The organism is Hydrogenophaga sp. T2 (assembly GCF_049843535.1).
Classification (GTDB): domain Bacteria; phylum Pseudomonadota; class Gammaproteobacteria; order Burkholderiales; family Burkholderiaceae_C; genus Hydrogenophaga; species Hydrogenophaga crocea.
The window spans coordinates 169,222-280,208 of sequence record NZ_JBBHZJ010000001.1 but is presented as its reverse complement, the minus strand read 5'-3'; the positions used below and the strand labels follow the sequence as shown (position 1 = coordinate 280,208).

The following is a 110,987-nucleotide window of genomic DNA, read 5'->3' as shown; positions in this document are numbered from 1 at the left end:
CTGCGGCGCCGCTGGCGAGGGCCTGGCGGGTGCGGTCCGGAGGCGCTAGAATGTCCAAAATATTCGACAATTCGTCGGACCAAGCTGTGGACCTCTCCAACCTGGGCACCATCATCCGCGAGCGGCGCGAGGCGCTGGGACTGACGCAGTCGCGGCTTGCGCAACTGAGCGGGCTTTCGCGGCAGACACTGGTCGGCCTGGAAGCCGGCGCTCTGAGCGATCTGGGATTCAATCGGGTCGCGCAGGTGCTGGCCGTGCTGGGGCTGGACCTCGATCCGCCCAGCCAGGCAGCGCGCGCTCGGAAGCGGGGCCTGTGGATGGCGGCGAAGAACGCCAGCGTGAGCTACGTCCATGAGGTGCCGCCCGACACGCTCGGCCATGCGCTGGTCAGCGGCAGCGTACCGAAGGGCTACGCGGCCCACCTGACGCACCTGCTCGACGAGGCGCCGGTGCCCCTGGTGGTGATGGCCGTGGAGGAAGCCGCCGCGAACGAGGGCGTGGCCCCCAAGGCTGTCTGGCGCAACGTCGCGAAGCTCGCCAGGTCACTGGCGGTGCACCGGCAGGGCCTGTGGGCGTGATGAGAGCGTGATGAAGTCGCTGCCGTCTGGCCCCTGGGAAGTGCTGTTCCAGCGAGCGCTGCGGCTGGTCGACGACATCCAGCGCCATGGGGGGCTTGCGGACCCGTTCTGGACCTTCGGAGGCGGGACCGTCCTGATGTTCAGGTACGGACACCGCCTCAGCAAGGACATCGACATCTTCGTGCCGGATCCGCAGTACCTCGGCTACGTGACGCCCCGACTCAGCGACACCGCGGCATCCCTGACCGAGGAGTACACGGAGATGCCGGGCTCGTTCGTCAAGCTGCAGTTCGAGGAAGGCGAGATCGACTTCGTGGCCGCACCGAACCTCACCGACGCGGCGTGGGAGCGGTGGGAGATCCAGGGGCGGCCGGTGCGCGTCGAGACGGCCGGGGAGGTGATCGCCAAGAAGATGTACCACCGCGGGGACCGTGCGACGGCGCGCGATCTGTTCGACCTCGCCATGGTGGTCGAGCGGGAGCCGGATGCGCTGGCGGCAGCCGCGCCTTTCCTCGTGCGGCACCGGGACAGGTTCCTGGAGCAGATCGGGCAACCCGGGGCAGGATTCGTGGCAACTTTCGAGGCGATCGCCGCGACCGGGTATCGGCCGAGTCTGGAGCACTGCATTGCCGTGGCCACGGCCTACCTGTCCGCGCTGGGGGACCGATGACCCGGTTGCACCAGGGCGACATGGCGACGCGGTAGGCGACGGAGCACCGGGGACTTGGGCACAGGAAATCCACAAGGGTTTCCACTACCGCCCGGCGAAGCCTGGATACAATCACAGGGTCTGCAACGAACAAAGCCAGGCGGCAACCTGGCTTTGTACGCCCTGAACTGGTTCGAGCCCAGGGGAGGGGAGGCCGCTGGAACCCCCCGATCAGAACCTCGGATTCTAGCGAGCCTCGTAGGCATCGGGCTCATGTTGATCGAACAGAAAGGTGATCGACATGACGAAGAAGACCCAAGAGAGCTATCGCAGCGCTGCGACCGGCAGGTACGTCAAGGAGCACTACGGCAAGACGCACCCTGACACGACTGTCAAGGAGCGGACGCCGGCACCTCAGCCGCCGAAGAAGAAGTAACCGCAAGGTCGAGGGGCACCGGGAACCGGTGCCCCTCTTTGTCTTGGTGCCGCGTAGAGGTCCTATGTTCGACAACCTTTTGCGAGAACTGCGCGCGCTCGAGCGCCGCTCGATCACCGTCCCCATCGACAGTGACGAGAAGGGCTACATCGACAAGGAGTGCCCGTCGACCAGCTGCGAGTTCCAGTTCAAGATCAAGGACGAAGACTGGAAGAACATCTGCCGCGACGAAGGCGTCTGGTGTCCGATGTGCGGTCACGCGGCGCCAGCCAAGAGCTGGTTCACCAAGGGCCAGGTTCGACATGCCGAGCGGCACGCCCACAGGGTGATCCAGTCGACGATCGACGGCGCGATGCGCGCGGATGCGAGGGCCTTCAACGGTCGGCAGCCAAGGAACTCGCTGATCTCGATGTCGATGAAGGTAGGTGGCGCACCGCACTTCACGCCGCACAGGGTTCCAGCGGCTGCGTCGGCAGCAATGGAGCTTGAGATCGAGTGCGAGAAGTGCACCTGCCGATTCGCAGTCATCGGCTCGGCGTACTTCTGTCACGCCTGCGGCCACAGTTCCGTGGATCGCATGTTCGACGACTCGCTGCGCAAGATCAGAGCCAAGAAGGACAACGTAGACGTTGTGCGCGACGCCATCGCGGCGTCGGCTGGACGCGATGAGGCCGAACTGATGTGTCGATCGCTGATTGAGTCATGCCTTCAGGACGGTGTGACTGCCTTTCAGAGGTGCTGCGAGGGCCTGTATGCCTCGACCGGACCGGCGACGCCTGCGCCGATGAATGCCTTCCAGCGACTCGCGCAAGGCAGCGAGCTTTGGGCGGCAAGGGTCGGCATCACCTACGAAGACATCCTTGGCGCTGCGGATCTGGAGCGACTCAGGCGACTGTTCCAGAAGCGGCACCTGCTGGCTCACAGCGATGGCATCGTCGACCAGCGCTACATCAACGAGTCGGGCGACATGACGTACAAGGTCGGACAGCGCATCACAGTCTCAACGTCGGAGGTCGACGGCATCGTCGCAGGCATCGGCCGATTGGTCGAAGGCCTGCGGAGAGCCATCGGCGCACCGCAGGAACGGCCATAGCTTGCTGCGAGGTCAGGGCTGCCCGCCATGGTCGAAGGGCCGGCCCCAGGCCGTGAGAGCGTCATTGCGATTGACGAGCAAGACCGCGAGAATGTCGCTGCTGACGGTCTCAAGACGTCCCATGCGGACAAGGGGAACAGACCGGGGAACAAGTCAGTTTTCCTCGGCGCTTTTCCCAATGAGATCAACAGCTTAGGTCGCCGTTTTGGATCCCATCAGCCACCCCAAAATTCAAAACCCCTGGCGGTCGCAAGGCCCCCAGGGGTTTTTCATGGGCGCCGCCGGCCCAGGTCGTCCCACGCGGGCACCAGCGACACCACGGCCAGCAGCACCGCAATGGGCACGGTGAAGCCATAGCCGAACTGCTTGAAGCCGAAGGCGCCCGTGAGGCCGCCGAGCAGGAAGGCCAGCAGCAAGCCCCCGAGCACCTTCATGCGATCGCGGTCGGCGCGCACAAGCGGCTGCGCGTCGCGGTCGGCGTTCCAGTACACGAGCTTGCCCAGTTCGATGCCGAGATCGGTCACGATGCCCGTCATGTGCGTGGTGCGGATCACCGCGCCCGAGAGCTTGGTGACCACCGCGTTCTGCAGGCCCATGATGAAACACAGCAGCACCACGGTGAAGGGCAGCAGCAGGGCCTCGAAGCTCGCCAGTCGCGCGCCCATGAGGCCGAAGCACAGGATCAGCGCGGCCTCGAACAACAGCGGCAGCGCGTACTCGCTGGCCATGGCGCGGCGCCGCGCGAAGTTCACCAACAGCGCGCTGCACATGGCACCGAGCAGGAACGAGAGCACGGCCACCAGGCCGTCGATCACCAGGTCGAAGCGCTGCAGCACCACGTTGTCGGCCACGGCCGAGACCATGCCCGTGACGTGCGAGGTGTACTGCTGCACGGCGAGGAAGCCGCCGGCGTTGATGGCGCCCGCCACGAAGGCGAGCAGCCAGCCGAGCTGGCGGTTGGCGGCCACGCTGCGGTGGCGGCCGACGAGGAAACGGGCGTAGCGGGCGGGCATGGGGGCAGGGCTTCAGAAGCCCTGCCTTTGTACACCGTGTCGATCAGAAGCGGCGGCCGTAGTGCACGCCCCAGCCCTTGGCCTCCACGTTGTCCTTGTCCAGGTACTGCGTGTAGTTGGCCTGGATGTACGCGTTGGGAGACAGGTTGTAGGCCGCGCCCACGCCGTAGGCCACGTCGGTGGTCGAGTCGTTCACGCTGAAGTTGCCGGTGGACAGGCTGGCGTTGGTGCGCGCGTAACCCACGCGGCCGAACACGCTGAAGTTCTCGGTGAGGTTCACGCTGGGTTTCACGAACACGCCGTAGGTGTCGACCTTGCTGTCGAGGCCGCTGTTGAAGCCATTGAGTTTGAGGTCGTCCTTACGCACCGTGCCGCCGGCGATGCCTTCGATGGCGATGTTGGGGTGCAACTGGTAGCCGATGGTGCCCATCAGCAGGCCCGGGTCGGACTTGGCCGTGACGCCCCCGCTGCTGGCCCGCAGGCCGATGGACTCGTAGCCGATGCTGCCGTACAGGCGCGAGGGCTCGGTGTAACTGGATTGTGCGTGGGCGCCGAATGCGGTGAGGGCGAGCACGGCGGCGGTGAGAGGAATGGCTTTTTTCATGGGTCCTTCGGGCTTGTGGCGTTGAAGCACGAACGCTCGCGGGCCGGGCGCGTGGCACCGGCTTGGGGCGTCCACCCGCAGACCGATTTCTGCGGGCCATGAATGGGAGCGCCCTTCGCGCCGCGGGTTCGTTGCCCGGGCGTGAAGGGTGTAACCAGGGGTGGCCTCAGATCAGCGCCAGCGACAGCCAGGGAAAGAGCGCCACCAGCAGCAGCACGAACAGCATGGCGCCGATGTAGGGCAGGGCGCCGCCGAAGATCTGCTCGACCGAAACCTTGGGGTCGTTGAGCGTGGACTTCACGGTGAACACCGAGATGCCGAAGGGCGGCGTGAGCAGGCCGATCTCCACCGCGAGCACGGTGAGCACGCCGAACTGGATCAGGTTGAAGCCCATGTCGGTGGCGATGGGCACGGCCACGGGCGTCATGATCAGCAGGATCGAGCTCGAGTCGAGGATCATGCCCAGGAACAGCACGATCAGCACGTAGATCAGCAGGAAGCCGTAGGGGCCCAGGCCCGCGTCCTGCACCAGGTCGCTGATGGCCACGGGCACGCCCGCCACCGAGAGCATGCGGCTGTAGAAGCTCGCGGCGATCAGCAGGATCAGGATGGTGACCGACACGCTGCCCGTTTCGTGCAGCACGCGCCAGAAGCGGCCCTGGCCCAGGCTGCGCCGCGCCAGCGCCACCACCAGCGCGCCGAAGGCCCCGATGCCGCCCGCTTCGGTGGGCGTGAAGAAGCCGGTGTACAGGCCGCCGAGCACCAGCGCCACCAGCGCCGCGATGGGCACGAGCTTGCCCGCCATCTGCCCGCCCGTGAGCAGCGGGCCGGTGCTGCGTTCGAGCGCCAGCGCCTGGCGGCGCTGCAGGTCGAACACCTTGCCGGGTGTGAAGGTGGCCATGAGCACGATCATCAGCACGAACACCACCGCGAGCAGGAAGCCCGGGATGACGCCCGCGATGAACAGTTTGCCGATCGATTGTTCGGCCAACACGCCGTAGATGATCATGAGCAGGCTGGGCGGGATCATCATGCCCAGCACCGAGCTGCCCGCCACCGTGCCGGCCGCGAACGCGGTGCGGTAGCCGTGGCGCACCATCTCGGGCACGGCCACGCGCGTGAACACCGCGGCCGAGGCGATGGACACGCCGGTGACCGCCGCGAACACGGTGTTGGCCGCCACCGTGGCCACGCCCAGGCCGCCGCGCACGCGGCGCAGCAGCGCTTCAGCCACCTCGAAGGTGTCCTTGCCCACGTTCGATATGGACACCAGCAAGCCCATGAGCACGAACAGCGGGATGGTGGCGAAGATGTAGTCGGCCACGCCGTTGTAGGCCGAGAGGTAGAGCAGGCGCATGGCCATCTGCACGTCTTCGCGCATGAGCCAGATGCCCGCGAAGCCGATGCCGATCAGCGCCACGGCAATGTGAACACCCAGCAGCACGAGCGTGACCAGGGCGCCGATCAGCAGCGCGCCGAAACCGAGGTCGCTCATGAGGGTTCTCCGAATTCGCCGGCGTGGCGCCAGACGCTGGGCATCTGCAGCAGGTAGGCCAGCGCGGCCACGATCGAGCCGCCCACGATCAGCGCGCGAAACGGCCAGGTGGGCACGGTGTACACACCCTGCACGCCGAAGAACTCGTTGCCGGTCCAGGCCTGCGTGAGCTCGGGCCAGGCGATGAAGGCCAGGGCCGCGAAGAGCAGGCCGCCGAGCAGGGCGTTACCCACTTCGAGCACGCGCAGTGCGGTGAGCGAGCGCGCGCCGATCAGGCGCAGCAGGAAGTCGCTGCGCGTCATGCGGCCCGAGCAGATCGCCGCGGCGAGCTGCAGGAACACGATGGACGCCACCGAGCGCGCCGCGAATTCGGCCACGCCCGTGATGGGCTTGTCGAGGAAATTGCGGCCGACCACGTCGGCCACCACCATCATCATCATGAGAAAGATCCACACGGTGCCGACGGCCGCAAGCACGCGCGCGATGCCTTCGAGCGGGTGGCGGTCAGCGGGCGCGGCAGCGCCCTCGGCAGCAAGGTCGGGTTCGTTGTGCACGGGTCACCTTCAACAAAAAGGCCCCGCGCCGGCAGGGCGGCGCGGGGCCTGGTGCCGGGTTCAGCGGTTCTGGTTGTCCCAGTCGCGCAGGGGCTTCACGCCGCGCGCGCGCAGCTCGTCGAAGTAGGCCTTGAGCACGGCCTTGCCGTTGTCGCCCGTGGCCTGCAGCCAGGGCTGCACGATGTTGGGCAGGCTGTTGACCCACTTGGCCTTCTCGGCCGGGGGCAGGTCGGCCACCTGCAGGCCGGCGGCCTTCATGGTGTCCATCGCGGCCTTGGCCACCTTGGTCACGTGCTCGCCGTGCGCCTTGGACGCGGCCTTGCCGGCCTGCACGAAGGCCTCCTGCACCTCTTTGGGCAGGCCGTCGAAGAACTTCTTGTTGGCCGCCACGCTGCCGAAGTACATCGAGCCGATGTCGATGTGCGTGAGGTACTTGGCCACCTCGTACACGCGCGCCGGGCCGATGCCGCTGGCGAACGAGAGCGCGCCCTGGGTCACGCCGGTCTGGATGTTGGTGTAGTAGGTGGTGAGCGCGCCATCGACCGGCGTGGCGCCGGTGTCGCGCAGCCAGTTCGCCGAGGTGCCGGGCGCGTTGATCTTCTTGTTCTGAAGATCGGCCAGGGTGCGGATGGGGAAGTTGGCGTAGATGTCGTAGCTGTCGGTGATCAGCGAGGACAGCGGCACCATGTTCTGCGCGGCCCAGCTGTCGCGCAGCGCGGGCACGGTGGTGTTGAGCTTGTCGAAGATCTGGATCAGCAGCTCGTGGTTGGTGGTGGCGAACGGCGTGAAGTAGGTGACGTTCTGCAGCGGCATGGCGGAGTTCTCCCACACCGTGCCCACCATGCCCACGTCGACGATGCCGTCGCGCACCGCGGCGCGCGTGTCGGTGAACTTGTAGAGCGTGCCGCCGTAGTTCTCGCGCCAGCGCACCTCGTACTTGCCGCCGCCGGCCTTGAGGATGCGGTCCACCTCGGGCTGGAACACCTCCTTCATGGCGTGCACCCAGATGTTGGTGGTGGGGTGGCTGGAGCCGATGTTGACGTTGATGCGCTGCTGCGCGGCCGCGGGCAGCGCGCTCAGGCTGGCGCCCAGGGCCAGCAGGCTGGCAATGGCGAACTTGGTCGGTTTCATGCGCTTTGTCTCCTTCGTTCTCGGTGATCGGCTCAGCGAGCCGGCTTCTTGGGGGTGAGGGTGAGCAGTTCGCGGCTGGCCATCAGGTAGCTGCGCACGCGGTCGCGCACCAGGGCTTCGTCGCAGGTCTCTTGCACCGCTTCGCTGTGCACGTCCTGGCCATAGATCCAGTGGCGGATCGAGATGTAGAACATGCCGCCGTGCAGGCCCATGAGCAGTTCGAGTTCGCGCTCGCTGGGTTTGGCACGCGAGGTCGAGCCGCGAAAGCGCCGCGTCTCGCGGATCAGGCGCGGGAACAGGCGTTCGCGCAGCATGGCGAAGAAGCGGTCGGTGATGGTGTGGTCCATCAGGCCCGAGAACATGAGGATGCGCACGAACTCGCGCGAGAGCGCGTTGTTCACGTAGTCGGCGTAGAAGGCGGTGAACTTGTCCTCGACGTCGATCTTGGGGTCGTCGAGCAGCGCGTCCCAGCTGTCGCGCCAGCGGCCTTCGAACACGTCGAGGTACACGCGGTCGATCAGCGCCTGCTTGGTCGGGAAGTAGTGGTAGAGCAGGGCGTGCGTGACGCCGATGCTCTTGGCGAGGTCACGCAACTGGCCGCCGAAACCGTTGGACGCGAAGAACTGGATCGCGCCGTCCACGATCTGCCGCTCGCGCTCGGACACGCTCAGGCGGCGGCGCTGCGGCGCGTTCTCGGCGGCCGTTTCTTTGCCATCGGCGGGCTGATCAGGGTTTCTCTGGATGCGCACGCTATTTACCGTACGGTCAATGAGTCTTAGCATTGTTGACCGGTTGGTAAACAAAAACACCCGTGAAAACCCGGGGGTCAAACACAGATGGAACTGAACGGAGACATCCTCATTGCCGCGCCCCGCGACAAGGTCTGGGCCGCCCTCAACGACGCGGCCGTGCTGGCGCGTTGCATCCCCGGTTGCGAGGCCATGGAAGCCACGAGCGACACCGAGCGCATGGCGCGCGTGGCCGTCAAGGTCGGCCCGGTGCGCGCGCGCTTCACGGGCCACATCCGCCTGCACGACGTGCGGCCCGGCCAGGGCTGCACGCTGCAGTTCGAAGGCTCGGGCGGCGCGGCCGGCATGGCCAAGGGGCAGTCGAGCGTGGCGCTCGCCGACGAGGACAGCGGCACGCGGCTGCGCTACACCGCGCAGGCCTCGGTGGGCGGCAAGCTCGGGCAGGTTGGCGGCCGCATGATCGACGCCGCGGCCAAGCAGATGGCCGACCAGTTCTTCGCCGCGTTCCAGACCGAGCTCGCGCCGGCCCCGGCCGAGGCCGCGCCCGCCGACGCGGCTGCGGTCGAGCCCGCGCCCGCCGTTGCGGCTTCGGCGCCCAACGCCGTCGCGCCCACGCTGTCCGCGCCAGCGCCAGCGCCAGCGCCAGCGCCGGCACCGGCACCTGCGCCCATCACCGCGCGTCCCGCGCCAGCCGCCCCGTCCGCCGGCGCCGGCGAGGGCGTTCGCATCCTGTGGTTCGCGCTCGGTGCCCTGTCCACGGGCTTCGGGGTGTGGATCGCGTCGGTCCTGTTCTGAGGAGACTGGTTTGAAAGCCGCTGCATTCGACTATGTGAAACCCGACACCGTGGACCAGGTGATCGCGCTGCTGCAAACGCACGGCGACGACGCGCGCGTGCTGGCCGGCGGCCAGACGCTGATGGCCACGCTCAACATGCGCCTGTCCGAGCCGCTGATGGTGATCGACATCACCGGCATCGCGGCGCTGCGCGGCATCGAGCGGCGCGGCGATGTGCTGCGCATCGGCGCGCTCGCCACGCACACGCAGATCGAGGAGAGCGCGCTCGTGAAGCAGCACGCACCGCTGCTCACCGAGGCCGCGCCCCACATCGCGCACCGCGCCATCCGCAACAGCGGCACCTGGGGCGGCTCGATCGCCTATGCCGACCCGGCCGCCGAATGGCCGGCCTGCCTGCTCGCGCTCGGCGGCACGGTGGTGGTGCAGGGCCCGCGCGGCGAGCGCCGCATCGCGGCCGACGACTTCTACCTCGGCCTCTACACCACCGCGCTCGCGCCCGACGAAATCGTGATCGCGGGCGAGATCCCGCTGGCGCGGCCCGGCCAGTGGCATGGCCTGTCCGAGCTTGCGCGCCGCCATGGCGACTACGCCATCGTGGGTCTGGCTGCGTCGGCCCAGCGCCAGGGCGCGGCGCTCAGCGGCGTGCGCCTGGCCTTCATGGGCGTGGCCACCACGCCCTGGCGTGCGCGCCGCACCGAGCAGCTGCTCGAAGGCAGGGTGCCCGACGCCGCCACGCAGGCCATGGCCGTGGCCAGCCTGCGCGCCGAGATCGATCCCTTGCCCGATCTGACCAACACCCCCGAGACCAAGCGCCACCTGGCCGGCGTGCTGCTGCAGCGCCTGCTGGCGTCGGCGCACGCCTGAGGCCACCGGACCCGCAACAGGACACCCCATGGCAGACCTCCACCCCCTCCACGTCACCGTCAACGGCCAGGCGCACCGCTGCAGCATCGCGCCGCGCACCCACCTGGTCGATTTCCTGCGCGAAGACCTCGGCCTCAAGGGCAGCCACCTGGGCTGCGAGCACGGCGTTTGCGGCGCCTGCACCGTCGAACTCAATGGCCAGATCGTGCGCGGCTGCCTCACGCTGGCCGTGCAGGCCGACGGCGGCTCGGTGCAGACCATCGAAGGCCTGAGCCAGAGCGGCGTGATCCGCGACCTGCAGCAGGCCTTCGTGGCGCGCAATGCGCTGCAGTGCGGCTTCTGCACCTCGGGCATGCTCATGGCGGCCAAGGAACTGGTCGAAACCCGCCCCGAGGCCACCCGCGCCGAGGTGCGCGAATGGATCTCGGGCAACTACTGCCGCTGCACCGGCTACCACGCCATCGTCGACGCCATCTGCGACGTGCTGCGCCAGCGCAAGGAGACCCAGGCATGAAACGCGACATCACCAACCTCGAGCCCGGCGTGCAGGTGCCCACCACAGTGGCGCCCGTCACCGAAGACCAGCGCTACATCGGCGCCCCGGTACCGCGCGGCGGCATCGAGCGGCTCACCCAGGGCCTGGGCCAGTACATCGACGACATCGAGCTGCCGCGCATGGCCCACGTGGCCTTCTGGCGCAGCCCGGTGGCGCACATGCGCATCAAGGCCGTGCACGCCGACACCGCGCGCGCCATGCCCGGCGTGCTGCTGGTGGCCGACGGCCACGACCTCGCCAAGGTCTGCAAGCCCTGGGTCGCGGTGCTGGGCCACCTCGCGGGCATGAAGTCGGCGCCGCAACACGCGCTCGCGGTGGACCGCGCCTGCTGGCAGGGCGAGCCCGTGGTGGCCGTGGTGGCCGAAACGCGTGCACAGGCCGAAGACGCGCTGCAGCACATCACGGTCGACTACGAAGAGCTGCCGCTGGCCACCGACATGGAGACCGCGCTCGATGCCGCCACGCCGCTGATCCACCCCGAGCTTGGCGACAACCTGTGCTTCACGCGCAGCCTCGACGTGGGCGAGGTCGACCGCGTGTTCGCCGAGGCCGACGCCGTGGCCGAGGCCACCTTCGAGTTCGGCCGCCACACCGGCGTCACGCTCGAGCCGCGCGCGCAGATCGCGCACTGGAACCCGGCCGAGCAGCGCCTCACGGTCTACCACTCGTTCCAGGCCCCGCACATGATGCAGGACCTCTACGGCCGCCAGTTCGACCTGCCCGCCAGCGCGATCCGCGTGGTCTGCAAGGACGTGGGCGGCTCCTTCGGCATCAAGGTGCACGCCTACCCCGACGACTTCGCCACCGTGGCCCTGTCCATCCTGCTGGGCCGGCCGGTGAAGTTCGTGGCCGACCGCCTCGAGAGCTTCACCAGCGACATCCACGCGCGCCACCACCGCGTGAAGGCCCGCATCGCCGTGAACCAGAGCGGCGAGATCCTGGGCTTCGACATGGACGACCTCACCGGCATCGGCCCGTACTCGATGTTCCCGCGCACCAGCGCGATCGAGGGCAACCAGGTGGTGAACCTGGTGGGCGGGCCCTACAAGCACAAGCACTACCGGGCGAAGCTCAACGTGGTGTTCCAGAACAAGACGCCCACCTGCCAGTACCGCGGCGTGGGCCACCCGATCGCCTGTGCGGTGACCGAGGCCCTGGTGGACCTGGCCGCGCAGAGGATCGGCATGGACCCGCTGAAGATCCGCGAGCTCAACGTGATCCCCGACGACGCCTACCCCACCACCGGGGCCTCGGGCATCAAGCTCGAGGTGCTGTCGCACGAGGCCAGCCTGAAGAAGCTGCGCGAGCTCATGAACTACGACGCGCTGCGCGCCGAGCAGGCCGCGCTGCGCCAACAGGGCATCCACCGCGGCATCGGCTTCGCCACCGTGATCGAGCTCACCAACCCCAGCGCCGCGTTCTATGGCGTGGGCGGCGCTCGCATTGCCTCGCAGGACGGCGCCACCGTGCGCCTGGACCCCGAAGGCGACATCACGGTGCTGGTGGGCGTGGGCGAGCAGGGCCAGGGCACCGAAGGCATCTACCGCCAGATCGCGGCCGATGCGGTGGGCGTGGACATCACCAAGGTCAAGGTGCTCACCGGCGACACCGATGTCACGCCCTACGGCGGCGGCACCTGGGCCTCGCGCGGCGCGGGCGTGGGCGGCGAGGCGGTGCTGCTGGCCGGCCAGGCGCTGCGCGAGAACATCCTCAAGGTCGCGGCGGTGATGCTCAAGCGCGAGGCCGCCGGCCTGGCGGTGCGGCGCGACCGTGTGGTCGACGCGGCCACGGGCGAAGAGCTGCTGCCGCTCAAGGAGCTGGGCCGCGTGGCCTACTTCCGTTCCGACACGCTGCCAGCCGATTTCACGCCCGAGCTGATGGTCACGCGCCACTATGCGCAGCGCGACTACCCGTTCATCTTCACCAACGGCGTGCAGGCCTCGTACGTCGAGGTCGACCCCGACACCGGCTTCGTGAAGCTGCTCAAGCACTGGGCGGTCGAAGACTGTGGCCGCGTGCTCAACCCCATGCTGGTGGACGAGCAGATGCGCGGCGCGATCGTGCAGGGCATTGGCGGCGCGTTGTTCGAGGAGTGCCTGTACGACGATGCCGGCCTGATGCTCAACGCCAACATGGCCGACTACCTCGTGCCCATGTCGGCCGAGATGCCCGACATCGAGGTGGCACACGTGATGACGCCCACGCGCAGCTCGAAGCTGGGCGCCAAGGGCGCGGGCGAGGCCGGCACGGCGGGCGCGCCGGCCGCGGTGATGAACGCCATCAACGACGCGCTGGCGCCGTTCAAGGCGGTGGTGCACTCGCAGCCCATCACGCCCGAGAAGGTGCTGCGCGCGCTCGGCAAGGTGGCCTGAGCGCGCGGTGCCCGGCGGCTCAGAGCCGCCGGCGCAGCGCCTCGAAGAACAGGTCGGACTGCAGGCGCTCGCCGCGCGTCTGCTCGGCCACGTGCGCGGCCATGTCGGCGCTCGCCGGGGCCAGGCCGATGCCGCTCGATTGCGCGATCACCTGCGCCATGCAGGCGCGCTCCAGGTAGTACAGGTCGTCGAAGGCGTGCGCGACCTGCGTGCCGCAGACGATCACGCCGTGGTTGGCGAGAAAGGCGATGTCGCCAGTGCCCATGCCGCGTGCGATGCGCTCGCCCTCGCGCGCGTCCAGCGCCAGGCCGTTGTAGACCGGGTCGACCGCGACGCGGCCGTGAAAGCGCATGGCGTTCTGCGACAACGTGGTGTCGAGCGCGCGCGCCCGCGTGAGCGTGAGCGCGGTGGCGTAAGGCATGTGGGTGTGCAGCACCACCGCGTGCCGCGCCACGCGGTGAATGCCCGCGTGGATGTGCATGGCCGTGCTTTCCACCGCGTGCCGGCCCGCGAGCGCCTGGCCCTGCACGTCGACCATCACGATGTCGTCGGCCTGCACCTCCTGCCACATCAGCCCGCGCGGGTTGAGCAGGAAGCGGCCCGAGCCGTCGGGCAGCTCGACGCTGAAGTGGTTGCAGACGCCTTCGGACAGGCCGAAGTGCGCGGCCGCGCGCAGCGCGAGCGCGAGGTCGGCGCGCAGCCGGCGCACGCCGTGTTGCTGGTAGTCGTGTTCGTGGTTCATGTCGGTTCGGTGAATCAGGCCGTGGCGCCGCGCAGGCCGCCGGGCCCCGCGCCGCGCACGCGCCAGAACAGGAAGAGGGCAATCGCCATGTTGAGCAGGTTCCAGCCGATGCCGTTGAGGAAGGCGGCCTTGTAGCTGCCGGTGAGGTCGAACACCCAGCCCGAGAGCCAGCCGCCCAGGGCCATGCCCACCAGCGTGGCCATGATGACCGCGCCCACGCGCACGCCGGCCTCGGCGGGCGCGAAGTACTCGCGCACGATGATGGCGTAGCTCGGCACGATGCCGCCCTGGAACAGGCCGAACATGGCCGAGATCAGGTACAGCGGCACCAGGCCGTCGAAGGGCAGGAACATGAGCAGGGCCACGCACTGCAGGGCCGAGCCCAGCAGCAGCGTGCGGATGCCGCCGATGCGGTCGCAGATCCAGCCCGACACGAGCCGGCTCACGATGCCGCTGGCCAGCATGAGCGAGAGCATTTCGGCCCCGCGCGCGGCGCCGAAGCCCAGGTCCACGCAGTAGGCCACGATGTGCACCTGCGGCATGGACATGGCCACGCAGCAGCCCACGCCGGCCAGGCACAGCAGGGCCTGCGCCTGCGCGGGCTTCAGGCCGAAGGGGCGGCGGGTGTCGTTGAGCGCGCCGCCCGGCGTGGCGGGCGCGGCGGCCATCACCAGCGGCGGGCGCTGGCGCATGCGGTTGGCCAGCAGGAACATGCCCAGGCCGCACACCAGGCCGAGCAACAGATAGGTCTGGCGCCAGCCGATGGTGTCGATGCCCCACTGCACCAGCGGCGGCCACACGGTGCCGGCCACGTAGTTGCCGCTGGCTGCGATGGCCACCGCGATGCCGCGGCGCTTGTTCCACCACAGCGCGGTGTCGGCCAGCAGCGGCGCGAAAGTCGACGAGCTGCCCAGCAGGCCCAGCAGCAGGCCGTGTGCGAGGCCGAAGGTCCAGATGCTGCCCGAGAACGCGGCCCACACGAAGCCCCCGGCCACGGCCAGCGCACCCAGGCGCAGCACCGGCGTGATGCCGTGGCGGTCGGCCATCTTGCCCGTCCACAGGCCGCCCAGGCCCAGGCAGACCATCATGAGCGTGTAGGGCAGCGAGGCGTCGCCGCGGCCCACGCCGAACTCGGCCTGCACCGCGGGCAGCACCACGGCCACCACGTACATGCCGCTGTTGCCCAGCGTGACCAGGCCGAGCACGGTGAGCAACCGCCAGGCCGCCGTGCGCGAATCGATGAGGGAGGGGTCGGCGGGGGCGGCGGCGTTCGTGGGCATGGGGGCCGATGCTACGCCCCCGTTGCCGCCCGGGCTGTCAACGCGGCGTCGCGGCGTCCGGCAGGGCGGCCGGGCTGGCCTGGGCGGCTTGCAGGACCGGCAGGGCCCGCGCGCTGAGCAGCGCGGTGTGCGCGGTCTGCCAGCGATCGAGCGCGTCGCCGCGGTCGCGCCACACGCCATCGAGGAAGGCCACCACCAGCTCGCGCGTGGCGCGCTTGACCGCCACGTTGTGCGCGCTGCCGCCCGTGCCCAGGCGGTCGGTGAACATGCTGTGCGAGCCGTCGCGGAACACCACCAGGCGTTTGCTCGGGCTGCCCATGGCCTCGTACAGCGCCACGCGGTCCTGCACGCCCGAGAAGAAGCCCGGGATGCGGATGTCGTCGTCCTCGGCCGTGACGTGCAGCGCGGGCAGGCCGATGGGCGCGAGGATGGGCCCGGGCGCGCCGTAGCCGTGGAAGGGCGGGGCGCTGATGGCCACCACCGCCTTCACGCGTGCATCGGCGAGCGCGGGCTTGCCGGGCACGCGCGCGCCCGACACCAGCAGCGCGGTGTTGGCGCCATACGAATGGCCCACCGCCGCGATGCGGGTGGCGTCGAGGCGCGCGGCCAGGGCCGGATCCGCCAGCACCTGATCGAGGGCGAAGCGCAGGTCTTGCGCACGTGCGATGGCCTCGGCCTCGGTGGCGGCGCCGTTGAGGCGTTCGAGCAGGTCCCAGGGGCTGCCGCGCCACAGGCGGTTGTCGCTGCCCACGTGTTGCACATGCAGCGCCGCGTAGCCCTGGGCCGCGAGGTGGCGACCCAGGTAGCTGTAGCCGAAGCGCGAGCCGCCGATGCCGTGCGAGACCACCACCAGCGGCACGCGCGCGTCACCGCCCGGGGCGGCGCGGGGGAGGTACAGGCGCGCCGGCACCGCGCGGCCGCGCGCGCTGTCGACCCAGTCGCGCTCCAGCGCCTCCACCTGCTCGGCCGAGGGCATGGGCAGGGCCTGGGCGAGCTGGGCCTGGCGCGTGGCCACGCGCTCGGCCTCGGTGAGCGATTCGCTGGCGCGGCTGGCGCAGCCCAGCAGGCCGAGGCTGGTGACGGCGCCGATCAGCGCGAGGGTGAGGGCTGTGCGGTGGCGGGGCATGGGCGGTCGGTGGCGGTCGCAACGGGCACCGATTGTTCGGTCCTGCGGCGCGGCGCGGATGACATTTGTGTCATCCATGACCACCGGGCCGCCGCGCAGGCCTTCAGCGCGGGGGCCTTCAGTTCACCAGCACCAGCTTGCCCTTGACCGCGCGCGAGCCCATCACCGCAAAGGCCTGCTTGAGCTCGCTCATGGGCAGGGTGCGCTCCACCAGGGGCTTGATCAGGCCTTTCGCGTACTGCGCGGCCAGGGTCTGCATCATGGCCGCGTTGGCCTGGGGTTCGCGCTTGGAAAAGTCGCCCCAGAACACCCCCACGATGCTCGCGCCCTTGAGCAGCGGCAGGTTCAGTGGCAGTGCGGGGATGGGTCCGCTCGCGAAGCCCACCACCAGGTAGCGGCCGCGCCAGGCGATGGAGCGGAACACGGGCTCGGCGAAGTCGCCGCCCACGGGGTCGTAGACCACGTCCGGGCCCTTGCCCTCGGTGAGGCGCTTGATCTCGTCGCGCAGGCTGCCCTGCGGCGCGTGGGTGCTGTAGTTGATGGTGGCGTCGGCGCCGAGCTGCGCACACAGGGCGCATTTCTCGTCGCTCGAGGCGGCGGCGATCACGCGCGCGCCGGCGGCCTTGGCGATCTGGATGGCGGCCGTGCCCACGCCGCCCGCGGCGCCCAGCACCAGCACGGTCTCGCCGGCCTTCAATTGCGCGCGATCGATCAGCGCGTGGTGCGAGGTGGCGTAGATCATGATGAAGGCCGCCGCGTCGACCGCGGGGAAGCCCTCGGGCAGCGGCATGCACAACGCGGCGGGCGCCAGCGTGTGGGTGCCGAAGCCGCCGGTGCCGCTCAGGCAGGCCACGCGCTGGCCGGCCTTGAGGTGTTTCACCCCCTCGCCCACGGCTTCGATCACGCCCGCGTACTCGCTGCCCGGCACGAAGGGCAGGGGCGGCTTCATCTGGTACTTGTTCTGCACGATGAGCAGGTCGGGAAAGTTCAGGCTTGCGGCCTCGATGCGCAGGCGCACCTGGCCCGCGCCGGGTTCGGGCGTGGGCAGCTCTTTCCATTGCAGGGCGTCGACGCCCACGGGGTTCTCGCACAGCCAGGCGTGCATGGTCGCTCTCCTCGGGTGATGGGTTGCCGCGGACCATGATAGGCAGGCCAAAGGCGATCGCGCAGCGGGCTTGCCCGCGCCTTGTCCCGTGGGCGACCGGGTGGCGCTCCTAGAATCGCATCCCCATGAAGATCCTCATCTCCAACGACGACGGTTTCCAGGCCTCCGGCATCGTCGCCCTGCACGACGCCATCAAGGCCCTGCCCGGTGTGGAGGTCGAGGTGGTGGCGCCCGAGCACAACAACAGCGCCAAGAGCAATGCGCTCACGCTGCACTCGCCCCTGTACGTGCACCAGGCCGCCAACGGCTTTCGCTACGTCAACGGCACCCCCGCCGACTGCGTGCACATCGCGCTCACCGGTCTGCTCGGCTACCGGCCCGACCTGGTGATCTCCGGCATCAACAACGGCGCCAACATGGGCGACGACACCATCTACTCGGGCACCGTGGGCGCGGCCATGGAGGGCTACCTGTTCGGCATTCCCGCGATCGCGTTCTCGCAGACCGAAAAGGGCTGGAAGCACCTCGACGCCGCGGCCGCCAAGGCCGCCGAGCTGGTGCAGCAGCTGCTGCCTTCGGTGCCCGAAGCGCAGCGGCGCAACGAGCCCTGGCTGCTCAACGTGAACATTCCCTGTCTGCCGCTGTCCGACATCCGCGGCTTCAAGGTCACGCGCCTGGGCCGTCGCCACGCGGCCGAGCCCGTGATCACGCAGGTGAACCCGCGCGGCGACACCATGTACTGGATCGGCAGCGCCGGCCCCGCGCGCGACGACGTGGAAGGCACCGACTTCCACGCCGCGCTGCAGGGCTACGCCACCATCACGCCGCTGCAGGTCGACCTCACCGACCACGACCGCCTGCCGTACTGGGCGCCCACCGCGGTCGCGCTCTCGGGAGGGCCGGCGTGAAGCAGCCCGCGCCGCGCCCGCGCCCCGGTTTTCCCGCGCGCCTGCCCGCCGGCACACCCGCGCCCACGCCGGCGCGTGCGGCCCGGCCGGCCCCGGCCGCGCCCGCGCGCGTGGTGCCTTCGGGCGTGGGCATGGACTCGTCGGCCGTGCGCGCGGCCATGGTGCGCAAACTGCAGGCGCAGGGCATCTCGCACCCCGCGGTGATTGCGGCCATGCTGGCCGTCGAGCGGCACCGTTTCGTCGACTCGGCCCTGGTCAACCAGGCCTACGAAGACACCAGCCTGCCGATCGGGCAGGGCCAGACCATCAGCAAGCCCAACGTGGTGGCGCGCATGGTCGAGCTCTTGTGCCAGAGCTCGCCACAGCCGCTGGGCCGGGTGCTCGAGATCGGCACCGGCTGCGGCTACCAGGCCGCGGTGCTCAGCCGCGTGGCGCGCGAGGTCTACAGCGTCGAGCGCATCCGCGCGCTGCACGACAAGGCGCGCGACAACCTGCGCGCGCTGCGCGTGCCCAACCTGCACCTGATCTTCGGCGACGGCATGGTCGGCTTCGCCCAGGGTGCGCCGTATGCGGGCATCATCGCGGCGGCGGGCGGGAACGATCTGCCCGCGGCCTGGATCGACCAGCTCGCCGTGGGCGGCCGGCTGGTGGCGCCCGCGGTCACGGCCCAGGGCCGCCAGAACCTCGTGGTGGTCGACAAGACCGCGCGCGGCATCGTCCGCACCGAACTCGAGGCCGTTCATTTCGTGCCCCTAAAATCGGGCATCGCCTGACACGGGCGCCCGGGCGGGCGCCGATCGTGCATGGACCCAGGGCCCGTTCACAGGGCCCTTCAGACAACGGTGGAGTCTTCATGAACCCAATCACTTTGCGCGAGCCGGGCCGCAACCCCGCGCAGGGATGGACCGCCGGCCGGGCCCTGGCCTGGTCGATGCTGGGCGCCGCCCTGCTCGTGAGCGTCGGCTGCGCCCAGCGCGTGGCACGCCCGGCCCCGGTCGAGGACCGCGGCACCTCGCGTCCCGCGGCCTCGGCGCCGGCCGCTGCGCCCGCCGAAGCGGCGGCGGCGCGTCCCGGCTACGTCACGGTGCAGGCCGGCGACACGCTGTACCGCATTGCCCTCAATGCCGGCCAGAGCTGGCGCGACGTCGCGGCCTGGAACAACCTGGCCAACCCCAACGCGATCGAGGTCGGCCAGCAGCTGCGCGTGGTGCCGCCCACGGCCGCCAGCGCGCCCGCCCCGGCGCCCGCCGCGGCCAGCGGCCCGTCGACGGCGCCTGTCGCCTCCAGCGGCGTCACGCCGCGCCCGCTGAGCGAAACCAGCCCGGCCGCCGCGCCGGCACCGGCCCCGGCGCCCGCACCGGCCCCCGCGCCCGCGCCGGCCGCCTCGGGCGACGACATCCGCTTCGTGTGGCCCGCCAACGGCCAGGTGGTGAGCAATTTCGACGAGGTCAACAACAAGGGCGTGAGCATCGCCGGCAAGGTCGGCGACCCGGTGCTCGCCGCGGCCGACGGCCACGTGGTGTACGCGGGCGCCGGCCTGCGCGGCTACGGCAACCTCATCATCCTCAAGCACAACAACACCTACCTCACGGCCTACGCGCACAACCAGGCGCTGCTGGTGCGTGAAGACCAGGCCGTGCGCCAGGGCCAGAAGATCGCCGAGATGGGCAGCAGCGATGCCGACCGCGTGAAGCTGCACTTCGAGGTGCGCCGCCTGGGCAAGCCGGTCGATCCGCTGGCCTACCTGCCCAAACGCTGAGCGCCGGTTTGGCCTGGCCCGTCCTCGTCTTCGACATCGAGTCGATCCCCGACGTCGCGGGCCTGCGCGCGCTGCGCGGCAGCGCGCCGGCCGACACCGACGAGCAGGTGTACGCGGCCTGGCTGGCCGAGCGCAAAGAGAAGGGCCAGAGCGACTTCATGCCGCTGCACCTGCAGCGCGTGCTGGTCATCAGCTGCGTGTTCCGCAGCGCCGAAGGCCTGCAGATCCATTCCTTCGTCGACCGCGAGCCCGAGGGCGTGAGCCAGGAGGGCAAGGTCATCCAGACCTTCTTCCGCACCATCGAGAAGAAGGTGCCGCAGCTCGTGAGCTGGAACGGCGGCGGCTTCGACCTGCCCGTGCTGCACTACCGCGGCCTGCGCCACGGCGTGGAGGCCAGCAAGTACTGGGACATGGGCGAGGACGACCGCGACTTCAAGTGGAACAACTACATCGGTCGTTACCACATGCGCCACCTCGACCTGATGGACCTGCTGGCCATGTACTCGCCCAAGAACAATGCGCCGCTGGACGCCATGGCCAAGCTCTGCGGCTTCCCGGGCAAGCTGGGCATGGACGGCTCGCAGGTGTACGCGCAATACCTCGCGGGGCAGACCGACGAGATCCGCCGCTACTGCGAGACCGACGTGATGAACACCTACCTGCTCTACTGCCGCTTCCAGCAGATGCGGGGCGGCTTCACGCCGCCCGAGTACGAGCGCGAGATCGCCTTCGTGAAGGAAACCCTGGCCGGCCTCGCGCCCAACGAAGCGCACTGGCAGGAATACCTGGCCGCCTGGCCGGCCTGAGACAATCGCGGGATGTCCGCTGACGTCCCCCATCCCATTCCCGCTCCCTACCCCGAAGGCTCGCTGGCCGTCGAATCGCTCGACATCGAGGCCCAGGGCATCGCCCACCGCGCCGACGGCAAGGTCGTCTTCATCGAAGGCGCGCTGCCCTTCGAGCAGGTCAGCGTGTCGGTGCACCGCAAGAAGAACAACTGGGAGGCCGCCACCGCCACGGTCATCCACCGCGAGTCCTCGCAGCGCGTGCGGCCCGGCTGCCCGCACTTCGGCCTGCACGCGGGCGCCTGCGGCGGCTGCAAGATGCAGCACCTGCACCCCTCGGCGCAAGTGGCGATCAAGCAGCGCGTGCTCGAGGACAACCTCTGGCACCTGGGCAAGGTGAAGGCCGAGACCCTGCTGCGTCCCATCGAAGGCCCCACCTGGGGCTACCGCTACCGCGCGCGCCTGTCGGTGCGCCACGTGCACAAGAAGGGCGTGGTCCTGATCGGCTTTCACGAGCGCAAGAGCCGCTACGTGGCCGACATGGGCGTGTGCCCGGTGCTGCCGCCGCACGTGAGCGCCATGCTGGCCCCGCTGCGCGAGCTGATCTTCGGCCTGGACGCGCGCGAGACCTGCCCGCAGATCGAGCTCGCCGCGGGCGACACCGTGACCGCGCTGGTGCTGCGCCACCTCGAACCGCTGAGCGAGGACGACCTGGCGCGCCTGCGCGCCTTTGGTCAGCAGCACGGCGTGCAGTGGTGGCTGCAGGCCAAGGGCCCCGACACCGTGCGCCTGCTCGACGAAGGTGGCGAGCCGCTGGCCTACGGCCTGCCCGAGTTCGGCATCACCATGCCCTTCAAGCCCACCGACTTCACGCAGGTGAACCCGGCCATCAACCGCGTGCTGGTCACGCGCGCGCTGCGACTGCTCGACGCGCAGGCGCACGAGCGCGTGATCGACTGGTTCTGCGGCCTGGGCAATTTCACGCTGCCCATCGCCACCACCGCGGGCGAGGTGCTGGGCATCGAGGGCAGCGAGACCCTGGTGGCGCGCTCGCGCGAGAACCTGCAACGCAACGCCGCGGGGCGTGCCAAGCCGCTCGCGCCCACGCGCTTCGCGGCGCGCAACCTGTTCGAGATGACGCCCGAGCTGCTGGTGGCCGACGGCACGGCCGACAAGTGGCTGGTCGACCCGCCGCGTGAAGGCGCGTTCGCGCTCGCCAAGGCACTGGCCGACCTGCACCAGCAGCCCGCGCTGCGCGGCGACTGGATGCCACCGCGGCGCATCGTCTACGTGAGCTGCAACCCGGCCACGCTGGCGCGCGACGCCGGCCTGCTGGTGCACCAGGCGGGCTACCGTTGCGTGCTGGCGGGGGCGGTGAACATGTTCCCGCACACCGCGCACGTGGAAAGCATGGCGGTGTTCGAGCTCGACCCGGCCGCGGTGCCAGGCACGGCCGCCTGAGGCGCGGCCTGCGCGGCCCGCGCGGCCGTCAGGACTTGCTGCCCTCGGCCTTGGTGGCCGCGGGTGCGGCCTCGCCCTCGCTGGGCATGCCGACCACGTTGTTGTCGCGCATGTACTGGTCCATCTCGCGCCAGCCCGCGAACACCGCGGCCTTGCCGGCCTTGGGGTTCGACTGGAAGCACGATTCGATGCTGCGCACCGCGTGGCGGCAGGCGCTGCCGATGGCGCGGCCCTCGGCCTCCTTGCGCGCATTGACCGCGGTGGCGGTCTCGATGCCCAGGGCATCGCAGCCGGCGAGCAGGGCGCTGGTGGCGGTGATCAGGAGCAGGGCGGTGCGGCGCATGGTGTGGTTCCGGGGTTTGTCTTCTGTTTCGGCCGAAGCGCCCCGAACTTGACGGCCGCGTGACGGAAAAACCGACCGGCCGCGCCCATGAAAAAGGGGCCCGAAGGCCCCCGTTTCAGGTCGCGAAAACCGGCCCGGTCACTCGCGCTCGCCGCCGAACACGCCCAGCAGCATGAGCAGGCTCTGGAACACGTTGTACAGGCTCAGGTACACGCCCAGGGTGGCGGTGATGTAGTTGGTTTCCTCGCCGTCCTGCACGCGCTTGAGGTCGTACAGGATGAAGGCCGAGAAGATGCCGATGGCCAGCACCGACAGCGTGATCATCAGCGCGCTCGACTGGATGAAGATGTTGGCCACGCCCGCCACCAGCAACATGATCGCGCCGATGAACAGGAACTTGCCCATGCTCGAGAGGTCGCGCTTGATGACCGTGGACAGCGAGGCCATGCCGAAGAAGATGGCCGCGGTGCCGCCGAAGGCCGTCATGATCAGGCTGGCGCCGTTGGAGAAGCCCAGCACCATGGCGACCAGGCGCGAGAGCATCAGGCCCATGAAGAAGGTGAAGGCCAGCAGGATGGGCACGCCGGCGGCGGAGTTCTTGGTCTTCTCGATCGCGAACATGAAGCCGAAGGCACCGCCCAGGAACACGATCAGGCCCAGCCCGCCGCCCAGGCCGGCGGTGATGCCCGTGGCCACGCCCACCCAGGCGCCCAGCACGGTGGGCAGCATGGACAGCGCCAGCAGCCAGTAGGTGTTGCGCAGCACGCGGTTGCGCTCGGCGGCGCCGACGGAGACCGCGGTACCGAAGCGGCCGGTGGTTTGCACATGGTCTGACATGGTGGTTCTCCTTAACCTTAAGTCTGACGTAAGACTCCAGGATTGTGCCCGAGGTTCCCGCCGCCGGTGCGAACAGTGTTGACCGCCGGGTGGGGAATCAACGGGTTATCTTCGGGCCCTCCGCGCTTTTTCAACCGCACCGCGAAAGAAACCATGAAGCCCTCGTTCCTGCTCGAAGCCGCCGACGTCAAGAAGATCGCCGAAGCCGCCGAGAAAGAAGCCCTCGCCCACCAATGGGCCGTGACCATCGCCATCGTCGACGCGGGCGGCCACCTGCTGTGGGTGCAGCGCCTGGACGGCGCGCCGCCGGTGTCGGCCCACATCGCGCCCGCCAAGGCCCACACGGCCGCCATGGGCCGCCGCGAAAGCAAGGTCTACGAAGACGTGATCAACCAGGGCCGCACCTCGTTCCTGAGCGCGCCCGCGCTGCAGGGCATGCTCGAGGGCGGCGTGCCCATCATGAAGGACGGCGTCTGCCTGGGTGCGGTGGGCGTGAGCGGCGTCAAGTCGACCGAAGACGCCCAGATCGCCCGCGCCGGCATCGCGGCGCTGGGCCTGTAAGCCCGGGAAATGTCAAAAAAACGCCTGGCTAACGGGCCCCTGCCGGGGCCCCTGGCTGGCCTAAAAACGACGCGCGGGGAGGCAAAGAACTCCCCGGGTCGCCCCACGATGGGTTCGAACCGCGCCCCCGGGTTCAGGGCGTGGGTTCGGTGATGAAGCCGATCTTGCGCAGCCCCGCCTTGCGGGCCGCGGCCATGGCCAGTGCCACGCGCTCGTAGCGCACGGCCTTGTCGCCGCGGATGTGCAGCTCGGGCTGCGGGTTCTGCGACGCCGCGGCGCTCAGCAGGCCGTCGAGTTCGGCGTCGGCCACGCGCTGCTCGTTCCAGAAGTAGTGTCCGTCGGCGTCGACCGAGAAGCGGATGTTCTCGGGCTTGTCCTGCACCTTCTCGATGCTGGCCTGCGGCAGGTCGATGTTGACCGCGTGCTGGATCACCGGCACGGTGATGATGAAGATGATCAACAGCACCAGCATCACGTCGATGAACGGGATCATGTTGATCTCCGCCATGACCTCGTCGCTGCTGTCTTGCGTTCCGATGGCCATGGATCAGCCCCGTTTCATGTGCAGCACCTTGCCGTCGCCGCCGGCGCTCACGCGCGCACCGGTGACGAGGTAGGCGTGCAGGTCGTGCGCGAAGCGGTTGAGCTGGTGCAGCACCGCCTTGTTGCCGCGCACCAGGGCGTTGTATCCCAGCACCGCCGGAATCGCCACCAGCAGGCCCAGCGCGGTCATGATCAGCGCCTCGCCGATCGGTCCGGCCACCTGGTCGATCGACACCTGGCCCGAGGCGCCGATGCCCAGCAGCGCGTGGTAGATGCCCCAGACGGTGCCGAACAGGCCCACGAAAGGCGCGGTGGACGCCACCGACGCGAGCACCGACAGACCGCCCTGGGCGCGCACGGTGGAGTCGTCGACCGACTTGCGCAGCGAGCGCTCGATCCAGTCGCTCACGTCGAGGCTGTCGTGCAACTGCGGGCGGCTCACGCCGTCCTGGTGGGTGATGTGGCGCGCGGCTTCGCGGCCCTCGATGGCGGCGGCACGGAAGGGGTTGCCTTCGGCGGGTCCGAGCTTGTCGAGCGCCTCGGTGAAGTCGCTGCTGTGCCAGAAGCCCTCGATGCCGCGCGCCTGGGCGCGGTGGGCGCGCACGTCGAGCGCCTTCCACAGGATGATGATCCAGGTGGTCAGCGACATGGCCAGCAGCACGAGAGCGACGCTGCGGGTGACCCAGTCACCCTGGGTCCAGACGTGGGCGAGGCCGGAGGTAGCGATATCGGTCGGCATGGTCGTGATGAAGGTTGCTAAGGCTTATCGGTCGAGCTTGAATTCCAGCGGCACCCGGACCCACATGGCCTCGGGGGTGCCAGCGCGTTTGCCGGGCACGAAGCGCCAGCGTTTGACGGCCGTGACCGCGGTCTGGTCGAGCACCGCGAAGCCGCTGGTCTGCAGCACCTCGACCCGGCCGGCGCGGCCGTCGGGTTCGACCAGCACATGCAGCAGCACGCGCCCTTCCTGGCGCAAGCGCTGCGCGATCGCGGGGTACACCGGCGCGGGGTTGTTCAGGTAGTCGGCGCTGAAGAGGGGCTGCACCACGGCCGGCGGCGCCGGCGGGGCGGGTGGCGCCGGTGGGGCAGGCGGTGCGGGTGGGGCCGGTGCCGCGGCGACCGGGGCGGGCTCGGGTGGCGACACGGCGGGGGCGATGGGCGAGGGCTCGCTTTGCACCGGCAGTGGCACCGGTTGGGGCTGGGGCGCGGGCGCCGGGGCAGGCCGCGGCCGGGCTTGGGGTTTGGCCACCGGCGTGGGCGGTGCGGGCGCGGGCACGGGGGTGGCCAGCGGCTTGGGCGGCTCGATGAGCTCGGCCATCAGCACCTCGGGCAGGACCATCTCGGCCGCGCGATGCAGCAGGCCGGTCTGCAGCGCCCACACCGCGGCCACATGCAGCCCGACCACCGATCCCACCACGGTGAGGCGGCGGTTGAAGCGGCGCGGCGCGCCGCCGGTGGCGAAGGGCGCGTCGTGCGCCAGGGGCAGGTGTGTGGTGGACATGGCGGACAGTACCGGCATTCTAAACGAGAATATTTCTCATTATCGAAGTGCCCCCGAAAAATTCGGTCTCGGCGCTTTGATCACGTTGCGATTGTGCGCCCGATGCTGCAAGGCGTGCGGCATTGGCAACGGTCGCTCACAGGTCTTCAAGAGTAATAACAATTCTCATTTATGATCAGACTTTCTCGGAACCGACCCCGCACCCGCCCATGACCCCGAACCTTTTTCGTCCGATGCGCCTGTGGGCGCCCGCCGTGTGCCTGGCCGCGCTGGGCCTGCCCGGTGTGTCCTCGGCGCACAGCCTGCTGCTGAGTTGCAAGCCCGCGGCCGACCAGATGGTGCGTTGCGTCGGCGGTTTTTCCGACGGCAGCGATGCGGCGGGCATGGCCGTGGCCGTGAAGGCCTACGACGAGCGCGTGATCGCCAAGGGCACGCTCGGCGGCGACTCGAGCTGGAGTTTCCGCAAGCCCGAGGGCGAGTATTTCGTGCGGCTGGAAGACGGCGGCGAGCACGCGACCGAAGTCGACCACACCGACGTCAAGCCATGACGGTGCAGGTGGTGCGGCCCGCCGGCGCGGGCCACGAGACCCTTTGGGTGTCGTTCGCCGCGGCCGCCGTGCTCGCGCTCGCGGCCCTGGTCGTGGGTGTGCGCGCGCAACCGCAGGCCGCAGCGGCGCTCGCACCGCACCAGATCGACGCGCGCACCCAACTCAACGCGGCCGAGCAGGGCGTGCACGCCGACCTGCTGGTGGCGGCCGACGAAATCGCCGCGCTGCACGAGAGCGACCAGACCGCCCCCGGCGTCGAGCGGTTGCGCGGGATGGGTTTGCCCCCGTTCAGCCAGGGCCCCGAAACGCGCGCGCGCGGCGGTCACGAATGGCGCCTGCGCGCGCAGGCGCACGAACTGGTCTACATCGGCCGCAGTGCGGCCCCCGAGCTGGCGGCCTCGTTCCTGTTGCGCGTGCCCACTGACGGCGCGGCCCACGCGCACGGCGGCGAGGTGGAGATCTGGCTCAAGCGCGAAGACGGCGCAAACGGCGCAAACGGCGCAAACGGCGAAGACGGCGAAGACGGCGACAGCGCTGCGGCGGCCTGGCCCGAGGCGCTCGACGATCCGGCGCTGATGCGCCAGGGCTGGCGCCAGGTCGTGACCCGCTACGACGCGGGCGTGACGCGCAAGGACGCCTCGCATTGAGCGCGGCGCAACGGCTTCTCATTCCATTGCGGACCTTCCCCATGCAAGCACCCAAGATCCCGTTCGTGTCCCGGCGCCGCGTGCTGTCGGCCCTCACCGCGGCGCCGCTGGCGCTGTCCCTTCCGGCGCGCGCGCAAACCGCCCGAAGGCTGCGCGTGGGCGTCACGCTGCACCCGTACTACAGCTACACCGCGAACATCGTGGGCCCGCTGGCCGACGTGGTGCCCGTGATTCCCGCGGGCTTCAACCCGCACGCCTACGAGCCGCGCACCGAAGACATCAAGCGCATCGGCTCGCTCGACGCCATCGTGCTCAATGGTGTGGGGCACGACGACTTCGCCGGCCGCATGATCAAGGCCAGCGAGAAGCCCGACCTCAAGGTGATCGAGGCCAACGCCCAGGTGCCGCTGCTGGCGGCCGTGGGCGCGGGGCGCGGTACCTCGGGCAAGGTGGTGAACCCGCACACCTTCCTGTCGGTGACGGCCTCGATCTCGCAGGTCAACACCATCGCGCGCGAACTCGGCGCGCTCGATCCGGCCAACGCCGCCGCGTACACCGCGAATGCGCGCGCCTACGCGCAGAAGCTGCGCAAGCTGCGCGCCGATGCGCTGGCCCGGCTCACGCAGACCCCGGGGGCCGATTTCCGCATCGCCACCATCCACGGCGCCTACGACTACCTGCTGCGCGAGTTCGGCCTCGAGGTGGCGGCCGTGGTGGAACCCGCGCACGGCATCGAGCCCAGTCCCGCACAGCTCAAGGGCACGATCGACCAGATCCGCGCGCTCGACGTCAAGGTGATCTTCTCGGAGATGGACTTCCCCTCGGCCTACGTGGACACCATCCGCCGCGAGACCGGTGTGCGTCTGTACGCGCTCACGCACATCTCGCACGGCCCGTACACGGCCGAGAAATTCGAGCAGGAGATCGCGCGCAACCTCGCCACCGTGGTGCGCGCCATCCAGGAGGCCGCATGAAGGCAGCCGGCGGTCCCGCCATCGCCTTCGAGCGCGTGGCCCTCACCCTGGGCCGCACCGACATCCTGCGCGATGTCGGCCTGCGCGTGGCCGCGGGCAGCGTGCACGCGCTCGTGGGGCCCAACGGGGGCGGCAAGAGCTCGCTGTTCAAGGCCTTGCTGGGCCAGGTGCCGCACCACGGGCAGATCGCGCTGCACTGGCCCGGGGAACGCCCGGGCGTGGTGGCCTACGTGCCCCAGGCCCTGGCTTTCGACGCCGGCCTGCCCATGACGGTGATGGACTTCATGGGTGCCCTGTGCCAGCAGCGGCCGGTGCTCATGGGCCTGTCGCGGCGCTGGAAGGCGCCCGTGGAGGCCGCGCTGCAGCAGGTGGGCATGCTCGACAAATCGAAGCGCCGCATGGGCGCGCTGTCGGGCGGCGAGCGCCAGCGCGTGCTGCTCGCGCAGGCGCTCGTGCCCGCGCCCGATCTGGTCCTGCTCGACGAGCCCATGTCGGCCCTCGACGAGGCCGGCATGCGCGTGTTCGAAGCCCTGCTGGCGCACTGGCGCGCCAGCCGCGTCACCGTGCTCTGGATCGAGCACGACCTGGATGCCGTCTCGCGCCTGGCCGACCACGTGACCGGTCTGAACCGCCAGGTGCTGTTCGATGGCCCGCCCGCGTCCACGCTCACGCCCGAGCGCGTGCTCGCGCTGTTCTCGCACCGCTCGCGCCGAGAAGAGGCTGCGATCGCCGAAGAGGTGACGCCATGACCGCCGCGCTCGACGCCCTGCGCCAGGCCATTCAACACCTGGCCGAACACGGCCATCTGCCGGCGTCGCTGGCCTATGGCTTCGTGGTCAATGCGGTGCTCGCGGGCCTGGTGATCGGGCCCGTGCTCGGCGGCGTGGGCACGCTGGTGGTGGTCAAGCGCCTGGCCTTCTTCTCCGAGGCCGTGGGCCATGCCGCGCTCACGGGCGTGGCGATCGGCATCCTGCTCGGCGAGCCCTACACCGGTCCCTATGGCAGCCTGTTCGCCTACTGCACGCTGTTCGGGCTGCTGCTCAACTACCTGCGCAACCGCACCGGCCTGTCGCCCGACACGCTGATCGGCGTGTTTCTGGCGGTCTCGCTCTCGCTGGGTGCGAGCCTGCTGCTGGTGCTCTCGGGCCGCGTGAACATCCACATCCTCGAGAACGTGCTGTTCGGCTCGGTGCTCACGGTCGACAGCCACGACCTGGTGGTGCTGATCGGCGTGGCCGCGCTGGTGGCGGGCCTCACGGTGCCGCTCTACAACCGCTTCATGCTGGCCAGCTTCAACCCGCAACTGGCCAGCGTGCGCGGTGTGCGCGTGAAGCTGCTCGACTACCTCTTCGTGGTGCTGGTGACGCTCGTGACCGTGGCCTCGGTGAAGGTGATCGGCGCCATCCTGGTGGGTGCGCTGCTGATCATCCCGGCCGCCGCGGCGCGGCTGCTGAGCCTGTCGCTGCGCGGCTTCTTCTGGCTCAGCGTGCTGATCGCCACGCTGAGCACGCAGGTCGGCATCCTGTTGCCGATCGGGCTCGAACTGCCCGTGCCTTCGGGCGCGGCCATCATCCTCACGGCCGGCGCGCTGTTCGCGCTCGCGGCCCTGATTCGGGGCTTCACGCCCGCCCTCAAAGGACACGCCGGATGAACCTGCACCGACGTTCTCTTGCGCTGGCCGCGCCCGCCGCGCTCGCCGCGCTGCCCCTGGCCGCTGTGCACGCGCAGCCTGCAGCGCCTGCCAACCCGGCCGCAGGCGCCGCCATGCGTGTGCTCGTGGCGCACCCCGTGGTGGCTGCGCTCACGCAGACCCTGGTGCAGGGCAGCGGCATCGCGATGCTGCGGCCTGTGCCCGAAAGCCTGCCGGCCAACCGGCAACTCGCCTTCTTCACGGGTCGCGGCGCGGCGGGCCTGGCCCAGGCCGCGCGCCAGGCCGATGCCGTGGTGGCGCTGCGTTCGATCTGGCCCGACGACCCGCTGTTTCCGCTGGCGCGGCGGCAGAACATCCGCCTGATCGAAATCGACGCGGCGCGCCCGCTCGACGCCTCGCTGCCGGGCATTGCGCTGCACGAGGGCGCGGCCTCGGCCACGGCCTTGCCCTGGCTCGACCCGGTGAACCTGGGCCGCATGGCCGACGTGATCGCGGCCGACCTGTCGCGCCTGGCGCCCGATGCCCGGCCGCGCCTGCAGGCCAACGCGGCCGCGCTGCGCCAGCAGGTGCTCGCGGTCGCGGCGCAGAGCGAAGCGCGCCTGGCCGCGGCGGCCAACCTCACGGTGTTCAGCCTGTCGGACCGGCTGGCCTACCTGGTGAGCGGCTTCAACCTCGACCTGGCGGGCAGCGACGTGCGGGAAGACGAGGCCTGGACGCCCGATGCGGTGGCCGCGCTCGTGCAGCGCCTGCGCGCGGCCTCCGTGGCCGCCGCGCTGCACCACCGCGAGTTGCCCGCGCCGCTGCAGGCCGCGCTGCCGGCGGCCGGGGTGCGCGCCATCGTGCTGCAGACCGAAGGGCGCGACCCGCTGGCGGAGCTGAAGGAAAACGGCCTGCGGCTCGCGGTGCTCGCGCCGCGCTGAGGCCGCTTCATGCGGGCGGCTCGTACTTGTAGCCCAGCCCGTACACCGAGTGGATCAGCCCCTGCCCCGGCGCGCGTTCCTCGAGCTTGCGCCGCAGCTTCTTGATGTGGCTGTCCACCGTGCGGTCGGACACCACGCGCTCGTCGCGGTACATCGCGTCCATGAGCTGCTCGCGTGAAAAGATGCGGCCTGGCCGCGAGCCCAGCACCTTGAGCAGCTGGTACTCCACCACCGTGAGGTCCAGCGCCTGTCCGTCCAGGCTCGCGCGCCAGGCCGCGTCGTCGAAGTGCAGGCCGCGCCCCGGCGTCGGCGCCGGCGCAGCGCCCGCCGCATGGCCGCCACGGCGCAGCACCGCCTTCACGCGCGCCACCACCTCGCGCGGGCTGAAGGGCTTGCAGATGTAGTCGTCGGCGCCAAGCTCCAGGCCCAGCAGGCGGTCGATCTCCTCCACGCGCGCCGTCACCATGATGATCGCGGGCGAGGGCAGGCCGGGCGCGCCCGAGCGCAGCGCGCGGCAGATGTCGAGCCCGCTCTTGCCGGGCAGCATGAGGTCGAGCAGCACCAGGTCCACCGGGTGCGCGGCGAGCCAGGCCTCCACCTCGTCGCCGCGCGTGAGGTGGTGCACCGTGTAGCCGGATTGCTCGAGGTAGTCGCTCAGCACACCCGCGATCTTGGTTTCGTCTTCGACGATCAGGACGCGTTCGCTCATGGCAGGGCCTCCGTGTGCAGGGGCAGCCAGATGTCCCAGCGCAGCCCGCCGAGGGCGCTCGCCGAGGCCTGCATGCGGCCGCCGTGGCCTTCGATGATCGCGCTCGCGATCGCCAGGCCCAGCCCCGAGCCGCCGCTCTCGCTCGAGCGCGAAGGGTCGACGCGGTAGAGGCGGTCGGTGAGGCGGGGCAGCGACGCGGCCGGCACGCCCGGGGCCGAGTCTTCCCAGGTCAGCCGTGCCTGCGCGCCGTCGCGCTGCACACTCACGCGCAGCGTGGCCGGCGGCGTGCTGTAGCGCAGCGTGTTCTGCATCAGATTGGACAGCACCTGGTCGAGCCGATCGCCATCGGCACGCACCGCCACGCCGGGCGCAAGTTCGGTGTGCACCCGCAGCGCCTGCGCCGGCGGCAGGTGCAGGTCGTCGAGGTGGCTGGCCACGAAGTCGCCCAGGTCCAGCGGCCTGAAGCGGTAGTCGAGCGCGCCCAGGTCGGACAGCGACAGCAGGCGCAGGTCTTCCACCAGCCGCGTGAGCCGGCTCACCTCCTGCGCGAGCGAATCGAGGTTGGCGCTGTCGGGGCGGCGCACGCCGTCCTGCAGCGCCTCGATCTCGGCGCGCAGCGTGGCCAGCGGCGTGCGCAGCTCGTGCGCGATGTCGGCGATCCACTGCTGGCGGGCCTGCTGCGCGGCCTGCAGCGAGCCGGCCATGTGGTTGAAGTCCTGCGCGAGCTGCGCGAGCTCGTCGTGGCCGCGTGCGGGCAGGCGCACGCCGTAGTCGCCCTGCGCCACCGCCGCCGTGCCCGCGCCGAGCTGGCGCAGCCGGCCCGAGAGCCAGCGCGCGATCAGCGCCGCGTTGATCAGCACCGCCACCAGCAGGCCCAGCGCGATGGCCGCATAGGTGCGGCTCTGTTGCGCCTGGAACACGCGCTCGAGCGAGGCCACCATCTGCAGCCGCGGCACGTAGCCCAGGTAGCCCACGGTCTGGTTGTCGACCACGATGGGCTTGAACACCGCCTGCTCGGCGCGGCCCTCGGGCCCCATGAGCAACTGGCGGCGCGCGTCGAACAGCATCAGGCGCGGGTCGATGGTGAGCGTGGGCGGCGGACCGCCTTCGGGCGGCCGGCCCTCGCCCCGCGGCAGCGGTGGCGGCCCCGCGGGTGCGGCCTCGCCGGGGCCGGCCGCCATGGGCGCGGGTTCGCCGGGCCGCCGCGGCATGCGCCCGTTGCCCAGGGTTTCGCGCGACAGCTCGAACCAGCGCTGGCGGTCGCCCACGATCCAGTCCCAGCTGCCTTGTTGCCGGTAGCCTTCCGCCAGCCGCGTCACCAGGGGCTGCAGCCGCGTCTCGTCGGCCTTGTTCAGGTACTCCACCAGGCCCTTGTCGAAGCTCCAGGCGTGGATCAGGTAGGCCGCCATCACGAACACCACGTTGGCGCCCGCGATCGCCAGGAACAGCTTCACGCGCAGCGTGTCGAGGCGCGCGAGCCCGGCGCGCGGGCGTGCGGGCGAAGGGGAAGCGGGGGAGCCGGTCTGCATGGGGGCGAGCCTAAACCGGAATTTTTCAAACACTGTGCACAAGGCCTTCGCGGCCCCTGCACATTGTTTCCACGTTTGAGCGGCAACATCCGCTCCCATCACCCGGCATGCGCCGGCAGCCCACCCATCCTCGATCCATGAACGACAGCCCGCCGGTCCGCGCCCCGAAAGCCGCCTTTGTCCGCCGACACCCCTGGGGCAGTGCCCTGATCGCGCTGAGTGCGCTGGCCCTGATCGGCGGCGGCGCCTATGCGTGGTTCCGCTGGGGGCCGGGCGCCAAGACCGAAAGCACCTACATCACCGCCACGATCCAGCGCGGCGACATCGAAGACCAGGTCGCGGCCACGGGCTCGCTGCAGCCGCGCGACTACGTGGACGTCGGCGCGCAGGTGTCGGGCCAGTTGCGCAAGCTGCACGTGGAGGTGGGCAGCGAGGTGAAGGAGGGCGACCTGCTGGCCGAGATCGACGCCGAGACCTCGCAGGCGCGCGTGGACGCGAGCCGCGCCCAGCTGCGTTCGCAGGGCGCGCAGCTCGCCGAGCGCGAGCTCGCGCTGGCCAAGGCCGAACGCGACCTGCAGCGCCAGAAGAACCTCATGGCCGAAGAGGCCACCACCACCGAGACCCTGCAGAACGCCGAGACCACGCTGCGCACGGCGCGCGCGCAGATCAACGCGCTCAAGGCGCAGATGGAGCAGGTGAAGGCCAGCATGCGCGTGGAAGAGGCCAACCTCAAGTACACCAAGATCTACGCGCCCATGTCGGGCACGGTGGTGAGCATCACGGCGCGCCAGGGCCAGACCCTCAACACCAATCAGCAGGCGCCCACGCTGCTGCGGGTGGCCGACCTGTCGGTCATGACGGTGCAGACCCAGGTGTCGGAGGCCGACGTGAGCAAGCTGCGCACGGGCATGCCGGTGTACTTCACCACGCTGGGCAGCCAGGGCCGGCGCTGGTACGGCGAGCTCAAGAAGATCGAGCCCACCCCCACGGTGACCAACAACGTGGTGCTCTACAACGCGTTGTTCGAGGTGCCCAACACCAACCGCAACCTCATGACGCAGATGACCGCGCAGGTGTTCTTCGTGGTGGCCGAGGCCAAGGATGTGCTCATGGTGCCGATGTCGGCGCTGACGATCCAGCGCGGCCCGCAGGGCGGGCGCGAGCGCGCGGCGCAGCCGGGCGCCGCGCCCGCTGCGCCGGCGGCTGCGCCGGCGGCTGCGCCGGCGGCTGCGCCGGCGGCCGCTGCACCCTTGAATGCCCCGGCTGCCCCGCCCGCAGCACCCCCGGCCGCGGCGGCACCGCGCTTCGATCGCGAGGCCTTCGAGAAGATGACGCCCGAGGAGCGCGAGCGTGCGCGTGCCCAGCGCCGCGAGGCCTTCCAGAACCTGTCCGAAGAAGAACGCCAGAAGCTGCGCGACCAACGCCGCCAGGCGCGTGAGGCCGCAGACGCGCAGCCGGGCTCTGGTCCGGGTGCTGGTCCGGGCGCTGCGGCGCGGGCCGCGCCCCCGGCCGGCCCCGCACCGCGCAGCCTGCGCGGACCGCGCCAGGCCAAGGCCAGGGTGATGCTCGAAGACGGCAGCATCGAAGAGCGCGAGCTCACCATCGGCATCAGCAACCGCGTGCACGCCGAGGTGCTGTCGGGCCTGAAGGAAGGCGAACGCGTGATCGCCGGCACGCGCGACGCCGAGCCGCCGCGACGCAATCCCCCGCAGGGCACGGGCCTGGGCCAGCCCGGCTTCGGCGGTCCCGGTGGCCCGGGCGGCGCGCCCGGCGGTGCGGCCGGCGGAGCGCGCCGATGAGCCAGCTGCCCACCGGGCCCGAGGCCGCGGTGCTGCCCACCGGCGCCGCCGAGCCGGTGCTGCCGCTGATCGATCTGCGCGGCATCACCAAGACCTACTTCAATGGCGAGCTCTCGGTCGAGGTGCTGCACGGCATCGACCTGCAGATCTACCCGGGCGAACTCGTGGCCATCGTGGGTGCGTCGGGCTCGGGCAAGTCCACGCTCATGAACATCCTGGGCTGCCTGGACAAGCCCACCACCGGCCAGTACCGCTTCATGGGCCGCGACGTGTCGGAGCTCGACCGCGACGAGCTCGCCGAGCTGCGCCGCGACGCCTTCGGCTTCGTGTTCCAGAGCTACAACCTGATCGCCACCGGCACCGCGGCCGACAACGTGGAGGTGCCCGCGGTGTACGCGGGCGTGCCCCCGGCCGAGCGCCACGCGCGCGCGGCCGAACTGCTGGCCTCGCTGGGCCTGGGCGAGCGCATGCACCACCGGCCCAACCAGCTCTCGGGCGGCCAGCAGCAGCGCGTGTCGATCGCGCGCGCGCTCATGAACGGCGGCCGCGTGATCCTGGCCGACGAGCCCACGGGCGCGCTCGACAGCAAGAGCGGGGCCGACGTGATGGCGCTGCTCAAGCAGCTCTCGGCCGAAGGCCACACGGTGATCCTCATCACCCACGCGCCCGAGGTGGCCGCACACGCGCAGCGCGTGATCGAGATCAAGGACGGTCACATCGTGTCCGATCCCGGCCCGCGTCCGCCCGAGGGCGAAGTCGCGCAGGCCGCGCGCGACTGGACGCCGCGGCGCGGCCGCATCTCGCCTTTGGGCGACGTGGTCGAAGCGGCCAAGACCGCGTTGCGCGCGCTGCGCGCCAATGTGTTTCGCGCCATCCTCACGCTGCTGGGCATCGTGATCGGCGTGGCCTCGGTGATCGCCATGCTCGCCATCGGCGACGGCGCCAAGCAGGTGGTGATCGACCGCATCAGCGCCATGGGCTCGAACCTGCTGCTGGTGCGCCCGGGCGCGCCCAACCAGCGTGGCTTCCAGAACATCGCCACGCTGGTGCTGGCCGACGTGCAGGCGATCGACAAGGAAGTGCCCAACGTGCTGGCCGCGGTGCCCGAGCAGAGCAGCACCGTCACGCTGCGCTTCGGCGAGTCCGACTACTCGAGCAGCGTGCTCGGCACCTCGTCGAAGTTTCCGCTCGCGCGGCAATGGAAGGTCTCGCGCGGCACCTTCTTCACCGAAGAGGACGAGCAGGAATACGCCACCGTGGCCGTGCTGGGCCAGACCGTGGCCAGGGCCCTGTTCCCCGACGGCCAGGAGCCGCTGGGCCAGTACATCCTGGTGAACAACCTGATCTTCCAGGTGGTGGGCGTGATGAGCGCGCGCGGCGCTTCGCCCAACGGCCAGGACCAGGACGACGTGGTGCTCGTGCCCTATGCCACGAGCCAGCTGCGGCTGTCGGGCCAGCGCTTCCTGCGCAACGTCACGGTGGCGGTGCAGGACGTCAAGCGCATCGACGAAACGCAGTCGGCGGTGGAGTCGCTGCTGGCCGAACGCCATGGCGTGATCGACTTCCAGATCCGCAACATGGCCTCGATCATCGACACCGCCACCGAAACGCAGAACACCATGACGGTGCTGCTCGGCTCGATCGCCGCGATCTCGCTGCTGGTGGGCGGCATCGGCGTGATGAACATCATGCTGGTGAGCGTCACCGAGCGCACGCGCGAGATCGGCATCCGAATGGCCACGGGCGCGCGCACGCGCAACATCCTGCAGCAGTTCCTGATCGAGGCGCTCGTGGTCTCGGCGCTCGGCGGCGCGATCGGCGTGGTCGTGGGCCTGGGCGTGGCCTTCGTGGTCGGCTGGTCGGGCACCGCGGTGCAGTACGCGCTCATGCCGGTGGTGCTGGCCTTCGGCTGCGCGTTCGCCACCGGTCTCATCTTCGGTTTCCTGCCGGCGCGCAAGGCCGCGCGGCTCGACCCGGTCGTTGCCCTCGCATCCGAATGAACCCCTCTGTTCTGAACCCCCTTCTGAAGGCGTCGGCGCTGGCTTGCGCGCTGGCGCTGCAGGCGTGCGCCGTGACCGAACCCGTGAGCCCCGCCCCGGTGGAGCTGCCCGCGCGCTGGGACGCCACCGCCGTGAGCGGCCCCGAGCAGCCGATCTCCCGCGACTGGTGGCTGGGCTTCGGCTCGCCGGCGCTCGTGGGCCTGCTCGACGAAGCCCAGGCCGGCAGCGCCGACCTGCGCATCGCGATCGAGCGCATGCGCCAGGCCGACATCGCGCTGCAACAGGCCGGTGTGTCGCGCCTGCCCGCGGTGGGTGCCAACCTGAGCACCTCGGGCGGCCAGACCGATGCGCCGGGCACGCCGTCCGTTTCGCGCGAGAGCACGAGCGCGGGCCTGTCGATCAGCTACGAGCTCGATCTGTGGGGCCGCATCGCGGCCGGCGTGCGCGCGGGCGAGGCCTCGTTCGTGGCCAGCCAGCACGACTGGCGCACCGCGCGCCTGACCCTGCTCACGGGCGTGGCCAACAACTACTTCCTGTGGCTCAACCTCAACGAGCGCCTGGGCATCGCGCGCCAGAACCTCGAGACCGCCGAGCGTGTGCTGCGTGTCGTCGAAGCGCGCCAGCGCAATGGCGTGGCCACCGCGCTCGAGGTGTCGCAGCAGCGCGCCGCCGTGCTCAGCGCGCGCACCGCGCTGATCCCGCTCGAACTCCAGCAGCGCCAGGCCGCGTCGGCGCTCGCGCTGCTGCTGGGCCGCGTGCCGCAGGGCTACGTGCCTGCGGCGGGCGAGTTCGCGCAGCTCGCGGTGCCCACGCTGTCGCCGGGCCTGCCGGCCACGCTGCTCACGCGCCGGCCCGACCTCGCATCGGCCGAGGCGCAGCTGGCCGCGGCCGATGCCAACGTGGCCGCCGCGCGCGCCGCGCTGCTGCCCACGGTGTCGCTGTCGGCCTCGGGCGGTCTGGGCACCTCGGCGTTGCTGAGCCTGGCCGACCCCACGCGCAGCGTCTCGCTGGGCCTGTCGCTCGCGCAATCGATCTTCGACGGCGGCCGCCAGCGGCTGCAGATCCGCAGCACGCAGTCGCAGCGCGTGGTGCTGATCGAGAACTACGGCAAGGCCATCCGCACCGCGCTCAAGGAGGTCGACGACGGCCTGGGCAATCTCGCGCGCAGCCAGCAGCAGGAGGCGCTGCAGCGCGAACTCGTGGCGCAGGCGCGGCGCTCGCTCGAACTCGCCGAGCTGCGTTACCGCGAGGGCAGTGGCGATCTGCTCTCGGTGCTCGACGCGCAGCGCACGCTGTTTTCGGCGCTCGACGCCTTGTCCACGCAAAAGCTTGCGCGCCTGAGCGCCGCGCTCGATCTCTACAAGGCCCTGGGCGGCGACTGGGTCGACGCGCCCGCCCTGTCCTGAGGCGCTGGCCCCCGAAAAAGGGGGCGTTCCCTCGCATTCTCTAAATGAGAATAGTTATAATTTGCAGGCTTAAGCCACCTTTCCGAACACCCCGTGAAAACCGCCCCGGCCACCCAGGCCGCCCCCCAGCGCGCCTACTGGCTCAAGACCCTGCACCAGTGGCACTGGATCAGCTCCGCGCTCTGCCTCATCGGCATGCTGCTGTTCGCGTTCACCGGCATCACGCTCAACCACGCGGCCGACATCCCGGCCACGCCGGTGGTGCAGCAGCGCACGGCCGAACTGCCCGAGGCGCTGCGCGCCGCCATTGCGCTCAAGGACGACGAGCCCGACAGCGCGCCGCTGCCGCCCGCGCTGCAGGCCTGGCTCGGCGAAGCGCTCGGTGTGGGGCTGCCGGCCAGCGACGCCGAATGGTCGCCCGAGGAGATCTACCTCTCGCTGCCGCGTCCCGGCGGCGACGCCTGGCTGCGCATCGATCGGGAGAGCGGGGCGGTGGCGTACGAGCGCACCGACCGCGGCTGGATCTCTTACCTCAACGACCTGCACAAGGGCCGGCACACCGGCCCGGTCTGGAAGGGCTTTCTCGACGTCTTCTCGGTGGCCTGTCTGGTGTTCTCCATCACCGGCCTGCTCATCCTCAAGTTCCACGCGGCCAACCGGCCCAGCACCTGGCCCATGGTGGGCGCGGGCCTGGTGATCCCACTGCTGCTTGCGATCCTTTTCATCCACTGACCCACACCAGGAGCTGTCGATCCATGCCGATCCGTTACGCCGCCGCGCTCACCGCGGCCTCCTTCGCGTGGCCCGCCGTGGCCGCCGATCTCTCGCTCAAGGTCGAGATCCCGCGACTGAGCGTGGCCGAGTACCACCGGCCCTACGTGGCGATCTGGATCGAGAAGCCCGACCAGTCCTTCGTGGGCAACCTCGCGGTCTGGTACGACATCAAGCTGCGCAACAACGAAGGCACCAAGTGGCTCAAGGACATGCGGGCCTGGTGGCGCAAGAGCGGGCGCGAACTGAACATGCCCGTGGACGGCCTGAGCGGCGCCACGCGCGCGCCTGGTGAGCACACCGTGCAGTTCGGCGCGGGTAGCGCGCTCGGCCGGCTCGCCCCCGGCGAGTACCAAGTGGTGCTCGAAGCCGCGCGCGAGGTCGGCGGCCGCGAACTCGTGAAGGTGCCCTTCGTGTGGCCGCCCAAGGGCAGCACCACCACGCAGGCCAGCGGCCAGCACGAACTCGGCGCCGTGAGCGTCACCGTCAAACCCTGATCCCCCGAACAACCGACCGGAGACCCCGAATGAAGAACGCCACCCTGCGCCACCGCGTCCTCGCGCTCGCCGCCACCGCCGCCATGGCCGCGCTCAGCATGTCCGCTGCCCACGCGCACCGCGCCTGGCTGCTGCCTTCGGGCACCATCTACTCGGGCCAGCAGCCCTGGGTCAGCGTGGACGCCGCGATCTCCAACGACATCTTCTACTACGAGCACAACGCCGCCGCCCTCGACAACCTCGTGGTGACCGGCCCCGACGGCCAGCCCGTGCAGGCCGAGAACGCGGCCAAAGGCCGCTACCGCAGCATGTTCGACGTGAAGCTCGAGCAGCAGGGCACCTACCGGCTCGCGCTGGTGAGCGACGGCCTGATCGCGAGCTACAAGGTGGGCAACGAGACCAAGCGCGCGCGCGGCAGCGCCGAGTCGCTGGCCAAGGAAATCCCGGCCGACGCCACCGACCTGCGCGTGAGCCAGAACAGCAACCGCGTGGAAACCTTCGTGACGCGCGGCGCGCCCACCACCACGGCGCTCAAGCCCACGGGCAGGGGCATCGAGCTCGTGCCCGTGACGCACCCCAACGACCTGGTCGAGGGCGAGACCGCCACCTTCCGCTTCCTCGACAACGGCCAGCCCGCCGCGAACTACGCGGCCACCGTGATCCTGGCGGGCCTGCGCTACCGCAGCGAACTCGGCGAGATCCGCCTCACCACCGACGCCAACGGCGAGATCCGCGTGAAATGGCCCGCGGCGGGCATGTACTGGGTGAACGTGGCGCCGGCGCGCGCGCCGGCGCAGGGCGCCCCCATGGCCGGCGGCCCCGGCGCGGCGCCGGCCGCGCCGTCTGGCCCCGCGGGCACGCTGGCCGAGCCTGTGCGCCGCTCCAACTACAGCCTGACGCTCGAAGTCCTGCCGAAGTAAGGCCGCTGCGCTCGCCCGGGCGCCCCGTCCATGACCCGCGTGCTGGTTCCCGACCACATCGACGCCGCCGCGGTGCCGGCGCTGGGCGCGCGCGTGCATGGCCTGCGTGGCGAGACCATGGGCACCACCTGGTGGGTGCTGTGGGCCGATCGCGACGCCACGCGCCAGGCCGCGGTGCGCGCCGCGATCGAGGCCGAGCTCGACCTCGTGGTGGCGCAAATGAGCACCTGGCTGCCCAGCTCCGACCTTTCGCGTTTCAACCGCGCCGCGCCCGGTTCGCGCCACACGCTGCCCGAGGCCTTTGCGGACGTGCTGCAGGCCGCGCTGTGGCTCGCCGAGGCATCCGCCGGCGCTTTCAACCCCGCGGCCGGCGCGCTCGTGAACCGCTGGGGTTTCGGCCCCGCGCCGCGCCACACCGACCCCGGCTTCACCCCGCCCGACGAGACCGAGCTGTGCGCCGCGCTGCGCACGCAGGACTGGCGCCGCCTGGCCTTCGATGCGGCCACGCGCGAAGCCACGCAGCCCGGTGGGCTGCTGCTCGATCTGTCGGCCATCGCCAAGGGCCATGCCGTGGACCGCGTGGCGCGCGCGCTCGCGGGCCTGGGCATCGCGCATGCGCTGGTCGAGGTGGGCGGCGAACTGCGCGGCCAGGGCCTGAGGCCCGACGGCATGCCCTGGTGGGTCGAGCTCGAATGCCCACCCGTGGCGCCGGGCCATGCACCGCCGCCGCCCACACGCGTGGCCCTGCATGGCCTGTCGGTCGCCACCTCGGGCGACTACCGCCGTGCTTACCGTCACCAGGGCCGGCACCTGCCGCACAGCATCGACCCGCGCAGCGGCCGGCCCGTGGCCCATGGCCTGGCGTCGGTGAGCGTGCTGCACGCCGAGGCGCTCTGGGCCGATGCCTGGTCCACCGCGCTCACCGTGGCCGGCCGCGACGCCGGCCTCGCCCTGGCCGAAGCCCACGGCATCGCGGCGCTGTTCGTGCAGCGCGAGGCCGATGGCGGCCTGACCGAAACCCTCACGGGCGCGATGGCGCGCCTCGCCGGATGATCTTCACGCCCGACAAACTCACCTACGCCCTTTCCACCTTCGCGGCCTATGGCCTGCTGTGCGGCACCGTGGCCTGGCAGCACCGCCGCCGCCAGCAGGCCGCGCAGCGCCGCGTGGCCGCGCTGTTGCCGGCCACACCCGGCATGCCCGCCTGGTGGGTCACCTACGCGAGTCAGACCGGCCAGGCCGAGGAGCTCGCGCTGCAGACCGCGCAGGCGCTGCACACCGCGGGCGTGCCGGTGCGACTGGCTGCGCTGGGCGAGCTCAGCGTGAGCGACCTGCAGCAGGCCGAGCGCCTGCTGTGCGTGGCCAGCACGTATGGTGAAGGTGATCCGCCCGACAGCGCGGCGCGCTTCGCGCAGCAGGTGATGGCCTCGGCGCGGCCCGACCTGTCGCACCTGCACGTGGGCCTGCTCGCGCTGGGCGACAGGGCCTATGCCCATTTCTGCGGCTTTGGCCGCGTGCTCGACGAATGGCTGCGCGCACGCGGCGCACAGCCGCTGTTCGAGCGCATCGAGGTCGACAAGAGCGACCCCGAGGCCTTGCGGCGCTGGCGACAGCAACTGGCCCACCTGGCCGGCACCAGCGACCTGCCCGATTGGGAAGCGCCCGCGCTGCAGCCCTGGCGCTTGCGCGCGCGCCAGCACCTCAACCCGGGCAGCGCGGGCGAGCCGGTGTTCCACATCGAGCTCGTGCCGCAGACCGGGCAGGCGCTGCCCGACTGGCAGGCCGGCGACCTCGCGCAGGTCGCGGTGCCGGGCGCCGAAGGCGCGCCGCGCGATTATTCGATCGCCTCGGTGCCCCAGGACGGCGCCGTGCACCTGCTGGTGCGCCTGGCGCGCCGCGCCGACGGCAGCGCTGGCCTGGCCTCGGGATGGCTCACGCAGGGCGCGGCCCTCGGCGACGCGGTGCCGATGCGCGTGCGCGCGCACGCGGGCTTTCGCATGGGCGACAACGCGCAGCGGCCGCTGATCCTGATCGGCAACGGCACGGGCCTCGCGGGCCTGCGCGGGCACATCCGCGGCCGCCTCGCGGCCGCGGGCGCGCTCGGCGCGACGCCTTCGCCGCGGCCCGAGGGCGTAGCGCCCCTGTGGCTGCTGTTCGGCGAGCGCCATGCGCGCCACGACGCGCACCACCGCGCCGAGATCGAAGGCTTTGTGCAGCAGGGCTGGCTCGCGCGCGTGGACTGGGTGTTTTCCCGCGACCAGGCCGAGCGCCGCTACGTGCAGCACGCGCTCGCCACCCACGCGGACGCGGTGCGGGCGTGGGTGGGGCAGGGCGCGGCGATCTACGTCTGCGGCAGCCTCGAGGGCATGGCCGGCGCGGTCGACCGCACGCTGCAGGACATCCTCGGCGCAGACGCCCTGCAGGCGATGGCGGCCGAAGGCCGCTACCGCCGCGACGTCTACTGAACCTTCAGAACCGGAAGTTGGCGGTCAGCGTGGCCGAGCGCGGCGCGCCCAGGGCCAGGCGGCCACCGCCGTTGTTCAGGGTCATCAGGTACTCCTCGTCGAACAGGTTGTAGACGTTGAGCTGCAGGCTGGTCTTGGGATTGACCTGGTACTTCAGCATGGCGTCGGCGACCCAGTACGAAGGGATGTTGGGCACGTTGCCCGGCGCACCGCTCGCGTTCACGAAGCGCTTGGCTTCCGACACATAGCGCGCGCCCACGCCCAGGGTGAGCTGGTTCCACTGGTACGAGCTCCAGAGCGTGGCCGTGAGGTCGGGCGACCAGCGCACGCCGGTGGTGCTCGTGACCACGCCCGTGGTGGTGTTGAGGCTGAACTGGTCGAGCGACTTGGTGCTGGTCTTGGCCAGGCCCGCGGTGATCTGCCACAGGCGCGTGATCTGGCCCACGGCCGACAGCTCCAGGCCCTGCACGCGGGTCTTGCCGAACTGCGAGGTGGTGTTGGTGGCCGCGTCGTAGCTGGTCTGGCGGTCGTTTTCGGTGCGGAAGATCGCGGCCGCCACGTTCAGTCGCTTGTCCATCAGCTCCCACTTGGTGCCGAGCTCGATGTTGTTCGTGCGCTGCGGGTCAAGGGCCGCGTTGGCCTGGTTGCCCGCGGTGGCGCTGAGCTGGAAGTTGTTGGCGCCGGGCGGCGTGGCCGAGGTGGCGTAGGAGGCGTACACGCTGCCGTTGCTGGCGGGCTTGTACACGCTGCCGACGCTCCAGCTCACGAGGCTGCGCGAATCTTCGAGCGCGGTGCGCACGCCCGCGGCGGTCACGTTGTCGGTGTTGAGCTTGTAGACGTCCACGCGCACGCCGCCGTTGATGGACCAGCGCTCGTTGAGCCTGGCGTCGTCGAACACGTAGGCGCTGATGGTGTTGGTCGTGCCGCCGGTTTCACCGCCGGTGCGCGGGCCGAACACGAACATCGATTGGTAAGGGTCCGGGTTGTAGAGGTTGGCCGGCGGCGTGGCGCCCGCGGTGCCGTGGTCGAAGCTCACCTGTTTCTCGTGCAGCAGCTCCACGCCCGCGGCCAGCGAGTGCTTGACGCTGCCGGTGTCGAAGGCGGTGTTGATGCTGGTCTGGTTGGCCAGGATGCTGTTTTCCTGGTCGACGCGCTGGCGCGAGCGGTTCACCGTCCAGGCCGACTGCGGGCCGGTGGCGGTGATGCCCGTGGCGCCGGTGTTCACGCCGGTGAGCGTGCGGTCCATGTGCGACTTGCCGTAGCGCGTGACGTTGCGGATCGTGGTGCCCGAGCCCAGGTCGTGCTCGATCTTGGCGGTGAGCATGTCGGCGTCGACCTTCTCGCGGTCGTTCACGCTGCCATAGAAGTTCTCGCGCCGCACCTTGGGCCCGATGACCGAGGTGTAGCCCTCGTAGCCGATGGCGGGAATGCCGCCGTCGGGCACGTTGTTCTGACGCAGGTGCTGGCTGAACAGGAACACGCGCGTGGGCGTGCCCAGGCCGGCCGCGTACGACAGGCCCAGGCCCTGGCCCTTGTTCTCCACGAAGTCGCGGCCGTCCACGCCGCTGTCCTGCGCCATGGCATTGAGGCGGAAGGCCGAGCTGTCGCTCAGCTGCTTGTTCAGGTCGGCCGTGATGCGTTTGACGCTGCCCGTGCCCACCGTGCCCGAGACGCTGTTCTCGTCGCCCAGGTGGGCCTGCTTGGAGATCAGGTTGACGAAGCCCGAGCTCGCGCCGCGGCCGGTCTCGGCGCCCGCGGCGCCCTTGACCACCTCGACCTGCTCGAGGTTGAACGTGTCGCGCGTGACCGCGCCAAGGTCGCGGATGCCGTCCACGAAGATCGACTGCTGCAGCGAGAAGCCACGCAGCTGGAAGGTGTCACCGGCCGAGCTGTTGCCGTTCTCGCCCATCTGCAGCGTGATGCCCGGCGTGTTGCGCAGCGCCTCGGTGAGCGTGATGGCGCCTTGTTCTTCGATCACTTCCTTCTTGATGATCTGCACCGTCTTGGGCGTGTCCACCAGCGGGGCGGTGAACTTGTCGTTGGCCGATTTGTCGGCCTTGTACGGCACCTCGGGCGCCGCGTTCACCGTCACGGTGGGCAGCGTGGCGGTGCTTTGGGTTTGCGCCATGCCGGCCACGGGCGCGGTGGCGGCCAGCAGGGCCAGGAGTCGGGCGGAAGGGCGGGGGGTGTGGCGGCGCTTGCTTGCCATGGTGAGAAGTCCTCGGTTTCTGCGGTGGTGAGTTGGCTGGCTGGCGCCCTCATCACGGAAACCGGGTGCTCACGCAGGGCTTCGCTGGGTCGTTGGCTGGCTGAAGCCTACATTATTGCAAATGAAAACGGTTCGCATTACAAATGTAAGAAGCTTTTTGCGCCGGTGTTGTATGGCCGCAAGATTGGCTATGAGGGGCATAGAGACTATTAAAGTCGTCTTGCCATAGATGCCGGCTATCATTAGCGCCTGTTCCAGACGCCGTTCAGGCGCACGCTTCGCCTTTTCCTTCAACGCAACCAGGAGTTCACATGTCCCTGATCAACACCACCGTGCAACCCTTCTCGACCACGGCCTTCCACAACGGCAAGTTCGTGCCCGTGACCGACGCCAGCCTGCGTGGCGAGTGGTCGGTGCTGATCTTCATGCCGGCGGCCTTCACCTTCAACTGCCCGACCGAAGTGGAAGACGCGGCCGACAACTACGCCGAGTTCCAGAAGCTGGGCGCCGAGGTGTACATCGTCACCACCGACACCCACTTCTCGCACAAGGTGTGGCACGAGACCTCCCCCGCCGTGGGCAAGGCCAAGTTCCCCCTGGTCGGTGACCCGACGCACCAGCTGACCCGCGCCTTCGGCGTGCACATCGAAGAAGAAGGCCTGGCGCTGCGCGGCACCTTCATCATCAACCCCGAAGGCGTGATCAAGACCGCCGAGATCCACGACAACGCCATCGCGCGCGACGTGAAGGAAACCCTGCGCAAGCTCAAGGCCGCCCAGTTCGTGGCCAAGAACCCTGGCCAGGTGTGCCCCGCCAAGTGGAACGAAGGTGCCAAGACCCTGACGCCCTCGCTGGACCTCGTCGGCAAGATCTGATCGCCGCGATCCGCTGAAAACCCGTTGAGGGTTTTGCGTTGAACGTTGGGCGCCCCGCGCGCCCAGCGTTCCTCGCAAAACGCTGAACCAGGAAAGGAGTCCCTCATGCTCGACGACACCCTCAAGGCCCAGCTGCAGGCCTATCTCGGCAAGCTGCAGCGCCCGATCCGCCTCATCGCCTCGCTCGACGACTCGGCCTCGTCGCAGGAACTGCGCGAGCTGCTGACCACCATCGCCGGCCTGTCCGACCTCGTCTCGTTCGACGACAGTGGCAGCGATGCCCGCAAGCCCTCGTTCGTGATCGCCCGCGAGGGCGAGTCCACGGGCGTGCGCTTCGCCGCCATTCCGCTGGGCCACGAGTTCACCTCCCTGGTGCTTGCGCTGCTCTGGACCGGCGGCCACCCGCCCAAGGCCGAGCAGGAAACCCTGAACGCCATCGGCACGCTGCAGGGTGAGTTCCGCTTCGAGGTCTACATGAGCCTGACCTGCCACAACTGCCCGGACGTGGTGCAGGCGCTGTCGCTGATGGCGGTGCGCAACCCCGCGGTGCAGGTGACGGTGATCGACGGCGGCCTGTTCCAGGCCGAGGTCGAGGCGCGCCAGGTGATGGCCGTGCCCATGGTCTACCTCAACGGCGAAGAGTTCGGCGGTGGCCGCATGACGCTCGAAGAGATCGTGGCCAAGCTCGACGTGAACGCCGACGCGCGCGAAGCCGCCAAGCTCGACGCCAAGGACCCGTTCGACGTGCTGATCGTGGGCGGTGGCCCGGCCGGCGCCGCGGCCGCGGTGTACGCGGCGCGCAAGGGCATCCGCGTGGGCGTGGCGGCCGAGCGTTTCGGTGGTCAGGTCAACGACACGCTGGGGATCGAGAACTACATCAGCGTGCTCGAAACCGACGGCCCCAAGTTCGCGGCCGCGCTCGAAGCGCAGGTGCGCCACTACGGCGTGGACATCATGAACCTGCAGCGCGCCGACAAGCTCGTGCCTGCGAGCGAGCCTGGCGGCCTGGTGGAAGTGCACATGGCCAATGGCGCCGCGCTCAAGGCGCGCAGCGTGATCCTGTCGACCGGCGCTCGCTGGCGCAACGTGAACGTGCCCGGTGAAGCCGAGTACCGCAACAAGGGCGTGGCCTACTGCCCGCACTGCGACGGCCCGCTGTTCAAGGGCAAGCGCGTGGCCGTGATCGGCGGCGGCAACTCGGGTGTCGAGGCCGCGATCGACCTCGCGGGCATCGTCGAGCACGTCACGCTGATCGAGTTCGCCGACGCGCTCAAGGCCGACGCCGTGCTGGTGCGCAAACTCGAGAGCCTGACCAACGTGACCATCCACGTGAACGCGCAGACCACCGAGATCACGGGCGCCAACGGCACCGTGAACGGCCTGAGCTACAAGGACCGCGTGAGCGGCGAGGCGCGCCACATCGAACTCGAAGGCGTGTTCGTGCAGATCGGCCTGGTGCCCAACACCGAATGGCTCAAGGGCACGGTGGAGCTGAGCCGCTTCGGCGAGATCGTGATCGACGCCAAGGGCCACACCAACGTGCCGGGCGTGTTCGCCGCGGGCGACTGCACCACGGTGCCGTACAAGCAGATCGTGATCGCCGCGGGCGCGGGCTCCACCGCCGCGCTCAGCGCCTTCGACCACCTGATCCGCCAGCCGGTGGCCGAAGCCGCCACGGCCTGACCGCCCACGGCCCCAAAGAAAAAGCCACCGCATGCGGTGGCTTTTTCATGTCCGCGACGCGGCTCAGTGCGCCGACGCGGCGGCCGCGCCGATGCCGGTTTCCGAACGCACCTGCTGCGCCAGGAAGCCCGCGCGGTCGGTGCGTGCGCGCTGGCTGCGGTCGAGCACCGAGAACAACCAGATGCCCACGAAACCGATGGTCATGGAGAACAGCGCGGGCGAGGTGTAGGGGAACAGCGCCGAGCCCTTGGGGTTGCCCAGCGTGGCTTCCCACACCGAGGGCGACACGATGGTGAGCGCCACGGAAGACACCAGGCCCAGGAAGCCGCCGATCACCGCACCGCGCGTGGTGCAGCCCTTCCAGAGCACGCTCATGAAGAGCACCGGGAAGTTCGCCGACGCTGCGATGGCGAAGGCCAGCGACACCATGAAGGCGATGTTCTGCTTCTCGAACGCGATGCCCAGCACCACGGCCACCACGCCGAGCACGATCGTGGTGATCTTGCTCACGCGCAGCTCGGCATGGCCGCTGGCCTTGCCCTGCTTGATCACGGTGGCGTAGAGGTCGTGCGACACGGCCGAGGCGCCCGAGAGCGTGAGGCCGGCCACCACCGCGAGGATGGTCGCGAAGGCCACGGCGGAGATGAAGCCCAGGAAGACGTTGCCGCCCACCGCATTGGCCAGGTGCACCGCGGCCATGTTGCCGCCGCCCAGCAGCGCGCCCTTGGCGTCGAGGAACTGCGGGTTGGTGAGCACGAAGGTGATGGCGCCGAAGCCGATGATGAAGGTCAGCAGGTAGAAGTAGCCGATCCAGCCGGTGGCCCACATCACGCTCTTGCGCGCTTCGCGGGCGCTCGGCACGGTGAAGAAGCGCATGAGGATGTGCGGCAGGCCCGCGGTGCCGAACATCAGCGCCATGCCGAAGCTGATCGCGCTGATCGGGTCTTTCACGAAGTTGCCCGGGCCCATGATGGACTGGCCGATGGCCGCGGCTTCCTCGGCGGTCTTGCCCGTGGCCAGGCTGGCCTTGATGCGCACGGCCTCGGCGAACATGGCTTCGGGATTGAAGCCGAAGTGCCACAGCACCATGAAGGCCATGAACGAGGCGCCGCCCAGCAGCAGACAGGCCTTGATGATCTGCACCCAGGTGGTGGCGGTCATGCCGCCGAACAGCACGTAGACCATCATGAGCGCACCCACGATCACCACCGCGATCCAGTACTCGAGCCCGAACAGCAGCTTGATCAGCTGGCCTGCGCCCACCATCTGCGCGATCAGGTAGAAGGCCACCACCACCAGCGTGCCGCTGGCCGCGAAGATGCGGATCGGCGCCTGGTCGAAGCGGAACGCAGCCACGTCGGCGAAGGTGAAGCGGCCCAGGTTGCGCAGCCGCTCGGCCATCAGGAAGGTGATGACGGGCCAGCCCACGAGGAAGCCGATCGAGTAGATGAGGCCGTCGAAGCCGCTGGCCATCACGGCCGCGCTGATGCCCAGGAAGGACGCGGCGCTCATGTAGTCGCCCGCGATCGCCAGGCCGTTCTGGAAGCCCGTGATGCCGCCGCCCGCCGTGTAGAAGTCGGCCGCGTTGCGCGTGCGCCCGGCGGCCCACTTGGTGATGAAGAGCGTGGCGATCACGAAGGCCGCGAACATCACGATCGCGGTCCAGTTGGTGGCCTGCTTCTCGGCCTGGCCGAGGTCGGCGCCCGCGGCCCAGGCCGCGGCCGAGGCCGCGCCGAGCAGGGCGGCAAGGGGGAGGTGGCGCGCCTTCATGCCTGCACCGCCTTCTTCAGCTGCTGCGCGAGTTCGTCGAACTCGCGGTTGGCGCGGCGCACGTAGACCGCGGTGATCACCACGGTGAACACGATGACGCCGAAACCGAGCGGAATGCCCAGCGTCATCACGCCTTCACCCAGGCGCTGCGCGAGAAAGGGCTTGTCGAAAGCGACCAGCACGATGAAGCCGTAGTACACGAGCATCATCGCGAGCGTGAGCCACCAGCCGAAGGCCGATCGCGAGCGCTTGAGTTGTTGGTAGGCCGGGTGTGCGGCGATGCGTTGCGCCAGTTCGGGGTCCACGCTTGTCTCCTTGGGAAGTGCCAGAGGCGCGCAGTGTCTGGCGCCGCACTGACAGCCCCCTGACCCGGCGCTGACGCGGATCTGACCCGAATCTGAAGACGCGCTGAAGGGCGCCGCGCGCGATCAGTACTCGAGCCGCTCGGGCCGCACTTCCTGCAGGATGGTGGTGGCGATCTCTTCGATCGACTTGGTGGTGGTGGAGAGCCAGCGGATGCCCTCGCGGCGCATCATGGCCTCGGCCTCGGCCACCTCCATGCGGCAGTTCTCCAGGGCCGCGTAACGCGAGTTGGGCCGGCGCTCATTGCGGATCTCGCTCAGGCGCTCGGGCGCGATGGTGAGGCCGAACAGCTTTTTGCGGTGGGGCATGAGCGCGGGCGGCAGTTTGCGGCGCTCGAAGTCTTCGGGAATGAGCGGGTAGTTCGAGGCCTTGAGGCCGTACTGCATGGCCAGGTAGAGCGAGGTCGGCGTCTTGCCGCTGCGGCTCACGCCCACCAGGATCACGTCGGACGATTCCAGATCCTTGTTGCTCTGGCCGTCGTCGTGCGCGAGCGAGAAGTTGATGGCCTCGATGCGGTCGTGGTAGGCCTTGCTCTTGGAGGCGTCCGAGAAGCGGCCCACGCGGTGGTTGCTCTTGATGCCCAGCTCTTCTTCGAGCGGCTGCACGAAGGTGGAGAACATGTCGAGCAGCTTGCCGCGGCAGTGCTGCTGGAACACGCCCAGCACCTCGCTGTTGACCACGGTGGTGAACACCAGGGGGCGCTTGCCCTCGATCTCGGCGGTGTGGTTGATCTGGCGCACCGCCTGGTGGGCCTTGTCCACGCTGTCCAGGAAGGGCAGGCGCACGCGGCGCATGTCGGCCTCGAACTGGGCCAGGATGGCATTGCCGAAGGTCTCGGCGGTGATGCCGGTGCCGTCCGACACGAAGAAAACCGTTCTGAGGGGCATGGTCGCCGTCCTTACAATCCGCATCCATTGCGTGGCGGGCATTATCCGGTGGCCGCCACGGCGCTTTTTCTGCCTTGCCCGGTGGCCGACCCACAACACAACCACAGGTCACACGCTGGTGCATGGAACCCCGGTTTTTCAACCTCAGGAGCTTTTCCATGTCCAACCTGTTCGAGCCGACCGCCCTGGTCGTGCCTTTCGAAAAATTGCGGATGACCGACGTCGAGTCGGTCGGCGGCAAGAACGCCAGCCTCGGCGAGATGATTTCGCAGCTGCCCAGCGGCGTGAAGGTGCCCACGGGCTTCGCCACCACCGCGCATGCCTTTCGCGAGTTCCTCAAGCACGATGGCCTGGCCGACCGCATCAACGCGCGCCTGTCCACGCTCGACACCGAAGACGTGCGCGCCCTGGCCGCCGCGGGTGCCGAGATCCGCGGCTGGGTCGAGGCCCAGCCTTTCCCGGCCGACCTCGAGCAGGCCATTCGCGCCGCCTTCGCCACGCTGAGCGCGGGCAATGACAAGGCCTCGTTCGCGGTGCGTTCCTCGGCCACCGCCGAAGACCTGCCCGACGCTTCGTTCGCGGGCCAGCAGGAAACCTTCCTCAACGTGGTCGGCATCGACGATGTGCTGCACAAGATGAAGGAGGTTTTCGCCAGCCTCTACAACGACCGCGCCATCAGCTACCGCGTGCACAAGGGCTTCGCGCACGCCGAGGTGGCGCTGTCGGCCGGCGTGCAGCGCATGGTGCGCTCCGACCTCGGCGCGGCCGGCGTGATGTTCACCATCGACACCGAAAGCGGCTTCTCCGACGTGGTGTTCATCACCAGCAGCTACGGCCTGGGCGAGACCGTGGTGCAGGGCGCCGTGAACCCCGACGAGTTCTATGTGCACAAGCCCATGCTCAAGGCCGGCAAGCGCGCGGTGATCCGCCGCAACCTGGGCTCCAAGCTGATCCAGATGGTGTTCAGCAGTGCCGAGGAGAAGGCCGCCAGTGGCAAGCTGGTCAAGACCGTGGACGTGCCGGTCGAGCAGCGCAACCGCTACAGCCTCACCGAGGCCGACGTCGAGCAGCTCGCGCGCTACGCGCTGGTGATCGAGCAGCACTACGGCCGCCCCATGGACATCGAATGGGGCAAGGACGGAACCGACGGCCAGCTCTACATCCTGCAGGCCCGCCCCGAGACCGTGAAGAGCCAGGCCGCCGGCAAGACCGAGGTGCGCTACAAGCTCAAGGGCAAGGGCGCGGTGCTGGCCAGCGGCCGCGCGATCGGCCAGAAGGTGGGCACGGGCCCGGTGCGCCTGGTGCACAGCATCAGCGAGATGGACAAGGTGCAGCCCGGCGACGTGCTGGTCACCGACATGACCGACCCGAACTGGGAGCCCGTGATGAAGCGCGCGAGCGCCATCGTCACCAACCGCGGCGGGCGCACCTGCCACGCGGCCATCATCGCGCGTGAGCTCGGCATCCCGGCCGTGGTGGGCTGCGGCGACGCCACCGACCTGCTCAAGGACGGCACGCTCGTGACCGTGAGCTGCGCCGAGGGCGACACCGGCAACATCTACGACGGCCTGCTCGAGACCGAAATCACCGAAGTGCAGCGCGGCGAGATGCCCGACATGGACGTGAAGATCATGATGAACGTGGGCAACCCCCAGCTCGCCTTCGACTTCGCCCAGATCCCCAACGGCGGCGTGGGCCTGGCGCGGCTCGAGTTCATCATCAACAACAACATCGGCGTGCACCCCAAGGCCATCCTCGACTACCCGCAGATCGACGCCGATCTGAAGAAGGCGGTGGAGTCGGTGGCGCGTGGCCATGCCTCGCCGCGGGCCTTCTACGTCGACAAGGTCGCCGAGGGCGTGGCCACCATCGCCGCGGCCTTCTGGCCCAAGCCGGTCATCGTGCGCCTGTCGGACTTCAAGAGCAACGAGTACCGCAAGCTCGTGGGCGGCTCGCGCTACGAGCCCGACGAAGAGAACCCCATGCTGGGCTTCCGCGGCGCGGCGCGCTACATCAGCCACGACTTCGCCGAGGCCTTCGCGATGGAGTGCGAAGCCCTCAAGCGCGTGCGCGAAGAAATGGGCCTGACCAACGTGCAGGTGATGGTGCCCTTCGTGCGCACGCTTGCCCAGGCGCAGCGCGTGACCGAGCTGCTCGCTGCCAAGGGCTTGAAGCGCGGCGAGAACGGCCTGAAGCTCATCATGATGTGCGAGATCCCGAGCAACGCCGTGCTGGCCAAGGACTTCCTGCAGTTCTTCGACGGCTTCTCGATCGGCTCCAACGACCTCACCCAGCTCACCCTGGGCCTGGACCGCGACTCGGGCCTGGAGCTGCTCGCGCACGACTTCGACGAGCGCGACCCCGCGGTGCGCGCGCTGCTGCAGATGGCCATCGGCGCCTGCAAGGCGGAGGGCAAGTACGTGGGCATCTGCGGCCAGGGCCCCAGCGACCACCCCGATTTCGCGCAGTGGCTGCGCGACGAGGGCATCAGTTCGATCTCGCTCAACCCCGACACCGTGGTCGACACCTGGCAGTTGCTCGCGGGCACGAACTGAGCCTGTCAGTTTCGCGTCAGTTCCGGGTCAGCGCCCGGTAAGCGCTGGTCTCTAGAAACCGGGCCGGGACACCGAGAGGTGCCCGGCCCATTTCAATTAGGAGACAAACGTGAACACAAACACCGCAACGGCGGGCGCGGGGGTGGATGCCCGCAAACGACCGATGACCCGCGAGGAAAAGCGCGTCATCCTGGCCTCGTCGGCCGGCACCATCTTCGAGTGGTACGACTTCTACCTCTACGGCTCGCTCGCCGCCATCATCGGCGCGCAGTTCTTCTCGTCTTTCCCCGAAGCGACGCGCAACGTGTTCGCGCTGCTGGCCTTCGCCGCCGGCTTTCTGGTGCGCCCCTTCGGCGCGCTGGTGTTCGGCCGCCTCGGCGACCTGGTGGGCCGCAAGCACACCTTCCTGATCACCATCCTGATCATGGGCATCTCGACCTTCGTGGTCGGCCTGCTGCCCAGCTACGAAACCATCGGCTGGGTCGCACCCGTGCTGCTGATCGTGCTGCGCATGCTGCAGGGCCTGGCCCTCGGCGGTGAGTACGGCGGCGCCGTGGTCTACGTGGCCGAGCACGCGCCGCACGGCCGCCGCGGCTTCTTCACGAGCTGGATCCAGACCACGGCCACCCTGGGCCTGCTGCTCTCGCTCATGGTGATCCTGGTGGTGCGCTCCATCGTGGGCGAGGCCGACTTCGCCGCCTGGGGCTGGCGCATCCCGTTCCTGCTGTCCATCTTCCTGCTGGCCATCTCGCTGTGGATCCGCCTCCAGATGGAAGAGTCGCCGGCCTTCAAGAAGATGAAGGCCGAGGGCGCGCAGTCCAAGGCCCCGATCTCGGAAGCCTTCGGCAACTGGAAGAACGGCAAGTTCGCGCTGCTGGCCCTGCTGGGTCTGGTGGCCGGCCAGGCCGTGGTCTGGTACACGGGCCAGTTCTACGCGCTGTTCTTCCTGCAGACCATCCTGCGCGTGGACATGTTCACCGCCAACATGCTGATCGCCTGGGCGCTGCTGCTGGGCACGGTGGGCTTCGTGATCTTCGGCACCCTGTCCGACAAGATCGGCCGCAAGAAGATCATCCTGACCGGCTGCCTGCTGGCCGCCGTGACCTACTTCCCCGTGTTCAAAGGCATCACGCAGTTGGCCAACCCCGCGCTGCACGCAGCCCAGCAGAACACCAAGGTCACGATCATTGCCGACAAGGCCGACTGCTCGTTCCAGTTCAACCCCACCGGCACCGCCAAGTTCACGAGCTCCTGCGACGTGACCAAGGCCCTGCTCGCGCGCAGCTCGGTGAGCTATTCGGTGCAGTACCAGGCCGGCGTGGTGCCCGCCAAAGTGCAGATCGGCGCCACCGAGATCACCGCCTACGAGGCGTCCAAGCTCACCGGCGACGACGTCAAGGCCGTGCCCGCCGCCTTCACCAAGGGCGTGAATGAAGCCCTGGCCGCCGCCGGTTACCCGGCCGCCGGCAAGCCCGCGCCCGGCATCGTGAAGGTCGACAACTTCTTCGGCGTGTTCACCGGTCAGGCCTTCCCGCTGGTGCTCATCCTCACCTACCTGGTGGTGCTGGTGACCATGGTGTACGGCCCGATCGCCGCCGCGCTGGTCGAGCTGTTCCCGACCCGCATCCGCTACACCGGCATGTCCCTGCCGTACCACATCGGCAACGGCTGGTTCGGTGGCCTGATGCCCGCGACCGCCTTCGCCATGATCGCGCAGACCGGCGACCCGTACTACGGCCTGTGGTACCCGATCGTGATCGCGGTGGCCACGGTGATCATCGGCGCGCTGTTCGTGCCCGAGAACCACAAGAAGGACATCTTCGCGCCCGAAGCGAACAAGTGACCCGCTCGCGCGACGTCACCCAGTGCAAAGGGGCTCTTCGGAGCCCCTTTTTCCGTGGGTCCGCCCGAGCAAACCCTAGCCCGCGGCCACGGCACGGATGCGATGATTCCGGGATGCCTTCCGAACCCCTCACCAAAGAGAAGCACGACCGGCGCGCGCTGGTGCTCAAGGCCGTGCTGCTGGTGGTGATGGTGCTGGTGTCCTTCGTCGCGTGCTTCTTCGCGCGTGATCTGAGCTTCACCGTGTTCGGCTGGCCCTTCCACTTCTGGCTGGCCTCGCAGGGCGCGGTGCTGGCCTTCATCGCCATCGTGGCGGTGTACGCCTGGGCCATGAACCGCATCGAGGCCGAAGAAGGCCGCGACGAGCACGGGCCGCGCGGGGACGCCGGTGCTTGAAGGACCCGCCTACGCCGCCTACAAGCGCCGCCTGCACCGCATCCTGGCGCTCTACGTTCTTTCGCTGATCGCATTCCTGCTGGTCATGCTCTGGGCCGAGCACAACGGCGTGTCCAAACGCTGGCTCGGCCCCATCCTGCTGTTCTCCACCGTCATGATGTACGGGGCCATCGGCGTGTACGGCCGCACCGCCGACCCCGAGGAGTACTACGTCGCGGGCCGGCGCATCCCGCCGGTCTACAACGGCATGGCCGCGGCCGCCGACTGGATGAGCGCCGCCTCGTTCATCAGCCTGGCCGGCGGGCTCTACCTGCAGGGCTTTGGCGGCTCCGACATGCAGGCCGGCGGCCTGGCCTTCGTGCTCGGCTGGACCGGCGGCTTCTGCCTCGTGGGCCTGCTCATCGCACCGCACCTGCGCAAGCTCAACCTGTACACCGTGCCCGACTACTTCGTGCACCGCTTCGGCGGGCGCTGGCCGCGCCGGCTCGCGGCGCTGTCGGCGGTGCTGTGTTCGTTCACCTACGTGGTGGCGCAGATTTACGGTGTGGGCCTGGTGGCCTCGCGCCTGACGGGCGTGCACTTCGACATCGGCATCATGCTCGGTCTGGGCGGCGTGGTGCTGTGTTCGTTCCTCGGTGGCATGCGCGCCATCACCTGGACCCAGGTGGCGCAGTACGTCATCTTGCTGCTGGCCTTTCTGGTGCCGGTGTCCTGGCTGGCCTACCAGCAGCTCGGCAACCCGCTCGCGCCCCTCGCACACGGTGCGCAACTGCCCAAGATCGCGGCGCTCGAGCACCAGCTCATGGAGTCGCCCAAGGAGAAAGAGGTGCAGCTCGCGTTCCAGGCGCGGGCGCGCCAGTACGAGCAGTGGCTCAAGGACGTGGACGGCTCGCTCAAGCAGCAGCGCATCGCGGCCCAGGAGCGCGTGCGCGTGCTCACCGAGCAGAACGCCGACATCGAGGTGGTGGTGGCCGCGCGCCGCGAACTCGCGACCCTGCCCAAAGACGCCGCCAGCGCGCGCGAGCAGTGGACGCGCGCCATGAAGGACAGCCAGGACCGCGCGCGCCCGCTGGGCGGCCTGCTGCCGCACACCCAGGCCTTCGCGGGCGACCCCGACGGCACGCCCGCCGAGCGCCAGGCCTTCGACACCTCACGCGCCAACTTCCTCGCGCTCATGTTCTGCCTCATGGTGGGCACGGCGGGGCTGCCGCACCTGCTCACGCGTTACTACACCACGCCGTCGGTGGCGGCGGCGCGGTCGTCGGTGGGCTGGTCGCTGTTCTTCATCGCCTTGCTCTACCTGAGCGCGCCCGCGCTGGCCACGCTCGTGAAGTACGAGGTGATGAGCAACGTGGTGGGGCGCAGCTTCGACGCACTCCCGGCCTGGCTCGCGCAGTGGTCCAACTTCGACGACTCGCTGCTCTCGGTGACCGACATCAACGGCGACGGCATCCTGCAGTTCGGCGAGATCCGGCTCGGTGCCGACGTGATCATGCTGGCCACGCCCGAGCTCGGCGGCATGCCCTACGTGGTGTCGGGCCTGGTGGCCGCGGGCGGGCTTGCGGCCGCGCTGTCCACCGCCGACGGCCTGCTGCTGACCATCAGCAACTCGCTGGTGCGCGACACCTACTGCCGCGAGTTCGCGCAGGACGTGCCGCCCGAGCGGCGCGTGATCCTGTCCAAGTTCGCGCTGCTCAGCGTGGCCTCGCTCGCGGCCTTCGTGGCCTCGCTCAAGCCCGCCGAGATCCTGCCGCTGGTGGCCTCGTCGTTCTCGCTCGCGGCCTCGGCGCTGGTGCCGGCCATGGTCATGGGCATCTTCTGGTCGCGCACCACGGGCGCGGCCGCGGTGGCCGGCATGCTCGCGGGCCTGGGCGTGACCGTGAGCTACATGATGCTCAACGCGCCGGCCGTGCGTGCGGTGCTGGGCCTGGCGCCCGGCCAGGACCTGTGGTGGGGCATTCAGCCGGTGTCGGCCGGGGTCTTCGGCGTGCCCGTGGGCTTCGCGGTGATCGCCCTGGTCAGCGTGCTGCGCCGCCGCTGATCCCATAGGCGTAGGGGTTTGCACTGAGTTTGGCCGCCTTACGGCGCCCTGACGACCGTTGACGGGCAATCGTCAGTTTCGTGTCAGACGGTGTACCAAGACTGCGCCGGCCGCCCCGAGCGGCGCCACCAACCAAGGAGACATCGACATCATGGCAACCACCACCGCCAGTGCTTCGAGTGCACCGATGACAAGGGAGGAACGCAAGGTCATTTTTGCTTCGTCCCTCGGTACCGTTTTCGAGTGGTACGACTTCTACCTTTACGGCTCGCTCGCGGCCATCATCGCGCGCCAATTCTTCTCGGGGCTCGATCCCACGTCCGCTTACATCTTCGCGCTGCTGGCCTTTGCGGCCGGCTTCCTGGTGCGGCCTTTCGGCGCCATCGTGTTCGGCCGCCTGGGCGACATGATCGGGCGCAAGTACACCTTCCTGGTGACCATCCTGCTGATGGGCGCGTCCACCTTCATCGTGGGCCTGCTGCCGTCGTATGCCTCGATCGGCATGGCCGCGCCCATCATCCTCATCATCCTGCGCATGCTGCAAGGCCTGGCGCTCGGGGGTGAGTACGGCGGCGCGGCCACCTACGTGGCCGAACACGCGCCACACGGCCGGCGGGGCTTCTACACCTCGTGGATCCAGACCACCGCCACGCTGGGCCTGTTCCTCTCGCTGCTCGTGATCCTGGGCGTTCGCACCGCCATGGGCGACAAGGACTTCGCCGAGTGGGGCTGGCGCCTGCCGTTCCTGCTGTCCATCCTGCTGCTGGGCATCTCGGTGTGGATCCGCCTGAGCCTCAACGAGAGCCCGGCGTTCCAGAAGATGAAGGCCGAGGGCAAGACCTCCAAGGCGCCGCTGACCGAATCCTTCGGCCAGTGGAAGAACCTCAAGATCGTGATCCTCGCGCTGCTGGGCCTCACCGCGGGCCAGGCGGTGGTCTGGTACACGGGCCAGTTCTACGCGCTGTTCTTCCTCACCACCATCGCCAAGGTCGACGCGACCACGGCCAACCTGCTGATCGCGGCCTCGCTGATCATCGGCACGCCGTTCTTCATCGTGTTCGGTGTGCTGTCCGACAAGATCGGCCGCAAGCCCATCATCCTGGGCGGCTGCCTGATCGCTGCGCTGACCTACTTCACGGTCTTCCCCAAGCTGCTCAACTACGCCAACCCGGCGCTGGTGGCGGCGCAGCAGGCCACCAAGGTCACGGTCACGGCCGACCTCAAGGAGTGCTCGTTCCAGGGCAGCCCGATTGCGCGCGACATCGACTTCCGCACCACCTGCGACATCGCCAAGCGCGCGCTCACCCAGGCCTACATCCCGTACCAGAGCGTGCAGGGCCAGCCGGGCGCGCCGGCCACCATCACGCTGGGCGACAAGGTGCTGACCGCGCCGGTGGGTGTGCTCAACGACAAGCGCGACGCGTTCTCGGCCGACAGCGCCAAGGCCATCGCCGAGTTCCGCAAGCAGCTCACCGACACCGCCAAGGCGGCCAACCTCACCGTGGCGGCGGACCCCGAGAAGATGAACAAGGGCATGGTGCTGGCCATCCTGGTGTTCCTGGTGCTGCTCGTGACCATGGTGTACGGCCCGATCGCGGCCATGCTCGTCGAGCTGTTCCCGACCCGCATCCGCTACACCTCGATGAGCCTGCCGTACCACATCGGCAACGGCTGGTTCGGCGGCCTGCTGCCCACCACGGCGTTTGCCATGGTGGCGGCCACGGGCGACATCTTCTACGGCCTCTGGTACCCGGTGGTCGTGGCCGCGGGCACCTTCGTGATCGGCCTGCTGTTCATTCGAGAGACCAAGGACGTGGACATCTACGCCCACGACTGAGGCCTGGCCCACCCGGCGCCGCCGGGTGTGCGCTTTTGCCCGAAACCCGCCCCGAGCGGGTTTTTTTCCGCCTTCTCGTGGACAAACCCCAATTCAAAATGCCTTGAGTCCAAGTAAAGCTCGGGCCCTCGGCCGGTTCGCCCGGTGCCCTCGCCATTTGAAACGACCCAGACATGCTGATTGCGAAAACCGAAGCCGGGCTGCGTGTGATGAAGGACCGCTCCGTGCCCCTGACGCCGCGGCAGCGCTCGGTCCTGATCCTGATCGACGGCAAGCGCACGCTCGACGAGGTGGTCGCGGCCTCCGTGGCCATCGGCAGCAGCCGCGAAGACGTCGACCACCTGCTGGCGCTCGAACTCATCACCCCTGTCGGGGAGCCGGCAGCCGCGCCCGCTGCCACCCCCGAAGCCGCCGAAGCGTCTGCGGATGGCCGCAGCCCGCAACAGCGCTACCAGGACGCCTACCCGATCGCCACCCGCCTCACGGCCGAACTGGGCCTGCGGGGCTTTCGCCTCAACCTGGCGGTGGAGGCCGCGGGCAACTACGAGCAGTTGCTGCAGCTCGCGCCCAAGATCCTCGACGCCGTGGGCAAGGACAAGTTCGCCCCGCTGGCGCGCGCCCTGGACCTGCGCTGAAGCGCCGGACGGCGGGGCAGGGCGGTCTGCCGGGGCCGTGTGGCTATAATGCTGGGTTTTCCGCCTTGCCACACCGCATCAGACGCGCGGGTGGCTTCCATCCACAAGGAGAGTCCATGCGTCATTACGAAATCGTCTTGCTGATCCACCCGGATCAGAGCGAACAGGTTCCGGCCATGCTGGAGCGCTACAAGGGCATGATCACCGCCGGCGGCGGCAAGATCCACCGCGTTGAAGACTGGGGCCGCCGTCAGCTGGCTTACCAGATCAACAAACTGTCCAAGGCCCACTACCTGTGCGTCAACATCGAAGCCGGCCAGGCCGTGATGGACGAACTGGAGCACGCCTTCAAGTTCAACGACGCCGTGCTGCGCCACCTCACCGTCCAGCGCAAGAAGGCCGAAACCGGTCCTTCGGCCATGATGAAGACGGTCGAGCGCGAAGAGGCCCGCAAGGCCCAGCAACAGTCGCAGGAGCAGGCCGCCTGATGCCCATGGCGTGAGGCTCGCGGAAATCGGGTGAACCGTCTCCAGTTGCAGGCCGTCGTGGTGCAGGTGCAGAGCCTGCGCTACACCCCGGCCGGCATCCCGGCGCTCAACCTCGTGCTCGAGCACGAGTCGCAGCAGACCGAACTGGACACCCCCCGAACCGTCAAGGTCCAGCTCAGGGCCGTTGCCTTCGGCGCCCTCGCCGAAGCCCTGCAGAAGCAGGCCCTGAACGACGCTGCACACTTCGACGGCTTTCTCGCGAACGCACGCACCGGCAAAGGGGTGGTGTTCCACATCCAAGCATTCAGCAAGACATAGGAAAGGCCCATCATGGCTGCACCCAAGCGTTTCAACAAAGACAAGCGTCCCAAGCGCAACACGCAATCGCTGCTGTTCAAGCGCAAGCGCTTCTGCCGCTTCACCGTCGCCAAGGTTGAAGAAGTCGACTACAAGGACGTGGACGTCCTGCGCGACTTCATCGCCGAAAACGGCAAGATCATCCCGGCACGCCTGACCGGCACCCGCGCGATCTACCAGCGCCAGGTGACCACCGCCATCAAGCGCGCGCGCTTCCTGGCCATGCTGCCGTACAGCGACCAGCACCGCGTCTGATTGAGGAGCCCGACATGCAAGTGATTCTTCTCGACAAAGTGGTCAACCTCGGCGCCCTGGGCGACGTGGTCAAGGTCAAAGACGGCTACGCCCGCAACTTCCTGATCCCCTCGGGCCGTGCGCGCCGCGCCACCCAGACCGCCGTGGCCGAATTCGAAGCCCGCCGCGCCGACCTCGAAAAGGCCGCCGCTGCCAAGCTGGCCGAAGCCCAGGCCCTGGGCGAAAAGCTGGCTGCCGTGAACGTCAAGCTCACGCAGAAGGCCGGCGTGGACGGCCGCCTCTTCGGCTCCGTCACCAACAACGACGTGGCCGAAGAACTGCAAAAGCAGGGCTTCAGCGTCGCCAAGGCCCAGGTGCGCATGCCCAACGGCCTGCTCAAGAACGTGGGTGACTACACGGTTCAGGTGCACCTGCACACCGACGTCACGGTGGACGTCGCTGTCACGGTGCTCGGCGAAACCGCCTGATCCCCGCGGGCCCGCCGGCCTGCCGAAAGCCGCTGCTCCCGGGCAGCGGCTTTTCTTTTTGCGCCGCCGACTTGTCCCGCGATGCCCACCGCGCGCCCACCGGATATCCACAGACTTGTCCCATGACGCGGGACACCCTGGGGCGTACCATGCCCCCTTTGCCGACGCCCCTCTGAAGCCGCTCCGACGCCGCATGTCTTCCGCCTTTTCCAGCCCCTTCCCCGACCTCGGCACCGGTTTCGACGAGGGCGGCGACCGCCAGATCGCGCAGTTGCGCGTGCCACCGCATTCGATCGAGGCCGAGTCCAGCGTGCTGGGCGGCCTGTTGCTCGACAACGGCGCCTGGGACCGCGTGGCCGACCTCGTCAACGACTCCGACTTCTACCGCTACGAGCACCGCCTGATCTACTCGTCGATCGCGACCCTGGTCAACGCCAGCAAGCCCGCCGACGTGGTGACGGTGTTCGAGCACCTGCAGAACCAGGGCAAGGCCGAAGAGATCGGCGGCCTGGCCTATCTCAACTCGCTCGCGCAGTACGTGCCCAGCGCGGCCAACATCCGCCGCTACGCCGAGATCGTTCGCGAGCGCGCGGTGCTGCGCAAGCTCGTGGCGGCGAGCGACGAGATCGCCACCGCGGCCTTCAATCCCCAGGGCCGCCCGATCGCCAAGATCCTCGACGAGGCCGAGCAGAAGATCTTCAAGATCGGCGAAGAAGGCTCGCGCATGAAGGAGGGCTTCCAGTCGATGGACAAGCTGGTCGTCGACCTGCTCGACCGCGTGCAGGAGATGGCCGACAACCCGCAGGACGTGACCGGCGTGCCCACGGGCTTCATCGACCTCGATCGCATGACCTCGGGCCTGCAGGCCGGCGACCTCGTGGTGCTGGCCGCGCGACCCTCGATGGGCAAGACCGCTTTCGCGATCAACATCGCCGAGCACGTGGCGCTCAACGAGGGCCTGCCGGTGGCGGTGTTCTCGATGGAAATGGGCGCGGCCCAGCTCGCGGTGCGGGTGGTGGGCTCGATCGGCCGCATCAACCAGGGCCACCTGCGCACGGGCAAGCTGACCGATGAAGAATGGCCGCGCCTGACCGAGGCGATCGAGAAGCTGCGCACGGTGTCGCTGCACATCGACGAGACCCCCGGCCTCACGCCCAGCGAACTGCGCGCGAACGCGCGGCGCCTGGCGCGCCAGTGCGGCAAGCTCGGCCTGATCGTGGTCGACTACCTGCAGCTCATGAGCGGCTCGAGCAGCGACGGCTCCGACAACCGCGCCACCGAGCTCGGCGAGATCTCGCGCGGCCTGAAGATGCTGGCCAAGGAGCTGCAGTGCCCGGTGATCGCGCTGTCGCAGCTCAACCGCTCGGTGGAACAGCGCACCGACAAGCGCCCCATGATGAGCGACCTGCGCGAATCGGGCGCCATCGAGCAGGACGCGGACATCATCATGTTCATCTACCGCGACGAGTACTACACGCGCGAGGCCTGCAAGGAGCCCGGCGTGGCCGAGATCATCATCGGCAAGCAGCGCAACGGCCCCACGGGGACCGTGAAGCTCGCCTTCCTGAACATGCTGACCCGCTTCGAGACGCTGGTGGGCGGCGGGGATTACTGAGGCCCCCACGCTCCACCGCTGCGCGGGTCGCTGCCCCCCGAGGGGGCTGATCCGGCTTGGGGCGGCCCGGCGCCGGATCTGATGCCCCCACGCTCCGCCGCTGCGCGGGTCGCTGCCCCCCGAGGGGGCTGATCCGGCTTGGGGCGGCCCGGCGCCGGATCTGAGGCCCCCGCGCTCCGCTGCTGCGTTACAGCACCTCGCTCGCGAAGTCGGCCAGGCGCGAGCGTTCGCCGCGCGCCAGCGTGATGTGGCCGCCGTGCGGCCAGCCCTTGAAGCGGTCGACCGCGTAGGTCAGGCCCGAGGAGCCTTCGGTGAGGTAGGGCGTGTCGATCTGCGCGAGGTTGCCCATGCAGATGATCTTGGTGCCCGGGCCCGCGCGCGTGATCAGCGTCTTCATCTGCTTGGGCGTGAGGTTCTGCGCCTCGTCGATGATCACGTACTTGTTCATGAAGGTGCGGCCGCGCATGAAGTTCATGCTCTTGACCTTGATGCGGCTGCGGATGAGCTCGTTGGTGGCCGCACGGCCCCATTCGCCCGCGTTGCCGCCGTCGCCCTTGGCCAGGAACTCGAGGTTGTCGTCGAGCGCCCCCATCCACGGGCCCATCTTTTCTTCTTCCGTGCCGGGCAGGAAGCCGATGTCCTCGCCCACGCTCACGGTGGCGCGCGTCATGATGATCTCGGTGTAGCGGCGGTCGTCGAGCACCTGGGTGAGGCCCGCGGCCAGCGCCATCAGCGTCTTGCCGGTGCCGGCCGTGCCGGCCAGTGTGACGAAGTCGATCTCGGGATCCATCAGCAGGTTGAGCGCGAAGTTCTGTTCGCGGTTGCGGCTGGTCACGCCCCACACCGCGTTCTTGAGGTGGGTGTAGTCCTTGAGCGTCTTGAGCACCGCGGTCTTGTCGCGGATCTCGGTCACGCGCGCGTACAGCGAAGGCTCGCCGGGCGCCTCGAAATAGACGAACTGGTTGATGTAGAACTGCCCCACGGCCGGCCCGCTCACGCGGTAGTAGGTGTGGCTGCCGCTCTGCCAGCTCTCGATGGTCTTGCTCTGGCGCGTCCAGAAATCCTGCGGCAGCGCGAGCGAGCCCGCGTACAGCAGTTCACCGTCGTCGAGCGTCTTGTCGTTCTCGTAGTCTTCGGCGGGCAGGCCCAGCGCGCGCGCCTTCACGCGCATGTTGATGTCCTTGGACACCAGGATGACTTCGCGCTCGGGGTGGCGCTGGCGCAGGCCCGCCACCACGCCCAGGATCTGGTTGTCGGCCTTGCCCTGCGGCAGGCTCGCGGGCAGTTCGTCGGCGAGCGGCTCGGTCTGGAAGAACAGCAGACCACGCGCCGACTGATGCCCCGTGGCCGCGAGCTTGAGGCCTTTGGCCATGTCGCCGCCGGCCTGCGCGGCCAGCGCGTCGAGGTTGCGGCTGGTCTGGCGGCCGTTGCGGGCCACCTCGGTCATGCCCTTCTTGTGGCCGTCGAGCTCCTCGAGCACGATCATCGGCAGGAAGATGTCGTGCTCCTCGAAGCGGAACAGGCTCATCGGGTCGTGCAGCAGCACGTTGGTGTCGAGCACGAACAGGCGCGGCGGGCCGCCGGCCGTGCGCTTGCTGCTGGGACGCCGGCGCGGGGCCGGGGCCGGCGCGACCGCCGGCGTGACTGCGGGCGCGGGCGCAGCAGGCGGCGCCTTGGCGCGGTCCTCGATCACCGGGCTGGGCTCGGCGGGGGCCGCGGCCGGCGGGTTACGCTTGCGGCCCTTGGCCTGCGGGGCCGGCCGGCGGGCCGGGGCCGCGGGCTCGTCGGCAACGGGCGGCGTTGCCGGGCCGGCGCCGCGTTCGGTGAAGTCGTCGAGCGATGCGTCGGAGGCTTTGAGCGAGTAGGCGTCGGGAGCGAGGAGGGCGGCGCGTTTGGTGGGGGCGGGGGGCAGGGGCATGGGGTCGGGTGGCGTTCAGCGCGCGGGCTCGAAAAAACAAAAAGCCGCCAGGCGGACCAGGCGGCTTTGCGGGCGGCGGAGCAGGGGGGAACGGGGAGAAACGGGGTGGATGCCCGAAGACATGCGACCCATTATGCACATTCCCCGTGGCGCCACCAGCGGGGGCGGCGGGTGTCGCTGCGATGCAGCAAACCCGCGCGCGGTCCGGGCTCAGGCGGCTTTCTTCAGGGCCTTGACGGCCTTGAGCACTTCCTCGACGTGGCCCGGCACCTTCAGGCCACGCCATTCCTGCTTGAGCACGCCGTCGGGGCCGATCAGGAAGGTGCTGCGCTCGATGCCCTTGACCTTCTTGCCGTACATGATCTTGTTCTTGACCACGCCGAACATGTGGCACATCTTCTCTTCGGTGTCGGCGATGAGCTCGAAGGGCAGCTCGAGCTTGGCCTTGAAGTCGTCGTGCGACTTCATGTTGTCGCGCGACACGCCGAACACCTGGGCGCCGGCCTTCACGAAGTCCTTGTACTTGTCGCGGAACTGCATGGCCTCGGTGGTGCAGCCGGGCGTGTTGTCCTTGGGGTAGAAGTACAGCACCAGGGTTTGCCCGAGGTGGCTCTGGTGGCTGACCTTCACGCCGCCAGTCGCCAGCGATTCGAACTCGGGGATAGGTTTGTTGACAACGACGGCCATGCTGAGGGAACCCCTGGTATTGAGTGGATGGTTTGCGTTGGCTGCGCCGGGGCCACCCCGTGTAGTGCGTAGGCATTCAGGGGCGTGCTGCGGGCAACAGCCGGCTATTTTAACGCCTAACGCACCGCCCTGCCCGGCAGGCGCTACCCCTCCAGGAGGAGAGCGGCCGTGACGCGGCGGCCTTCGCCGGCCAGGATGTTGTACGTGCGGCAGGCCGCCGCGGTGTCCATGGTCTCCACGCCGATGCCACGCTCGATCAGCGCGCGCAGCAGCGCGGGGGCGACGAAGCGCAGCCGCCGGCCGCTGCCGAACACCACGAGTTCGGGCGGCGTGTCGGGCGCGTCGAGCAAGGCCTCGAAGTGCGCCGCGCCCAGGTCTTCGAAACGCTGGCAGGGCCAGTGGCGCAGGCCGCGCGACGCACTCAGCACCAGGCTGCCGGTGTGGCGTTCGCCATTGACCGAGACCCAGCCCTCGCCCTGGGCGGTGATGGCGAGCAGATGGGGGTTGTCGGCGTGCAGTTTCATGCGCGTTGGGCGGGCCGGTCGGGCCGGGGAACTGTGGTCAAATTGCCGGTTTGCTCCGGGCTCGGGGGCTCGCATCTTAGCCCCGCCCCTTTGCACTCGGGCCGCCACATCCACCGCCGTGGAGGGACTTTGAAGACCATCCAGAAATCCGCCAAGCTTGCCAACGTCTGCTACGACATCCGCGGCCCGATCATGGACGCGGCGCGGCAGATGGAGGAGGAAGGCCACAAGATCATCAAGCTCAACATCGGCAACCTGGCCGTGTTCGGCTTCGATGCGCCCGAGGAGATCCAGCAGGACATGATCCGCAACCTGCCGAACTCGGCCGGTTACTCCGACAGCAAGGGCATCTTCGCGGCGCGCAAGGCGGTGATGCACGAGACCCAGTTGCAGGGCATCAAGGGCGTCACGCTCGACGACATCTACCTCGGCAACGGCGCGAGCGAGCTGATCGTGATGGCCACCAACGCGCTGCTCGACGATGGCGACGAGGTGCTGCTGCCCGCGCCCGACTACCCGCTGTGGACGGCCGCGGCGAGCCTCTCGGGCGGCACGCCGGTGCATTACCTTTGCGACGAGGCCAAGGGCTGGATGCCCGACCTCGAAGACATCCGCCGCAAGATCACGCCGGCCACCAAGGCCATCGTGGTCATCAACCCGAACAATCCCACGGGTGCGCTGTACTCGAAAGAGCTGCTGTTGCAGATCGTTTCGATCGCGCGCGAGCACGGCCTGGTGATCTTCGCCGACGAGGTCTACGACAAGGTGCTCTACGACGACGTGAAGCACGTGCCCATCGGCAGCCTGTCCGAAGACGTGCTCACGCTCACCTTCAACTCGCTGTCCAAGAGCTACCGCTCGTGCGGCTACCGCGCGGGCTGGCTCGTGGTCTCGGGCGACAAGAAGCCCGCCAAGGACTACATCGAGGGCCTGAACATGCTCTCGAACATGCGCCTGTGTGCCAACGTGCCGGGCCAGTGGGCGATCCAGACCGCGCTCGGCGGTTACCAGAGCATCAACGACCTGGTGTGCGAAGGCGGGCGCCTGCGCCGCCAGCGCGACCTCGCGCACGAGCTCATCACCGCCATTCCGGGCGTCACCTGCGTGAAGCCGCAGGCCGCGCTCTACATGTTCCCGCGCCTCGATCCCAAGATGTACCCCATCGAGGACGACCAGCAGATGTTCCTCGAGCTGCTGCAGGAAACGCGCGTGATGCTGGTGCAGGGCTCGGGCTTCAACTACCCCGACAACCAGCACTTCCGCATCGTGTTCCTGCCGCACGAGGACGACCTGCGCGAGGCCATCGGCCGCGTCGCGAAGTTTCTCGAGCACTGGCGAAAACGCCACGGCACCTGATCTGATCCCCGCTCTCTGTTCTCCCTCACCATGAAACCCATTCAAGTAGGCCTGCTGGGCATCGGCACCGTGGGCAGCGGCACCTTCGAGGTGCTCCGGCGCAACCAGGAAGAGATCCGCCGCCGCGCGGGCCGCGGCATCGAGATCACCATGGTGGCCGACCTCGACGTCGCGCGCGCCAGGGCCATCGTGGGCGAGGGCGTGACGGTGGTGGGCGATGCGCGCGAGGTCATCGCCAACCCCGAGATCGACATCGTGATCGAGCTCATCGGCGGCTACGGCATCGCCAAGGCGCTCGTGATGGAGGCCATCGCGGCCGGCAAGCACGTGGTCACGGCCAACAAGGCGCTGCTCGCGGTGCACGGTACCGAGATCTTCGCGGCCGCTTCGCAGCGTGGCGTCATGGTGGCCTTCGAGGCCGCGGTCGCCGGCGGCATCCCCATCATCAAGGCGCTGCGCGAAGGCCTCACGGCCAACCGCATCCAGTGGATCGCCGGCATCATCAACGGCACCACCAACTTCATCCTCTCCGAAATGCGCGGCAAGGGGCTGGACTTCGACGTGGTGCTCAAGGAAGCCCAGCGCCTGGGCTATGCCGAGGCCGACCCGACCTTCGACATCGAGGGCGTGGACGCGGCGCACAAGGCGACCATCATGAGCGCCATCGCCTTCGGCATCCCGGTGCAGTTCGACAAGGCCCACGTCGAAGGCATCACCAAGCTCTCGGCCATCGACATCCGCTACGCCGAACAGCTCGGCTACCGCATCAAGCTGCTGGGCATCGCCAAGCGCCGCCCCAGGCCGAACGTGGCCGGCGACACCGCCGCGGGCATCGAGCTGCGCGTGCACCCGAGCCTGGTGCCGTCCAAGCGCCTGATCGCCAACGTGGAAGGCGCCATGAACGCCGTGGTGGTGCAGGGCGATGCCGTGGGCAGCACCCTCTACTACGGCAAGGGCGCGGGCAGCGAGCCCACCGCCAGCGCCGTGATCGCCGACCTCGTCGACGTGACGCGCCTGCACACCGCCGACCCGCATCACCGCGTGCCGCACCTGGCCTTCCAGCCCGACGCCATGAGCGACCTGCCGGTGCTGCCCATGAGCGAGGTGGTCACCAGCTACTACCTGCGCCTGCGCGTGGCCGACCAGGCCGGCGTGCTGGCCCAGGTCACGGGCCTGCTCGCGGGCCGCGGCATCAGCATCGACGCCGTGCTGCAGCGCGAGGCCGACGAGGTGGGCGGCGAGGGCGCCACCAGCACCGACCTGATCATCCTCACCCACGACACGCGCGAAGGCACCATGAACGAGGTGCTTGAACAACTGCAGGCCCTGCCCAGCGTGCTCGCGCCCATCGTGCGCATCCGCAAGGAAGAGCTCAACTGATGCGCTACCTCTCCACCCGCGGCCACGCCGACCGCAAGCGCTTCTGCGAGATCCTGCTCGAAGGCCTGGCGCCCGACGGCGGCCTCTACCTGCCCGAGCACTACCCGCAGGTGGACGCGGCCGGTCTGCAGCGCCTGCGCGCGGCCTACGGCAACGGCCGGCCGGGCGGTTATGCCGCGCTGGCCTTCGAGATCCTCTCGCTCTACATCGACGACATTCCCGCGGCCGACCTGCGCGCGCTGTGCGAGCGCACCTACACCGAGGCGGTGTTCGGCAGCGCGGCCATCGTGCCGCTCAAGCGGCTCGAAGACGGCTTCTACCTCGAGGCCCTGTCCAACGGCCCCACGCTGGCCTTCAAGGACATGGCCATGCAGCTGCTGGGCAACCTGTTCGAGTACGAACTGGGCCGCCGCGGCGCCGAGCTCAACATCCTGGGCGCCACCAGCGGCGACACCGGCAGCGCGGCCGAGCACGCCATGAAGGGCAAGCGCGGCGTGCGCGTGTTCATGCTGAGCCCGCACGGCCGCATGAGCCCGTTCCAGCAGGCGCAGATGTTCAGCCTGATGGACCCCAACATCCACAACATCGCCATCGAAGGCGTGTTCGACGATTGCCAGGACATCGTCAAGGCCGTGAGCAACGACCTGGCCTTCAAGCGCGAACACAAGATCGGCACCGTCAACTCGATCAACTGGGCGCGCCTGCTCGCGCAGGTCGTCTACTACTTCGCGGGCTACTTCCAGGCCACGCAGCACGACAGCGAGAAGGTCTCGTTCACCGTGCCCAGCGGCAACTTCGGCAACGTCTGCGCAGGCCACGTGGCGCGCCAGATGGGCCTGCCGATCGACCGCCTCGTGGTGGCCACGAACGAGAACGACGTGCTCGACGAGTTCTTCCGCACCGGCGTCTACCGCGTGCGCGGCAGCGCCGACACGCACGAAACCTCCAGCCCGTCCATGGACATCTCCAAGGCGAGCAACTTCGAGCGCTTCGTGTTCGACCTCGTGGGCCGCGACGCCGCGCGCTGCAAGGCGCTGTTTCACGACGCCCTGTCGCGCGACGGCCGCTTCGACCTCAGCGCCGACGCCGCCTTCGTGGGCGCCGCCGCCACCTACGGCTTCCTCAGCGGCAAGAGCACGCACGCCGACCGCCTCGCCACCATCCGCGACGTGTCGCAGCGTTTCGGCGTGGTGATCGACACCCACACCGCCGACGGCGTGAAGGTCGCGCGCGAGCACCGCCGCGCGGGTGTGCCCATGGTGGTCCTCGAAACGGCGCTGCCGATCAAGTTCGCCGAGACCATCGTCGAAGCCCTGGGCCGCGAGCCCGAGCGCCCGGCCGCTTTCGCGGGCATCGAAGCCCTGCCCAAGCGCGTGCAGGTGATGCGCGCCGACGCCGCGCAGGTCAAGGCCTACATCGCCGGCCACTGCGGCTGAGGCGCCGGCTCCGCGAGCATGCACGTCGTCGGCTTCGCAGGCTTCTCGGGTTCGGGCAAGACCACGCTGGTCGAGCAGCTGATCCCGGCGCTGCGCCTGCGCGGGCTGCGCGTGGCGGTCATCAAGCACGCCCACCACAACTTCGACATCGACCACCCGGGCAAGGACACCTGGCGCCATCGCGAGGCCGGTGCGCTCGAGATCGTGGCCGCCTCGCCGCGCCGTCTGGTCGTGATGCGCGAGTTCGAGGCCGGCGCCGAGCACGACGTGCACGCGCTGATCGCGCGCCTGAGCGCCGGCCCCGACTGGGTGCTGGTCGAGGGCTTCAAGCGCAGCAGCCTGCCCAAGGTCGAGGTCTGGCGCGAAGCGAGCGGCCAGCCCGTGATCTACCCGGGCCAGCCGCAGGTGCTGGCCATCGCCACCGACAGCCCCGCCGCGCTGCCCGAGCCACCCGCACGCCCCGTGCTGGATTTGAACGCGCCCGATGACCTGGCCGCGTGGCTGGTCGACAATGCCAGCCGGTTCCACTACACGCCCCCCGACGAGACATGAACGCCCCGGCCCGCGCTCCCCTGATGGCCCTGGACCAGGCCCTGGCCGCCTTGCTCGAACGCGCCACGCCCCTCGCCGGCACCGAAGCCGTGCCGACCTTCGACGCCGCCGCGCGCGTGCTCGCACAGGACCTGGTGAGTGCGCTGCAGGTGCCCCCGAACGACAACGCGTCCATGGACGGCTACGCCGTGCGCACGGCCGACATCACCGCCCCCGGCGTGGTGCTGCCGGTGAGCCAGCGCATCCCGGCCGGCCACGCGGGCGAGCCGCTCAAGCCCGGCACCTGCGCGCGCATCTTCACCGGCGCGCCGCTGCCCGCGGGGGCCGACGCGGTGGTGATGCAGGAAGACACGCGCGAGGTCGGCGGCGACCTGCACGCGGTGCACATCGACGCCGTGCCCGCGCCCGGCCAGTGGGTTCGCCGCGCCGGCGAAGACGTGACGCGCGGCGCCGTGGTGCTCGCGCGCGGCCAGCGCCTCGACGAGGCCGCGCTCGGCCTGGCCGCGAGCCTGGGCCTGGCCCAACTGCCCGTGGTTCGCCGCCCGCGTGTGGCGCTGTTTTCCACCGGCGACGAACTCGTGATGCCCGGCGAGGTGCCGCCCGAGGCCATGAAGCCCGGCGCCATCTACAACTCCAACCGCTTCTTCCTGCGCGCGCTGCTGCAGCGCTTCGGCTGCGAGGTGAGCGACCTCGGCATCGTGCCCGACCGGCGCGAGGCCACGCTGGCGGCGCTCAAGACCGCGGCCGACCACCACGACCTCATCCTCACGAGCGGCGGTGTGTCGGTGGGCGAAGAAGACCACATCAAGCCCGCGGTGCAGCAGCTCGGCGGGCTCGATCTCTGGCAGATCGCGATGAAGCCCGGCAAGCCCTTTGCCTACGGCCACGTGCGCCGCGACCCGGGCGTGCCCGGCGCCGCGCACGGCGATTGCCACTTCATCGGCCTGCCCGGCAACCCGGTGTCGAGCTACGTCACCTTCCTGCTGCTGGTGCGGCCCTTCCTGCTCAAGCTGCAGGGCGTGAGCGACCCCGCGGCGCTGCGCCTGCCGCCGGCCATGGCCCTGCGCGCCGACTTCGCCGTGCCGCGCGCCGACAAGCGCCGCGAGTTCCTGCGCGTGCGCCGCAATGCGCGGGGCGGGCTCGACCTGTTCCCCAACCAGAGCTCGGGCGTGCTCACCTCCACCGTGTGGGCCGACGGCCTGGTCGACAACCCCGCCGGCACCACCGTCGCGCCCGGCGACACCGTGTCATTCATCGCCCTGTCGGACCTGCTCGCATGAACACCATCCAGCTGCGTTACTTCGCGTCCATCCGCGAAGCCATCGGCACCGGCGCCGAGCGCATCAGCACCGCCGCGCCCACGCTCGCGGCCCTGCGCGACGAACTCATCGCGCGCGGCGGCGCCCACGCCGAGGCGCTGGCGCGCGGCCGCGCGGTGCGCGTGTCGCTCAACCAGACCATGGCCGACGAATCGGCCGCGCTGCCCGAGGGCGCCGAGGTGGCCTTCTTCCCTCCGGTCACGGGCGGCTGACATGAGCGCCCGCGTCCGCATCCAGACCGCCGACTTCGACCTCAGCACCGAGGTCGCCCTGCTGCGCCTGCAGGACAAGGGCGTGGGCGCGGTCTGCAGTTTCCTGGGCACCGTGCGCGACCGCAACGACGGCCAGTCGGTGAGCGCGATGGAGCTCGAGCACTACCCGGGCATGACCGAGAAGGCCATCGAGGCCATGATCGACCAGGCCTTCGAGCGCTTCGACATCCTGGGCGCGCGCGTGATCCACCGCGTGGGCCCGCTGCAGCCGCTCGACCAGATCGTGCTCGTGGTGGTGAGTTCGGCCCACCGCGGCCAGAGCTTCCAGGCCTGCGAGTTCCTCATGGACTACCTCAAGACCCAGGCGCCGTTCTGGAAGAAAGAGCAGACGCCCGAAGGCGCGCGCTGGGTCGACGCGCGCGTGAGCGACGACGCCGCGCTCGCGCGCTGGGGCATCCAGGCACCCAACGCCTGAAGCCGCCATGGGCGCCGACGTCGAATCGCTCGAGCGCGCCACCCTGCAGGCCGTGGCACCCGAGCACGTCGATGCCGGCGTGCCCGGCTGGCTGCTGCCCATGGACGGCGGCACCGTGGGCCGCGCCCAGTGCGCGGTGCCGCTGTCGCACGCCGCGCCCGATCCCGCGCTGATCGATGCCATCGCGCAGCGCTACCGCGAGCGCGGTTTTGCGCCGGCCTGGCGGCTGCCCGACACCGAGGCTTTCGCCGCGTTCCACGCCGCGCTGGCGGCGCGCGGCTACACCCGCCGCCAGCCCACGCTCACGCAGACCCACACGGTGTCTGCGCTGCTGCAGAACGCGCCCGAACAGGCGCCCGACGGGGCGAGCGTGCGGCTCGCCGAGCGGCCCGACGCCGCGTGGCTCGCCATGTACCTGGGCGAAGGCCTGGACCCGGTCGACGGTGCGAGCCGCTCGCAAGCGCTTTCGCGCGCCGAGAGCACGCGCTTTGCCAGCCTGGTCGACGGCGGCCAGACCCTGGCCTGCGGCGCCGCGAGCTTCGGCCACGGCTGGCTCGGCGTGCATGGCATGCGCACCGCGGCGAGCCAGCGCGGCCGCGGCCTGGCCGCCCGGGTGGTGCGCGCCATGGCGCAGGAGGCGCAGCGCCGCGGCATCGAGCGGGTGTTCCTGCAGGTCGACGCCGGCAACGCCCCGGCCCTGGCGCTCTACCAGCGCCTGGGCTTTCGCACCGCCTGGGCCTACGCCTACTGGCGGCTGTGAGCCGGCCGGCCTTGACGCGGATCAAGGCCCCGCGGCCCCGGCCGGCTTGAAATCGGGCCTGCAGGCGCCATGTGACCTGCATTCCATTCTTCGGGGAGCAAGCCTCCATGCGTCTCGACAAACTCACCACCAAGTTCCAGGAAGCCCTGGCCGACGCCCAAAGCCTCGCGCTGGGCAATGACCACGCCTACATCGAACCCGTGCACCTGCTGCTGGCCATGCTGCGCCAGGCCGACGGCCCGCAGTCGCTGCTGCAGCGCGCGGGCGTCCATGTGCCCGGCCTCACGCAGGCCGCCGAGGCCGCCGTGAAGCGCCTGCCCCAGGTGCAGGGGCAGGAGCAGGTGCAGATCGGCCCCGAACTCGCCAAGCTGCTGCAGGCGAGCGAGAAAGAGGCCCTCAAGCGCGGCGACGCCTACATCCCGAGCGAGAACTTCCTGCTCGCGGTGGCCGATGCCAAAGGCGAGCTCGGCCGCATCGCCAACGAGAACGGCCTGTCGCGCAAGAGCCTGGAGGCCGCGGTGGCTGCGGTGCGCGGCGGCCAGAACGTCAACAGCCCCGAGGCCGAAGGCCAGCGCGAGGCGCTCAAGAAGTACACGCTCGACCTCACCGAGCGTGCGCGCGCCGGCAAGCTCGACCCGGTGATCGGCCGCGACGACGAGATCCGCCGCGCCATCCAGGTGCTGCAGCGGCGCAGCAAGAACAACCCGGTGCTGATCGGCGAGCCCGGCGTGGGCAAGACCGCCATCGTCGAAGGCCTGGCGCAGCGCATCGTCTCGGGCGAAGTGCCCGACAGCCTCAAGGGCAAGCGCGTGCTCAGCCTGGACATGGCCGCGCTGCTCGCGGGCGCCAAGTACCGCGGCGAGTTCGAGGAGCGCCTGAAGAGCGTGCTCAACGAGCTCGCCAAGGACGAGGGCCAGACCATCGTCTTCATCGATGAGCTGCACACCATGGTGGGCGCGGGCAAGGCCGAGGGCGCGATGGACGCGGGCAACATGCTCAAGCCCGCGCTCGCGCGCGGCGAGCTGCACTGCGTGGGCGCCACCACGCTCGACGAGTACCGCAAGTACATCGAGAAAGACGCCGCGCTCGAGCGCCGCTTCCAGAAGATCCTGGTGGACGAACCCACGGTCGAGGCCACCATCGCCATCCTGCGCGGCCTGCAGGAGAAGTACGAGGTGCACCACGGCGTGGAGATCACCGACCCGGCCATCGTGGCCGCGGCCGAACTGAGCCACCGCTACATCACCGACCGCTTCCTGCCCGACAAGGCCATCGACCTGATCGACGAGGCCGCGGCCAAGATCAAGATCGAGATCGACTCCAAGCCCGAGGTCATGGACCGGCTCGACCGCCGCCTGATCCAGCTGCAGATCGAGCGCGAGGCCGTGCGCAAGGAAACCGACGAGGCCTCGCAGAAGCGCCTGGGCCTGATCGATGAAGAGATCGAGCGGCTCAAGAAGGAGCTCGCCGACCTCGAAGAGATCTGGAAGGCCGAGAAGGCCCAGGCCCAGGGCTCGGCCCAGGTCAAGGAAGAGATCGACAAGCTGCGCCACCAGATCGACGAGTTCACCCGCAAGGGCGACTTCAACAAGGTGGCCGAGCTGCAGTACGGCAAGCTGCCCGAACTCGAGAAGCGCCTGAAGGACGCGCAGGCCGCCGAGACCGGCAAGAAGGAAGGCGGCCGTCCGCAGCTGCTGCGCACGCAAGTCGGCGCCGAAGAGATCGCCGAGGTGGTGGCGCGCGCCACCGGCATTCCCGTGAGCAAGCTCATGCAGGGCGAGCGCGACAAGCTGCTGCAGATGGAAGACAAGCTGCACCAGCGCGTGGTGGGCCAGGACGAGGCCATCAGCGCCGTGGCCAACGCCATCCGCCGCTCGCGCTCGGGCCTGTCCGACCCGAACCGCCCCACGGGCTCCTTCCTGTTCCTGGGCCCCACGGGCGTGGGCAAGACCGAGCTGTGCAAGGCGCTCGCGGGCTTCCTGTTCGACAGCGAAGAGCACCTGGTGCGCATCGACATGAGCGAGTTCATGGAGAAGCACTCGGTGGCGCGGCTGATCGGCGCGCCGCCCGGCTACGTGGGCTACGAGGAGGGCGGCTACCTCACCGAAGCCGTGCGCCGCCGCCCCTATTCGGTGCTGCTGCTCGACGAGGTCGAGAAGGCCCACCCCGACGTCTTCAACGTGCTGTTGCAGGTGCTCGACGACGGCCGCCTCACCGACGGCCAGGGCCGCACCGTGGACTTCAAGAACACCGTGATCGTGATGACGAGCAACATCGGCTCGCACCTGATCCAGGCCATGGTGGGCCAGCCCTACGACGAGGTGAAAGAGGCGGTGTGGGGCGAGCTCAAGAACCACTTCCGGCCCGAGTTCCTCAACCGCATCGACGAGACCGTGGTGTTCCACGCGCTCGACGCCAAGCACATCGAGTCGATCGCGGCGATCCAGCTGCAGGCGCTGCAGAAGCGGCTGCAGGCCATGGACCTCAAGCTCGAGGTGGCGCCCGCGGCGCTGGCCGAGCTCGCCAAGGTGGGCTTCGACCCGGTGTTCGGCGCGCGCCCGCTCAAGCGCGCGATCCAGCAGCGCATCGAGAACCCGCTCTCCAAGCTGCTGCTCGAAGGCCGCTACCCGCCCAAGTCGGCCATCCCGGTGGGCGTGGACCCGGTGCGCAACCCGGGCGTGTTCGAGTTCGGCGACGCGCTGCCCATGGCCTGAGCCCGGGCGCGGGGCCGCTCAGGCGGCCTCGTCGTCGGGCTCGGCGGGCAGCACCGCGCGCGTGTCCTGCAGAAAGCCCTGCGAGGCCAGCCGCACGGCCAGGGGCTGCACGTCTTCGTCGAGCAGGCGCGAGAGCTCGCGCAGGCTGCGCCGGCCGTTGGCCAGCAGCAGCAGGGTGTGCGCCCGGCGGTCGAGGCCGTCGGGCCGGGCCAGGGCCTGCCAGGCCTGGTGGGTGCGGGTGTACAGCGAGGTCTCCATCGTTGATCGAAACGGTGCACGGGGCGCATGACACGGGCTTGAAACACCCCCGGGCTCCAAGGGGTTAACAAGATCCGGGCCAGCCCCGGTGCCGACCGCCCGCGCCCCCCGCCTGACCGATCGGAAGCCCAAAGCCTTGGGTCGTCTGGAAATCGGCCGATCTGCACATTGTTCACGCCCGGGCCGGCTATAACCCAGACCCTGCCCCCGTCACGCAATCTTGATCCACTGGCCATGTCGGTGCCCTCCAACCTGCTCGAGCACTGCTTCGACGAAGCGGTGCGCCACGCCGCCCCGTCGCTGGGCCGTTGCATCGATCTGGCGGTCGCCAGCCTGCAGCAGGAGGAGAAAGACCAGCGCGACGTGGCCCAGCGCGACCGCTGCGCCCGCGCCTGGTACACGCTGCTCAAGCACCGCCAGGGTTGGGGGCCGGCCTTCGCCCAGCGCCTGAAGGCCGCGCTGCACGCGGGCTACCACGAAGGCAACACCTCGTCGCTGGCGCTGCTGTCCAACTCCGAGCTGCTGGCGCTGGTCGACGAAAGCGCGGTCAACGAATCCATTGAATCGGCCAAGGTGCTGCAGAACCTGCTGCCCGAGGTGGAGCAGGCGCTGGCCGTGCTCGACGCGCGCATGAGCTCGCTGATCGGCCTGGACACGGTGCACGCCGAGAAGAACCCGCTGCGCCCGTCCATCTACGTGCGCGTGCTGCGCGACCAGCTCATCGCCTCCGAAGGCGACGCCGAGGTGCGCACCCTGTGGATGCGCCACCTGGCCGCGCCGCTGGGCCGCGAACTGCGCTCGCTGTACGAGCAGCTCGCGCTCATGCTGCAGCGCGCCAACGTGCAGGAGGCCAGCTACCGCGTGCGCCTGGTGGCCGACCCCCAGGCCAGCAAGCCGCCGGCGCCGCCCAAGCGCGACCTGCTCGATTACGAATTCACCGCCGGCGGCGTGGCCGTCGAACCCGCGCGCGACGCCCAGGGCCAGACCGCGCCCAACGCCGACACCGTGTGGCTGCCGCCCATGGCCGATCTGGCGCGCACCGCGCCCATGCTCGACCACGACGTGATGCAGCAGTTCCTGGAGCAGGGCGGGCCGGCCTTCGAGCAGCCGCTCGACCAGCACTACTACCGCGCCATCGAGCGCGAGCGCGCCGAGCTCGCGGCCCAGGCCGCGCTGCCCGTGCTTGACGACGTGGTGCTCGAGGAAGAGCGTTCGCGTTTCCGCGGCCTGCCCGCGGTCGACCGGCCGGTGCGCCACGTAAGCATCGGCTCGCAGCTCAATGCCCAGACCTGGGGCGAGGTGGCCAGCGCCACCGAACGCTCGCGCATGCTGCTCGATCTCAAGGCCCACGCGCAGTCGGTGGCGCAGGCCGTTGGGCTGGACGTGGTGCGCAAGCTGGTCAACCAGGTCGCGCGCGACCCGCTGCTGCTGGCGCCGGTTCGCGAGGCCGTGGTGGCGCTCGAACCGGCGCTGCTGCAGCAGGCCATGACGCAGCCGCGCTACTTCAACGAAGACGCGCACCCCGCGCGCCGCCTCGTCGAAAGCGTGGCCCAGCGCAGCTTCCGCTACAACGACGAATTCAGCGAAGAGTTCGATTCCTTCTTCGCGCCCGTGCGCGACGCCTTCCGCGAGCTCAACACGCGCGCCGCGAAAGAACCGCAGGCCTTCGGCGAAACCCTGGAGAAGCTGCGCAGCCACTGGCGTTCGCAGGACGAGCGCGAGGAGAAGGTCAAGCGCGAGCGGCTGCAGGCGCTGCGCCACGCCGAAGAGCGCCAGGCCACGGCCGACCGCATCGCCTGGGACCTGAGCCAGCGTCCCGACGTCGAGGGCGCGCCGGCCTTCATCCTCGATTTCATCTACGGCAGCTGGTCGCTGGTGCTGGCCTCGGCCGAAATGGGCCTGCCCGACACGCAGGAGCGGCTCAACGCCTACCGCAAGGCCGTGTCCGACCTGCTCTGGAGCATCAAGAAAGACGTCACGCTGCGCCGCCCGGCCGAGCTGTTCCGCATCGTGCCCGGCCTCGTGAAGACGCTGCGCGAGGGCCTGGACCAGCTGGGCAAGTCGCCCGCCGAAACCCAGACCTTCTTCGACGCGCTGATGCGCCTGCACGAACCCGTGCTCGGCCTGCGCCGCGCCCGCGTGCGCAGCGAGAGCGGCCAGTCGGGCCCGGCGCCGCTCGAAGACGAGGCCACCGTGCTGCTCACGCTCGAAGAGATGGCGCCGGCCACGCCCGAGCAGCGCACGCCCAAGGCCGCAGCCCAGCCCTGGCTGGGCAAGCAGGAGATGGCGCACGCGGGCTTCGAAGACACCATCGCCACCGACTTCGACAGCCTGCACAGCGACTTCGATTCGAGCAATGGCTCGCTCGACGACGAGATCACCTTCGACGCCGAGCAGCTGCTGCTGTCGCTGCGCGAGGGCGCCTGGGTCGACCTGTACTCGCACGGCGAATGGCTGCGCGCGCAACTGATCTGGGCCAGCAACCGCGGCACGCTGTTCATGTTCACCAGCCGCGGCGGCCGCGCGCACTCCATGACCAAGCGCGTGTGCGTGCGCCTGATCCGCAGCCGCTGGCTGCGGCCGGTGGAATCGCGCCCGGTGGTGCAGGCCGCGCTCGAAGCGGTGATGGCGGCCGGCCCGCCGCCGGTGCTGGAGCCCGTGAGCGTGCACTGAGACCGGCCCGGCCGGGGCGCAGGGGCTACCATCCCGGTCCATATGTCCACCGCCACCCTCGGCGCACTGCCGCCCGCCAACCCCGTTCCCCTCAAGCAGGACGCCGCCGTCATCGGCCTCGTGGGCCTGGCCCACGCCTGCTCGCACTTCTCGCACCTGCTGCTCGCGCCGCTGTTCCCGGTGTTCATCCGCGACTTCGGCCTGAGCTTTGCCGACGTCGGCCTGCTCATGACCGTGTTCTTCGTGATCTCGGGCGTGGGCCAGGCGCTCTCGGGCTTTCTGGTCGACCGCGTGGGCGCGCGGCCGGTGCTGTTCACGGCCATCGCTTGTTTTCTGCTGGCCGCGCTCGCGGCCTCGCAGGCCGCGGGCTACGGCGGCCTGATGCTGGTGGCGGTGCTCGCGGGCCTGGGCAACGCGCCCTTTCACCCCTGCGACTTCACCATCCTCAACCAGCGCGTGTCGCCGGCGCGCCTGGGCCACGCCTTCAGCGCGCACGGGCTCACCGGCAGCCTGGGCTGGGCGCTCGCGCCGACCTTCCTGGTGGGCATCACGGCGCTGAGCGACTGGCGCACCGCCTACCACGCGGCCGCGCTGCTCTACGTGGCGGTGCTCGCGCTGCTCTGGTGGCAGCGCGACAAGCTGCTCACCGACGTGGTGGTGCGCGCGCCGCAGGCCGCAGGCGGCCCGCCCGCGGGCGGCGACCTGGGTTTTCTGCGCCTGCCCGTGGTGTGGTGGTGCTTCACCTTCTTCCTGTTCTCCACCATGACGCTCGCGGTGGTGCAGAGCTTCGCGCCCTCGGTGCTGCAGGCGCTGCACGGCGTGTCCATGCAGGCCGCCACGCTCACCGTGAGCGCCTACATGCTGTGCTCGGCCGCCGGCATGTTCGCGGGCGGCTTCCTGATCGCGCACGCGCAGCGGCGCGCGCTTTCCAGCGACACCATCGTGGCCTGGAGCATGGGCGCGGGCGCGGGGCTCATGCTGCTGTGCGCCACCGGATGGCTTGGCGGCACGGGCACCGTGGTGGTGCTGGCCCTCACGGGTTTTGCGGTCGGCGTGGCCGGCCCGAGCCGCGACATGCTCATCAAGCGCGCCACGCCCAAGGGCGCCACGGGCCGCGTCTATGGCACCGTGTACTCGGGTCTGGACGTGGGCTTCGCGATCGCGCCGCTGGTGTTCGGTGTGCTCATGGACCGCGGCTGGTACGCGGCCACGATCGCGGGCGGCGCGCTCGCGCTGTTGCTCGCGGTGGTGGCGGCGCTCGGCGTGGGCAAGCGCATCGCCGCGTCCTGACCCGTTGCCGGGTTTTCTGCTTCCCTGTTCACCTTCCTCATCCCGTCTCACCATGTCCCAGCTTGCCGGCCATCTGCTCGTCCAATGTCTGATCGAACAGGGCGTGACACACGCCTTCGGCGTGCCGGGCGAAAGCTACCTGGCCGTGCTCGACGGCTTTCACGCGCACCGTGACCGCATCCGCTTCGTGACCTGCCGCCAGGAGGGCGGCGCGGCCTTCATGGCCGAGGCGCAGGGCAAGCTCAGCGGCCGCCCGGGCGTGTGCTTCGTGACGCGCGGGCCTGGCGCCACCAACGCGTCCATCGGGGTGCACACCGCATTCCAGGACAGCACGCCCCTGGTGCTGTTCGTGGGCGACGTGGCCAGCGACGCGCGCGACCGCGAGGCCTTCCAGGAAGTGGATTTCGCGGCCTTCTTCGGCCCGTCCACCAAGGGCTTCGCCAAGCGCGTGGAGCGCATCGACGACGCGCGCCGCATCCCCGAGTACGTGGCGCGCGCCTTTGCCACCGCCATGAACGGCCGGCCCGGCCCGGTGGTGCTGGTGCTGCCCGAAGACATGCTCACGCACGCGGTCGAGGCCGCACCGCTGCCGCGCGTGGAGCCGGTGCAGGCCTGGAGCGACCCGGGTTCGCTGCGCGAGCTGCGCACGCTGCTGCTGGCGGCCGAGCGGCCCCTGGTGATCGCGGGCGGCGGCGGCTGGACGCCGCAGAGCGCCGCCGCGCTGCAGCGCTTCGCCGAGAACTGGCAGCTGCCGGTGGCCAACGCCTTCCGCTTCCAGGACACCTTCGACAACCACCATCCGCAGTACGCGGGCGACGTGGGCCTGGGCATCAACCCCGCGCTGGCGCGGCGTGTGCGCGAGAGCGACCTGCTGATCGCCATCGGCCCGCGCCTGGGCGAGAGCACCACCGGCGGCTACACGCTGATCGAAGCGCCGCAGCCGAAGCAGAAGCTGGTGCACATCCACAGCAGCGCCGAAGAACTCGGCCGCGTGTACCAGCCCGCGCTGGCCATCCAGGCCAGCATGAACGCGGCCGCGCGCAGCCTCGAGGTGCTCACCGCGCCGCCCACGCTGCCCTGGGGCGAATGGACCGCGGGCTGCCACGCCGACTACCTGGCCAACATCGATCCGGCCAACGGCGGCGTGGCGCTGCCCGGGCCGATCGACATGCCGGCCATCGTGCACACGCTGCAGCGCCTACTGCCCGAAGACGCGGTGCTCACCAACGGCGCGGGCAACTTCGCGAGCTGGCTGCACCGTTTCTACCGCTACCCGGGCCTGGCGCGCGGCCACAAGACCCAGCTCGCGCCCACCAACGGCGCCATGGGCTACGGCGTGCCCGCGGGCATCGGCGCGGCCATCGCCACCGGGCGGCTGGCCTTCACCATCGCGGGCGACGGCGACTTCCTCATGAATGGGCAGGAACTGGCCACGGCGGTGCAGCACGGCGCCAGGAGCATCGTGCTGCTGCTCGACAACGGCAGCTACGGCACCATCCGCATGCACCAGGAGCGCGAGTACCCGGCGCGCGTGAGCGGCTCGGCGCTGGCCAACCCCGATTTCGTCGCGCTCGCGCGTGCCTACGGCTACGCGGCCGAGCGCGTGGACACCACCGCCGACTTCGAACCCGCGCTGCGGCGCGCGCTCGCGCACCCGGGCGGCACGGTGATCGTGGTGCCGCTGGACGCCGAGGTGATCACCACGCGTGGCACGCTCAGCGCCATCCGCGCGGCGGCGCTCCGGCGCTGACCGCCCGGCGCCCGGCGCGCGCCGGCGTTTGGTGAATGGATCACAAAACGCCGGTCATCAGCACACAGCGGACTTTCCCCATCCGGTGGAACACTGCCTGTCAACAGGAGGTTCCCATGTGGCAAGCAACTGACAAGATCCGCACGACGCACACCGGCTTTCCCGCCGAGACGAGAACGCTCAGCGAAGCCCATCTGCTGCGCGTGTTCGACGAGATCGACTACGGCATGCTCTTGCTCGACGCGCAGGGCCGCATCCTGCATGCCAACCACCTGGCCCGCCACGAGCTCGCCCAGCGCCGCCTGCTGCGCGCGTGCAGCGGCAGCCTCCTGGGCACCACGCCCGAGCACAGCGAGCGCATCCAGCAGGCGCTCGACGCCGCGCTGCGCGGCCAGCGCCGCCTGGTGCTGATGCGCGAGCAGGAACGCGATCTCTCGCTGGCCTTCACGCCGCTGTCGCACCCGCTCGAAGACGACGCGCCCACGGTGCTGGTGGTGATGTCGCGCCAGAACGTGTGCGACAACCTCGCGGTGCGCATGTTCGCGCGCGCCCTGGCGCTGAGCCCGACGGAAGAGGTCGTGCTGCTCGCGCTGTGCCGCGGCCTGGACATCAACGAGATCGCGGCCGAAAACGGGGTGGCGGTGTCCACCATCCGCAGCCAGATCAAGACCCTGCGCGAGAAGGCCGGGGCGTCCAGCATCCGCCGGCTGCTGCAGCGCATCAACAGCCTGCCGCCCGTGGTGCCTGCCTTGCGCATCGTCACGCCGGTCACGCACAATCCGGCCGGTTACAGCCACCCCTGACCCTCCCGGATGTCCCCAGGCAGCGCTCCGATCGATTCCCGCAACACCCAGCACATCGAAGCGCTCGCGGCCCAGGGCGTGCACCGCCACTACCGCCGCGGCGCGCTGCTGATCCAGGAAGGCGACACCGGCGACACGCTGTTCATCGTGCTCAAGGGGCGCCTTCGGGCCTTCGTGGCCGACGCCTCGGGGCGTGAGCTGACCCTGGGCCTGTACGGCCCGCTCGAGTACGTGGGCGAGATGTCGCTCGACGGCGGGCCGCGCTCGGCCAACGTGGAGGCGGTGGACACCACCACCTGCTCGGTGATCACCCGCCAGACCCTGCTCGGCTACATCGCCGACCACCCCGAATTCGCGCTCGAACTCATGGCGCGCGTGATCCGCCGCGCGCGCCTGGCGACCGAAAGCGCGCGCAGCGTGGCGCTGATCGACGTCTACGGCCGGCTGGTGAAGCTGCTCAACGAGTGGGCGCGCGAGCCCAACGAGCGCGGCGAGCGCCCGCTGCGCGAGCGCATCACCCACCAGCAGATCGCCCAGCACCTGGCCTGTTCGCGCGAGATGGTGAGCCGCCTGCTCAAGGACCTGGAAACCGGTGGCTTCATCGCGGTGCGCGAGCGCTGGATCTGGCTGCTGCGGCCGCTGCCGGCGCGCTGGTAGGCGCGGCCGGCGCGGTTGCCACCCTCAACCGAGCGCGTTGAGCAGCCGCCGCGCCACCTGCGGCGCCGACGAGCTCGTGCCCGCGAGCCGCACCGTGCTGCCGCTGAGGCTGCCGGTGCTGCGCAGGCCCCAGAGCGCGGTGTTGCTGTCGCTCGGCGCCAGCGTGTCGGGCGCGGGCTTCACGCCCGGGCGTTGCGGCCGCTGCGGATCGGGGCTGGGCTTTTGCGGCGAGTAGCGCGCAAAGCGCGACAGGCGCTCGGGCCCGCTGTCGGTGGCCCGGGTGCCGCCCGCGCTCACGGTGCGCTGCCCGGTGGACAGGCTGTTGAACACGCCGCTGCGCCGGATCGGCGTGGGGTTGCCGGCATGGTCGATCCAGCCGCCCAGGTTGCCCTGGGTGTCGTAGTGGCGGTCTTCGAAGTACGACTGGCGCGCGCCGGTGTTCATGCCCAGGGCCACATCGTCGCGTTCCACGTAGGCGTCGAAGGTCACGGGCGCACGCCCCTGGTTGTGCAGCCGCACCTGCCAGACGCCGAAGGGCGCGAGCGCGCGCCCGGGCTCGCGGCTGAAGGAGGGCTCGAGCGCGAGCAGGGCGCAGGTGCCGTGCGCGCCGAGCGCGGTGGTGGTCGGGTAGATCAGGGTCCACTGCGGCACGCCGCGCGCGTCGACCCACATGCCCGATTCGCCCGGCCGCAGCGTCACGGCCTGCGCGGGCCGCTCGGGCGGCTGCACCGTGATCGCCACACCCGCGGCATTCGCCGGCAGCCAGATTTCCAGGAAGCTCTGCGTGCGGTCGTCGGGCTGCACGCGCCAGTGCAGGTCCAGCGCTTCGCGCGGTGCGAGCGTGGCGTTGGCGTGGGTGCGGCTCTGGTAGGCGTTGCCCGCGGGCACGGCGATCTGCAGCCGCCCGCCCAGGCGCTCGATGAGCTCGTCCATGGCGGCTTCGAGCAGCGAGGTCCCGTCGTGCGGGCCGGCCAGCGTGCCCCAGCTCACGTTGACCACGATCTCGGCGTCGTCGGCGGCGTGCGCGACGATGTAGTGCAGCGCGTCGAGCACGCTCACGTTCATCGCGCCGCCCGAGGTGTCGAGCACATTGGCCCAGTCGAGCTGCACCGCGATCACCGGGCAACGGCTCGCGAAGTCGTTGAGGCCGGGGGCCAGCAGGCCGCCCGGCGCGGTGGCCAGGCCGCACACGTGCGTGCCGTGGTTCACCGGTCGCGCCAGGTCCCAGAGCTGCAGGTGGCGGTACAGCGCGTCTTCGTCGAGCTGGCCGCGGCGGGTGTAGCGGGCCATGGCGTTGTCGATCGCGTGGCCGGTGAGTGCGTGGCCGTAGCCCAGGTCGGGCGGCGTGGGGCCGGCGCGCGTGGGATCGAGCGGCACGCGCGCGTGGTCGGGCGAGCCGGGCCAGGGGCCGCCGTACAGATTGTCCTGACGCCAGAAATGCTTCACGCGCGTGCGGCCCGCGGCATCGCGGAAGGCGCTGTTGGCCACGGCCAGTCCGCCATCGATGAGGCCCAACACCGGCCCCGGCACGCGCTGCGGCGGGGGCAGCGGCTGCTGGTGGCGGTGGCAGCAGTCCTTGAGCGCGCTGGTGTGCTGGTCCACCGGCAGGCCAAGCTCGAAACGCTCGATGAGCGAGCGCACCACGTGGCCCTTGCGCCAGTGATCGAAGAACCGCCGCGAGACGCGCGCCGTGCAGTGGCGCAGGCCCGGGATCAGCAGGTAGGCCTGCGGGATCTGCAGCCAGCGGCTCGACGAGGCGTTGACGAGCGCACGCACGTCGGCGCCCTCGCGCAGGCCGATCACGATCGGCAGCCACTTGGGCTGGTCGTGGTGGCCGGGCCGGTGGTAGCCCACGAAACCGTCGGCCTCGGCCCAGGCGAGGTAAGGGTCCATGCCGTCGATGGCGCCCGGCGCGGACCAGTCGATGCCGGTGAAGCGGCCGCGCGGCAGCGGCGCCCAGCTCACGGCCACTCCTTGAGCGCTTCTTGCCAGAGCCACGACAGCAGCGGCCCTTCGGGCACGCGCTTGCCTTGCGCGGCGCGGGTGTAGGGCTGGCCGCTGGGCAGGTCCATGGGGTCGTCGAGGCTGAAGTCCTTGGGCGCGCCGTCGGCCTCGCGGAACAGGGCCGAGTGGAAGCCGCGCTCGTGCACCTTGCCGCCGGTGGCGCGCGCCACGATGAACTCCGCCAGCGCCGTGCCCAGCAGGCGGCCCGCGGCGCTGTCGATCGGGTAGTGCACGCCGGCCACGGTGCGGTTGACCGCGATGCGCGCGGCCAGGCGCTGCAGCTGCTCGCGGCAGGCCTCGCCGTTGCCCGGCTGTGTGCCCTGGGGCGGGGCGGCGGCATCGAGCAGCTTCTGCAGCAGCACCGCGATCAGGAAGCCCTCGGTGGCGTGGCCGCTGGGCCAGGCGCCGTGGCCGGGCGTGGCGATCATGGCCTGGATCTGCGGCGAGAACTCGTCGGGCCGCGTGATCGAGAACGCCACCTTGATGCGCTGGATGATGGGCGCGGCGACGTTGTAGGCGAGCTCGATGAGCTGCAGCGTCTTGGCGTGGCGGTGCGAGGTGAGGCCGATCACCGACGCCCAGAAGGCCACCGGATAGCCCTGCTGCTCGGTGATTTCGAGCGCGCGGTCCGGGCGCAGGTCGGCGTAAGCGGCGACGAGTTGCAGCTGCTGCTGGATCAGGCGCTCGTCGGGGCCGGTGAGCGTGACCAGCGTGTCGCTGCGGCCGCGGTGGCTGTAGACCAGCGTGGCGGTTCGGCGGCGGTTGTCGGTGTCGAGCGAGACGCCTTCGCGGGCCTCGAAGTCGATCGCGAACAGCCGCGGCTCGGGCGCCCAGCGCTTGAGGTTCTGCTCGTTGTCGTTGAAGGTGGGCCACTTGACCTGCAGCACCGGCCCCAGGAACGGGCCGACGATGGCCGCGCGCGAGAGGGTGAGCGCGTCGGCCGAGGCCAGCGCGTTGGCGGCGCCCATGCCACCCGACATCCCCCCTGACATGCCCCCCGACATCCCGCCGGACATGCCTCCTGACATACCTCCTGACATACCCCCTGACATTCCACCGCTCATGTGCACTCCTTGAATCTAATGGTCGGGAACTCCAAGCGCGGCCAAGGCCGCTGCCACCTTGCGCCGCAGCGGGCTTTCGCGCCCCGACGCCAGGTAACGATCGATCGTGAACTGGGGCTCGAGGCCCAGGATGGTCTCGACCTGCTCGCGCGCGGCCTCGGCATTGCCCGAGTAGTAGAGCGACGCGGCCAGGCAGCGCAGCGTGGGCAAGTGGTACTTGTTCTTCTTCAGCGAAGACTGGCCGATGTCGATGGCGCGCGCCCAGTTCAGGTTGGCCGCATGGCAGGTCGCCAGCATCATCTCGAAGTAGTACTTCTGCGGATCGATCGGCGACAGCCGCACGGCGGTCTCGGCCTCGGCGACGGAATCCGCCGCGTCGCCCCACATGGTTGACCACACCGAGCGGTACAGCCAGGCCATCGGGTCGTTGGGGTTGCTTTCGGTGGCAGCATGGAGCAGGCGGCGCGACTCCTCCACGTCACTGCCCAGGTGGCACAGCGCGTGGCCCTTGACCGCCATCGCCAGCGAACTCTGGGGCTCGAGATCGAGCGCGCGCTCGGCCACGCCGATGGCCTCCCGAAAGGCGCGCGCTGGCTCGTCGGCCAGCCCTTGCATCACCTGCATGATGTGCCACTTGGCCATCCACGCCCACGGCGTGGCGACGCGCTTGTGCCGGTCCACGACGGCCTCGAGCAACTGCTGGCTGCGCTGCAGGTCGCGCGGTGTCGAGCGGTGCATCAGCGTGATGCCGCCGAGCATGAGCGCGTTGCTTTCGAGCTGCGGCAGCGGCTGCACCAGCGAGCGCTGCACCACGTGGTGCAGCACCGCCTGCGCCGTGGCCTCGCTCAGCCGCGTGACCAGCTCGCTCTCGAGCTGCACCAGGTCGAGCGTGTCGCCCGCCAGCCGCTCGGCCCACACCACCTCGTTGCGGCGGTTGTCGCTGAGCTCGGCGGTGATCACCACCTTGTCGCCGAAGCTCACGTAGCTGCCGCTGAGGGTGTACGAGGCTTCGAGCCGCTGGCCGACCTCGGCCGCCGGCGCGCCGCGGCCACGGAAGGCGCTGGTGGACAGGCGCGAGATCACGCGCAGGTCCTGGCTGCGCGAGAGCTGGGTGATCACGCCGTCGGCGATCAGCTCGCCGATCACGAACTGCTCGGGCGCGTGGCTGCGGGTTTCGAACGGCACCACGGCCACGCCGGGGCGGAAATCGCTTGCCGATTCGGCCGGCGTGGGCAGGCGCACCACCGGCGTGTGCGCATTCACCGGCGACACGGTCCAGGTGCGCACCGGCTCGGGCCAGTGCTTGAGGTAGCTCTCGCCGCGGTCCTGCACGTCGGCGTCCACGCCCACCACGATGGCGTCGTACACGCTGGCCGTGACCACGGTCTCGCCGGGCGCGGCCAGGTCGGCCACGCGCGCGGCCAGGTTCACGCCGTGGCCGTACACGTCGGTGTCGTCCACGTAGAGCCGGGTGGCGTTGATGCCCGCGCGCAGGTAGAGCTGCTGCGCCGCGGGCAACTCGCGGTTGGCTTCGTCGAAGTGGCGGTGCAGCGCCAGCGCGGCGCGCACCGCCTGCGCCGGGTGCTCGAATTCGGCCAGCAGGCCGTCGCCCAGGCTCTTCACGAGGCGGCCGCCGCGCGCGGGCAGCACCTCGGTGGTGGCGAAGTGCACGAAGCCGCGCCACAGGGCCACCACCTGCGCCTCGTGCGCGGCCATGAGGCGCACGGATTCCACCAGATCGATCACGAGCACCGTCTTGTGCCGCATGGGCGGCAACGCCAGGCCACCCGCGGCGGGTGTCGCGGTGGAGGACGGTGTCGTGGGCGGGGTGCTCATGCGCGCTTGTTACAGAACGTCTCAGTTTCGCACAGGTGATCGGGCGGTGAACCCGCTGGGGCCGATGGGCGTCCGGAAACGACAAAGCCGACGGAACGTCGGCTTTGTCGGGGAGAACGCGCCGGGCGGCGCGTTCGGGGCACGATCACTTGAGGTGGTCGTTGACCAGCTTGGTCAGTTCGAACATCGTGACCTGGGCCTTCTTGAAGATTTCCTTCAGCTTGGCGTCGGCGTTGATGAGGCGCTTGTTCACGCTGTCCTGCAGCTTGTTCTTCTTGATGTAGTCCCAGACCTTCTTGGTCACTTCGGTGCGCGGCAGCGGGCTGGCGCCCACGATCGCGGCCAGGGCGGCGCTGGGGGTCAGGGGCTTGAGGAAGGCGGCGTTCGGGGTGCGCTTCTTGGCGGGAGCGGCCTTCTTCGCGGGGGCCTTCTTGGCCGGGGCGGCTTTCTTGGCCGGAGCGGCCTTCTTCGCCGGAGCGGCCTTCTTGGCGGGGGCGGCCGCCTTCTTGGCCGGAGCGGCTTTCTTCGCCGGGGCAGCGGCCTTCTTCGCCGGAGCCGCCTTCTTGGCCGGCGCTTTTTTCGCGGCGGCTTTCTTCGCAGTTGCCATGTTGATGATCCTTCTAGAAGTTGATGTACGCCTGCGGAGAACGCGCTCTCGCACAAGCGTGTTGATGCTAATGGAGTTGTTTGCGCCTTCCAAGGAGGAAACGCGCTTCACGCGCGTGAACGCCCCGGGGTTTCGCGGGTTTGTAGAGGGGAAAACAACACTTCGCCCCCGGGGAACGCCCAGGGAGCGCCCTGGGCCGCCGCAGGGCGCGGTGCGTCAGGCCGTCAGGCCCTTCCAGAGCATGTACGCGGCGAGCACGAAGAGGATGCCCGCGAACACGCGCTTGAGCATCTTCACGGGCAGCGCGTGCGCGGCCTTCACGCCCAGCGGCGCCATCAGCACGCTGGTGCTCGCGATCACCAGCAGCGCGGGCAGGTAGATGTAGCCGAGCGAGGCCGCGGGCAGGTTGGCCACGCCCTGGCCCGACACCACGTAGCCCAGGGCGTTGGCGAGCGCGATCGGGAAACCCAGCGCGGCGCTGGTGGCCACCGCGTTGTGGATGGGCACGTTGCACCAGGTCATGAAGGGCACCGAGACGAAGCCGCCGCCCGCGCCCACCAGGCCCGAGAGAAAGCCGATGACACCGCCCGCGCCGAGCTGGCCCGCGGTGCCCGGCAGCGTGCGCGAGGCCTTGGGCTTTTTGTCGATCAGCATCTGCGTGGCCGAGAAGCTCACGAAGGCGGCGAAGAACAGCGCGAGCCAGCTGCCCTTGAGCACCGCGAACACACCCAGGCTGGCCACGCCCGCGCCGATCACGATGCCGGGCGCGAGCCGCTGCACGATGTCCCAGCGCACGGCACCGCGTTTGTGGTGCGCGCGAACGCTCGAGATGCTGGTGAAGATGATGGTGGCCATCGAGGTGGCGATGGCCATCTTGACGGCGAGGTCGGGTGCGACGCCGCGGCCCGTGAGGATGAAGGTGATGAAGGGCACCATCAGCATGCCGCCACCGATGCCGAGCAGGCCTGCGAGGAAACCGGTACCCACACCGAGCAGCGCGAGCTCGGCGATCAACAGGGGTTCAAGGGGCATGGGAGAGAAAAGGTGTCTGCGGTTGGGCGCCGGGCCGGTGGCCTGAACCGGGGTTCAGGTGGGCGAGGGCAACGCGGCTTCGGGTTCGTCTGACGCGAGACGCTCGCACCAGCCGCGCAATGTACCAAGCCCGTGCTCAATGAGCATTGGTTCAAGGACATGAGAGCCCGACGGAACCGCAGACAAACGCGATTCTAGAAGCAGTGCGCCGTGCGATCGGGCCATCGGTCGGCATACCCCCGTGCGATGACGGGCGGTGCGGCTCAGAGCGGGCCGCCGCGCCGGGCCGCCCCAAGCAAGGCCGCGCCCCCGTGGGGGGCAGCGACGACACGCAGTGCGGAGCGTGGGGGCTCAGATGAGCCTTCCGTCCTTGTCGAGCGTCTGGTCGAGCCGGCGCATCAGGTCGTCGACGCGCTGCTGCGTCTGCGCATCGATCGGGTCGTTGTCGAAGGTGCCGCCGGCTTCGGCAAAGGCGCTCGCGTCGCCCTGTGCGAACGACGAGGCCTGGAACTGCTGCTGGGCCTCGGCTTCGCGCTCGGCCTGCTTGCGTTCGAGTTGCGAGAGCTCGAACGCGAGGTTGAGCGAGGCCAGCACCGCGATGCGGTCGCGCGCCTTGACCTTGCCCGCGTCGCGGATGCGGCACATGGCCGAATCGACGCGCTCCACGGCCTCGAGCAGCAGCGCCTCGCCGCCCACGGGGCACGAGAGCAGATAGCTCTGGCCCATGATCTGGACCTCCATCTGCTTGTAGCCGGGCTTGTTCATGTGCTCTCCTTGCGCTCTTCGGTGGCGGGCAGCCGCTCGAGCAGCGCGTCGATGCGCGCGCGCGCCGCGAGCAGGCGCGATTTGAGCGAATCGCGCTCGGCCTGCAGGGCATGCACCTGCTCGACGAGCAGCGCGTTGGTGCGCTGCAGCTCTTCGTGGCGCAGCAGCAGCCGCTCCACCTTCTCGGTGATCTGGTCGAGTTGCTTGGAGGCGGCCATGGCGGTTGCGATCCTTGATGCGTCGGTCATTGTAGGCGGCGCTCGCGCATAGAATGCACGCCGTTGGTGCTCGCGGCGCGGTTCACGCGCCGCAGTTCAACGGGAAGCAGGAGGGCGAGCCGCCGACGCGGCGAACCTAACCTGCGCTGCCCCCGCAACGGTAAGCAGACGAGACGACCGGCGGCCCCAGGCCGCCGGAAGCTCCGGCCCCATCACACCGCCACTGGCGCGCGCCGCGCACCGGGAAGGCGATGGGGTTCGGTCTGCCAGCCCGGATACCGGCCAACGAGGTGGTGGTGCCGCGCCAGCGGCGCCACCGTGATGCCCAGGCACCGTCGGGGAAGGCGGTGAGGGCTCTGTGCTTGTGTGTTCAACATGAAATCCCCTGCCTTGCGCGCGCCCCTGGCCGTGCTCCCCCTCGCCTGTGTGGCCTCGCTGGCCACGTTCGCCGCCGCGCCCGTGTCCGCCCAGAGCGCGACCGACGTGACCCTCAAAGACACCGTGGTCACGGCCACGCGCGTCGACACCCGCAGCGACGCGCTGCTCAGCGACGTGGTCGTGATCGACGCCGACACGGTGGCGAAATCCACTGGCCGCACGCTGTCCGAGCTGCTCGCGCGCCAGGCCGGCCTGCAGCTGGTGGCCAACGGCGGCCGCGGCAAACAATCGAGCCTGTTCGTGCGCGGCGCCGAAGCGCGCCAGGTGCTGCTGCTGGTGGACGGTGTGCGCTACGGCTCGTCCACCGCGGGCGCGCCCAACTGGGACAACCTGCCGTTGTCGGCCATCGACCGCATCGAGGTGCTCAAGGGCCCGGCCTCGGCGCTGTACGGCAGCGATGCCGTGGGCGGCGTGGTGCAGGTCTTCACCAAGCGCGGCGTCAAGGGCTTCCAGCCCGAGGCCAGCGTGACCGTGGGCAGCGAAGGCCACCACGAAGTGGCTGCCGGCGTGCGCGGCGGCACCGACACCTTCAGCTACAGCCTGCACGCGAGCTCGCTGGGCGAAAAGGGCTTCTCCTCGACCAACCCGCGCGTGGGCAGCAACTTCAACCCCGACCGCGACGGCGCCAGGCAGGACGTGCTCAGCGGCTCGTTCCGCTGGGCCTTCGCCGAGGGCTGGTCGACCGACCTGAACCTCACGCAGGCCGAGGGCGTGAGCCGCTTCGACCAGGGGGCGGGCAGCTTCGACACCCGCTCGGTCACCACCACGCGCGTGCTCGGCTGGGGCCTCACGCGCCAGTGGAACGCCGACGCGCGCACGCGCCTGACGGTCGCGCGCAGCGACGACGACGGCGACAGCTACGGCACCACGCCCGTGGCCTCGGTGTTCAACACCGCGCAGACGCAGATCACGCTGCAGCACGACCAGGCCACGCGCCTGGGCACGGTGCTGCTGGGCGTGGAATCGATCAAGGAAGCGGTGTCGGGCACGCAGGCCTATGCGGTGAATTCGCGCACCACCGACGCGGCCTTCGTCGGCCTCACGGGCGGCCTGGGCCAGCACCTGTGGCAGGCCAACCTGCGGCGCGACGAGAACTCGCAGTTCGGCGGCGCCACCACCGGCTTCGCGAGCTACGGCTACCAGCTCACGCCGAACTGGCGCCCGCACCTGGCCTACGGCACCTCGTTCAAGATGCCGTCGTTCAACACGCTCTACTACGTGTCGCCCTTTTTCACGGGCAACCCCACCACGCAGCCCGAGCGCGGCAAGAACCGCGAGTTCGGCCTCACCTACACGCGCGGTGCGCACGAGCTCAAGCTCACGCGCTTCGACAACCGCGTGCGCGGCTTCATCACGCTGCAACCCGTGGTGGTCAACGTGCCGCAGGCGCGGCTCGAGGGCTGGTCGCTGGGGTACACCGGCTCGGCCGGCGCCTGGTCGTGGTACGGCAACCTCGAACTGCTGGACGCGCGCAACCTGCTCACGCGCCAGAAACTCGCGCGCCGCGCCGACGAAACCCTCACCGCCGGGCTCGACCACCGCATCGGCGCCTGGACCTGGGGCACCGCGCTGCAACTCGTGGGCGAGCGTTTCGACAACGCGGCCAACACCGTGCGCCTGCCGGGCTTCGGCACGGTCGATGCCTACGTGCGGTACGCCCTCACCAAGGACTGGTCGCTCGCGCTGCGCGTGAACAACATCGGCGACAAGGACTACCAGACCGCCAACGGCTACAACCAGCCGGGCCGCGCGGCCTACGTCACGCTGCACTGGGCGCCCAAGCCGTGACGCACCGCACCGCGGCCATCCTCGTGGCGGCCCCGGCCTCGGGTCAGGGCAAGACCACCGTGGCCGCGGCGCTGGCCCGCCTGCACGCGCGCGCCGGCCGGCGCGTGCGCGCCTTCAAGTGCGGGCCCGATTTTCTGGACCCGCACTGGCTCGCGCTGGCCAGCGGCCACCCGGTGCACAACCTCGATCTGTGGATGACCGGCGAGGCCGATGCGCGCGCGCGGCTGCACGCCGCCGCGGGCGAGGCCGACCTGATCGTGGTCGAGGGCGTGATGGGCCTGTTCGACGGCCAGCCCAGCGCGGCCGACCTCGCGCAGCGCTTCGGCCTGCCCGTGCTCGCGGTGATCGACGCCTCGGCCATGGCCGGCACCTTCGGCGCGCTGGCCTTCGGCCTGCGCCACTTCCGCGCCGGCCTGCCCTGGGCCGGCGTGCTCGCCAACCGCGTGGCCGGCGAGCGCCACGCGCAGATGCTGCAGGACGCGCTGGGCGATGGCGTACCGGGCTGGCTCGGCGCGGTGATGCGCGACGCCGCCTTCTCGCTGCCCGAGCGCCACCTCGGCCTCACCGTGGCCTCCGAGCTGCCCGACGCGCTGGCCCGGCTCGACGCCGCGGCCGACGCCCTCGCGGCCACGCCGCTGGGTGCGATGGACAGCGCCGCACTCGCGCGCTGGACCGTGGCCTTCGACGCCCCCGAACCCGCCCCCGACATCGGCCGCCCGCTCGCGGGCTGCACCGTGGCCGTCGCGCGCGACGCCGCCTGCTGCTTCATCTACCCGGCCAACCTCGACACGCTGCGCAGCCTGGGCGCCGAGCTGGCCTTCTTCTCACCGCTGGCCGACGAGCCCTTGCCGCCGTGCGACGCGGTGTGGCTGCCCGGCGGCTACCCCGAGCTGCACGCGGCCGCGCTGAGCGCCGCGCAGCGTTGCCGCGCGGGCCTGGCCGCGCACCTGCAGGCCGGCAGGCCGGTGTGGGCCGAGTGCGGTGGCATGCTGCTGCTCATGGACACGCTGCGCCCGCACGACGGCAGCGCGCACCGCATGTGGGGCCTGCTGCCCGGCGAGGCCGCGCTGCAGCCGCGCCTGGTGGCGCTGGGGCCTCAGCAACTCGCGCTGCCCGCGGGCACGCTGCGCGGCCACACCTTCCACCATTCGCGCACCACCTCGCCGCTGGCGCCTGCGGCGCACACCGAGCCCCCGCGCGGCGGCCCGGGCGAGGCGCTGTACCGCCACGGCGCATTGCGCGCGAGCTACTTCCATGCCTGGTTCGCATCCAGCCCTGCGGCCACGGCCTCGCTTTTCCTGGAGGAACCCGCGCCATGAGCCGAGGCCCGCAGCGCATCGTCTGCCTCACCGAAGAAACCACCGAGTGGCTCTACCTGCTCGGCGAAGAGGCGCGCATCGTGGGCATCTCGGGCTACACCGTGCGGCCGCGCCGCGCGCGCGAGGAAAAGCCCAAGGTCAGCGCCTTCCTCAGCGCCAAGATCGACAAGATCCTCGAGCTGCGGCCCGACTGCGTGTTCGGCTTCTCCGACCTGCAGGCCGACATCGCTGCCGCGCTGATCCGCCATGGCGTGCAGGTGGTGGTGTTCAACCAGCGCAGCGTGGCGCAGATCTTCGACATGCTGTTCCAGGTGGCCGCGCTGGTCGACCGCGTGGCCGAGGGCCAGGCCTGGATCGACCGCACGCGCGCGCGGCTCGACGCCATCGCCGCCGCGGGCCGCGCGCTGCCGCGCCGCCCGCGCATGTACTTCGAAGAATGGGACGACCCGTGCATCAGCGGCATCCGCTGGGTCTCCGAGCTCATGGGCATCGCCGGCGGCGACGACTGCTTCCCCGAGCTCGCCGCCATGCCCCTGGGCAAGGACCGCATCATCGGCGAGCCGCAGCGCATCGTCGAGCGCGCGCCCGACATCGTCGTGGGCTCGTGGTGCGGCAAGAAATTCCGGCCCGAGCGCGTGGCCGCGCGCGCGGGCTGGCAGGCCGTGCCCGCGGTGCGCGACGCTCAGCTGTTCGAGATCAAGTCGGCCGACATCCTGCAGCCCGGCCCGGCCGCGCTCACCGACGGCGTCGAACAATTGCACCGCATCGTGCTGCAGTGGAGCGCGCGCCATGGCTGACACCGCGCCCGTGTTCGCGCGCAGCGAGTTCATCCTGGGCGGTCAGCGCAGCGGCAAGTCGCGCCGCGCCGAATCGCTCGCGCGCCAGTGGCTCGACGCCGACGCCACCCACCGCGCCGTGCTGATCGCCACCGCCCAGCCCTGGGACGACGAGATGCACGCGCGCATCGCGCGCCACCAGCGTGAGCGCGCCGAGCGCGTGCCCGGCCTGGCCACGCGCGAAGAGCCGCTGGCGCTGGCCGAGGCGCTGAGCGCGCACACCGCGCCGACCACCCTGGTGGTGATCGACTGCCTCACGCTCTGGCTCACCAACCTGCTCATGCCCGCCAGTGGCGAAGCCGCCGACCCCGCCGCACCGCAGGATGCGCTGGTGCGCGCGATCGCCACGGCCCCCGGCCCGGTGGTGCTGGTGGGCAACGAGATCGGCCTCGGCGTGATCCCCCTGGGTCGTGAAACCCGCGCTTTCGTCGACGCACTCGGCGGCCTCAACCAGGCCGTGGCGCGCGCCTGCGAGCGCGTCACCTTCATGGCCGCCGGCCTGCCGCTCACCCTCAAATCGCCATGAACCCGATCCGCCTGTACTTCGCGCTCGCGCTGGGCCTGTGCAGCGCGCTGCACGCGGCCGAGATCCGCATCACCGACGACCGCGGCGTGGCCGTGACGCTGCCGCAGGCGCCGCAGCGCATCGTCTCGCTGCTGCCCTCGCTCACCGAAACCGTGTGCGAACTCGGCCAGTGCCACCGCCTGGTCGGTGTGGACCGTTACTCGAACTTTCCCGCCGCGGTGCGTGCGTTGCCCAAGACCGGCGGCGGCATCGACCCCAACATCGAGGCCATCGTGGCGCTCAAGCCCGATCTCGTGCTCATGGCCACCTCGTCGCGCGGCGTGCAGCGGCTCGAAGGGTTCGGCCTCAAGGTGGTGGCGCTGGAGCCGCGCAGCGCGGCCGACGCGCAGCGCGTGATGGACAAGATCGGCACGCTGCTCGATGTGCCCGATGCGAAGCGCATCTGGCGCGCGATCGACGCCGGCGTGTCGGCGGCCGCGCAGTCGCTGCCCCGGCGCGCGCGGCCGCTGCGCGTGTACTACGAGGTCAGCACCGGCGGCTACGCGGCCGGGCCGGGCTCGTTCATCGGCGAAACCCTCACGCGCCTGGGTGTGCAGAACATCGTCACGCCCGATCTCGGGCCGTTTCCGCGCATCAACCCCGAGTACGTGGTGCGCGCCAACCCCGACCTGATCCTGATCGGCGCGCGCAACGCCGCGGGCCTGGCGCAGCGCCCGGGCTGGCGCAACCTGCGCGCGCTGCGCGAGCAGCGCGTGTGCATCTTCAGCACCGACGAATCCGACGTGCTCGTGCGGCCCGGTCCGCGCATGGCCGAGGCCGCGCGCATCCTCGCGCGCTGCATCGCCGAGAAAGGCCAGGGCGCATGAACGGCCGCGCGCACAGCCTCTGGCTCGCCGCGGCCCTGCTGCTGGGTGGCCTGCTCGTGCTGCTGCTCGGCGCGGGCGTGGGCAGTACCGGCTTCGACAGCGTGCTCAACGCGCGCCACGACCCCGTGGCCTGGCAGATCCTCTGGGACATCCGGCTGCCGCGCACGCTGGGCGCGTGGGTGGCGGGCGGCCTGCTGGGCCTGGCCGGCGCGGTCGCGCAAGGCCTGTTCCGCAACCCGCTGGCCGACCCCTACCTGCTGGGCAGCGCCTCGGGCGCGGCCCTGGGCGTGGCGATCGCGCTGGCCCTGGTCGGCACCAGCGCCCTGGCCACGCAGTGGCTGGTGCGCCTGGGCCTCACGGGCGCGGCGTTTGCGGGCGCGGTGGTGGGCGTGGTGCTCACGCTGGTGCTCGCGCGCGGCGTGCAGCACACGCTGCGCCTGCTGCTCGCGGGCGTGATCGTGGGCGTGGTGCTCGGCGCCGCGCGCGACCTCGTCACCATCGCCGAGCCCGACACGCTGCAGGCCATGCAGGGCTTCATGCTCGGCACCACGGGCTTCGTGGGCTGGGCCGCCTGCGGCGTCATGGCCGCCATGCTGCTGGCCGCGTTGCTGGTGTCGGCGCTGCTGGGCCGCGTGCTCGACGGCCTCGCGCTCGGCGAGGCCACCGCCATCAGCCTGGGCCTGCCGCTGGCCACCGTGCGCGCCGTGCTGGTGGGCGTGCTCGCGCTGGCCACCGGCGCGGCCGTGGCGCAGACCGGGCTCATCGCCTTCGTGGGCCTGGCCGCGCCGCACCTGGTGCGCTCGCTGGTGAAGACCACGCACGGCCGCCTCGTGGTGCTCAGCGCCTTCATGGGCGGCTTGCTGCTGATGGCGGCCGACGTGCTCGCGCGCTGGGTCATCGCGCCGCAGGAACTGCCCGTGGGCGTGCTCACCGCGGTGCTCGGCGGCAGCTACCTGCTCTGGCTCATGCACCGGCGGCGCCGGCCCGGGGGCGGCCTGTGAACGCCGCGCTGCAGACCACCGCGCTCGGCGTGGTGCTCGGCGAGGCCGAGGTGCTGCACGGCGTGTCCATCGCGCTGCCCGCGGCGCGCTGGACCAGCGTGGTCGGCCCCAACGGCGCGGGCAAGTCCACGCTGCTCAAGGCGCTCGCGGGCCTGCTGCCGCACAGCGGCGAGGTGCAGTTGCTGGGCCGCCCGCTCGCGGCATGGCGCGGCCGCGAGCGCGCCCGCGCCCTGGCCTGGCTGGGGCAGGGCGAACACGGCGCCGACGACCTGAGCGTGTGGGACGTGGCCATGCTGGGCCGCCTGCCGCACCAGGCCTGGCTGGCCCAGCCCTCGGCCGCCGACCGCGCCGCTGTGGAGCAGGCGCTGCGCGCCACCCAGGCCTGGGACTGGCGCGAGCGCGCGCTCGGCGCGCTCTCGGGCGGCGAACGCCAGCGCGTGCTGCTCGCGCGCCTGCTCGCGGTGAACGCGCAGGTGCTGCTGATGGACGAACCCCTGGCCAACCTCGACCCGCCGCACCAGGCCGACTGGCTGCAACTGGTGCGCGGCCTGGTGGCGCAGGGCAAGACGGTGGTGAGCGTGCTGCACGAGATCGGCGTGGCGCTGCACGCCGACCGCCTGCTGGTGGTGGACCAGGGCCGCGTGCGCCACCACGGCGCCTGCGACGACCCCGCCACCCACCGCGCACTCGAGGCCGTGTTCGACCACCGCATCGCGATCCACCAGCTCAACGACCGCTGGGTCGCGCTGCCGGTCTGAGCCGCCCGTTTTCAAGGAAACCCCATGCAGATCGAATCTCCGCCGGTGGACCGCGACACCCCCAAACCGCAAGGCGAGCGCCGCGGCCTGGTGCTGGTGCACACCGGCAACGGCAAAGGCAAAAGCACGGCGGCCTTCGGCCTGGCGCTGCGCGCGCACGGGCGCGGCAAGGCGGTCAAGATCTACCAGTTCATGAAGGTGCCCTCGGCGCGCTTCGGCGAGCACCGCCTGTTCGAGCAACTGGGCATCCCCATCGAAGGCCTGGGCGACGGCTTCAGCTGGAAGAGCCGCGACCTCGAGCACTCGGCCGAACTGGCCCGCGCCGGCTGGGCCCGGGCCGAGGCCACGATCCGCGCGGGCGAGCACTTCATGGTGGTGCTCGACGAAATCATGTACCCGCTGCGCTACGGCTGGGTGCCGCTGGACGCGGTGCTCACCGCGCTGCGCGAACGGCCGCCGCATGTGCACGTGGTGCTCACCGGCCGCGGCGCGCCCGACGAGCTGGTCGCCCTGGCCGACACCGTCACCGAGATGGCGCTGGTCAAGCACCACTTCAACGCCGGCGTGCCGGCCCAGCGCGGCATCGAAGATTGATGAGCGAGCGGCCCCAGCCCCCCGTTGCCGACGCGGTCATCACCGAGCTGGTCGTCTGCACCACCTGCCGCCCCGAAGGCGCTTCGCGCGACGCGCCCGCGGCCGGCGCCACGCTGTTCGAAGCCGTGCAGCACGCGCAGTTCGACCTGCCCGCCGAGGCCCTGCGCCGCGTGCGCGTGCGCGGCCAGGCCTGCATGAGCGCCTGCGGCCGCGCCTGCACCGTGGCCCTGCAGGCGCCCGGCAAGCCGAGCTACCTGTTCGGCGACCTGCAGCCCGACGCGGCCACCGCGCGCGACGCGCTGCGGTGCGCCGCGATGCACGCCGAGGCCGCCGACGGCCAGCTGCTGCGCAACCAGCGGCCCGAGCGGCTGCGCAACGGCATCCTGGCCAAGCTGCCGCCGCATGGGGCGCAGGCGACGGGATGAGCGCGCTGACGGACGCGGTGGCGGATGCGGTGACGGGCGTGTGGCCCGCGGGCCTGGTGCTGCCGCTTGCGGCGCTGCTCGCGCTCGCCATCGACCGGGTCTTTGGCGAGCCGCCCGCCCGCTGGCACCCGGTGGTGGCCATGGGGCATTACCTGGGCTTCATGGGGCGGCGCATCGCGCCGCTGCCCGCCCAGGCCGAAGCGCGGCGCGCGCGCGCCTTCGTGAGCGGCGCGCTGGCCTGGTGCCTGGGCGCGCTGCTGGTGCTGGCCCTGGCCGTGGCGCCGGGCTGGGCCGCGCGCAGCGCGTCCGGTTGGGCCCAGGTGCTGCTGCTGGGCCTGCTGCTCAAACCCCTGCTGGCCTGGCGCATGCTGCGCGACGAGGTGGCGGCGGTCGAGGCCGCGCTCGGCCGATCGCTGGATGATGGCCGCGCGCGCCTGGGCTGGCTCGTGAGCCGCGACGTGGCCGCGCTCGACGCCGCGCAGGTGCGCGAGAGCGCGATCGAATCGCTGGCCGAGAACCTCAACGATTCGGTGGTTGCGCCGCTGTTCTGGTTCGCGCTCGCGGGCCTGCCCGGCGCCGCGCTCTACCGCTTCGCCAACACCGCCGACGCCATGTGGGGCTACCGCGGCGAACGCAACGGCCGCGACTGGACCTGGGCCGGCAAATGGGCCGCGCGCGCCGACGACGCGCTCTCGTGGCTGCCCGCGCGCCTGACCGCGCTGCTGCTGTGCGCGCCGCGCCACTGGGGCGCGCTGCGGCGCGAGGCGCGCCGCACGCCTTCGCCCAACAGCGGCTGGCCCATGGCGGCCATGGCGCTCGCGCTGGGCCTGTGCCTGCGCAAGCCCGGCGTCTACGCGCTGCACGCCCAGGGCCGCGCGCCCGAGGCCGCCGACACCGGGCGCGCCTTGCGCCGCGCAGGCCGCGCGGTGGGCGCGATCGCGTGGCTGGCCGCGGTGGCCGCGGTGGCGGGCGCGTGGGGAGTGATCGCATGAACCCGCTGCAAGCCACCCACGGCGGCAGCGACGCGCTCGGCGTGCCGGCCTTCGATTTCTCGACCAACGCCAACGCCTGCGGGCCGTGTCCCGCCGCGCTCGCCGCGGTGCAGGCGGCCGACCCGCGCCACTACCCCGACCCGGCGAGCACCGCGCTGATCGAGGCGCTCGCGCGCTTTCACGGCGTGGCGCCCGAGCGCATCGTGCCGGCCGCGAGCGCGAGCGAGTTCATCGGCCGCATCACGGCCTGGGTGGCGCGCGCGGGCGGCACGCGCGTGTGGCGGCCCGCCCACGCCTATGGCGACTACGCGCACGCGGCCGCGGCCTGGCGGCTCGCGCCGGTGCACGCGCCCGTGCAGGCCGACCTCGCCTGGCTCTGCGAACCCGCGAGTCCCATCGGCGGGCCCGAGCCGGGCGCTGCCGACGTGGCGGCGCAGGCCGCCACCGTGGTGCTCGACCGCGCCTACGAACCGCTGCGCCTGAGCGGGCGCTGCAGCCTGGGCGCGGCCGACCTCGATCGCGTGTGGCAGCTCTGGACGCCCAACAAGGCCCTGGGCCTTACGGGCGTGCGCGGTGCCTACGCCATCGCCCCACCGGGCGCCGAAGACGCCGCGCAGGACCTGCGCGCGCTCGCGCCCTCCTGGCCCCTGGGCGCGCACGCCGAAGCCATGCTGCTGGCCTGGACCACGCCCGCCGCGCAGCACTGGCTGCACGACAGCCTGGACACGCTGCGCGCCTGGAAGGCGCAGCAGGTGGCGCTGTGTGAGGCGCTGGGCTGGACCGTGCTGCCCGGCGAGGCCAACTTCTTCGTTGCCCGGCTGGCCGATGCGGCCCAGGCCGGGCTCTTGCCCGCGTTGCGCCGCGCGCACGGCGTGAAGCTGCGCGACGGCGCCTCGTTCGGCCTGCCGGGCCACGTGCGGCTTGGCGTGCGGCCGCCCGACGAGCAGCGCGCGCTGCAGCAGGCCTGGCGCGCCGCCGCCGGTGACAATCGCCGCCCTGTTCAAGAGGAAAACCCATGACCCCGATCACCGAACACCCCGTCACGCTGCACCCGCGCGCCGCCGCCGTGGCCCTGGAGTCAAGGCGCTGGTCGGTCGACCAGATCGAGGCCCTGTTCGCGCTGCCCTTCGCCGAGCTGCTGCACCGCGCGCAGACCGTGCACCGCGAACACCACGACCCGCAGGAGGTCGAGCTGGCCACGCTGCTGTCGGTGAAGACCGGCGGCTGCCCCGAAGACTGCGGCTACTGCCCGCAGTCGGTGCACTTCGACACCGGCGTGCAGGCCGGCAAGCTCATGGGCGTGGACGCCGTGCGCGCCGCCGCGCAGGCCGCGCGCGCCGCGGGTGCCACGCGCTTTTGCATGGGCGCGGCCTGGCGCGCGCCCAAAGACCGCGACGTCGAGGCCGTGGCCGAGCTGGTGCGCGCCGTCAAGGCCGAAGGCCTGGAGGCCTGCGCCACGCTGGGCATGCTGGCCGAGGGCCACGCCGAGCAACTGCGCGACGCCGGGCTCGATTACTACAACCACAACCTCGACAGCGACCCCGGTTTCTACGGCGACATCATCAGCACGCGCGATTACCAGGACCGGCTCGACACCCTGGAGCGCGTGCGCGGCGCGGGCGTGAAGGTCTGCTGCGGCGGCATCGTGGGCATGGGCGAATCGCGCCGCCAGCGCGCGGGCCTGATCGCGCAGCTCGCCAACCTCGCGCCCGACTACCCCGAGTCGGTGCCCATCAACCACCTCGTGAAGGTGGCGGGCACGCCGCTGGCCGATCAGCCCGACCTCGACCCCTTCGAGTTCGTGCGCACCATTGCGGTGGCGCGCATCACCATGCCGCGCGCGCGCGTGCGCCTGTCGGCCGGGCGCCAGCAGATGGGCGAGGCGGTGCAGGCCCTGTGCTTCCAGGCCGGCGCCAACAGCATCTTCTACGGCGACAAGCTGCTCACCACCGGCAACCCCGACGTGGCAGCCGACCAGGCGCTGCTGGCCCGGCTGGGCCTGCGCGCGCGGCAGGGCTGAAGCCCATGGCCGCGGTCTGCGTGATGGTGCTGGGCACCAGCAGCGGTGCGGGCAAGAGCTGGCTCGCCACGGCGCTGTGCCGGCATTACGCGCGCCTGGGCTTGAAGGTCGCGCCGTTCAAGGCGCAGAACATGAGCAACAACGCTCGCGTGGTGGCATCGCCGCCGGAGAACGACCGTTTCGCCGCCGGGCCGCCCCAAGGCGAAACAGCCCCCCCGGGGGGCAGCGACCCGCGTCAGCGGTGGAGCGTGGGGGCTGAAATCGGTTCTGCCCAGTACTTCCAGGCGCTCGCGGCGCGCGCCGAGCCCGAGGTGCGCATGAACCCCGTGCTGCTCAAGCCCGAGGCCGACACGCACAGCCAGTACGTGCTCATGGGCCGGGTCGACCCCGCGCTCACGGCCTTGCCCTGGCGCGAGCGCGGCGAGCGTGCGTGGCCCACGGTGCGCGCCGCGCTGCACGGCCTGATCGCCGAGCACGACGTGGTGGTGATCGAAGGCGCGGGCTCGCCGGCCGAGATCAACCTCATGGCCAGCGACATCGTGAACCTGCGCGTGGCGCGCGAGGCGAACGCGCGCTGCCTGCTCGTGACCGACATCGACCGCGGCGGCGCGTTCGCCCATCTCTACGGCACCTGGGCCCTGCTGCCCGAGGCCGACCGCGCGCGCATCCGCGGCTTCGTGCTCAACAAGTTCCGCGGCGACGCGGCCCTGCTCGCGCCCGCGCCCGAGCAGTTGCAAGCCCTCACGGGCGTGCCCACGGTGGGCGTGATCCCCATGCAGTGGCGCCACGGTCTGCCCGAAGAAGACGGTGTTTTCGACGACCGCAGCAACGCTTCGGGCGCGGTGCACACCACGGTGGCCGTGGTCGCCTGGCCGCGCATCAGCAACCTCGATGAATTCCAGCCGCTCAAGAACGTGCCCGGCGTGCGCCTGCAGTGGGTGCGTTCGCCGGCCGAGGTCGCGCACCTGGGCGCAGGCGACGTGGTCGTGCTGCCCGGCAGCAAGTCGACCGCGGCCGATCTGGCCTGGCTGCGCGAGCAGGGCCTGGACCGCTGGGTGGCCGGGCACGCCGCGCGCGGCGGCCGGGTGCTGGGCGTGTGCGGCGGCCTGCAGGTGCTGGGCGAGGCGCTGATCGACACCGAGGGCATCGACGGCAACGCGCCCGGCCTGGGCCTGCTGCCGCTGGTGACCTGCTTCGCGCGCGACAAGACCGTGCGCCGCACCGACGCGCGCTTCGCCGCGCTCACCGGCCCCTGGGCCGCGCTCTCGCACGTGGGCCTCAGCGGCTACGAGATCCACCACGGCCAGACCGCGCCGCACCCGGCCATGGCCGCGGCCGGCGCGCTCGCGCGCGAGGTGCTGCCCGGCCTGGCCTGGCAGAACACCGCCGGCAACGTGCTGGGCCTGTACCTGCACGGCCTGTTCGAAGACCCGCGCTTGCTGCAGGCCCTGTTCGGCGCCACCGTGCCCACGCTGGACACGGTGTTCGACCGCCTGGCCGATGCGCTCGCCGCCCACCTCGACGCCGCCGCGCTCGACGCGCTCGTGACGCCCTGACCACCCCGCCGAAGGAGACACCCCATGTCCTCGCCCGCCATGCCCCCCATTCCCGAGATCGACGACCTGCACGACGACGCGCTCGAGCGCGCGCTGCAGCATGCGCTCGACCACAAGACCAAGCCGCTGGGCTCGCTGGGGCGGCTCGAGCGCCTCGCGCTGCGCATCGGCGCCATCCTGGGCAGCGCGGTGCCGCGGCTGCGGGAGCCGCAGATGCTGGTGTGCGCGGCCGACCACGGCCTGGCCGCGCGCGGCGTGTCGGCCTACCCGAGCGACGTGACCTGGCAGATGGTGGAGAACTTCCTCGCGGGCGGCGCGGCCGTGAGCGTGCTCGCGCGCCAGCACGGGCTGGCGCTCACCGTGGTCGACTGCGGCGTGCGCCACGACTTCGCGCCGCGCGCGGGCCTGCAGATCCGCAAGATCGCGCCCGGCACGGCCGATGCGCTCGAAGGCCCGGCCATGAGCGCGGCCCAGCGCGATGAGGCGATCGCCAACGGCCGCGAACTGGTGCGCGCGCTGCCGGGCAACGCGCTGCTGCTCGGCGAGATGGGCATCGGCAACACCAGCGCGGCCTCGCTGCTGCTCGCGCGACTGGGCGGCTTCGATGTGGCCGACGTGACCGGTGCCGGCACCGGGCTCGACGCCGAGGCCGTGGTGCGCAAGATCGGCGTGCTGCGCGCCGTGCTGCAGCGCCACGAGGCCGCGCGCGACCCGCTGGCCGCGCTCGCGGCCTTCGGCGGTTTCGAGATCGCCACGCTGGTGGGCGCGGTGCTGCAGTCCGCGGCCGAGCGCCGCGTGATCGTGGTCGACGGCTTCATCGCCACCAGCGCGGTGCTGGTGGCCAGCCAGCTGCGCCCGCACGTGCTGCAGCGCTGCGTGTTCGCGCACCGATCGGGCGAGCGCGGCCACGCGCTGATGCTCGCGCACCTGCGCGCCGAGCCGTTGCTCGACCTCGGCCTGCGCCTGGGCGAGGGCTCGGGCGCGGCGCTGGCCTGGCCGCTGCTCACGAGCGCCTGCGCCGTGCTGGGCGAGATGGCGAGCTTCGAGAGCGCGGGCGTGTCCACCGCCGGCAGCGAGGCCGCCGTGGCCCGCACCTGAGCGCGTCGTGAACCCGCTGAGCCGCTTCCTCAGGCACTACCTGCTCGCGCTGCAGTTCTTCACGCGCGTGCCCGTGACCGGCCGCCTCGCCGATTGGGTGGGCTTCAGCCCGGCCATGCTGCGCGCGAGCGCCGCGCACTTTCCCGGCGTGGGCTGGCTGGTGGGCGTGGTGGTGGGCGCGGTGTTCTTCGGCCTGCTGTGGGGCCTGCCGCCCGTGGCCGCCGCGCCCTGGGTGGCCGCGGTCGGGGCCACCGTGGCCGGCGTGTGCATGACCGGCGCCTTCCACGAAGACGGCCTGGCCGACCTCTGCGACGGCCTGGGCGGCAGCGCCGACCGGGCGCGTGCGCTCGAGATCATGAAGGACTCGCGCATCGGCAGCTTCGGCGCGATCGCGCTGGTGCTCGCGCTGCTGGCCAAGGTGGCCTTGCTCGCGCTGCTCGCGCAGACCGATGCGCTGCGCGCGGTGGCGGCGCTGTTCATGGCCCAGGTGGTGTCGCGCGGCACGCCGCTGCTGCTGATCTTCAGCATGGCCCACGTGGGCGACGCGGCCGGCTCCAAGAGCAAGCCGCTGGCCGACAGCCTGTCGGCGGGCGCGCTGTTCGCGGGCGGCCTGTGGACCGCCCTGGCGCTGCTGCTGGTGCTGGGGCTGTACCCGGCCGCGCCCTGGTGGGGCGGCCTGCTCGGCGCGGCGCTGGCCGCGGCCTGGATGCGCCGCTGGCTCATGCGCCGCTTGCAGGGCTTCACCGGCGACGGCCTGGGCGCGACACAGCAACTGAGCGAACTGCTGTTCTACTTGGGCTTTGCCCTGGCACTTTCTCCGGCTTCATGAAACTCTGGTTGATCCGCCACGCCGCCGTGGCTTTGCCCGACGGCCTTTGTTACGGCATCACCGACGCGCCCGCGCGCGCCGACGCCACGCTCGCGGCGGCGCAGGCCGCAGCCGCGCGGCTGCCGCGCTTCGTGCCGCTGTGGGTGTCGGGCCTGATGCGCGCGCAGCAGCTGGCCGCGGTGCTGCAGCGCGAGCGGCCCGACCTGGGCGCCGCGCGCGTGGACAAGCGCCTCAACGAGATGGACTTCGGCCGCTGGGAAATGCAGCCCTGGGCCGCGGTGCCGCAGGCCGCCTTCGACGCCTGGACCGGCGACTTCGCGCAGCACCGCTTCGGCGGCGAGGAATGCACCCAGCAGGTCATCGACCGCGTGGCCGCGCTGATCCTGGAGCTGCACGCGGCGGGCGTGCAGGAAGCGGCCTGGGTCACGCACGCGGGCGTGATCCGCGCGGCGCTCTACCTCAAGGCCCACGGGCCGCGCCGCATCGCGTCGGCCGCCGAATGGCCGCGCGAAGCGCCCGCACCGGGCGGGCTGCTCGAACTCGGCTTCTGAGGCGCGCGGGCTCAGCCCGCGTAGCGGCTTTCGAGCGCCGACCAGCGATCGAAGCCCACGATGCGCTTGTACTCCTCGAAACCCACGCCGCTGCCCACCAGGCGCAGCTCGCCGCTGCGCAGGTCGGCCAGCGAGTCCTGCATCACGCGCACGCTGCGCATGAGCAGCGAGATGCCATAGATGGCGATGCGAAAGCCCAGGGTTTCGAGCTCGGCCGGGCGCAGGATGGGCGTGCGCCCGCCTTCGAGCATGTTGGCCATGAGCGGTGTGCCCGCGAGCGCGCGGCCGATCTGCTCGAGCTCTTCCACCGATTCGGGGGCCTCGATGAACAGGCCGTCGGCGCCTGCGCGCGCGTAACGCTCGCCGCGGCGCAGCGCCTCGTCCATGCCGTAGACCTCGCGCGCGTCGGTGCGCGCGATGATGAAGGTGCGCGGGTCGCGGCGCTCGTTCGCGGCGGCGCGGATGCGGCGCTCCATCTCTTCGCAGGGCAGCAGTTCCTTGCCCGCGATGTGGCCGCAGCGCTTGGGCGAGACCTGGTCTTCGAAGAACAGCGCCTGCGCGCCCATCTTCTCGTAGGTGTGCACCGCGTGCACCACGTTCTTCACGTCGCCGTAGCCGTTGTCCACGTCGACCAGCACCGGCAGGTCGGACACGGCGAGGATGTCGCGCACCGCGGCCGAGATCTCGCCCAGCGTGGCCAGGCCGATGTCGGGCAGGCCGTGGCGCACGCCCACCACGGGGAAGCCGCCGATGAAGTAGGCCTTGAAGCCGGCCTGGCGGATCAGCAGGGCCGAGAGCGCGTCGTGCGCCCCGGGCAGCACCAGCGGGCGTTCGCTGGCGACCAGGTCGCGGAAGTGGGGGAGGGGCGCAGGGGAAGCAGAGGTCATGGTGGGGTCGATCGCGTTCATTGGTCCATCTTGATGCCGCCGGCCGCGATCACGCCGGCCCAGCGTTTGCTGTCGTCCTGCACCAGGCGTTCGAGCGCCTGGGGCGTGCCACCCAGGGGCTCGGCGCCCTGGCGTTCGAACTGCGCGCGCAGGTCGGGGTCGCGCAGCACCGCGTTGAGGTGGCGGCTCAGCTCGGCCACCACCGTGGCCGGCAGACCGGCCGGGCCCATGAGCGCGAACCAGGTGGTGCCGTCGAAGCCGCTGAAGCCGGCCTCGCGCAGCGTGGGCAGGTCGGGCGCGAGCGGCGAGCGTTCGGCGCTGCCGATGGCGATCGCGCGCAGCTTGCCGACCTGGGCCTGGGGCAGGGTCCACACGATGCTGTCGAAGGCGAAATCGATCTGGCCGCTGTTCAACTCGGGCAGGGCCTGGATGCCGGTCTTGTAGGGCACGTGGCGCGCGCGCAGGCCGGCGCGCTGCACGAAGTCGGCAGCGATCAGGTGGGTGACGGTGCCGTTGCCGCTGGACGAGTAGCTCAGCCCGCCCTCGCGCGTCGCGGCGATCTGCACCAGCTCTTTCACGCTCGTGACCTTGAGGCCTGGGCTCACCACCAGCACGTTGGGTGCCGAGGCGATGCGCGCGATGGGCGTGAAGTCTTTCACCGCGTCGTAGGGCAGGCTGCGCAGGTGGGGCAGCACCGCGTGCGTGCTGCTGGTGGCCAGCAGCAGGGTGTGGCCGTCGGCGGGCGCGCGCGCCACGGCCTGGGCGCCGATGGCGCCGGCGGCGCCCGCGCGGTTGTCGATCACCACCGGCTGGCCGATGGCCTCGCTGAGCTTGCTGCCCACGATGCGCGCGAGCGCGTCGGTGCTGCCGCCGGCGCCGAAGGGCACGATGATGCGCACCGGCTTGTCGGGCCAGCCGCTGGCGGCGCGTGCCGGGCCCACGCCGGCGCCGAGCAGGGCGGCGCCGAGCGCGGCCAGCACGCGGCGGCGCGGATTCGTGGTGGGGGCGCCGGGCCGGAGGGTGCGGCGCGCGGGGGGCGTATTCATGCGGTCTCCTTCGTTGTGGGCATCGGCCATGCAGCGGGTGAATGCAGGGCTGATCCGCACTGTAGGAAGCTGGTCTTAAGGCGTCCAATGACGTTTCGCCATGCGCTGGCATGAAGCACATTCATAATGCCCCGATGGACCTGCGACGCCTCGACCTGAACCTGCTGGTGGTGTTCGACACCGTGATGACCGAGCGCAGCGTGTCGCGCGCGGCCGACCGGCTCGCGCTCACGCAGCCCGCGGTGAGCCATGCGCTGGCGCGCCTGCGCGCCGCCTGCGGCGACGACATCGTGGTGCGCCGCGGCCGCGCCATGGTGCCCACGCCCAAGGCGGTGGCGCTGCAGGACGAGGTGCGTGCGCTGCTGCTGCGCGCGCAGCGCGTGTTCGCCATGGCCAGTGCCTTCGACCCCGCCGCCTCGCAGCGGCACTTCCAGGTGGGCTGCTCGGACCACGCCGCGCGGGTGGTGCTGCAGCCCGTGATCGGGCGGTTGCTGCACGAGGCGCCGCAGGTGCGCCTGCAACTGCTGCACGTGGGGCGCACGCACGCGGCCGACATGATCCGCTCGGGCGCGCTCGATCTCGCGCTCGGCGTGTTCAACAGCGCCGACGACACCATCGCCGTGCGCACCCTGGCCGAGGTGCCCTACGCCTGCTTCATGCGGCGCGGACACGCGCTGGCGCGCCGGCCGCTGACGCTGCAGGCCTATCTGCAGGCCGAGCACCTGCAGGTGCTGGTGCAGCCCGGCGCCTTTGGCGGGGTCGACCAGACGCTTGCGCGGCTGGGCCACGAGCGGCGCATCCGGCTGGTCGCGGCGCACTTCGAGGTCGCCCTGGGCCTGCTCGAGTCGACCGACCTGCTGCTGACCGCGCCGCGCGACCTGCTGCCGCGGCACGCGGGCGAGCGCTTCAAGGCGGCCGCGGTGCCGTTCGCGCTCGACCCCTTCCGCCACCAGCTTGCGCTGAGCCGGCGCGCGGTGGACGACCCGGGCATCGCCTGGCTGGTGGCGCGGCTCGGCGGCGAGCGCGGGCCGCGGCTCAGCCTGTCGTCTTCGGCTTGAAGTCGCAATAGGCGGCCACGGCGCAGCGCCAGCATTGCGGCTTGCGCGCCAGGCACACGTAGCGGCCGTGCAGGATCAGCCAGTGGTGCGAGTCGACCGCGTAGGCCGGCGGCACGCGCTTCATCAGCTGCAGCTCCACCGCGAGCGGCGTCTTGCCCGGGGCCAGGCCGGTGCGGTTGCTGACGCGGAAGATGTGCGTGTCCACCGCCATGGTGGGTTCGCCGAAGGCCACGTTGAGCACCACGTTGGCGGTCTTGCGGCCCACGCCGGGCAGGGCTTCGAGCGCCTCGCGGCTGCGCGGCACCTCGCCGCCATGGCGCTCCACCAGCAGGCGGCAGGCCTCCATGAGGTGGCGCGCCTTGCTGCGGTACAGGCCGATGGTCTTGATGTAGCCCTCCAGGCCTTCGAGACCGAGGTCGAGGATGGCCTGCGGCGTGTTCGCCACGGCGAAGAGCTTGCGCGTCGCCTTGTTGACACCCACGTCGGTGGCCTGGGCCGACAGCAGCACGGCGGCCAGCAGCTCGAACACACTGGTGTATTCGAGCTCGGTCTGAGGCGTGGGGTTGGCGGCCTTGAGGGTGGCAAAGAAGGCTTCGATCTGCTCGCGTTTCATGGGCGCGCAGTCTATCGGGGTCAGCCCGGGGGCAGGGGCGGCGACGAACGCCGCCGGTTTGGTGACAATGCGGTTTTTGCCACGCCCGAGCCGTTTCCCCCATGCCCTTCACCACGCCTTTCGCCGACCGCCTGAACAACGTCGAAACCTCCGCCATCCGCGAGCTCTTCAAGCTGCTGGGCAAGCCCGGCATCATCAGCTTCGCGGGCGGCTTCCCGGACAGCAACATGTTCGACGTGGACGGCATCCGCGAGGCGGTGAACGCCGCGCTCACCGACAACCCCGGCGCCACGCTGCAGTACGGCGCCACCGAAGGCCACGGCCCGCTGCGCGAGCAGCTGGCGCAGTTCATGGCGTCCAAGGGCGCGCGCGGCGTGGGCGCGAACGACCTGATCGTGACCACCGGCAGCCAGCAGGCACTGGACCTGCTGGGCAAGACGCTCATCTCCCCCGGCGACAAGGTCATCGTCGAGGGCCCGACCTTCCTCGCCACGATCCAGTGCTTCCGCCTCTACGGCGCCGAGCTCATCACCGTGCCGGTGGA

At 70.4% G+C, this 110,987-nt stretch carries 109 protein-coding genes and 1 riboswitch (2 of these 110 only partly in view); of the genes, 74 read left to right on the top strand and 35 right to left on the bottom strand.

Going from position 1 to position 110,987, the window contains the following annotated elements:
* From WDZ95_RS01320 to WDZ95_RS01300, 5 genes are all read left to right on the top strand, one after another.
* Nucleotides 1-49, top strand: partial view of a PD-(D/E)XK nuclease family protein gene (locus WDZ95_RS01320; protein ID WP_425775914.1) — the end only. 524 nt of this gene lie to the left of the window's left edge; 49 of the gene's 573 nt are visible here — the last part of the coding sequence; the start codon falls outside the window, past its left edge; the stop codon is at nt 47-49.
* 37 nt (nt 50-86) lie between these two features.
* A complete protein-coding gene (locus WDZ95_RS01315; protein ID WP_425775913.1) occupies nt 87-578 on the top strand; it encodes a helix-turn-helix transcriptional regulator in 492 nt (163 codons plus the stop codon).
* Between the two features lie 10 nt (nt 579-588).
* Nucleotides 589-1,248: a nucleotidyl transferase AbiEii/AbiGii toxin family protein gene (locus tag WDZ95_RS01310; protein WP_425775912.1), complete on the top strand. Its 660-nt coding sequence runs from the start codon at nt 589-591 to the stop codon at nt 1,246-1,248.
* Between the two features lie 280 nt (nt 1,249-1,528).
* The gene (locus WDZ95_RS01305; protein WP_425775911.1) at nt 1,529-1,663 is read left to right on the top strand and encodes a hypothetical protein; all 135 of its coding nucleotides are present in this window, start codon (nt 1,529-1,531) and stop codon (nt 1,661-1,663) included.
* Between the two features lie 64 nt (nt 1,664-1,727).
* A complete protein-coding gene (locus tag WDZ95_RS01300; protein WP_425775910.1) occupies nt 1,728-2,756 on the top strand; it encodes a hypothetical protein in 1,029 nt (342 codons plus the stop codon).
* A gap of 269 nt (nt 2,757-3,025) precedes the next feature.
* On the opposite strand, the gene WDZ95_RS01295 is transcribed toward WDZ95_RS01300, so the two are convergent.
* The 6 genes from WDZ95_RS01295 to WDZ95_RS01270 form a co-directional block, all read right to left on the bottom strand.
* Complete coding sequence (locus tag WDZ95_RS01295) at nt 3,026-3,769, bottom strand: YoaK family protein (protein WP_425775909.1); 744 nt, start codon at nt 3,767-3,769, stop codon at nt 3,026-3,028.
* A gap of 43 nt (nt 3,770-3,812) precedes the next feature.
* A complete protein-coding gene (locus WDZ95_RS01290) occupies nt 3,813-4,373 on the bottom strand; it encodes a porin family protein (protein ID WP_425775908.1) in 561 nt (186 codons plus the stop codon).
* A gap of 166 nt (nt 4,374-4,539) precedes the next feature.
* Entirely contained in the window at nt 4,540-5,868 is a 1,329-nt protein-coding gene (locus WDZ95_RS01285; protein ID WP_425775907.1) for a TRAP transporter large permease, read from the bottom strand.
* The gene (locus WDZ95_RS01280; protein ID WP_166226990.1) at nt 5,865-6,422 is read right to left on the bottom strand and encodes a TRAP transporter small permease subunit; all 558 of its coding nucleotides are present in this window, start codon (nt 6,420-6,422) and stop codon (nt 5,865-5,867) included. Before WDZ95_RS01280 ends, WDZ95_RS01285 begins: the two co-directional genes overlap by 4 nt.
* Before the next feature lie 60 nt (nt 6,423-6,482).
* Nucleotides 6,483-7,553 (bottom strand): C4-dicarboxylate TRAP transporter substrate-binding protein, encoded by a 1,071-nt coding sequence (locus tag WDZ95_RS01275; RefSeq protein ID WP_425775906.1) that lies wholly within the window; start codon nt 7,551-7,553, stop codon nt 6,483-6,485.
* A 32-nt stretch (nt 7,554-7,585) separates the two neighbouring features.
* On the bottom strand, nt 7,586-8,302 hold the full coding sequence (locus WDZ95_RS01270; protein WP_425775905.1) for a TetR/AcrR family transcriptional regulator: 717 nt from the start codon (nt 8,300-8,302) through the stop codon (nt 7,586-7,588).
* A gap of 87 nt (nt 8,303-8,389) precedes the next feature.
* Here WDZ95_RS01270 and WDZ95_RS01265 point away from each other — a divergent pair, with 87 nt between their 5' ends.
* The 4 genes from WDZ95_RS01265 to WDZ95_RS01250 are packed head-to-tail and all read left to right on the top strand — an operon-like array spanning nt 8,390 to nt 12,890.
* Nucleotides 8,390-9,097 (top strand): CoxG family protein, encoded by a 708-nt coding sequence (locus WDZ95_RS01265; RefSeq protein WP_425775904.1) that lies wholly within the window; start codon nt 8,390-8,392, stop codon nt 9,095-9,097.
* A 10-nt stretch (nt 9,098-9,107) separates the two neighbouring features.
* A complete protein-coding gene (locus WDZ95_RS01260) occupies nt 9,108-9,962 on the top strand; it encodes an FAD binding domain-containing protein (protein WP_425775903.1) in 855 nt (284 codons plus the stop codon).
* Nucleotides 9,963-9,990: 28 nt separating this feature from the next.
* Nucleotides 9,991-10,476, top strand: coding sequence for a (2Fe-2S)-binding protein (locus tag WDZ95_RS01255; RefSeq protein WP_166226985.1), 486 nt, complete (start codon nt 9,991-9,993; stop codon nt 10,474-10,476).
* On the top strand, nt 10,473-12,890 hold the full coding sequence (locus WDZ95_RS01250; protein WP_425775902.1) for a xanthine dehydrogenase family protein molybdopterin-binding subunit: 2,418 nt from the start codon (nt 10,473-10,475) through the stop codon (nt 12,888-12,890). Before WDZ95_RS01255 ends, WDZ95_RS01250 begins: the two co-directional genes overlap by 4 nt.
* A gap of 19 nt (nt 12,891-12,909) precedes the next feature.
* Here WDZ95_RS01250 and WDZ95_RS01245 read toward each other — a convergent pair whose 3' ends face one another.
* The 4 genes from WDZ95_RS01245 to WDZ95_RS01230 all read right to left on the bottom strand — a co-directional run bounded on the left by WDZ95_RS01245 (nt 12,910) and on the right by WDZ95_RS01230 (nt 17,143).
* Nucleotides 12,910-13,632 carry an aldolase gene (locus WDZ95_RS01245; protein WP_425775901.1) on the bottom strand — a complete coding sequence of 241 codons (723 nt, stop codon included), beginning with the start codon at nt 13,630-13,632 and terminating at the stop codon, nt 12,910-12,912.
* 14 nt (nt 13,633-13,646) lie between these two features.
* Nucleotides 13,647-14,912 (bottom strand): MFS transporter, encoded by a 1,266-nt coding sequence (locus WDZ95_RS01240; RefSeq protein ID WP_425775900.1) that lies wholly within the window; start codon nt 14,910-14,912, stop codon nt 13,647-13,649.
* Between the two features lie 37 nt (nt 14,913-14,949).
* Nucleotides 14,950-16,038 carry an alpha/beta hydrolase family protein gene (locus WDZ95_RS01235; RefSeq protein WP_425775899.1) on the bottom strand — a complete coding sequence of 363 codons (1,089 nt, stop codon included), beginning with the start codon at nt 16,036-16,038 and terminating at the stop codon, nt 14,950-14,952.
* A 118-nt stretch (nt 16,039-16,156) separates the two neighbouring features.
* Nucleotides 16,157-17,143: an NADPH:quinone oxidoreductase family protein gene (locus WDZ95_RS01230; RefSeq protein ID WP_287469993.1), complete on the bottom strand. Its 987-nt coding sequence runs from the start codon at nt 17,141-17,143 to the stop codon at nt 16,157-16,159.
* Between the two features lie 125 nt (nt 17,144-17,268).
* Between WDZ95_RS01230 and surE the strand changes: the two genes are divergently transcribed.
* The 5 genes from surE to rlmD all read left to right on the top strand — a co-directional run bounded on the left by surE (nt 17,269) and on the right by rlmD (nt 22,056).
* Entirely contained in the window at nt 17,269-18,051 is a 783-nt protein-coding gene (gene surE / locus WDZ95_RS01225; RefSeq protein WP_425775898.1) for a 5'/3'-nucleotidase SurE, read from the top strand.
* Nucleotides 18,048-18,824 (top strand): protein-L-isoaspartate(D-aspartate) O-methyltransferase, encoded by a 777-nt coding sequence (locus WDZ95_RS01220; protein WP_420810314.1) that lies wholly within the window; start codon nt 18,048-18,050, stop codon nt 18,822-18,824. Before surE ends, WDZ95_RS01220 begins: the two co-directional genes overlap by 4 nt.
* Before the next feature lie 158 nt (nt 18,825-18,982).
* Nucleotides 18,983-19,810, top strand: a complete 828-nt coding sequence (locus WDZ95_RS01215) for a peptidoglycan DD-metalloendopeptidase family protein (protein ID WP_425776237.1) — start codon at nt 18,983-18,985, stop codon at nt 19,808-19,810.
* 8 nt (nt 19,811-19,818) lie between these two features.
* Complete coding sequence (locus WDZ95_RS01210) at nt 19,819-20,616, top strand: 3'-5' exonuclease (RefSeq protein WP_425775897.1); 798 nt, start codon at nt 19,819-19,821, stop codon at nt 20,614-20,616.
* A gap of 12 nt (nt 20,617-20,628) precedes the next feature.
* Nucleotides 20,629-22,056: a 23S rRNA (uracil(1939)-C(5))-methyltransferase RlmD gene (gene rlmD, locus WDZ95_RS01205; RefSeq protein WP_425775896.1), complete on the top strand. Its 1,428-nt coding sequence runs from the start codon at nt 20,629-20,631 to the stop codon at nt 22,054-22,056.
* Between the two features lie 28 nt (nt 22,057-22,084).
* On the opposite strand, the gene WDZ95_RS01200 is transcribed toward rlmD, so the two are convergent.
* Together WDZ95_RS01200 and WDZ95_RS01195 are read right to left on the bottom strand one after the other, a co-directional pair.
* Complete coding sequence (locus WDZ95_RS01200; protein ID WP_425775895.1) at nt 22,085-22,399, bottom strand: hypothetical protein; 315 nt, start codon at nt 22,397-22,399, stop codon at nt 22,085-22,087.
* A gap of 138 nt (nt 22,400-22,537) precedes the next feature.
* Nucleotides 22,538-23,236 (bottom strand): Bax inhibitor-1/YccA family protein, encoded by a 699-nt coding sequence (locus WDZ95_RS01195; protein WP_166226975.1) that lies wholly within the window; start codon nt 23,234-23,236, stop codon nt 22,538-22,540.
* Between the two features lie 153 nt (nt 23,237-23,389).
* On the opposite strand from WDZ95_RS01195, the gene WDZ95_RS01190 reads away from it, so the two are divergent.
* A complete protein-coding gene (locus WDZ95_RS01190) occupies nt 23,390-23,797 on the top strand; it encodes a GlcG/HbpS family heme-binding protein (protein WP_166226974.1) in 408 nt (135 codons plus the stop codon).
* Nucleotides 23,798-23,930: 133 nt separating this feature from the next.
* Here the strand turns inward: WDZ95_RS01190 and WDZ95_RS01185 are convergent, their stop codons facing one another.
* Genes WDZ95_RS01185 through WDZ95_RS01175 form a run of 3 tightly spaced genes read right to left on the bottom strand, consistent with a single transcriptional unit; the run spans nt 23,931 to nt 25,841 of the window.
* On the bottom strand, nt 23,931-24,341 hold the full coding sequence (locus tag WDZ95_RS01185) for an ExbD/TolR family protein (protein WP_425775894.1): 411 nt from the start codon (nt 24,339-24,341) through the stop codon (nt 23,931-23,933).
* 3 nt (nt 24,342-24,344) lie between these two features.
* A complete protein-coding gene (locus WDZ95_RS01180) occupies nt 24,345-25,079 on the bottom strand; it encodes a MotA/TolQ/ExbB proton channel family protein (RefSeq protein ID WP_166226972.1) in 735 nt (244 codons plus the stop codon).
* A 24-nt stretch (nt 25,080-25,103) separates the two neighbouring features.
* Entirely contained in the window at nt 25,104-25,841 is a 738-nt protein-coding gene (locus WDZ95_RS01175) for an energy transducer TonB (protein ID WP_425775893.1), read from the bottom strand.
* Between the two features lie 209 nt (nt 25,842-26,050).
* Here WDZ95_RS01175 and WDZ95_RS01170 point away from each other — a divergent pair, with 209 nt between their 5' ends.
* From WDZ95_RS01170 to WDZ95_RS01145, 6 genes are read left to right on the top strand one after another with little or no spacing between them, the layout of a single operon-like run.
* Nucleotides 26,051-26,389, top strand: a complete 339-nt coding sequence (locus WDZ95_RS01170; protein ID WP_425775892.1) for a hypothetical protein — start codon at nt 26,051-26,053, stop codon at nt 26,387-26,389.
* Complete coding sequence (locus WDZ95_RS01165) at nt 26,386-27,036, top strand: DUF6162 family protein (protein ID WP_425775891.1); 651 nt, start codon at nt 26,386-26,388, stop codon at nt 27,034-27,036. Before WDZ95_RS01170 ends, WDZ95_RS01165 begins: the two co-directional genes overlap by 4 nt.
* A 41-nt stretch (nt 27,037-27,077) precedes the next feature.
* Entirely contained in the window at nt 27,078-28,010 is a 933-nt protein-coding gene (locus tag WDZ95_RS01160; protein ID WP_425775890.1) for a metal ABC transporter solute-binding protein, Zn/Mn family, read from the top strand.
* A complete protein-coding gene (locus WDZ95_RS01155) occupies nt 28,007-28,759 on the top strand; it encodes a metal ABC transporter ATP-binding protein (RefSeq protein WP_425775889.1) in 753 nt (250 codons plus the stop codon). Before WDZ95_RS01160 ends, WDZ95_RS01155 begins: the two co-directional genes overlap by 4 nt.
* Complete coding sequence (locus WDZ95_RS01150; protein ID WP_425775888.1) at nt 28,756-29,661, top strand: metal ABC transporter permease; 906 nt, start codon at nt 28,756-28,758, stop codon at nt 29,659-29,661. The genes WDZ95_RS01155 and WDZ95_RS01150 overlap by 4 nt, the downstream gene beginning before the upstream one ends.
* Nucleotides 29,658-30,581: a metal ABC transporter solute-binding protein, Zn/Mn family gene (locus tag WDZ95_RS01145; RefSeq protein ID WP_425775887.1), complete on the top strand. Its 924-nt coding sequence runs from the start codon at nt 29,658-29,660 to the stop codon at nt 30,579-30,581. The genes WDZ95_RS01150 and WDZ95_RS01145 overlap by 4 nt, the downstream gene beginning before the upstream one ends.
* 7 nt (nt 30,582-30,588) lie before the next feature.
* On the opposite strand, the gene WDZ95_RS01140 is transcribed toward WDZ95_RS01145, so the two are convergent.
* Both WDZ95_RS01140 and WDZ95_RS01135 read right to left on the bottom strand, forming a co-directional pair.
* On the bottom strand, nt 30,589-31,290 hold the full coding sequence (locus WDZ95_RS01140) for a response regulator (RefSeq protein ID WP_425775886.1): 702 nt from the start codon (nt 31,288-31,290) through the stop codon (nt 30,589-30,591).
* Nucleotides 31,287-32,819 carry an ATP-binding protein gene (locus WDZ95_RS01135; protein WP_425775885.1) on the bottom strand — a complete coding sequence of 511 codons (1,533 nt, stop codon included), beginning with the start codon at nt 32,817-32,819 and terminating at the stop codon, nt 31,287-31,289. Before WDZ95_RS01135 ends, WDZ95_RS01140 begins: the two co-directional genes overlap by 4 nt.
* Nucleotides 32,820-32,956: 137 nt before the next feature.
* Here WDZ95_RS01135 and WDZ95_RS01130 point away from each other — a divergent pair, with 137 nt between their 5' ends.
* From WDZ95_RS01130 to WDZ95_RS01095, 8 genes are all read left to right on the top strand, one after another.
* A complete protein-coding gene (locus WDZ95_RS01130) occupies nt 32,957-34,618 on the top strand; it encodes an efflux RND transporter periplasmic adaptor subunit (protein ID WP_425775884.1) in 1,662 nt (553 codons plus the stop codon).
* Nucleotides 34,615-36,618 carry a MacB family efflux pump subunit gene (locus tag WDZ95_RS01125; protein ID WP_425775883.1) on the top strand — a complete coding sequence of 668 codons (2,004 nt, stop codon included), beginning with the start codon at nt 34,615-34,617 and terminating at the stop codon, nt 36,616-36,618. The genes WDZ95_RS01130 and WDZ95_RS01125 overlap by 4 nt, the downstream gene beginning before the upstream one ends.
* Nucleotides 36,615-38,024, top strand: a complete 1,410-nt coding sequence (locus WDZ95_RS01120) for an efflux transporter outer membrane subunit (RefSeq protein ID WP_425775882.1) — start codon at nt 36,615-36,617, stop codon at nt 38,022-38,024. The genes WDZ95_RS01125 and WDZ95_RS01120 overlap by 4 nt, the downstream gene beginning before the upstream one ends.
* 93 nt (nt 38,025-38,117) lie before the next feature.
* Nucleotides 38,118-38,756, top strand: a complete 639-nt coding sequence (locus tag WDZ95_RS01115; RefSeq protein WP_166226960.1) for a PepSY-associated TM helix domain-containing protein — start codon at nt 38,118-38,120, stop codon at nt 38,754-38,756.
* 23 nt (nt 38,757-38,779) lie between these two features.
* Entirely contained in the window at nt 38,780-39,292 is a 513-nt protein-coding gene (locus WDZ95_RS01110) for a DUF2271 domain-containing protein (RefSeq protein ID WP_287470002.1), read from the top strand.
* Between the two features lie 29 nt (nt 39,293-39,321).
* Nucleotides 39,322-40,212 carry a DUF4198 domain-containing protein gene (locus WDZ95_RS01105; RefSeq protein ID WP_425775881.1) on the top strand — a complete coding sequence of 297 codons (891 nt, stop codon included), beginning with the start codon at nt 39,322-39,324 and terminating at the stop codon, nt 40,210-40,212.
* Nucleotides 40,213-40,242: 30 nt separating this feature from the next.
* Nucleotides 40,243-41,265 (top strand): FAD:protein FMN transferase, encoded by a 1,023-nt coding sequence (locus tag WDZ95_RS01100; RefSeq protein WP_287470004.1) that lies wholly within the window; start codon nt 40,243-40,245, stop codon nt 41,263-41,265.
* Nucleotides 41,262-42,677 (top strand): sulfite reductase subunit alpha, encoded by a 1,416-nt coding sequence (locus tag WDZ95_RS01095; RefSeq protein WP_425775880.1) that lies wholly within the window; start codon nt 41,262-41,264, stop codon nt 42,675-42,677. Before WDZ95_RS01100 ends, WDZ95_RS01095 begins: the two co-directional genes overlap by 4 nt.
* Nucleotides 42,678-42,681: 4 nt before the next feature.
* Here the strand turns inward: WDZ95_RS01095 and WDZ95_RS01090 are convergent, their stop codons facing one another.
* Nucleotides 42,682-44,886 (bottom strand): catecholate siderophore receptor Fiu, encoded by a 2,205-nt coding sequence (locus tag WDZ95_RS01090; RefSeq protein ID WP_425775879.1) that lies wholly within the window; start codon nt 44,884-44,886, stop codon nt 42,682-42,684.
* Between the two features lie 311 nt (nt 44,887-45,197).
* On the opposite strand from WDZ95_RS01090, the gene ahpC reads away from it, so the two are divergent.
* The gene (ahpC, locus tag WDZ95_RS01085) at nt 45,198-45,761 is read left to right on the top strand and encodes an alkyl hydroperoxide reductase subunit C (protein ID WP_166226954.1); all 564 of its coding nucleotides are present in this window, start codon (nt 45,198-45,200) and stop codon (nt 45,759-45,761) included.
* Nucleotides 45,762-45,866: 105 nt separating this feature from the next.
* Nucleotides 45,867-47,444, top strand: a complete 1,578-nt coding sequence (ahpF, locus tag WDZ95_RS01080; protein WP_425775878.1) for an alkyl hydroperoxide reductase subunit F — start codon at nt 45,867-45,869, stop codon at nt 47,442-47,444.
* Nucleotides 47,445-47,507: 63 nt separating this feature from the next.
* Here ahpF and WDZ95_RS01075 read toward each other — a convergent pair whose 3' ends face one another.
* The 3 genes from WDZ95_RS01075 to ppsR all read right to left on the bottom strand — a co-directional run bounded on the left by WDZ95_RS01075 (nt 47,508) and on the right by ppsR (nt 50,464).
* The gene (locus WDZ95_RS01075) at nt 47,508-49,214 is read right to left on the bottom strand and encodes a cation acetate symporter (protein WP_166226952.1); all 1,707 of its coding nucleotides are present in this window, start codon (nt 49,212-49,214) and stop codon (nt 47,508-47,510) included.
* On the bottom strand, nt 49,211-49,519 hold the full coding sequence (locus WDZ95_RS01070) for a DUF485 domain-containing protein (protein ID WP_287470008.1): 309 nt from the start codon (nt 49,517-49,519) through the stop codon (nt 49,211-49,213). Before WDZ95_RS01070 ends, WDZ95_RS01075 begins: the two co-directional genes overlap by 4 nt.
* Before the next feature lie 123 nt (nt 49,520-49,642).
* Nucleotides 49,643-50,464, bottom strand: coding sequence for a posphoenolpyruvate synthetase regulatory kinase/phosphorylase PpsR (gene ppsR / locus WDZ95_RS01065; RefSeq protein ID WP_425775877.1), 822 nt, complete (start codon nt 50,462-50,464; stop codon nt 49,643-49,645).
* A 158-nt stretch (nt 50,465-50,622) separates the two neighbouring features.
* Between ppsR and ppsA the strand changes: the two genes are divergently transcribed.
* From ppsA to dnaB, 11 genes are all read left to right on the top strand, one after another.
* On the top strand, nt 50,623-53,019 hold the full coding sequence (gene ppsA / locus WDZ95_RS01060) for a phosphoenolpyruvate synthase (RefSeq protein WP_425775876.1): 2,397 nt from the start codon (nt 50,623-50,625) through the stop codon (nt 53,017-53,019).
* Nucleotides 53,020-53,182: 163 nt separating this feature from the next.
* Nucleotides 53,183-54,862, top strand: coding sequence for an MFS transporter (locus WDZ95_RS01055; protein WP_425775875.1), 1,680 nt, complete (start codon nt 53,183-53,185; stop codon nt 54,860-54,862).
* A 113-nt stretch (nt 54,863-54,975) separates the two neighbouring features.
* Nucleotides 54,976-55,257, top strand: a complete 282-nt coding sequence (locus WDZ95_RS01050) for a DUF4212 domain-containing protein (protein ID WP_425775874.1) — start codon at nt 54,976-54,978, stop codon at nt 55,255-55,257.
* Nucleotides 55,250-57,298 carry a VC_2705 family sodium/solute symporter gene (locus WDZ95_RS01045; protein WP_425775873.1) on the top strand — a complete coding sequence of 683 codons (2,049 nt, stop codon included), beginning with the start codon at nt 55,250-55,252 and terminating at the stop codon, nt 57,296-57,298. The genes WDZ95_RS01050 and WDZ95_RS01045 overlap by 8 nt, the downstream gene beginning before the upstream one ends.
* Nucleotides 57,299-57,449: 151 nt before the next feature.
* The gene (locus WDZ95_RS01040) at nt 57,450-59,135 is read left to right on the top strand and encodes an MFS transporter (RefSeq protein WP_425775872.1); all 1,686 of its coding nucleotides are present in this window, start codon (nt 57,450-57,452) and stop codon (nt 59,133-59,135) included.
* A gap of 173 nt (nt 59,136-59,308) precedes the next feature.
* Nucleotides 59,309-59,770: a hypothetical protein gene (locus WDZ95_RS01035; protein WP_425775871.1), complete on the top strand. Its 462-nt coding sequence runs from the start codon at nt 59,309-59,311 to the stop codon at nt 59,768-59,770.
* 116 nt (nt 59,771-59,886) lie between these two features.
* Nucleotides 59,887-60,258 (top strand): 30S ribosomal protein S6, encoded by a 372-nt coding sequence (gene rpsF / locus WDZ95_RS01030; RefSeq protein ID WP_166226945.1) that lies wholly within the window; start codon nt 59,887-59,889, stop codon nt 60,256-60,258.
* 30 nt (nt 60,259-60,288) lie between these two features.
* Nucleotides 60,289-60,576, top strand: coding sequence for a primosomal replication protein N (gene priB, locus WDZ95_RS01025; RefSeq protein ID WP_166226944.1), 288 nt, complete (start codon nt 60,289-60,291; stop codon nt 60,574-60,576).
* A 12-nt stretch (nt 60,577-60,588) separates the two neighbouring features.
* The gene (rpsR, locus tag WDZ95_RS01020; RefSeq protein ID WP_166226943.1) at nt 60,589-60,870 is read left to right on the top strand and encodes a 30S ribosomal protein S18; all 282 of its coding nucleotides are present in this window, start codon (nt 60,589-60,591) and stop codon (nt 60,868-60,870) included.
* Nucleotides 60,871-60,884: 14 nt separating this feature from the next.
* A complete protein-coding gene (gene rplI, locus WDZ95_RS01015) occupies nt 60,885-61,337 on the top strand; it encodes a 50S ribosomal protein L9 (RefSeq protein ID WP_166226942.1) in 453 nt (150 codons plus the stop codon).
* Nucleotides 61,338-61,530: 193 nt separating this feature from the next.
* On the top strand, nt 61,531-62,952 hold the full coding sequence (dnaB, locus tag WDZ95_RS01010) for a replicative DNA helicase (RefSeq protein ID WP_166226941.1): 1,422 nt from the start codon (nt 61,531-61,533) through the stop codon (nt 62,950-62,952).
* 187 nt (nt 62,953-63,139) lie between these two features.
* On the opposite strand, the gene WDZ95_RS01005 is transcribed toward dnaB, so the two are convergent.
* The 3 genes from WDZ95_RS01005 to WDZ95_RS00995 form a co-directional block, all read right to left on the bottom strand.
* Nucleotides 63,140-64,870 (bottom strand): PhoH family protein, encoded by a 1,731-nt coding sequence (locus WDZ95_RS01005; RefSeq protein WP_425775870.1) that lies wholly within the window; start codon nt 64,868-64,870, stop codon nt 63,140-63,142.
* 210 nt (nt 64,871-65,080) lie between these two features.
* Nucleotides 65,081-65,557, bottom strand: coding sequence for a peroxiredoxin (locus WDZ95_RS01000; protein ID WP_166226939.1), 477 nt, complete (start codon nt 65,555-65,557; stop codon nt 65,081-65,083).
* Between the two features lie 143 nt (nt 65,558-65,700).
* Complete coding sequence (locus WDZ95_RS00995) at nt 65,701-66,081, bottom strand: Mth938-like domain-containing protein (RefSeq protein ID WP_425775869.1); 381 nt, start codon at nt 66,079-66,081, stop codon at nt 65,701-65,703.
* Nucleotides 66,082-66,210: 129 nt separating this feature from the next.
* Between WDZ95_RS00995 and WDZ95_RS00990 the strand changes: the two genes are divergently transcribed.
* The 9 genes from WDZ95_RS00990 (at nt 66,211) to clpB (ending at nt 76,285) form a co-directional block, all read left to right on the top strand.
* Nucleotides 66,211-67,437, top strand: a complete 1,227-nt coding sequence (locus tag WDZ95_RS00990) for a pyridoxal phosphate-dependent aminotransferase (protein WP_287468877.1) — start codon at nt 66,211-66,213, stop codon at nt 67,435-67,437.
* Between the two features lie 30 nt (nt 67,438-67,467).
* The gene (locus WDZ95_RS00985; protein WP_425775868.1) at nt 67,468-68,817 is read left to right on the top strand and encodes a homoserine dehydrogenase; all 1,350 of its coding nucleotides are present in this window, start codon (nt 67,468-67,470) and stop codon (nt 68,815-68,817) included.
* Complete coding sequence (thrC, locus tag WDZ95_RS00980) at nt 68,817-70,253, top strand: threonine synthase (RefSeq protein ID WP_425775867.1); 1,437 nt, start codon at nt 68,817-68,819, stop codon at nt 70,251-70,253. The genes WDZ95_RS00985 and thrC overlap by 1 nt, the downstream gene beginning before the upstream one ends.
* Nucleotides 70,254-70,271: 18 nt before the next feature.
* Nucleotides 70,272-70,805, top strand: coding sequence for a molybdopterin-guanine dinucleotide biosynthesis protein B (gene mobB, locus WDZ95_RS00975; protein WP_425775866.1), 534 nt, complete (start codon nt 70,272-70,274; stop codon nt 70,803-70,805).
* A complete protein-coding gene (gene glp / locus WDZ95_RS00970; RefSeq protein WP_425775865.1) occupies nt 70,802-72,085 on the top strand; it encodes a gephyrin-like molybdotransferase Glp in 1,284 nt (427 codons plus the stop codon). Before mobB ends, glp begins: the two co-directional genes overlap by 4 nt.
* The gene (gene moaD, locus WDZ95_RS00965) at nt 72,082-72,336 is read left to right on the top strand and encodes a molybdopterin converting factor subunit 1 (protein ID WP_166226932.1); all 255 of its coding nucleotides are present in this window, start codon (nt 72,082-72,084) and stop codon (nt 72,334-72,336) included. Before glp ends, moaD begins: the two co-directional genes overlap by 4 nt.
* A 1-nt stretch (nt 72,337) precedes the next feature.
* Complete coding sequence (locus WDZ95_RS00960) at nt 72,338-72,811, top strand: molybdenum cofactor biosynthesis protein MoaE (RefSeq protein ID WP_425775864.1); 474 nt, start codon at nt 72,338-72,340, stop codon at nt 72,809-72,811.
* 7 nt (nt 72,812-72,818) lie between these two features.
* On the top strand, nt 72,819-73,571 hold the full coding sequence (locus WDZ95_RS00955) for a GNAT family N-acetyltransferase (protein WP_425775863.1): 753 nt from the start codon (nt 72,819-72,821) through the stop codon (nt 73,569-73,571).
* Nucleotides 73,572-73,678: 107 nt separating this feature from the next.
* On the top strand, nt 73,679-76,285 hold the full coding sequence (gene clpB / locus WDZ95_RS00950) for an ATP-dependent chaperone ClpB (protein ID WP_425775862.1): 2,607 nt from the start codon (nt 73,679-73,681) through the stop codon (nt 76,283-76,285).
* Nucleotides 76,286-76,303: 18 nt separating this feature from the next.
* On the opposite strand, the gene WDZ95_RS00945 is transcribed toward clpB, so the two are convergent.
* The gene (locus WDZ95_RS00945; RefSeq protein ID WP_425775861.1) at nt 76,304-76,543 is read right to left on the bottom strand and encodes a hypothetical protein; all 240 of its coding nucleotides are present in this window, start codon (nt 76,541-76,543) and stop codon (nt 76,304-76,306) included.
* Nucleotides 76,544-76,777: 234 nt separating this feature from the next.
* Here WDZ95_RS00945 and WDZ95_RS00940 point away from each other — a divergent pair, with 234 nt between their 5' ends.
* The 5 genes from WDZ95_RS00940 to WDZ95_RS00920 all read left to right on the top strand — a co-directional run bounded on the left by WDZ95_RS00940 (nt 76,778) and on the right by WDZ95_RS00920 (nt 83,716).
* Entirely contained in the window at nt 76,778-79,216 is a 2,439-nt protein-coding gene (locus tag WDZ95_RS00940) for a DUF1631 family protein (RefSeq protein ID WP_425775860.1), read from the top strand.
* A 42-nt stretch (nt 79,217-79,258) separates the two neighbouring features.
* The gene (locus WDZ95_RS00935) at nt 79,259-80,506 is read left to right on the top strand and encodes an MFS transporter (RefSeq protein WP_425775859.1); all 1,248 of its coding nucleotides are present in this window, start codon (nt 79,259-79,261) and stop codon (nt 80,504-80,506) included.
* 52 nt (nt 80,507-80,558) lie between these two features.
* The gene (locus WDZ95_RS00930) at nt 80,559-82,256 is read left to right on the top strand and encodes a thiamine pyrophosphate-binding protein (RefSeq protein WP_425775858.1); all 1,698 of its coding nucleotides are present in this window, start codon (nt 80,559-80,561) and stop codon (nt 82,254-82,256) included.
* A 116-nt stretch (nt 82,257-82,372) separates the two neighbouring features.
* The gene (locus tag WDZ95_RS00925; RefSeq protein WP_287468870.1) at nt 82,373-83,059 is read left to right on the top strand and encodes a helix-turn-helix transcriptional regulator; all 687 of its coding nucleotides are present in this window, start codon (nt 82,373-82,375) and stop codon (nt 83,057-83,059) included.
* A gap of 9 nt (nt 83,060-83,068) precedes the next feature.
* Nucleotides 83,069-83,716 (top strand): Crp/Fnr family transcriptional regulator, encoded by a 648-nt coding sequence (locus tag WDZ95_RS00920; RefSeq protein WP_166226923.1) that lies wholly within the window; start codon nt 83,069-83,071, stop codon nt 83,714-83,716.
* A 24-nt stretch (nt 83,717-83,740) separates the two neighbouring features.
* Here the strand turns inward: WDZ95_RS00920 and WDZ95_RS00915 are convergent, their stop codons facing one another.
* The 7 genes from WDZ95_RS00915 to WDZ95_RS00885 all read right to left on the bottom strand — a co-directional run bounded on the left by WDZ95_RS00915 (nt 83,741) and on the right by WDZ95_RS00885 (nt 91,242).
* Nucleotides 83,741-85,681: a hypothetical protein gene (locus tag WDZ95_RS00915; RefSeq protein ID WP_425775857.1), complete on the bottom strand. Its 1,941-nt coding sequence runs from the start codon at nt 85,679-85,681 to the stop codon at nt 83,741-83,743.
* The gene (locus WDZ95_RS00910; RefSeq protein WP_425775856.1) at nt 85,678-86,688 is read right to left on the bottom strand and encodes a phosphatase PAP2 family protein; all 1,011 of its coding nucleotides are present in this window, start codon (nt 86,686-86,688) and stop codon (nt 85,678-85,680) included. Before WDZ95_RS00910 ends, WDZ95_RS00915 begins: the two co-directional genes overlap by 4 nt.
* A 111-nt stretch (nt 86,689-86,799) precedes the next feature.
* On the bottom strand, nt 86,800-88,620 hold the full coding sequence (locus WDZ95_RS00905; protein ID WP_425775855.1) for an adenylate/guanylate cyclase domain-containing protein: 1,821 nt from the start codon (nt 88,618-88,620) through the stop codon (nt 86,800-86,802).
* 145 nt (nt 88,621-88,765) lie between these two features.
* Entirely contained in the window at nt 88,766-89,227 is a 462-nt protein-coding gene (locus WDZ95_RS00900) for an SWIB/MDM2 domain-containing protein (protein ID WP_166226919.1), read from the bottom strand.
* A gap of 216 nt (nt 89,228-89,443) precedes the next feature.
* Nucleotides 89,444-90,259: a sulfite exporter TauE/SafE family protein gene (locus tag WDZ95_RS00895; RefSeq protein ID WP_166226918.1), complete on the bottom strand. Its 816-nt coding sequence runs from the start codon at nt 90,257-90,259 to the stop codon at nt 89,444-89,446.
* Between the two features lie 351 nt (nt 90,260-90,610).
* On the bottom strand, nt 90,611-91,024 hold the full coding sequence (locus WDZ95_RS00890; RefSeq protein ID WP_425775854.1) for a cell division protein ZapA: 414 nt from the start codon (nt 91,022-91,024) through the stop codon (nt 90,611-90,613).
* Nucleotides 91,021-91,242: a DUF904 domain-containing protein gene (locus tag WDZ95_RS00885; protein WP_166226916.1), complete on the bottom strand. Its 222-nt coding sequence runs from the start codon at nt 91,240-91,242 to the stop codon at nt 91,021-91,023. The genes WDZ95_RS00890 and WDZ95_RS00885 overlap by 4 nt, the downstream gene beginning before the upstream one ends.
* Nucleotides 91,243-91,289: 47 nt before the next feature.
* A riboswitch (cobalamin riboswitch) is annotated at nt 91,290-91,543 on the top strand.
* 74 nt (nt 91,544-91,617) lie between these two features.
* Here WDZ95_RS00885 and WDZ95_RS00880 point away from each other — a divergent pair.
* Genes WDZ95_RS00880 through WDZ95_RS00805 form a run of 16 tightly spaced genes read left to right on the top strand, consistent with a single transcriptional unit; the run spans nt 91,618 to nt 106,839 of the window.
* A complete protein-coding gene (locus WDZ95_RS00880; RefSeq protein ID WP_425775853.1) occupies nt 91,618-93,468 on the top strand; it encodes a TonB-dependent receptor domain-containing protein in 1,851 nt (616 codons plus the stop codon).
* Nucleotides 93,465-94,787, top strand: coding sequence for a cobyrinate a,c-diamide synthase (locus WDZ95_RS00875; RefSeq protein ID WP_425775852.1), 1,323 nt, complete (start codon nt 93,465-93,467; stop codon nt 94,785-94,787). The genes WDZ95_RS00880 and WDZ95_RS00875 overlap by 4 nt, the downstream gene beginning before the upstream one ends.
* A complete protein-coding gene (locus tag WDZ95_RS00870) occupies nt 94,784-95,584 on the top strand; it encodes an ABC transporter substrate-binding protein (protein ID WP_166226913.1) in 801 nt (266 codons plus the stop codon). Before WDZ95_RS00875 ends, WDZ95_RS00870 begins: the two co-directional genes overlap by 4 nt.
* A complete protein-coding gene (gene cobU, locus WDZ95_RS00865; RefSeq protein ID WP_425775851.1) occupies nt 95,577-96,149 on the top strand; it encodes a bifunctional adenosylcobinamide kinase/adenosylcobinamide-phosphate guanylyltransferase in 573 nt (190 codons plus the stop codon). Before WDZ95_RS00870 ends, cobU begins: the two co-directional genes overlap by 8 nt.
* Nucleotides 96,146-97,015: an ABC transporter substrate-binding protein gene (locus tag WDZ95_RS00860; protein WP_425775850.1), complete on the top strand. Its 870-nt coding sequence runs from the start codon at nt 96,146-96,148 to the stop codon at nt 97,013-97,015. The genes cobU and WDZ95_RS00860 overlap by 4 nt, the downstream gene beginning before the upstream one ends.
* Nucleotides 97,012-98,016 carry a FecCD family ABC transporter permease gene (locus WDZ95_RS00855; protein WP_425775849.1) on the top strand — a complete coding sequence of 335 codons (1,005 nt, stop codon included), beginning with the start codon at nt 97,012-97,014 and terminating at the stop codon, nt 98,014-98,016. The genes WDZ95_RS00860 and WDZ95_RS00855 overlap by 4 nt, the downstream gene beginning before the upstream one ends.
* Nucleotides 98,013-98,774, top strand: coding sequence for an ABC transporter ATP-binding protein (locus WDZ95_RS00850; protein WP_166226909.1), 762 nt, complete (start codon nt 98,013-98,015; stop codon nt 98,772-98,774). Before WDZ95_RS00855 ends, WDZ95_RS00850 begins: the two co-directional genes overlap by 4 nt.
* A 24-nt stretch (nt 98,775-98,798) precedes the next feature.
* On the top strand, nt 98,799-99,368 hold the full coding sequence (gene cobO, locus WDZ95_RS00845; protein WP_425775848.1) for a cob(I)yrinic acid a,c-diamide adenosyltransferase: 570 nt from the start codon (nt 98,799-98,801) through the stop codon (nt 99,366-99,368).
* Nucleotides 99,368-99,793 carry a DUF1636 domain-containing protein gene (locus tag WDZ95_RS00840; protein WP_425775847.1) on the top strand — a complete coding sequence of 142 codons (426 nt, stop codon included), beginning with the start codon at nt 99,368-99,370 and terminating at the stop codon, nt 99,791-99,793. The genes cobO and WDZ95_RS00840 overlap by 1 nt, the downstream gene beginning before the upstream one ends.
* Complete coding sequence (gene cbiB, locus WDZ95_RS00835) at nt 99,790-100,785, top strand: adenosylcobinamide-phosphate synthase CbiB (protein WP_425775846.1); 996 nt, start codon at nt 99,790-99,792, stop codon at nt 100,783-100,785. Before WDZ95_RS00840 ends, cbiB begins: the two co-directional genes overlap by 4 nt.
* On the top strand, nt 100,782-101,804 hold the full coding sequence (locus tag WDZ95_RS00830; protein WP_425775845.1) for an aminotransferase class I/II-fold pyridoxal phosphate-dependent enzyme: 1,023 nt from the start codon (nt 100,782-100,784) through the stop codon (nt 101,802-101,804). The genes cbiB and WDZ95_RS00830 overlap by 4 nt, the downstream gene beginning before the upstream one ends.
* Before the next feature lie 5 nt (nt 101,805-101,809).
* Nucleotides 101,810-102,805, top strand: coding sequence for a biotin synthase BioB (gene bioB / locus WDZ95_RS00825; RefSeq protein WP_425776235.1), 996 nt, complete (start codon nt 101,810-101,812; stop codon nt 102,803-102,805).
* Between the two features lie 5 nt (nt 102,806-102,810).
* Entirely contained in the window at nt 102,811-104,361 is a 1,551-nt protein-coding gene (locus tag WDZ95_RS00820; protein WP_425775844.1) for a cobyric acid synthase, read from the top strand.
* 24 nt (nt 104,362-104,385) lie between these two features.
* Nucleotides 104,386-105,459: a nicotinate-nucleotide--dimethylbenzimidazole phosphoribosyltransferase gene (gene cobT, locus WDZ95_RS00815; protein ID WP_425775843.1), complete on the top strand. Its 1,074-nt coding sequence runs from the start codon at nt 104,386-104,388 to the stop codon at nt 105,457-105,459.
* A gap of 16 nt (nt 105,460-105,475) precedes the next feature.
* On the top strand, nt 105,476-106,288 hold the full coding sequence (locus tag WDZ95_RS00810; RefSeq protein WP_425776233.1) for an adenosylcobinamide-GDP ribazoletransferase: 813 nt from the start codon (nt 105,476-105,478) through the stop codon (nt 106,286-106,288).
* On the top strand, nt 106,285-106,839 hold the full coding sequence (locus WDZ95_RS00805; protein ID WP_425775842.1) for a histidine phosphatase family protein: 555 nt from the start codon (nt 106,285-106,287) through the stop codon (nt 106,837-106,839). Before WDZ95_RS00810 ends, WDZ95_RS00805 begins: the two co-directional genes overlap by 4 nt.
* Nucleotides 106,840-106,850: 11 nt before the next feature.
* On the opposite strand, the gene WDZ95_RS00800 is transcribed toward WDZ95_RS00805, so the two are convergent.
* The gene (locus WDZ95_RS00800) at nt 106,851-107,726 is read right to left on the bottom strand and encodes an isocitrate lyase/PEP mutase family protein (RefSeq protein ID WP_425775841.1); all 876 of its coding nucleotides are present in this window, start codon (nt 107,724-107,726) and stop codon (nt 106,851-106,853) included.
* 17 nt (nt 107,727-107,743) lie between these two features.
* Entirely contained in the window at nt 107,744-108,772 is a 1,029-nt protein-coding gene (locus WDZ95_RS00795; RefSeq protein ID WP_425775840.1) for a Bug family tripartite tricarboxylate transporter substrate binding protein, read from the bottom strand.
* A 134-nt stretch (nt 108,773-108,906) separates the two neighbouring features.
* On the opposite strand from WDZ95_RS00795, the gene WDZ95_RS00790 reads away from it, so the two are divergent.
* Nucleotides 108,907-109,830: a LysR family transcriptional regulator gene (locus WDZ95_RS00790; RefSeq protein ID WP_166226898.1), complete on the top strand. Its 924-nt coding sequence runs from the start codon at nt 108,907-108,909 to the stop codon at nt 109,828-109,830.
* Here WDZ95_RS00790 and nth read toward each other — a convergent pair.
* Nucleotides 109,808-110,443: an endonuclease III gene (gene nth / locus WDZ95_RS00785; RefSeq protein ID WP_166226897.1), complete on the bottom strand. Its 636-nt coding sequence runs from the start codon at nt 110,441-110,443 to the stop codon at nt 109,808-109,810. The genes WDZ95_RS00790 and nth overlap by 23 nt on opposite strands.
* A gap of 101 nt (nt 110,444-110,544) precedes the next feature.
* On the opposite strand from nth, the gene WDZ95_RS00780 reads away from it, so the two are divergent.
* A protein-coding gene (locus WDZ95_RS00780) for a PLP-dependent aminotransferase family protein (protein ID WP_425775839.1) crosses the window boundary here: on the top strand, nt 110,545-110,987 show its start. Its footprint extends 760 nt past the window's final position; only the first 443 of its 1,203 coding nucleotides appear in the window; it begins with the start codon at nt 110,545-110,547; its stop codon lies off the right edge, out of view.

Coding starts and splice junctions, on each gene's coding strand:
- moaD (WP_166226932.1), top strand. CDS start 72,082: ATGAACACCATCCAGCTGCGTTACTTCGCGTCCATCCGCGAAGCCATC.
- ahpC (WP_166226954.1), top strand. CDS start 45,198: ATGTCCCTGATCAACACCACCGTGCAACCCTTCTCGACCACGGCCTTC.
- cbiB (WP_425775846.1), top strand. CDS start 99,790: ATGAGCGCGCTGACGGACGCGGTGGCGGATGCGGTGACGGGCGTGTGG.
- WDZ95_RS00900 (WP_166226919.1), bottom strand. CDS start 89,227: ATGGCAACTGCGAAGAAAGCCGCCGCGAAAAAAGCGCCGGCCAAGAAG.
- WDZ95_RS01240 (WP_425775900.1), bottom strand. CDS start 14,912: ATGCCCACGAACGCCGCCGCCCCCGCCGACCCCTCCCTCATCGATTCG.
- WDZ95_RS01090 (WP_425775879.1), bottom strand. CDS start 44,886: ATGGCAAGCAAGCGCCGCCACACCCCCCGCCCTTCCGCCCGACTCCTG.
- WDZ95_RS01250 (WP_425775902.1), top strand. CDS start 10,473: ATGAAACGCGACATCACCAACCTCGAGCCCGGCGTGCAGGTGCCCACC.
- WDZ95_RS00800 (WP_425775841.1), bottom strand. CDS start 107,726: ATGACCTCTGCTTCCCCTGCGCCCCTCCCCCACTTCCGCGACCTGGTC.
- WDZ95_RS01095 (WP_425775880.1), top strand. CDS start 41,262: ATGATCTTCACGCCCGACAAACTCACCTACGCCCTTTCCACCTTCGCG.
- WDZ95_RS01200 (WP_425775895.1), bottom strand. CDS start 22,399: ATGCGCCGCACCGCCCTGCTCCTGATCACCGCCACCAGCGCCCTGCTC.
- WDZ95_RS00790 (WP_166226898.1), top strand. CDS start 108,907: ATGGACCTGCGACGCCTCGACCTGAACCTGCTGGTGGTGTTCGACACC.
- WDZ95_RS01305 (WP_425775911.1), top strand. CDS start 1,529: ATGACGAAGAAGACCCAAGAGAGCTATCGCAGCGCTGCGACCGGCAGG.
- WDZ95_RS00920 (WP_166226923.1), top strand. CDS start 83,069: ATGTCCCCAGGCAGCGCTCCGATCGATTCCCGCAACACCCAGCACATC.
- WDZ95_RS00925 (WP_287468870.1), top strand. CDS start 82,373: ATGTGGCAAGCAACTGACAAGATCCGCACGACGCACACCGGCTTTCCC.
- thrC (WP_425775867.1), top strand. CDS start 68,817: ATGCGCTACCTCTCCACCCGCGGCCACGCCGACCGCAAGCGCTTCTGC.
- WDZ95_RS01215 (WP_425776237.1), top strand. CDS start 18,983: ATGCTGGGCGCCGCCCTGCTCGTGAGCGTCGGCTGCGCCCAGCGCGTG.
- surE (WP_425775898.1), top strand. CDS start 17,269: ATGAAGATCCTCATCTCCAACGACGACGGTTTCCAGGCCTCCGGCATC.
- WDZ95_RS01055 (WP_425775875.1), top strand. CDS start 53,183: ATGACCCGCGAGGAAAAGCGCGTCATCCTGGCCTCGTCGGCCGGCACC.
- WDZ95_RS00935 (WP_425775859.1), top strand. CDS start 79,259: ATGTCCACCGCCACCCTCGGCGCACTGCCGCCCGCCAACCCCGTTCCC.
- WDZ95_RS01275 (WP_425775906.1), bottom strand. CDS start 7,553: ATGAAACCGACCAAGTTCGCCATTGCCAGCCTGCTGGCCCTGGGCGCC.
- WDZ95_RS01075 (WP_166226952.1), bottom strand. CDS start 49,214: ATGAAGGCGCGCCACCTCCCCCTTGCCGCCCTGCTCGGCGCGGCCTCG.
- WDZ95_RS00995 (WP_425775869.1), bottom strand. CDS start 66,081: ATGAAACTGCACGCCGACAACCCCCATCTGCTCGCCATCACCGCCCAG.
- WDZ95_RS01155 (WP_425775889.1), top strand. CDS start 28,007: ATGAAGGCAGCCGGCGGTCCCGCCATCGCCTTCGAGCGCGTGGCCCTC.
- WDZ95_RS01035 (WP_425775871.1), top strand. CDS start 59,309: ATGCTGATTGCGAAAACCGAAGCCGGGCTGCGTGTGATGAAGGACCGC.
- WDZ95_RS01140 (WP_425775886.1), bottom strand. CDS start 31,290: ATGAGCGAACGCGTCCTGATCGTCGAAGACGAAACCAAGATCGCGGGT.
- cobU (WP_425775851.1), top strand. CDS start 95,577: ATGGCTGACACCGCGCCCGTGTTCGCGCGCAGCGAGTTCATCCTGGGC.
- WDZ95_RS00820 (WP_425775844.1), top strand. CDS start 102,811: ATGGCCGCGGTCTGCGTGATGGTGCTGGGCACCAGCAGCGGTGCGGGC.
- WDZ95_RS01175 (WP_425775893.1), bottom strand. CDS start 25,841: ATGTCCACCACACACCTGCCCCTGGCGCACGACGCGCCCTTCGCCACC.
- WDZ95_RS01000 (WP_166226939.1), bottom strand. CDS start 65,557: ATGGCCGTCGTTGTCAACAAACCTATCCCCGAGTTCGAATCGCTGGCG.
- WDZ95_RS00955 (WP_425775863.1), top strand. CDS start 72,819: ATGGGCGCCGACGTCGAATCGCTCGAGCGCGCCACCCTGCAGGCCGTG.
- WDZ95_RS01160 (WP_425775890.1), top strand. CDS start 27,078: ATGCAAGCACCCAAGATCCCGTTCGTGTCCCGGCGCCGCGTGCTGTCG.
- WDZ95_RS01130 (WP_425775884.1), top strand. CDS start 32,957: ATGAACGACAGCCCGCCGGTCCGCGCCCCGAAAGCCGCCTTTGTCCGC.
- WDZ95_RS00930 (WP_425775858.1), top strand. CDS start 80,559: ATGTCCCAGCTTGCCGGCCATCTGCTCGTCCAATGTCTGATCGAACAG.
- WDZ95_RS00945 (WP_425775861.1), bottom strand. CDS start 76,543: ATGGAGACCTCGCTGTACACCCGCACCCACCAGGCCTGGCAGGCCCTG.
- clpB (WP_425775862.1), top strand. CDS start 73,679: ATGCGTCTCGACAAACTCACCACCAAGTTCCAGGAAGCCCTGGCCGAC.
- rlmD (WP_425775896.1), top strand. CDS start 20,629: ATGTCCGCTGACGTCCCCCATCCCATTCCCGCTCCCTACCCCGAAGGC.
- WDZ95_RS00895 (WP_166226918.1), bottom strand. CDS start 90,259: ATGCCCCTTGAACCCCTGTTGATCGCCGAGCTCGCGCTGCTCGGTGTG.
- WDZ95_RS00885 (WP_166226916.1), bottom strand. CDS start 91,242: ATGGCCGCCTCCAAGCAACTCGACCAGATCACCGAGAAGGTGGAGCGG.
- WDZ95_RS00805 (WP_425775842.1), top strand. CDS start 106,285: ATGAAACTCTGGTTGATCCGCCACGCCGCCGTGGCTTTGCCCGACGGC.
- ppsR (WP_425775877.1), bottom strand. CDS start 50,464: ATGCCCCTCAGAACGGTTTTCTTCGTGTCGGACGGCACCGGCATCACC.
- WDZ95_RS01150 (WP_425775888.1), top strand. CDS start 28,756: ATGACCGCCGCGCTCGACGCCCTGCGCCAGGCCATTCAACACCTGGCC.
- ppsA (WP_425775876.1), top strand. CDS start 50,623: ATGTCCAACCTGTTCGAGCCGACCGCCCTGGTCGTGCCTTTCGAAAAA.
- WDZ95_RS00870 (WP_166226913.1), top strand. CDS start 94,784: ATGAGCCGAGGCCCGCAGCGCATCGTCTGCCTCACCGAAGAAACCACC.
- WDZ95_RS00795 (WP_425775840.1), bottom strand. CDS start 108,772: ATGAATACGCCCCCCGCGCGCCGCACCCTCCGGCCCGGCGCCCCCACC.
- WDZ95_RS01005 (WP_425775870.1), bottom strand. CDS start 64,870: ATGCCCCTGCCCCCCGCCCCCACCAAACGCGCCGCCCTCCTCGCTCCC.
- WDZ95_RS01125 (WP_425775883.1), top strand. CDS start 34,615: ATGAGCCAGCTGCCCACCGGGCCCGAGGCCGCGGTGCTGCCCACCGGC.
- WDZ95_RS00905 (WP_425775855.1), bottom strand. CDS start 88,620: ATGAGCACCCCGCCCACGACACCGTCCTCCACCGCGACACCCGCCGCG.
- rplI (WP_166226942.1), top strand. CDS start 60,885: ATGCAAGTGATTCTTCTCGACAAAGTGGTCAACCTCGGCGCCCTGGGC.
- WDZ95_RS00910 (WP_425775856.1), bottom strand. CDS start 86,688: ATGGGCGCCGCCAACGCGCTGGCCTCGGCCGACGCGCTCACCCTCTCG.
- WDZ95_RS00940 (WP_425775860.1), top strand. CDS start 76,778: ATGTCGGTGCCCTCCAACCTGCTCGAGCACTGCTTCGACGAAGCGGTG.
- WDZ95_RS01120 (WP_425775882.1), top strand. CDS start 36,615: ATGAACCCCTCTGTTCTGAACCCCCTTCTGAAGGCGTCGGCGCTGGCT.
- WDZ95_RS00840 (WP_425775847.1), top strand. CDS start 99,368: ATGAGCGAGCGGCCCCAGCCCCCCGTTGCCGACGCGGTCATCACCGAG.
- WDZ95_RS01235 (WP_425775899.1), bottom strand. CDS start 16,038: ATGCCCCGCCACCGCACAGCCCTCACCCTCGCGCTGATCGGCGCCGTC.
- WDZ95_RS01310 (WP_425775912.1), top strand. CDS start 589: ATGAAGTCGCTGCCGTCTGGCCCCTGGGAAGTGCTGTTCCAGCGAGCG.
- WDZ95_RS00830 (WP_425775845.1), top strand. CDS start 100,782: ATGAACCCGCTGCAAGCCACCCACGGCGGCAGCGACGCGCTCGGCGTG.
- WDZ95_RS00960 (WP_425775864.1), top strand. CDS start 72,338: ATGAGCGCCCGCGTCCGCATCCAGACCGCCGACTTCGACCTCAGCACC.
- cobT (WP_425775843.1), top strand. CDS start 104,386: ATGTCCTCGCCCGCCATGCCCCCCATTCCCGAGATCGACGACCTGCAC.
- WDZ95_RS01110 (WP_287470002.1), top strand. CDS start 38,780: ATGCCGATCCGTTACGCCGCCGCGCTCACCGCGGCCTCCTTCGCGTGG.
- WDZ95_RS01190 (WP_166226974.1), top strand. CDS start 23,390: ATGAAGCCCTCGTTCCTGCTCGAAGCCGCCGACGTCAAGAAGATCGCC.
- WDZ95_RS01185 (WP_425775894.1), bottom strand. CDS start 24,341: ATGGCCATCGGAACGCAAGACAGCAGCGACGAGGTCATGGCGGAGATC.
- WDZ95_RS01100 (WP_287470004.1), top strand. CDS start 40,243: ATGACCCGCGTGCTGGTTCCCGACCACATCGACGCCGCCGCGGTGCCG.
- rpsR (WP_166226943.1), top strand. CDS start 60,589: ATGGCTGCACCCAAGCGTTTCAACAAAGACAAGCGTCCCAAGCGCAAC.
- WDZ95_RS01245 (WP_425775901.1), bottom strand. CDS start 13,632: ATGAACCACGAACACGACTACCAGCAACACGGCGTGCGCCGGCTGCGC.
- WDZ95_RS01230 (WP_287469993.1), bottom strand. CDS start 17,143: ATGCACGCCTGGCTGTGCGAGAACCCCGTGGGCGTCGACGCCCTGCAA.
- glp (WP_425775865.1), top strand. CDS start 70,802: ATGAACGCCCCGGCCCGCGCTCCCCTGATGGCCCTGGACCAGGCCCTG.
- WDZ95_RS01040 (WP_425775872.1), top strand. CDS start 57,450: ATGGCAACCACCACCGCCAGTGCTTCGAGTGCACCGATGACAAGGGAG.
- WDZ95_RS01290 (WP_425775908.1), bottom strand. CDS start 4,373: ATGAAAAAAGCCATTCCTCTCACCGCCGCCGTGCTCGCCCTCACCGCA.
- WDZ95_RS01255 (WP_166226985.1), top strand. CDS start 9,991: ATGGCAGACCTCCACCCCCTCCACGTCACCGTCAACGGCCAGGCGCAC.
- WDZ95_RS01135 (WP_425775885.1), bottom strand. CDS start 32,819: ATGCAGACCGGCTCCCCCGCTTCCCCTTCGCCCGCACGCCCGCGCGCC.
- WDZ95_RS00860 (WP_425775850.1), top strand. CDS start 96,146: ATGAACCCGATCCGCCTGTACTTCGCGCTCGCGCTGGGCCTGTGCAGC.
- ahpF (WP_425775878.1), top strand. CDS start 45,867: ATGCTCGACGACACCCTCAAGGCCCAGCTGCAGGCCTATCTCGGCAAG.
- WDZ95_RS01105 (WP_425775881.1), top strand. CDS start 39,322: ATGAAGAACGCCACCCTGCGCCACCGCGTCCTCGCGCTCGCCGCCACC.
- WDZ95_RS01165 (WP_425775891.1), top strand. CDS start 26,386: ATGACGGTGCAGGTGGTGCGGCCCGCCGGCGCGGGCCACGAGACCCTT.
- WDZ95_RS00855 (WP_425775849.1), top strand. CDS start 97,012: ATGAACGGCCGCGCGCACAGCCTCTGGCTCGCCGCGGCCCTGCTGCTG.
- WDZ95_RS01180 (WP_166226972.1), bottom strand. CDS start 25,079: ATGCCGACCGATATCGCTACCTCCGGCCTCGCCCACGTCTGGACCCAG.
- mobB (WP_425775866.1), top strand. CDS start 70,272: ATGCACGTCGTCGGCTTCGCAGGCTTCTCGGGTTCGGGCAAGACCACG.
- WDZ95_RS00985 (WP_425775868.1), top strand. CDS start 67,468: ATGAAACCCATTCAAGTAGGCCTGCTGGGCATCGGCACCGTGGGCAGC.
- WDZ95_RS01145 (WP_425775887.1), top strand. CDS start 29,658: ATGAACCTGCACCGACGTTCTCTTGCGCTGGCCGCGCCCGCCGCGCTC.
- dnaB (WP_166226941.1), top strand. CDS start 61,531: ATGTCTTCCGCCTTTTCCAGCCCCTTCCCCGACCTCGGCACCGGTTTC.
- nth (WP_166226897.1), bottom strand. CDS start 110,443: ATGAAACGCGAGCAGATCGAAGCCTTCTTTGCCACCCTCAAGGCCGCC.
- WDZ95_RS01195 (WP_166226975.1), bottom strand. CDS start 23,236: ATGTCAGACCATGTGCAAACCACCGGCCGCTTCGGTACCGCGGTCTCC.
- WDZ95_RS01300 (WP_425775910.1), top strand. CDS start 1,728: ATGTTCGACAACCTTTTGCGAGAACTGCGCGCGCTCGAGCGCCGCTCG.
- rpsF (WP_166226945.1), top strand. CDS start 59,887: ATGCGTCATTACGAAATCGTCTTGCTGATCCACCCGGATCAGAGCGAA.
- cobO (WP_425775848.1), top strand. CDS start 98,799: ATGCAGATCGAATCTCCGCCGGTGGACCGCGACACCCCCAAACCGCAA.
- WDZ95_RS01295 (WP_425775909.1), bottom strand. CDS start 3,769: ATGCCCGCCCGCTACGCCCGTTTCCTCGTCGGCCGCCACCGCAGCGTG.
- WDZ95_RS01265 (WP_425775904.1), top strand. CDS start 8,390: ATGGAACTGAACGGAGACATCCTCATTGCCGCGCCCCGCGACAAGGTC.
- WDZ95_RS01050 (WP_425775874.1), top strand. CDS start 54,976: ATGCCTTCCGAACCCCTCACCAAAGAGAAGCACGACCGGCGCGCGCTG.
- WDZ95_RS00880 (WP_425775853.1), top strand. CDS start 91,618: ATGAAATCCCCTGCCTTGCGCGCGCCCCTGGCCGTGCTCCCCCTCGCC.
- WDZ95_RS01285 (WP_425775907.1), bottom strand. CDS start 5,868: ATGAGCGACCTCGGTTTCGGCGCGCTGCTGATCGGCGCCCTGGTCACG.
- WDZ95_RS00890 (WP_425775854.1), bottom strand. CDS start 91,024: ATGAACAAGCCCGGCTACAAGCAGATGGAGGTCCAGATCATGGGCCAG.
- WDZ95_RS01170 (WP_425775892.1), top strand. CDS start 26,051: ATGACCCCGAACCTTTTTCGTCCGATGCGCCTGTGGGCGCCCGCCGTG.